The organism is Actinomyces sp. HMT897 (genome assembly GCF_016626125.1).
Taxonomy (GTDB): Bacteria; Actinomycetota; Actinomycetes; order Actinomycetales; family Actinomycetaceae; genus Actinomyces.
In genome coordinates, this window is sequence record NZ_CP067336.1 from 3,048,704 (window position 1) to 3,164,046 (window position 115,343).

90 protein-coding genes and 2 pseudogenes (2 of these 92 running past the window's edge) are annotated in these 115,343 nt (G+C 72.9%); 69 read left to right on the forward strand and 23 right to left on the reverse strand.

Annotation, left to right across the window (positions count from 1 at the left end; genetic code table 11):
- On the reverse strand, window positions 1–758 hold the 5' portion of the coding sequence (locus JJJ15_RS11845) for a restriction endonuclease (RefSeq protein ID WP_200510877.1). The gene continues 157 nt to the left of window position 1, outside the view; only the first 758 of its 915 coding nucleotides appear in the window; it begins with the start codon at window positions 756–758; its stop codon lies off the left edge, out of view.
- A 156-nt stretch (window positions 759–914) separates the two neighbouring features.
- Here JJJ15_RS11845 and pgsA point away from each other — a divergent pair, with 156 nt between their 5' ends.
- The 6 genes from pgsA (at window position 915) to JJJ15_RS11875 (ending at window position 4,881) form a co-directional block, all read left to right on the forward strand.
- On the forward strand, window positions 915–1,502 hold the full coding sequence (gene pgsA / locus JJJ15_RS11850) for a CDP-diacylglycerol--glycerol-3-phosphate 3-phosphatidyltransferase (RefSeq protein ID WP_246742063.1): 588 nt from the start codon (window positions 915–917) through the stop codon (window positions 1,500–1,502).
- Complete coding sequence (locus tag JJJ15_RS11855) at window positions 1,489–2,004, forward strand: CinA family protein (protein WP_200510878.1); 516 nt, start codon at window positions 1,489–1,491, stop codon at window positions 2,002–2,004. Before pgsA ends, JJJ15_RS11855 begins: the two co-directional genes overlap by 14 nt.
- Before the next feature lie 149 nt (window positions 2,005–2,153).
- Entirely contained in the window at window positions 2,154–2,570 is a 417-nt protein-coding gene (locus JJJ15_RS11860) for a helix-turn-helix transcriptional regulator (protein WP_174714737.1), read from the forward strand.
- 82 nt (window positions 2,571–2,652) lie between these two features.
- Complete coding sequence (locus JJJ15_RS11865; RefSeq protein WP_200510879.1) at window positions 2,653–2,898, forward strand: DUF3046 domain-containing protein; 246 nt, start codon at window positions 2,653–2,655, stop codon at window positions 2,896–2,898.
- Window positions 2,899–3,166: 268 nt separating this feature from the next.
- Window positions 3,167–4,381 (forward strand): recombinase RecA, encoded by a 1,215-nt coding sequence (gene recA, locus JJJ15_RS11870; RefSeq protein ID WP_200510880.1) that lies wholly within the window; start codon window positions 3,167–3,169, stop codon window positions 4,379–4,381.
- Window positions 4,381–4,881, forward strand: a complete 501-nt coding sequence (locus JJJ15_RS11875) for a regulatory protein RecX (RefSeq protein ID WP_200510881.1) — start codon at window positions 4,381–4,383, stop codon at window positions 4,879–4,881. The genes recA and JJJ15_RS11875 overlap by 1 nt, the downstream gene beginning before the upstream one ends.
- A 134-nt stretch (window positions 4,882–5,015) precedes the next feature.
- On the opposite strand, the gene JJJ15_RS11880 is transcribed toward JJJ15_RS11875, so the two are convergent.
- Window positions 5,016–6,308 (reverse strand): hypothetical protein, encoded by a 1,293-nt coding sequence (locus JJJ15_RS11880; protein WP_200510882.1) that lies wholly within the window; start codon window positions 6,306–6,308, stop codon window positions 5,016–5,018.
- Window positions 6,309–6,463: 155 nt separating this feature from the next.
- Between JJJ15_RS11880 and JJJ15_RS11885 the strand changes: the two genes are divergently transcribed.
- Window positions 6,464–8,188, forward strand: a complete 1,725-nt coding sequence (locus tag JJJ15_RS11885; protein WP_200510883.1) for a formate--tetrahydrofolate ligase — start codon at window positions 6,464–6,466, stop codon at window positions 8,186–8,188.
- A gap of 46 nt (window positions 8,189–8,234) precedes the next feature.
- Here JJJ15_RS11885 and JJJ15_RS11890 read toward each other — a convergent pair whose 3' ends face one another.
- Window positions 8,235–8,708 carry an RpiB/LacA/LacB family sugar-phosphate isomerase gene (locus tag JJJ15_RS11890; RefSeq protein WP_200510884.1) on the reverse strand — a complete coding sequence of 158 codons (474 nt, stop codon included), beginning with the start codon at window positions 8,706–8,708 and terminating at the stop codon, window positions 8,235–8,237.
- A 304-nt stretch (window positions 8,709–9,012) separates the two neighbouring features.
- Here JJJ15_RS11890 and JJJ15_RS11895 point away from each other — a divergent pair, with 304 nt between their 5' ends.
- The 4 genes from JJJ15_RS11895 to JJJ15_RS11910 all read left to right on the forward strand — a co-directional run bounded on the left by JJJ15_RS11895 (window position 9,013) and on the right by JJJ15_RS11910 (window position 13,519).
- Window positions 9,013–9,711, forward strand: coding sequence for an ABC transporter ATP-binding protein (locus tag JJJ15_RS11895; protein ID WP_200510885.1), 699 nt, complete (start codon window positions 9,013–9,015; stop codon window positions 9,709–9,711).
- Window positions 9,708–12,263, forward strand: coding sequence for an FtsX-like permease family protein (locus JJJ15_RS11900; RefSeq protein ID WP_200510886.1), 2,556 nt, complete (start codon window positions 9,708–9,710; stop codon window positions 12,261–12,263). Before JJJ15_RS11895 ends, JJJ15_RS11900 begins: the two co-directional genes overlap by 4 nt.
- A gap of 105 nt (window positions 12,264–12,368) precedes the next feature.
- Window positions 12,369–12,941 (forward strand): TetR/AcrR family transcriptional regulator, encoded by a 573-nt coding sequence (locus JJJ15_RS11905; RefSeq protein WP_200510887.1) that lies wholly within the window; start codon window positions 12,369–12,371, stop codon window positions 12,939–12,941.
- Window positions 12,938–13,519: an NAD(P)H-dependent oxidoreductase gene (locus JJJ15_RS11910; RefSeq protein WP_200510888.1), complete on the forward strand. Its 582-nt coding sequence runs from the start codon at window positions 12,938–12,940 to the stop codon at window positions 13,517–13,519. The genes JJJ15_RS11905 and JJJ15_RS11910 overlap by 4 nt, the downstream gene beginning before the upstream one ends.
- Before the next feature lie 82 nt (window positions 13,520–13,601).
- Here the strand turns inward: JJJ15_RS11910 and gcvH are convergent, their stop codons facing one another.
- The 3 genes from gcvH to JJJ15_RS13315 form a co-directional block, all read right to left on the reverse strand.
- On the reverse strand, window positions 13,602–14,000 hold the full coding sequence (gcvH, locus tag JJJ15_RS11915; RefSeq protein ID WP_200510889.1) for a glycine cleavage system protein GcvH: 399 nt from the start codon (window positions 13,998–14,000) through the stop codon (window positions 13,602–13,604).
- A gap of 116 nt (window positions 14,001–14,116) precedes the next feature.
- The gene (locus JJJ15_RS11920; protein ID WP_200510890.1) at window positions 14,117–15,403 is read right to left on the reverse strand and encodes a glycine cleavage system aminomethyltransferase GcvT; all 1,287 of its coding nucleotides are present in this window, start codon (window positions 15,401–15,403) and stop codon (window positions 14,117–14,119) included.
- 15 nt (window positions 15,404–15,418) lie between these two features.
- Window positions 15,419–18,784 (reverse strand): beta-eliminating lyase-related protein, encoded by a 3,366-nt coding sequence (locus JJJ15_RS13315; protein ID WP_246742065.1) that lies wholly within the window; start codon window positions 18,782–18,784, stop codon window positions 15,419–15,421.
- Between the two features lie 160 nt (window positions 18,785–18,944).
- On the opposite strand from JJJ15_RS13315, the gene JJJ15_RS11935 reads away from it, so the two are divergent.
- Window positions 18,945–21,119 carry an alpha-galactosidase gene (locus tag JJJ15_RS11935; protein ID WP_200512071.1) on the forward strand — a complete coding sequence of 725 codons (2,175 nt, stop codon included), beginning with the start codon at window positions 18,945–18,947 and terminating at the stop codon, window positions 21,117–21,119.
- A 468-nt stretch (window positions 21,120–21,587) separates the two neighbouring features.
- Here JJJ15_RS11935 and JJJ15_RS11940 read toward each other — a convergent pair whose 3' ends face one another.
- Complete coding sequence (locus JJJ15_RS11940) at window positions 21,588–22,646, reverse strand: XRE family transcriptional regulator (RefSeq protein WP_200510891.1); 1,059 nt, start codon at window positions 22,644–22,646, stop codon at window positions 21,588–21,590.
- Between the two features lie 466 nt (window positions 22,647–23,112).
- Here JJJ15_RS11940 and JJJ15_RS11945 point away from each other — a divergent pair, with 466 nt between their 5' ends.
- The 5 genes from JJJ15_RS11945 (at window position 23,113) to JJJ15_RS11965 (ending at window position 30,278) form a co-directional block, all read left to right on the forward strand.
- On the forward strand, window positions 23,113–25,080 hold the full coding sequence (locus JJJ15_RS11945; protein WP_200510892.1) for an MFS transporter: 1,968 nt from the start codon (window positions 23,113–23,115) through the stop codon (window positions 25,078–25,080).
- Between the two features lie 131 nt (window positions 25,081–25,211).
- Complete coding sequence (miaB, locus tag JJJ15_RS11950; RefSeq protein ID WP_200510893.1) at window positions 25,212–26,969, forward strand: tRNA (N6-isopentenyl adenosine(37)-C2)-methylthiotransferase MiaB; 1,758 nt, start codon at window positions 25,212–25,214, stop codon at window positions 26,967–26,969.
- 363 nt (window positions 26,970–27,332) lie between these two features.
- The gene (locus JJJ15_RS11955; protein ID WP_200510894.1) at window positions 27,333–27,881 is read left to right on the forward strand and encodes an isochorismatase family protein; all 549 of its coding nucleotides are present in this window, start codon (window positions 27,333–27,335) and stop codon (window positions 27,879–27,881) included.
- 4 nt (window positions 27,882–27,885) lie between these two features.
- The gene (locus JJJ15_RS11960; RefSeq protein WP_200510895.1) at window positions 27,886–28,785 is read left to right on the forward strand and encodes a DJ-1/PfpI family protein; all 900 of its coding nucleotides are present in this window, start codon (window positions 27,886–27,888) and stop codon (window positions 28,783–28,785) included.
- A 431-nt stretch (window positions 28,786–29,216) separates the two neighbouring features.
- Window positions 29,217–30,278, forward strand: coding sequence for a GTP-binding protein (locus JJJ15_RS11965; protein WP_200510896.1), 1,062 nt, complete (start codon window positions 29,217–29,219; stop codon window positions 30,276–30,278).
- Between the two features lie 602 nt (window positions 30,279–30,880).
- Here the strand turns inward: JJJ15_RS11965 and JJJ15_RS11970 are convergent.
- Window positions 30,881–31,786, reverse strand: coding sequence for an FAD:protein FMN transferase (locus tag JJJ15_RS11970; protein ID WP_246742067.1), 906 nt, complete (start codon window positions 31,784–31,786; stop codon window positions 30,881–30,883).
- 281 nt (window positions 31,787–32,067) lie between these two features.
- Between JJJ15_RS11970 and JJJ15_RS11975 the strand changes: the two genes are divergently transcribed.
- From JJJ15_RS11975 to JJJ15_RS12005, 7 genes are all read left to right on the forward strand, one after another.
- Window positions 32,068–33,930 (forward strand): FTR1 family protein, encoded by a 1,863-nt coding sequence (locus JJJ15_RS11975; RefSeq protein ID WP_200510897.1) that lies wholly within the window; start codon window positions 32,068–32,070, stop codon window positions 33,928–33,930.
- Window positions 33,931–34,022: 92 nt separating this feature from the next.
- Window positions 34,023–34,649 (forward strand): iron transporter, encoded by a 627-nt coding sequence (locus JJJ15_RS11980; RefSeq protein WP_106108843.1) that lies wholly within the window; start codon window positions 34,023–34,025, stop codon window positions 34,647–34,649.
- A gap of 141 nt (window positions 34,650–34,790) precedes the next feature.
- Window positions 34,791–36,062, forward strand: a complete 1,272-nt coding sequence (locus JJJ15_RS11985; RefSeq protein WP_200510898.1) for a DUF2318 domain-containing protein — start codon at window positions 34,791–34,793, stop codon at window positions 36,060–36,062.
- 79 nt (window positions 36,063–36,141) lie between these two features.
- A complete protein-coding gene (locus tag JJJ15_RS11990; RefSeq protein WP_200510899.1) occupies window positions 36,142–37,434 on the forward strand; it encodes an ABC transporter permease in 1,293 nt (430 codons plus the stop codon).
- Between the two features lie 5 nt (window positions 37,435–37,439).
- Window positions 37,440–39,023, forward strand: coding sequence for an FtsX-like permease family protein (locus JJJ15_RS11995; protein WP_246742068.1), 1,584 nt, complete (start codon window positions 37,440–37,442; stop codon window positions 39,021–39,023).
- Between the two features lies 1 nt (window position 39,024).
- The gene (locus JJJ15_RS12000) at window positions 39,025–39,801 is read left to right on the forward strand and encodes an ABC transporter ATP-binding protein (protein ID WP_200510900.1); all 777 of its coding nucleotides are present in this window, start codon (window positions 39,025–39,027) and stop codon (window positions 39,799–39,801) included.
- On the forward strand, window positions 39,798–40,310 hold the full coding sequence (locus JJJ15_RS12005) for an FMN-binding protein (protein WP_200510901.1): 513 nt from the start codon (window positions 39,798–39,800) through the stop codon (window positions 40,308–40,310). Before JJJ15_RS12000 ends, JJJ15_RS12005 begins: the two co-directional genes overlap by 4 nt.
- A 229-nt stretch (window positions 40,311–40,539) precedes the next feature.
- Here JJJ15_RS12005 and JJJ15_RS12010 read toward each other — a convergent pair whose 3' ends face one another.
- Window positions 40,540–41,109 carry a YbjN domain-containing protein gene (locus tag JJJ15_RS12010; protein ID WP_200510902.1) on the reverse strand — a complete coding sequence of 190 codons (570 nt, stop codon included), beginning with the start codon at window positions 41,107–41,109 and terminating at the stop codon, window positions 40,540–40,542.
- On the reverse strand, window positions 41,106–41,552 hold the full coding sequence (locus tag JJJ15_RS12015; protein WP_200510903.1) for a YbjN domain-containing protein: 447 nt from the start codon (window positions 41,550–41,552) through the stop codon (window positions 41,106–41,108). The genes JJJ15_RS12010 and JJJ15_RS12015 overlap by 4 nt, the downstream gene beginning before the upstream one ends.
- A 144-nt stretch (window positions 41,553–41,696) precedes the next feature.
- Between JJJ15_RS12015 and miaA the strand changes: the two genes are divergently transcribed.
- The 5 genes from miaA (at window position 41,697) to JJJ15_RS12040 (ending at window position 47,876) form a co-directional block, all read left to right on the forward strand.
- Complete coding sequence (miaA, locus tag JJJ15_RS12020) at window positions 41,697–42,710, forward strand: tRNA (adenosine(37)-N6)-dimethylallyltransferase MiaA (RefSeq protein ID WP_200510904.1); 1,014 nt, start codon at window positions 41,697–41,699, stop codon at window positions 42,708–42,710.
- Between the two features lie 9 nt (window positions 42,711–42,719).
- Window positions 42,720–43,706 (forward strand): diaminopimelate epimerase, encoded by a 987-nt coding sequence (gene dapF / locus JJJ15_RS12025; RefSeq protein ID WP_200510905.1) that lies wholly within the window; start codon window positions 42,720–42,722, stop codon window positions 43,704–43,706.
- Between the two features lie 76 nt (window positions 43,707–43,782).
- A complete protein-coding gene (gene brnQ, locus JJJ15_RS12030; RefSeq protein WP_200510906.1) occupies window positions 43,783–45,174 on the forward strand; it encodes a branched-chain amino acid transport system II carrier protein in 1,392 nt (463 codons plus the stop codon).
- A 52-nt stretch (window positions 45,175–45,226) separates the two neighbouring features.
- A complete protein-coding gene (locus tag JJJ15_RS12035) occupies window positions 45,227–46,828 on the forward strand; it encodes an MFS transporter (protein WP_200510907.1) in 1,602 nt (533 codons plus the stop codon).
- 58 nt (window positions 46,829–46,886) lie between these two features.
- Complete coding sequence (locus JJJ15_RS12040) at window positions 46,887–47,876, forward strand: hypothetical protein (protein ID WP_200510908.1); 990 nt, start codon at window positions 46,887–46,889, stop codon at window positions 47,874–47,876.
- A 17-nt stretch (window positions 47,877–47,893) separates the two neighbouring features.
- Here the strand turns inward: JJJ15_RS12040 and JJJ15_RS12045 are convergent, their stop codons facing one another.
- Window positions 47,894–48,499: a methyltransferase gene (locus JJJ15_RS12045; RefSeq protein WP_200510909.1), complete on the reverse strand. Its 606-nt coding sequence runs from the start codon at window positions 48,497–48,499 to the stop codon at window positions 47,894–47,896.
- Between the two features lie 466 nt (window positions 48,500–48,965).
- On the opposite strand from JJJ15_RS12045, the gene JJJ15_RS12050 reads away from it, so the two are divergent.
- Window positions 48,966–49,622, forward strand: coding sequence for a DUF6318 family protein (locus JJJ15_RS12050; protein WP_200510910.1), 657 nt, complete (start codon window positions 48,966–48,968; stop codon window positions 49,620–49,622).
- 233 nt (window positions 49,623–49,855) lie between these two features.
- A complete protein-coding gene (locus tag JJJ15_RS12055; protein ID WP_200510911.1) occupies window positions 49,856–50,449 on the forward strand; it encodes a zinc transporter in 594 nt (197 codons plus the stop codon).
- 272 nt (window positions 50,450–50,721) lie between these two features.
- On the opposite strand, the gene JJJ15_RS12060 is transcribed toward JJJ15_RS12055, so the two are convergent.
- Together JJJ15_RS12060 and JJJ15_RS12065 are read right to left on the reverse strand one after the other, a co-directional pair.
- The gene (locus tag JJJ15_RS12060; RefSeq protein WP_200510912.1) at window positions 50,722–51,762 is read right to left on the reverse strand and encodes a mannosyltransferase family protein; all 1,041 of its coding nucleotides are present in this window, start codon (window positions 51,760–51,762) and stop codon (window positions 50,722–50,724) included.
- Window positions 51,763–51,960: 198 nt separating this feature from the next.
- On the reverse strand, window positions 51,961–52,761 hold the full coding sequence (locus JJJ15_RS12065; RefSeq protein ID WP_106108858.1) for a GNAT family N-acetyltransferase: 801 nt from the start codon (window positions 52,759–52,761) through the stop codon (window positions 51,961–51,963).
- Between the two features lie 413 nt (window positions 52,762–53,174).
- On the opposite strand from JJJ15_RS12065, the gene JJJ15_RS12070 reads away from it, so the two are divergent.
- From JJJ15_RS12070 to JJJ15_RS13565, 4 genes are all read left to right on the forward strand, one after another.
- Entirely contained in the window at window positions 53,175–53,792 is a 618-nt protein-coding gene (locus JJJ15_RS12070; RefSeq protein WP_200510913.1) for a hypothetical protein, read from the forward strand.
- Between the two features lie 5 nt (window positions 53,793–53,797).
- Window positions 53,798–54,229: a hypothetical protein gene (locus tag JJJ15_RS12075; protein ID WP_200510914.1), complete on the forward strand. Its 432-nt coding sequence runs from the start codon at window positions 53,798–53,800 to the stop codon at window positions 54,227–54,229.
- A 221-nt stretch (window positions 54,230–54,450) separates the two neighbouring features.
- Window positions 54,451–55,356, forward strand: coding sequence for a 4-hydroxy-tetrahydrodipicolinate synthase (gene dapA, locus JJJ15_RS12080; RefSeq protein ID WP_200510915.1), 906 nt, complete (start codon window positions 54,451–54,453; stop codon window positions 55,354–55,356).
- A 114-nt stretch (window positions 55,357–55,470) separates the two neighbouring features.
- Window positions 55,471–56,772 carry a histidine kinase gene (locus tag JJJ15_RS13565; RefSeq protein WP_200510916.1) on the forward strand — a complete coding sequence of 434 codons (1,302 nt, stop codon included), beginning with the start codon at window positions 55,471–55,473 and terminating at the stop codon, window positions 56,770–56,772.
- 156 nt (window positions 56,773–56,928) lie between these two features.
- On the opposite strand, the gene JJJ15_RS12090 is transcribed toward JJJ15_RS13565, so the two are convergent.
- The 3 genes from JJJ15_RS12090 to JJJ15_RS12100 all read right to left on the reverse strand — a co-directional run bounded on the left by JJJ15_RS12090 (window position 56,929) and on the right by JJJ15_RS12100 (window position 62,947).
- Window positions 56,929–58,659, reverse strand: a complete 1,731-nt coding sequence (locus JJJ15_RS12090) for an AMP-binding protein (protein WP_246742292.1) — start codon at window positions 58,657–58,659, stop codon at window positions 56,929–56,931.
- Window positions 58,660–58,691: 32 nt separating this feature from the next.
- Entirely contained in the window at window positions 58,692–60,419 is a 1,728-nt protein-coding gene (locus tag JJJ15_RS12095) for an AMP-binding protein (RefSeq protein WP_200510917.1), read from the reverse strand.
- A gap of 113 nt (window positions 60,420–60,532) precedes the next feature.
- On the reverse strand, window positions 60,533–62,947 hold the full coding sequence (locus tag JJJ15_RS12100; RefSeq protein ID WP_246742293.1) for an AAA family ATPase: 2,415 nt from the start codon (window positions 62,945–62,947) through the stop codon (window positions 60,533–60,535).
- A 367-nt stretch (window positions 62,948–63,314) separates the two neighbouring features.
- On the opposite strand from JJJ15_RS12100, the pseudogene JJJ15_RS13330 reads away from it, so the two are divergent.
- Window positions 63,315–64,187, forward strand: a pseudogene (locus JJJ15_RS13330) (PAC2 family protein); the annotation flags it as partial.
- A 582-nt stretch (window positions 64,188–64,769) separates the two neighbouring features.
- Here the strand turns inward: JJJ15_RS13330 and JJJ15_RS12110 are convergent.
- Window positions 64,770–65,513 (reverse strand): fused MFS/spermidine synthase, encoded by a 744-nt coding sequence (locus tag JJJ15_RS12110; protein WP_200512077.1) that lies wholly within the window; start codon window positions 65,511–65,513, stop codon window positions 64,770–64,772.
- A gap of 201 nt (window positions 65,514–65,714) precedes the next feature.
- Between JJJ15_RS12110 and dinB the strand changes: the two genes are divergently transcribed.
- On the forward strand, window positions 65,715–66,950 hold the full coding sequence (dinB, locus tag JJJ15_RS12115) for a DNA polymerase IV (RefSeq protein ID WP_200510918.1): 1,236 nt from the start codon (window positions 65,715–65,717) through the stop codon (window positions 66,948–66,950).
- Between the two features lie 133 nt (window positions 66,951–67,083).
- Here dinB and JJJ15_RS12120 read toward each other — a convergent pair whose 3' ends face one another.
- Window positions 67,084–67,812 (reverse strand): MgtC/SapB family protein, encoded by a 729-nt coding sequence (locus JJJ15_RS12120; RefSeq protein WP_200510919.1) that lies wholly within the window; start codon window positions 67,810–67,812, stop codon window positions 67,084–67,086.
- Window positions 67,813–68,146: 334 nt separating this feature from the next.
- Between JJJ15_RS12120 and JJJ15_RS12125 the strand changes: the two genes are divergently transcribed.
- The 22 genes and pseudogenes from JJJ15_RS12125 to dnaE all read left to right on the forward strand — a co-directional run bounded on the left by JJJ15_RS12125 (window position 68,147) and on the right by dnaE (window position 94,278).
- Window positions 68,147–68,551: a DUF3040 domain-containing protein gene (locus JJJ15_RS12125; RefSeq protein WP_200510920.1), complete on the forward strand. Its 405-nt coding sequence runs from the start codon at window positions 68,147–68,149 to the stop codon at window positions 68,549–68,551.
- A 590-nt stretch (window positions 68,552–69,141) separates the two neighbouring features.
- Window positions 69,142–69,573 (forward strand): division/cell wall cluster transcriptional repressor MraZ, encoded by a 432-nt coding sequence (gene mraZ / locus JJJ15_RS12130; protein WP_106108866.1) that lies wholly within the window; start codon window positions 69,142–69,144, stop codon window positions 69,571–69,573.
- Window positions 69,574–69,825: 252 nt separating this feature from the next.
- Window positions 69,826–70,926 (forward strand): 16S rRNA (cytosine(1402)-N(4))-methyltransferase RsmH, encoded by a 1,101-nt coding sequence (gene rsmH / locus JJJ15_RS12135; RefSeq protein ID WP_246742294.1) that lies wholly within the window; start codon window positions 69,826–69,828, stop codon window positions 70,924–70,926.
- A gap of 2 nt (window positions 70,927–70,928) precedes the next feature.
- Complete coding sequence (locus JJJ15_RS12140) at window positions 70,929–71,417, forward strand: hypothetical protein (protein ID WP_200510922.1); 489 nt, start codon at window positions 70,929–70,931, stop codon at window positions 71,415–71,417.
- Window positions 71,418–71,421: 4 nt separating this feature from the next.
- On the forward strand, window positions 71,422–73,239 hold the full coding sequence (locus JJJ15_RS12145; RefSeq protein WP_200510923.1) for a penicillin-binding protein 2: 1,818 nt from the start codon (window positions 71,422–71,424) through the stop codon (window positions 73,237–73,239).
- Window positions 73,240–73,320: 81 nt separating this feature from the next.
- Window positions 73,321–74,910: a UDP-N-acetylmuramoyl-L-alanyl-D-glutamate--2,6-diaminopimelate ligase gene (locus JJJ15_RS12150; RefSeq protein ID WP_200510924.1), complete on the forward strand. Its 1,590-nt coding sequence runs from the start codon at window positions 73,321–73,323 to the stop codon at window positions 74,908–74,910.
- Window positions 74,911–74,939: 29 nt separating this feature from the next.
- A complete protein-coding gene (murF, locus tag JJJ15_RS12155) occupies window positions 74,940–76,367 on the forward strand; it encodes a UDP-N-acetylmuramoyl-tripeptide--D-alanyl-D-alanine ligase (protein WP_200512078.1) in 1,428 nt (475 codons plus the stop codon).
- A complete protein-coding gene (mraY, locus tag JJJ15_RS12160) occupies window positions 76,364–77,452 on the forward strand; it encodes a phospho-N-acetylmuramoyl-pentapeptide-transferase (protein WP_106108871.1) in 1,089 nt (362 codons plus the stop codon). The genes murF and mraY overlap by 4 nt, the downstream gene beginning before the upstream one ends.
- Before the next feature lie 21 nt (window positions 77,453–77,473).
- Window positions 77,474–79,057, forward strand: a complete 1,584-nt coding sequence (gene murD / locus JJJ15_RS12165) for a UDP-N-acetylmuramoyl-L-alanine--D-glutamate ligase (RefSeq protein ID WP_200510925.1) — start codon at window positions 77,474–77,476, stop codon at window positions 79,055–79,057.
- Window positions 79,058–80,326 carry a putative peptidoglycan glycosyltransferase FtsW gene (locus JJJ15_RS12170; RefSeq protein ID WP_200510926.1) on the forward strand — a complete coding sequence of 423 codons (1,269 nt, stop codon included), beginning with the start codon at window positions 79,058–79,060 and terminating at the stop codon, window positions 80,324–80,326. It abuts the gene before it with no gap.
- Window positions 80,319–81,485: pseudogene (locus JJJ15_RS12175) on the forward strand (UDP-N-acetylglucosamine--N-acetylmuramyl-(pentapeptide) pyrophosphoryl-undecaprenol N-acetylglucosamine transferase); the annotation flags it as partial. The gene JJJ15_RS12170 and the pseudogene JJJ15_RS12175, both read left to right, overlap by 8 nt.
- Before the next feature lie 280 nt (window positions 81,486–81,765).
- Entirely contained in the window at window positions 81,766–83,250 is a 1,485-nt protein-coding gene (gene murC / locus JJJ15_RS12180; protein WP_200510927.1) for a UDP-N-acetylmuramate--L-alanine ligase, read from the forward strand.
- Window positions 83,247–84,152: an FtsQ-type POTRA domain-containing protein gene (locus JJJ15_RS12185; protein ID WP_200510928.1), complete on the forward strand. Its 906-nt coding sequence runs from the start codon at window positions 83,247–83,249 to the stop codon at window positions 84,150–84,152. The genes murC and JJJ15_RS12185 overlap by 4 nt, the downstream gene beginning before the upstream one ends.
- Window positions 84,153–84,411: 259 nt before the next feature.
- Window positions 84,412–85,776 carry a cell division protein FtsZ gene (gene ftsZ / locus JJJ15_RS12190; RefSeq protein WP_200510929.1) on the forward strand — a complete coding sequence of 455 codons (1,365 nt, stop codon included), beginning with the start codon at window positions 84,412–84,414 and terminating at the stop codon, window positions 85,774–85,776.
- A 2-nt stretch (window positions 85,777–85,778) separates the two neighbouring features.
- Window positions 85,779–86,528 carry a polyphenol oxidase family protein gene (locus JJJ15_RS12195; protein ID WP_200510930.1) on the forward strand — a complete coding sequence of 250 codons (750 nt, stop codon included), beginning with the start codon at window positions 85,779–85,781 and terminating at the stop codon, window positions 86,526–86,528.
- 173 nt (window positions 86,529–86,701) lie between these two features.
- Entirely contained in the window at window positions 86,702–87,151 is a 450-nt protein-coding gene (locus JJJ15_RS12200; protein WP_106108877.1) for a cell division protein SepF, read from the forward strand.
- A 10-nt stretch (window positions 87,152–87,161) separates the two neighbouring features.
- Window positions 87,162–87,461 (forward strand): YggT family protein, encoded by a 300-nt coding sequence (locus JJJ15_RS12205; RefSeq protein WP_246742070.1) that lies wholly within the window; start codon window positions 87,162–87,164, stop codon window positions 87,459–87,461.
- 141 nt (window positions 87,462–87,602) lie between these two features.
- Window positions 87,603–88,196, forward strand: a complete 594-nt coding sequence (locus JJJ15_RS12210) for a DivIVA domain-containing protein (RefSeq protein WP_165271564.1) — start codon at window positions 87,603–87,605, stop codon at window positions 88,194–88,196.
- A gap of 119 nt (window positions 88,197–88,315) precedes the next feature.
- The gene (gene lspA, locus JJJ15_RS12215; protein ID WP_200510931.1) at window positions 88,316–89,035 is read left to right on the forward strand and encodes a signal peptidase II; all 720 of its coding nucleotides are present in this window, start codon (window positions 88,316–88,318) and stop codon (window positions 89,033–89,035) included.
- Window positions 89,032–89,952 carry an RluA family pseudouridine synthase gene (locus tag JJJ15_RS12220; protein WP_106108880.1) on the forward strand — a complete coding sequence of 307 codons (921 nt, stop codon included), beginning with the start codon at window positions 89,032–89,034 and terminating at the stop codon, window positions 89,950–89,952. The genes lspA and JJJ15_RS12220 overlap by 4 nt, the downstream gene beginning before the upstream one ends.
- A 66-nt stretch (window positions 89,953–90,018) precedes the next feature.
- Window positions 90,019–90,585 (forward strand): GNAT family N-acetyltransferase, encoded by a 567-nt coding sequence (locus JJJ15_RS12225; RefSeq protein ID WP_200512081.1) that lies wholly within the window; start codon window positions 90,019–90,021, stop codon window positions 90,583–90,585.
- Between the two features lie 105 nt (window positions 90,586–90,690).
- Window positions 90,691–94,278, forward strand: a complete 3,588-nt coding sequence (gene dnaE / locus JJJ15_RS12230; RefSeq protein ID WP_200510932.1) for a DNA polymerase III subunit alpha — start codon at window positions 90,691–90,693, stop codon at window positions 94,276–94,278.
- A gap of 247 nt (window positions 94,279–94,525) precedes the next feature.
- Here dnaE and JJJ15_RS12235 read toward each other — a convergent pair whose 3' ends face one another.
- A complete protein-coding gene (locus JJJ15_RS12235) occupies window positions 94,526–94,765 on the reverse strand; it encodes an RNA-binding S4 domain-containing protein (protein WP_106108883.1) in 240 nt (79 codons plus the stop codon).
- A 154-nt stretch (window positions 94,766–94,919) separates the two neighbouring features.
- On the opposite strand from JJJ15_RS12235, the gene JJJ15_RS12240 reads away from it, so the two are divergent.
- On the forward strand, window positions 94,920–96,149 hold the full coding sequence (locus JJJ15_RS12240) for an MFS transporter (RefSeq protein ID WP_106108884.1): 1,230 nt from the start codon (window positions 94,920–94,922) through the stop codon (window positions 96,147–96,149).
- Between the two features lie 328 nt (window positions 96,150–96,477).
- Window positions 96,478–96,828, forward strand: coding sequence for a metalloregulator ArsR/SmtB family transcription factor (locus JJJ15_RS12245; protein WP_106108885.1), 351 nt, complete (start codon window positions 96,478–96,480; stop codon window positions 96,826–96,828).
- 279 nt (window positions 96,829–97,107) lie between these two features.
- Here JJJ15_RS12245 and JJJ15_RS13570 read toward each other — a convergent pair whose 3' ends face one another.
- On the reverse strand, window positions 97,108–97,233 hold the full coding sequence (locus JJJ15_RS13570; protein ID WP_281433026.1) for a hypothetical protein: 126 nt from the start codon (window positions 97,231–97,233) through the stop codon (window positions 97,108–97,110).
- Here JJJ15_RS13570 and JJJ15_RS12250 point away from each other — a divergent pair.
- From JJJ15_RS12250 to hisD, 7 genes are all read left to right on the forward strand, one after another.
- Window positions 97,232–98,182: an alpha/beta fold hydrolase gene (locus JJJ15_RS12250; protein WP_106108886.1), complete on the forward strand. Its 951-nt coding sequence runs from the start codon at window positions 97,232–97,234 to the stop codon at window positions 98,180–98,182. The genes JJJ15_RS13570 and JJJ15_RS12250 overlap by 2 nt on opposite strands.
- A gap of 194 nt (window positions 98,183–98,376) precedes the next feature.
- Window positions 98,377–98,775, forward strand: coding sequence for a hypothetical protein (locus JJJ15_RS12255; protein ID WP_106108887.1), 399 nt, complete (start codon window positions 98,377–98,379; stop codon window positions 98,773–98,775).
- A gap of 277 nt (window positions 98,776–99,052) precedes the next feature.
- The gene (locus tag JJJ15_RS12260; protein ID WP_246742071.1) at window positions 99,053–101,278 is read left to right on the forward strand and encodes a right-handed parallel beta-helix repeat-containing protein; all 2,226 of its coding nucleotides are present in this window, start codon (window positions 99,053–99,055) and stop codon (window positions 101,276–101,278) included.
- A 210-nt stretch (window positions 101,279–101,488) separates the two neighbouring features.
- Window positions 101,489–103,111 carry a succinic semialdehyde dehydrogenase gene (locus tag JJJ15_RS12265; protein ID WP_200510934.1) on the forward strand — a complete coding sequence of 541 codons (1,623 nt, stop codon included), beginning with the start codon at window positions 101,489–101,491 and terminating at the stop codon, window positions 103,109–103,111.
- A gap of 108 nt (window positions 103,112–103,219) precedes the next feature.
- Window positions 103,220–104,086, forward strand: coding sequence for an SDR family oxidoreductase (locus tag JJJ15_RS12270; protein ID WP_200510935.1), 867 nt, complete (start codon window positions 103,220–103,222; stop codon window positions 104,084–104,086).
- A gap of 280 nt (window positions 104,087–104,366) precedes the next feature.
- Entirely contained in the window at window positions 104,367–106,337 is a 1,971-nt protein-coding gene (locus JJJ15_RS12275; protein ID WP_200510936.1) for a hypothetical protein, read from the forward strand.
- A 218-nt stretch (window positions 106,338–106,555) separates the two neighbouring features.
- Window positions 106,556–107,920, forward strand: coding sequence for a histidinol dehydrogenase (gene hisD / locus JJJ15_RS12280; RefSeq protein WP_200510937.1), 1,365 nt, complete (start codon window positions 106,556–106,558; stop codon window positions 107,918–107,920).
- A 559-nt stretch (window positions 107,921–108,479) separates the two neighbouring features.
- Here hisD and JJJ15_RS12285 read toward each other — a convergent pair.
- Together JJJ15_RS12285 and JJJ15_RS13335 are read right to left on the reverse strand one after the other, a co-directional pair.
- Entirely contained in the window at window positions 108,480–109,520 is a 1,041-nt protein-coding gene (locus JJJ15_RS12285) for a magnesium transporter CorA family protein (RefSeq protein WP_200510938.1), read from the reverse strand.
- 341 nt (window positions 109,521–109,861) lie between these two features.
- A complete protein-coding gene (locus JJJ15_RS13335) occupies window positions 109,862–112,660 on the reverse strand; it encodes a DEAD/DEAH box helicase (RefSeq protein ID WP_246742072.1) in 2,799 nt (932 codons plus the stop codon).
- A 732-nt stretch (window positions 112,661–113,392) separates the two neighbouring features.
- On the opposite strand from JJJ15_RS13335, the gene JJJ15_RS12300 reads away from it, so the two are divergent.
- A complete protein-coding gene (locus JJJ15_RS12300; protein WP_106108894.1) occupies window positions 113,393–114,145 on the forward strand; it encodes a metal-dependent hydrolase in 753 nt (250 codons plus the stop codon).
- Here JJJ15_RS12300 and JJJ15_RS12305 read toward each other — a convergent pair.
- A protein-coding gene (locus JJJ15_RS12305) for an endonuclease/exonuclease/phosphatase family protein (RefSeq protein ID WP_200510939.1) crosses the window boundary here: on the reverse strand, window positions 114,132–115,343 show its 3' portion. It continues 63 nt past the right edge of the window; 1,212 of the gene's 1,275 nt are visible here — the last part of the coding sequence; its start codon lies beyond the right edge, outside the window; its stop codon occupies window positions 114,132–114,134. The genes JJJ15_RS12300 and JJJ15_RS12305 overlap by 14 nt on opposite strands.

Here is a 115,343-nt window from a genome sequence, read left to right on the forward strand (position 1 = left end):
TGGGCGTAGGTGACGGCGTCGCGCGTGAAGCGGCTCGTCGTCACCACCATCATGCGGTCAGCCCCCTCCACGGTGTTGGCCCCCCGGAGCTTCTGGACGACGGGGCGCCCCACTGTGTGGGAGCGGTCATAGCACTTGCACTCCACAATGTAGCTCAGGCCGTCCTTCCAGAGCCTGAGGTCAATGCCCCCGTCGCGTGAGGGCGGGGTGACCTCGGCCTGGAAACCGTGGGCCCGGAAGAGATCCGCGCAGAAGGGCTCAAAGTCGGTGGGGCGGGTGGAGAAGGAGGCGAGGAGGCCGTCAATGCTCGTGGCGCTGGCCTGGGCCGCGGCCCGTGACCCCGTCACCCTGGCCTTGACCTGCTCGTGGTCGGACCGCTCCACGGGGACGCCCGCCGCGCGCAGGCGCAGGACGAGGTCGTACATGACGAAGACGCTGCCGCACAGGATGCGCCAACGGTGCACCTCCAGCACGGACTGCCGCCTGATGACGCGGTTGTCACTGCGGCGCCGGTCCCTGGTGGCGTCCTTGTTCGCGTAGCGCCACCGGGGGTAGGCGAGGGTGAAGGCCCCGGTCTGGCGGTAGGGACGTGAGCGCCTGACCCTGAACCGGCGGCCCAGGGCGACCCCGAGATCCGCGCTGGCCCGGGAGCGCAGGTAGCCGCGGTAGACGTACCGGAGGACCTGCCAGGCCACCGTGAGCACGGTGATCACCGCGAGCGCGCGCACTCCCAGGTCAATAGCCTGCTCCTGCGTCATACTGAGAAAATAGTTAAGGTCCATGAAGGACTCCCTGAGCTGTTTCCTGTGTCTTAGCGGTCTCTCACGTCGGCGTGGACCGCCTCACGTATGATATAGCCCGTGGCACAGTGGCCGTGACCTGGCTCGGTACCGGACCCCCGCTAGGCTGGGCGGGTGACCACGACCCAGGCTCCGAAGGCGCCCCTGCTCAATATCGCCAACGCCCTGACAGTGCTGAGGCTCGTCATGGTGCCGGTCTTCGTCGTCCTCATGCTCCGCGAGGGCCAGGGTCCCCGGATGGCGGCGGCGCTGGTCTTTATGCTCGCCGCCGCCACCGACCGCCTTGACGGCCAGCTGGCCCGCAGCCGCAACCTCGTGACGAGCTTCGGCAAGATCGCCGACCCCATTGCCGACAAGGCCCTGACGCTGTCCGCCTTCGTGCTGCTGTCCATGACCGGCGACCTGTGGTGGTGGGTCACCGCCCTGGTGGTGGTACGCGAGCTGGGTATCACGCTCCTGCGCTTCGTCATGCTGCGCCGTGCCGTCATGGCGGCCTCCCGCGGGGGCAAGCTCAAGACCTTCCTGCAGATCCTGGGGCTGACGGGCCTGCTCGTCCCCTGGGGCGCCGTCCTGCCCACCGGCGCGGCCCAGGTGCTGCTGTACCTGGCCTACGCCATTGTCGCCGCCGCCACCGTGGTGACCGTGGTCACCGGCCTGGACTACGTGCGTGACGCGGTGAGGATCTCGCGTGACGCCCGCTGAGGCCGCCCGGGACCTGCTGGCCTCAGCGGGCCGGCGGGGGCTGACGGTGGCCGTGGCCGAGTCCCTGACCGGGGGCATGGTCTCCTCCGCGCTGGTGGGGGAGCCGGGGGCCTCCGCGGTCCTGGTGGGCGCCGTGGTCTGCTACGCCACCCGTCTCAAGGCGCAGGTCCTGGGGGTCAGCCAGGAGCGCCTGGAGGCTACCGGGCCGGTGGACGACGAGGTGGCCCGGCAGATGGCCCGGGGCGTGGCCCGGGTGCTGGGGGCCGACGTCGGCCTGGCGACCACCGGCGTGGCCGGGCCCGGGCCCTCCGGCGGACACCCACCCGGCGAGGTCTACGTGGCCGCCTGGGGCCCGTGGGGGAGCGTGGTGGACGCGCTGCGCCTGGAGGGGGACCGCCTGGGGCGCCTGGGGGTGCGCCAGGCTAGTGCGACGGCGGTCCTGCGCCTGGCCCTGGCGCAGATCCGGGCCCTGGAGAAGATGGAGACGCAGGACACAACCTGATGACGGAGGTCCTGGGCACACGGGACCTGTCCACGCGACATCAAGGTTTCTCCCAGGCTCGGCTGTCACACTCTGCCCAACGCCGAGCCCTGCCGACACGTCAGGGCGCAGCGGGAATGAACAGACCAACGGATTGGTTGTGGCCAATGATGAACAACGCGACTCACCCCCGCACCCCCCGCCCCGCACGTCCGGCCTCCCGGGCGTCGATGCGTCAGGCATCCGCGGCGGGGTACGGTGCGATGGACACGACCCCTAAGAACGAGACCGTCCTGCTACGCCGGGAGATCGGCGAGGTCCTCCGTTCTGTACGACAGCACCAGGGGCGCACGCTACGTGAGGTCTCCTCGCAGGCACGTGTCTCCCTGGGCTACCTCTCCGAGGTGGAGCGGGGCCAGAAGGAGGCCTCCTCCGAGCTCCTGGCCTCCATCTGCCAGGCCCTGGACGCTCCTCTGAGCGTGGTGCTGCGTGAGGTCTCCGACCGCATCGCCCTGACCGAGGGCGTGGCCGTCCCCGACACCGTCCCCGACGAGCTCATCCGCCAGCAGGGCGCCAGCCTGCGCTGAGCGGCACGTTTCCGACCAGCTCCGGCCCCCGGGGCGCCACGGCGTCCTGGGGGCCGGTGCGTCCCTATACAAGGGGGAGGCGATGAGGCACTCAGAGTTCTGGCGCTCGGTGGAGACGGTCTTCGGCCCGGCCTACGGCCGCAGCCTGGTCCAGGACCTGGTGGTCCCCGCCCTGGGGGCCACCTGCGCGGCGGCCCTTGAGGCCGGGACGAGCCCGGGGCTGGTGTGGTCCGCCCTGTGCGACGAGATGCAGGTGACCCAGGCCCAGCGCTGGGTCTTCCGGGTCGACCCGCGCGACCGGGGGCACCGGGGGCACCGGGGGCGCTGAGGACCCGCCGGGACGCGCGACGGGCGGGTGCGCGGGTGCGCCTGCGGGCGGGGCGGCGTGGCGCCAGCTCGCTTTCGAACACGTGTTCGGCTACTGTGGTCCACAGACGACGGCACCGCCCGCCGTGTCCACAGGACAGGTTAGCGGGTCGTGAAACGTGTCGGTGGTCCGGCATACCGTCGTCACTGAGCCCCGGAGAGGGGAACTCAGCCCACGGACCAGCCCTGTCCACGCGGCCGCGAGCCGCCCGAGAACCCGAGGTACCACCATGGCAGCTGCAACCCAGACCCAGGACCGTTCCAAGGCCCTGGCCACCGCCCTGGCCCAGATCGACAAGTCCTTCGGCAAGGGCTCGATCATGCGCCTGGGGGACGAGTCCCGCCCACCGGTGGCCGTCATCCCCACCGGCTCCACCGCCCTGGACATCGCCCTGGGTATCGGCGGGCTCCCGCGTGGGCGCGTGGTGGAGATCTTCGGGCCGGAGTCCTCCGGGAAGACCACCGTGGCCCTCCACGCCGTGGCCAACGCCCAGAAGGCCGGGGGCAACGCCGCCTTCATCGACGCCGAGCACGCCCTGGACCCGGTCTACGCCAAGGCCCTGGGCGTGGACATTGACAACCTCCTGGTCTCCCAGCCCGACACCGGCGAGCAGGCCCTGGAGATCGCCGACATGCTCATCCGCTCCGGCGGGCTGGACATTATCGTCATCGACTCCGTGGCGGCCCTGGTGCCCAAGGCGGAGATCGAGGGCGAGATGGGCGACTCCCACGTGGGCCTCCAGGCCCGCCTCATGAGCCAGGCCCTGCGCAAGATCACCGGGGCCCTGTCGGCTACCGGCACCACCGCCATCTTCATCAACCAGCTCCGTGAGAAGATCGGGGTCTTCTTCGGCTCCCCGGAGACCACCACCGGCGGCAAGGCCCTGAAGTTCTACGCCTCGGTGCGCATTGACGTGCGCCGCACCCAGACCCTCAAGGACGGGGACCAGCCGGTGGGCAACCGCACCAAGGCCAAGGTGGTCAAGAACAAGATGGCCCCGCCCTTCAAGCAGGCCGAGTTCGATATCCTCTACGGCCAGGGGATTTCCCGTGAGGGCGGTCTGCTGGACCTGGGGGTGGACAACGGCATTATCCGCAAGTCCGGGGCCTGGTTCACCTACGGGACCGACCAGCTGGGCCAGGGCAAGGAGAACTCCAGGAACTTCCTCAAGGACAACCCCGAGCTGGCCAGGGAGATCGAGGACAAGATCCTCGCCGCCCTGGGGATCGGGGAGCCCGGGCGCCGGGCCAGGGAGGAGGCCGAGGCCGCCGTCGCCGCAGCGGCCACCCCGAGCCCCGAGGCCGCGGGCAGCCCCAAGCCGGCCCGTGGGCGCGGGCGCAAGAGCGCCAAGGCCGCCAAGGAGCCCAAGGACGAGGACAAGGCCGAGGGCGCCACGACCGAGGAGACGGACACCATCTTCGGTGAGGACTCGAGCGGGTTCTAATGGCCTGGCTGACTCCGGACGCCCATACCGAGGCCCTGGAGGCGGCCCGGGAGATCGTCCTGCGCCGCCTCGACCGGGGGCCCGCGCCCCGTGCCGCCCTGGTCGGCCTCCTGGAGCGTCGGCAGGTCGACCCCCAGGTGGCCGCCGAGGCCCTGGACCGTCTGGAGGCTGCCGGGGTCCTGGACGACGCCGCCTACGCCGCCATGCTGGCCCGCACCCGTTTCGCCGAGAAGGGGACGGCACGTCGGGGGATCGCCGAGGAGCTGCGCCGCAAGGGCCTGGGGGAGGGGCACATTGCCGCCGCCCTGGACCAGATCGGGGCCGACCAGGAGCGCCAGGCCGCCCTGGGCCTGGCCCGCAGGAGGATGCGTACCATGACCCACCTGGGGCAGGACGTCCAGCGCCGTCGCCTGGTGGCCTTCCTGGGGCGCAGGGGCTACGACGCCGAGACCGTGCGCTCCACGGTGGACGCCGTGCTGGCAGGTGCCGACCCCGACTGAGGCGGAACGCGGCCGCCCCGCCCGTTCTCACGGTGAATAAGTACCGTTCTCACGGTGAATAAGTACCGTTCTCACGACGAACAAGTACCGTTCTCACGACGAACAAGTACCGTTCTCGCGGGGGAGGGGCGGGCTCAGCCCAGGTGCAGGTCCTTCTCGCTGAAGGCGGTGACCGTGGTGGCCCCGGCGTCGTCGGTGGTGGTGAAGACCAGGTGGGCGCCGTAGGCGCCAAAGCCGCTGACGGAGGTGGTGTCGGCCCGGGTGGTGCCGTCGGGCCCCATAATGCGGGAGGTGGCACCGCCCCCGTCCGCCGGGCTGGTGAGCACCACGCTGCCGTCCGCGAGCACCCCGGAGACCTGCTCCTGGGGCCCGGCGGCCTGGGAGGCCAGGCACTGGGTGGTGCCGTCGGGCCTGACCAGCAGCTGTCCCATGAAGGCGTACCCGTTGCCGCTGCCGCCGGTGGCGCCCTGGGTGAAGGAGACCGGGCAGCCGCCCAGGTCCAGGTCCTGGGCCCCGGTCTCCGTGACCGACACCAGGCGGCCCTCACCCGGGACCAGGGCCAGGACGCGCTCAGGCACCGCCCAGAACCTGGAGTCCTGGTCCGCGTCCAGGACCGCGGAGGTGTTCATGTGCAGGGTCCGCTGCGCCTCGTCGTCCGCGGTGGAGGTCACGGTCATGTAGTTGCCGTGCCAGGAGAAGTCGGTCTGCACCGTGGTCACGTCGCTGCCCGGGAAGAGCTCGAGCCCGCGGGCGGTGGACAGGGTGTGGGTCAGGTCCAGGGTGCTCGCGGCGGTGAAGCCGCCCTGGGCGTTCAGGACGCGGGCCCCCACCAGGGTGGTGTGGGAGGAGGCCGTCTGCTCCTCGGTGGTGGGGACCGTGACCGCCTCTCCCTGGCCCGTGGCCACGTCGAACCAGTGGACGGGGCTGCTCAGCGTGTGCGGTCTGCGGCCGGCCCCGGTGTCGGAGGCGTCCCACGTGTCGGTGGTGAACCAGTAGGCCACCACCCCGGCCGCGTCGTCGTAGCTCATGCGCGGGGTGTAGGTCCCCTCCCCGGTGGGCACGGGGACGGTGGCGTCCCACCCCGGGGTCCCGTCCCAGTGGACGTGGTGGACCACCAGGTCGGCCGCGGGATCCGTGCGCGGCTCGACGTAGGTCAGGCCGTGCTCGTCGTAGTTGGTCAGGCCGGGCTCGACCCGCACGCTCATGGTGGCCCGGCTCAGCCCGAGGGTGCCCAGGCCCCGGATCTGGGCGGGCGGCTCGACGGTCCCTACCGGTGGGGTGGTGGTGGCCGGCGCAGGCGTGCTGGCCTGGGCGTCGGCCCCGCTGGTGGTGATCGCCCCGGGGTCGGGGTCCGAGGGGGAGCTGGAGCAGGCCCCCAGGGCCAGTGAGGCCACCACCAGGCTGGTCAGGTAACGACGGCGTGTCATGAGACCTCCAGGATGACGAGGGCAGTGGTCATGTGATCATAACGGCTCCTGCCGGTGAGCTGGCCGGCGGTCGGCGTGTCCGGCGCCCCGGGCCCACGACGGCGCCGGCCAGGGACGCCGGGACCGCGGCGGGGCGGGCCGGTAGGATCTGCCCCATGACTGCCCCGGACGTCCCCGCCCGCGCCCTCTGCCCCGCCGTGGACCTGGCCGCACTGGCCGCCCGGGTCGGTGTCGCCGCCGAGCACGTCATCCCCTACGGACGCGACGTGGCCAAGATCGACCTGGCCGCCCTGGACCCGGGCACCCCGCAGGATCCCGCCGACCAGGGAGCGGTCCGCCCCGACCTGCACTACGTGGTCGTGACCGCCATCACCCCCACGCCCTTCGGTGAGGGCAAGACCACCACCGCCATCGGCCTGGCCCAGGCCCTGGCCCGCCGGGGCGAGCGGGCCACCCTGACCCTGCGCCAGGGCGCCATGGGCCCCACCTTCGGCGTCAAGGGAGGGGCGTCCGGCGGCGGGGCCAGCCAGGTCCTCCCCGCCGAGCGCATGAACCTGCACCTGACCGGGGACTTCCACGCCGTCACGGCCGCCCACAACCTGCTGAGCGCCATGGTCGACAACCACCTCCACCACGGCAACGCCCTGGGGATCGATGAGCGCTCCATCACCTGGCCCCGGGTCCTGGACGTCAACGACCGCGCCCTGCGTCACGTGGTCACCGGCCTGGGGGCCCGGGCCGACGGCGTCACCCGTCAGGCCTCCTTCGACATCACCCCCGCCAGCGAGGTCATGGTCATCCTGTCCCTGGCCACCTCCCTGGCCGACCTGCGCGCCCGCCTGGGCCGCATTGTGGTGGGCCGCACCACCTCAGGGGGCTGGGTCACCGCCGAGGACCTGGGTGCCGCCGGGGCCATGGCGGCGCTCCTGCGCGACGCCCTGGCCCCCAACCTCCTGCGCACCACCGAGGGCACCCCCGTGCTGGTGCACACCGGGCCCTTCGGCAATATCGCCACCGGCTGCTCCTCGGTCGTCGCCGACCTCGTGGCCGCCCGCGGCGGGGGCTACGTGCTGACCGAGGCCGGCTTCGGGGCGGACATGGGCGCCGAGCGCCTCTTCGACCTCAAGTGCGCCGTCTCCGGCCTGGTGCCCCGGGCCGCCGTCGTGGTGGTCACCGTACGGGCCCTGAAGGCCCACTGCGGGCGCTACCACCTGGCCGCGGGCAGGGACCTGCCGGAGGCCATGCGCGCCCAGAGCGTCCAGGACGTGCGGGCCGGGGCCGCCAACCTCCTCAGGCACCTGGAGATCGTGCGAGGTTTCGGCGTCGAGCCGGTGGTGGCCGTCAACGTCTTCCCCACCGACCACGACAGCGAGGTCGCCGAGGTGGTGCGCATCGCCACCCGGGCCGGGGTGCGGGCGGTACCCGTCGACCCCGTGGGGGCCGGGGGCGCCGGCTGCCTGGAGCTGGCCGACGCCCTGGCCGACGCCTGCGCCGCCGCCTCACCCGTCCTGCGGCCCCTGTACCAGGCCGACGACGACCTGCGCACCAAGATCGGCAAGGTCGCCGCCATGTACGGGGCCGACGGGGTGGACTACGCCCCCGCCGCCTCCCGCCTCATTGACGCCTACGAGGAGGGCGGCTACGGCGCCCTGGCGGTGCTGGTGGCCAAGACGCCCCTGTCGCTGTCCGCCGACCCCAAGGTCCCCGGCGCCCCCACCGGCTGGCGCCTGCCCGTGCGCGAGGTGCGGCTGGCCGCTGGCGCGGGCTACGTCTACGCCGTGTGCGGGGCCCTGTCCACCATGCCCGGCCTGCCCAGCCACCCCGCCGCCGAGAGAGTGGACCTGGACGTGTCCACCGGCCAGATCCTGGGCCTGCGCTGAGGGCGCGGCCGCGGGCCCCCGTCCGGGCCGGTGCACTGGCCGGCGGCTAGAGGTCCAGGTCCTCCAGGGCCACCAGGTGCCGGTTGCTGATCTGCTCGACCTTGTCCACCCGCCTGCGGTACTTGGGCTGGTCCAGGAAGCCGGTGGTCATCCACACCCGGACGATCTCCAGGGCGATCGCCGAGCCGATGATCTTGCCTCCCAGGCACAGCACGTTGGAGTCGGTGTGCTCCCGGGCGAGCCGGGCGCAGAAGGGGTCCTGGCACACCACCGCCGTCAGCCCGCGCACCCGGTTGGCGATCAGGGCCGAGCCGTAGCCCACCCCGTCGACGAAGACGCCCCGGTCGGCCTGGCCCCGGGCCACGGCCAGGGCGGCGGGGTAGACGTGGTCGGACAGGTCGGCGGGCCGGGTGTCCGGTGTGCCGAAGTCCTCGGTGGTGTGGCCCTGGGACTCCAGCCACGCCGCGATCTCTCTCTTGAGCGGGAAGCCCGCGTGGTCACTGGCAAGTGCAATACGCATATGATGAGTCTAACATCACACTACCGTGCGGGGGCGGCGTATGAGACGGCCCCGGCCCGCCTCTGGTTCCGGCCCCGCCAGGCGGTGCCCTAACCCCTGGACGCCTACCTGCGCTACGGGGGCGGTCCTGCCCGCGGCGGTGGCCGGGGGCGTCCGGTAGGAGGAGAGGGCTCCTCCCGGGGAGGGAGCGTGCCCGCGGGCAGGATCGGCGCGAGGGCGGATCCCCCTCAGGACGGCGGTTCCTAGCCTGGCAGGTGACGGCGCGCACCGCGTCGCCACCCACACGTCCCCGAAGGAAGCAGCCATGACGGCCGAACCCACCCCGCCCATCCTGTCCGCCAGATCCCTGAGCCGCACCTACGGCACCGGCCCGGCGCGCGTCGAGGCCCTCAAGGGGGTGGACCTGGATGTCCTCCCCGGTACCTTCACCTCCATTATGGGACCCTCCGGGTCAGGCAAGTCCACCCTCGTGCACTGCCTGTCCGGCATGGACCGGCCCACCTCCGGCTCGGTCACCCTGGAGGGCGTCCAGATGGTGGGCATGAGGGACCGGGCCCTGACCGAGCTGCGTCGCCGCCGCATCGGCTTCGTCTTCCAGTCCTTCAACCTCCTGCCCACCCACACGGTACGCACCAATATCACCATGCCCCTGCGCCTGGCGGGCCAGAAGGTGGACGAGGACCGCCTCCGCGAGCTCACCGGGCGCCTGGGCGTGGACGGGCTCCTGGGCCGCCTGCCGGCCACCCTCTCCGGCGGGCAGGCCCAGCGCGTGGCCATCGCCCGCGCCCTCATCGCGGCCCCCGCCCTCCTGGTGGCCGACGAGCCCACCGGCAACCTGGACTCCGCCGCCAGCCAGGAGGTCCTGACCCTCCTGCGCTCCACCGCCGACGCCGGGCAGACCGTCCTCATGGTCACCCACGACGCTGACGCCGCGGCCGCCGGGGACCGCGTCGTCGTCATCCGTGACGGCCGCGTGGTGGAGGACCGGGAGGCCCGCTCATGAGGGGGGCGGGACTGACCTGGCTCGCCTGGGACAACGTGCGCCACTCCTGGCGCTCCCAGGCCGCCACCGCCCTGGCCGTGGGCCTGTCGACGGCCTTCGTCGTGGTGGTCCTGGCCCTGGCCGGCGGGCTCAGCCGGGCGGTGGAGGACAGCAGCGCCCGGCCCCTGAGCACCGCCGACGTCGTTATCGGGTGCGACGCGCAGCAGGGCCCCTGCCCTCCCGCCGGGGCCCTGCTGAAGGTGGTCGCCGACGTCCCGGGGGTCGGTGCGGCCGCCGCCGACTCCCTGTCCTACCGGCGCGTGCGCGCCGACGGCAACGAGGTCAACGTCGTCTTCGGGCCCGTCCTGCCCGAGCCCCTGCGCTACGACCGCCTGACCGCCGGGGCCTGGCCCGTGGCCGGCAGGGCCCAGGTGGCCCTGGAGGCGGACACCGCCCAGGCCCTGGGGGCGGGGGTCGGCACCAGCCTGACCCTGACCGACCCCGTCGGCGGGAAGGCCCCCCAGACCCTGGAGGTCGTCGGCCTCCTGGAGTCCCAGGGGCTGGGTGCCGGACGCGGTGTCAGCGGCCTGGAGGACGGCGCCGAGGGCTCCACGGTGCTCCTGAGCGCCCAGGATCCCGACCAGGCCCCCGCCCTGGCCCGGGCCGTGGGGGACGCCCTGGCCGCAGCGGGCACGGTGGCCGACCCGCAGGATCCCTCCCGCACCTACGACCTGGGTGCCGCGCAGGTCCTCACCGGTGAGCAGGCGCGTCAGGACGCCGTCGCCCGGACCACCCAGAACGCGGACTCCAGCAGCCAGGTCCTCCTCGTCTTCGCCATGATCGCGGTGCTCCTGTCCGTGGCGATCGTCTCGACGACCTCCCAGGTGACCCTGCGCCGCCGCACCCGCCAGACCGGCCTCCTGCGCTGCACGGGCGCCACCACGGGGCAGGTGCGCCGCCTCCTGGTGGTGGAGTCCGCCCTGGTCGGGCTCGCCTCCGGGGTGCTCGGCCTGCTCCTGTCCCTGCCAGCGGTCATGGTGCTCCTCACGACCACCGGTATCTGCCATGACGCCGGTGAGGCTCTGGGGACCGTGACCCCCGCCTCCGCGGCCTCGGCGCTGGTGCTAGCCGTCGTGGTCTGCGTCCTGGCCTCCCTGCGGGCCGTCTCGGCCGCCGCCCGCACCAGCCCCATGGCCGTCCTGGCGGGGGCCGGGGGAGCCCAGGGTCCGCGCACCCGTCGTCGCAGCCTGTTGACCTGGGGGCTCACGGCCCTCCTGGTGGTCCTGGGGGCGGCCCTGGTCGCCTGGGGCGCCGCCTCCCACGGGCAGGAGGCGGGCGGCGGCGCGTCCAGCCTGCTCGCGACGCTCGCCGGCGGGGTGGCCCTGCTGGTGGCGCTCGTGGTCGCCATGACCCGCGCGACCCCCGCCACCGGCACCCTCGTGGCGCGCCTCCTGGGACGCTGGGAGGCCGGGCACCAGGGCGCCCTGGGCCTGCGCCGCTCCGGGGGGCGGGCCGGGGCCACCGGGGCCATGATGCTCGTGGGCGTCGTCCTGGTCACCGCCACCCTGGTGGGGGCCGCCTCCATGCGCGCGTCGGTGGGTGCGGAGATCGACCGGCGCCGCCCCGTGGACGTCGTGGTGCACACCGACGCCGAGGCGGGGTGGACGGCCAGCCAGGTCTCCCAGATCGAGTCCGTGGCCGGGGTGAGCGCCTCCGCCCCCATGCGCTGCCTGAGGGCCACCGACGCCGACGGCGTCACGGCCTCCCCGGTGCAGCTCACGGCCGTGGACCCCGGGCAGTGGGCCGGTGTCACCCGGCGCCCCACGGACCAGGTCGGTGCCGGCAGCGCCCTGGTGGACGCCACCAGCCCGTGGGCGGGGCGGAGCCGCCTCAGTCTCACCCTGGGGTCGGGCACCACCCTGAGCCTGCCCGTGAGCACCCTGGCCTCCCGCACCCTGGGGGCCGACCAGGTCCGGGTGGCGCTCTCGGACCTGCCCGTCCGGGTGGCCCAGGAGGCGCCCACCTGCGCCGTGTGGCTGCGCACGGTGGACGGCATGTCCGGGGGCGAGTTCCAGCGCGCCCAGGCCGCGCTGCTGAGGATCGACCCCGACATGCAGGTCGGCGGGGGCCTGGCTGAGCGCGTGAGCGCGGAGAAGACCTTGGGCCAGGTCCTCACGGCCGTCATGGGCCTCCTGGCGGTCTCCCTGCTGGTGTGCGTGGTGGGCCTGGTCAACGTCCTGGGGCTGGGGGTCGCCGAGCGGCGCCGTGAGCTGGCCGTCCTGCGCGCCGTGGGCATGTCCCGCTCCCAGGTCTGCGGGGTCGTCATGACCGAGGGCGTGGTCCTGGCCCTGACCTCCCTGCTCCTGGGGCTCGCGGCGGGAACGGGCCTGGGCACTCTGGGGTCGCACGCGGTCCTGGCCCTGGCGGGAGGCCTGGGCACCCAGGTGACGGTGCCCTGGGGGCAGGTGGTGCTGCTGGCCGTCGCGACCCTCGTGGTGGCCGCCCTGGCCAGCGCGGTGCCCGCGGCGGGGGCCTCGCGCATCAGCCCGGTGGAGGCCATGGCGCGCGAGTGAGCCCGTCCCGGGCGCGTCGGTGCCAGGTGCATTCAGTGCCAGCGCGCCGGCACCGGCGCGTCCGGACGGCTTGCCAAAGTAGGTTAATGAACATAACCTAAGTGTGTGACCAGGTCGGAGGGTGGGGACAGGCGGACCACGGACACCCGCGAACGGCTCGTGTCCGCCGCGGTGGAGCGCGTCGACGAGGTCGGGTGGGACCGGCTCAGCCTCTCCGCGGTCGCCAGGGCCTGCGGGATCTCGCCCCCCGCCTGCTACAAGCACTTCCCGGACAGGGAGCACCTCCTTGCCGCCGCGCTCCTTGCCCTGTCCGCGCAGGTCGGCCGCCGGGCACGGGCCCGCCTGCGCCCTGACCCCCAGGACTCCCTCCTGGGCGTGGCCCGGCTCCTGGTGACCATGGCCCAGGAGCACCCCCGCCTCCTGGACCTCCTCCTGTTCAGCCCCGCCGCCCTGGCGGCCCTGGACGGGACGGGCCGCTACCCCCTCCTGGACCTGGTGCGCGGTGAGGTCGCCCGGATGGCGGCACGCCACGACCTTGACGCGACGACCCTGTTCACCGTCCTGTGGGCCTTTATCCAGGGCTACTCCCGGCTCGTCGCCACCGGGGCGGCCACCTACGACACCGACCTCCTGCGGCAGACTATGAAAGCCTTTACCACGATAGGAAAGAGACCGTGACCCACACACTCATTGTCTACGCCCATCCCTGGACCGGATCACTCAACCACGCGATCCTAGAGGCCGTCACCAGCGCCCTGGACGCCGCCGGTCGGCCCTACGACGTCATCGACCTCCTGGCCGACGGCTTCGACCCCCGCTACGACGCCGCCGAGCTCGCGCTCTTCCGCTCCGGCGGCACCAACGACCCGCTGGTCACCCGCTACCAGGGGCTCGTGGAACGCGCCACCCGCCTGGTCGTCATCGCCCCCGTGTGGTGGAACGACGTCCCCGCCGTCCTCAAGGGCTTTATCGACAAGGTCATGAAGCAGCAGTGGGCCTACGTGCCCACCGGCAGGGGGATCCGGGGACGCCTGGGGCACGTGGAGGAGGCCATCGTCCTGACCACCTCCACCTCACCCACCTGGTACCTGCGCCTCGCCCGGGGCAACGCCGTCAGACGGACCCTCGTAGGGGCCACCCTCAGGCAGCTGGGTATCCGTCACCGCCGCTGGGTCAACTACGGGCGGGTCGGCTCAGGCGGCCCGGAGCGCGTCCGGCGCCACCTGGAGCGGGTGGCCCGCCTCGCCGTCGGGTGAGGCGGGTGCCCCCGCCGGGCGCGTACGGGCCCGACCGCGCGTCAGGCCCGTACGAGGGCGCGGGGGCCGGGACAGGACAGGATCAGGCCGGGGGCCTAGAGAGGACCTCGGCACCGAAGCGCTCGGCGTACTCCTGGGCGCTGAGCAGCTCCCCCTCCCCGCTCACCTCCACGGTGAACAGCCAGGCCGCGTAGGGGTCGGCGTTGACCAGGGCCGGGTCGTCCACGACCGCCCCGTTGACCTCCACCACCGTGCCGGAGACGGGGGAGTAGAGGTCCGAGACCGCCTTGGTGGACTCCAGCTCGCCGCAGGGCTCCCCGGCGACCACCTCGCTGCCGACCTCGGGCAGGTCCACGTAGACCACCTCGCCCAGGGCGTCGGTGGCCACGGCGCTCACCCCCACCCGGGCGGGGCGGGAGGAGTCGAGCCACTCGTGCTCTGGTGAGTAGCGCAGGCCGGGCATGACAGGCTGCTTGGGCATGATCGGTTCCTCTCGGATCGGGGACGGTGAACCAGGTGGCGGGCGATGCTCGCCCGCCCCAGAACCAGGGCGGACCCGGCCGCTACCGGCGGGCGAGGCCGCGTACCGGCGGGCGCCTAGCGGGGGCGCCGGTAGAAGGGCGGGGTGACGACCTCCATGGGCAGGCCCCGGCCGCGCACGTCCACGCTCAGGCGCGTGCCCACCGGCCAGGTGCCCGCGGGCGCGGGCCCGCAGGGACGCAGGCGGGCCAGGGCGATCGGGTAGCCCAGCGTGGGGGAGAGCAGGCCGCTGGTCACCTCCCCGACCTCCTGCCCGTCCGGGCCCAGGACCGTGCACCCCGCCCGGGCCGCCCGCCGCCCCTGGCCGCGCAGGGCCACGAGCGTCCAGGTCCCCGCCTGCCCGTCACGCCCCGAGCGCTCGGCCAGGGCCGGGCGGCCCACGAAGTCCGGGTCCTCCGGGCCGAGCTTGACCACCCCGGCCAGGCCCGCGTCCAGGGGGGTGACCTCCTCGCTGAGCTCGTGGCCGTACAGGGCCATCCCCGCCTCCAGGCGCAGGGAGTCGCGCGCCGCCAGGCCGCAGGGGGTCAACGCCGGCAGCGTCGTGTCCCCGGCCTCTACCCCGGGCAGGGCCGCGGCCGCGCGGGTCACGACCTCCCACAGGTCCACGGCGTCCTCGCCGGCGCAGAAGATCTCAAAGCCGTCCTCACCGGTGTAGCCGGTGCGGGCCAGCAGGACCCGGTGCCCCGCCGCCGTGGCCCGGGCGACGGCGTAGTAGCGCAGGCGCGCCAGCAGCTCGCCCCCGCACAGCACGTCCGCCTCCCCGCAGCCCCGGGAGGTGGGGGAGGCCGCCTGGCGGGCCGCGTCGGGGGGCACCGGCCGCAGGGCCGCGGGCGAGGCCACCCCGGAATCGACCACCTGCGAGAGGACCTCGACGGCACGGGGCCCCTGGACGGCCAGGAGCGCAGTGTGGTCGCTCACGTCCTCCACCTGCGCCTGAAAGCCCGCCACCCGCTCGGCCAGGGCGGCCGCCACCCGCTCGCGGTTGCCGGCGTTGGGCACCACCAGGTACCGCTCCTCACAGACCCGGTAGACAATGAGGTCGTCCAGCACGCCGCCGCCCGTGTCCACGATCATCATGTAGCGGGCCCGCCCCACGCCGAGGGTGCCAGCCCGGCCCGTCAGCGCGTGGTCCAGGGCCGCGCCCGCCTGGGGGCCGCGTACCCACACCTCCCCCATGTGGGACAGGTCGAAGAGCCCGGCGGCGGTGCGCACCGCCCGGTGCTCGGCCAGGTCCGAGGCGTAGCGCAGGGGCATGTCCCAGCCGCCGAAGTCGGTGAAGGAGGCGCCCAGGGACACGTGGACCTCGTGCAGGGGCGTGCGCCGCAGGGCCGGGGAGGAGGTCATGGTCGGTCCTTCCTTTCAGGAGACGGAGGTGTCAGGGAGTTCCTGCGGGGTCGGGTAGGTGCACACCAGGTGGCGGTCGCCCCAGGCGTTGTCGACGCGGGTCACCGGCGGGAAGTAGCGTGTGCGCCGGGCCGCGCTCGTGGTCCCGGGCCAGGCCCCCTGGGTGCGCGGGTAGGAGCGGGTCCACTCCTCGGCGGTCACCTGGGCCAGCGTGTGCGGGGCCAGGCGCAGCGGGGAGTCCTCCAGGGCGATCCGCCCGGCGGCCACGTCGTCGATCTCGGCGCGGATGGTGGTCATGGCCGCCACGAACCGGTCCAGCTCCTCCAGGGGCTCGGACTCGGTGGGCTCGACCATGAGGGTCCCGACCACCGGGAAGGACAGGGTGGGGGCGTGGAAGCCGAGGTCGATGAGGCGCTTGGCCACGTCCTCGGCCGTGACCCCGGTGTCCCGGGTCAGCTCCCGCAGGTCCAGGACGCACTCGTGGGCCACCAGGCCGCCGGGCCCGGTGTACAGCGTGGGGTAGGCCTCCGCCAGGCGCCGTGAGAGGTAGTTCGCGGCGGCGACGGCGCCCAGGGTGGCGCGGCGCAGGTCGGCGTCGTCCATGAGCGCCAGGTAGGCCCAGGACAGGGGCGCGAGCCCCGCCGAGCCGAAGCGCGCCCCGGCCACCGGGTCCCCGTAGAAGCCCGCGTCCGGGTCGCCCTCCTCGGGGGCCGTCGACTCGTTGTGCCCGGCGGGCAGGTAGGGGACCAGGTGCGCCTTGGCCGCCACCGGCCCCACCCCCGGCCCCCCGCCGCCGTGGGGGAGGGCGAAGGTCTTGTGCAGGTTGAGGTGGCTGACGTCACCGCCCAGGTCCCCGGGGCGCAGCAGGCCGCACAGGGCGTTGAGGTTGGCCCCGTCGATGTAGACCTGGCCCCCGGCGGCGTGGACCAGGTCGGTCACGTGGCGCACCTGCTTCTCGAAGACCCCGTGCGTGGAGGGGTAGGTGAGCATAATGGCGGCCACCCGGCCCGCGTGGGCCGCGAGCCTGGCCTCCAGGTCGGCCACGTCAACGGACCCGTCCGGGGCGGTCCCCACCGCGACCACCCGCAGGCCCGCGGCCGCGGCCGAGGCGGCGTTGGTGCCGTGGGCCGAGGCAGGGACGAGGCACACGTCCCGCTCACCCTGGCCGCGGGCCTCCAGGTAGCCGCGGATGGCCAGGAGCCCGGCGAGCTCTCCCTGGGCCCCGGAGGCCGGCTGGAGGCTGACCCGGTCGTAGCCGGTCACCCGGGCCAGGCGCTGGCTCAGGTCGGCCAGGAGACGGCGCCAGCCGCGGGTCTGGGACGCCGGGGCCAGGGGGTGGATGCCCGCCAGGGCGGGGTCGAGCCAGGTGGCGGACTCGACGGCGGCGTTGAGCTTGAGGGTGCACGACCCCAGGGGCACCATGGTGCGGTCCAGGGCCAGGTCGCGGTCCGCCAGGGTGCGCAGGTAGCGGGTGAGGGAGGCCTCGCAGCGGTGGGCGTGGAAGACCGGGTGGGTCAGGAAGCTGCTGGTGCGGCGCAGGTCCGCGGGCAGGGGGAAGGCGTCGGCGGGGGAGCCGTCGGTGTCGTCGGTGTCGACTGGGCCGGCGGCCGCCTTGGCGCGTCTCCAGCCGGGCGTCCAGTCCAGGAGCCAGGCGGCTGTCCCGATGCTCGTCCGGACGGGCGCTCCCGGTTCCCTGGGCGCCTCTGCCCCTGCTGAGCCGGCTGTGTCCAGGCTGATGCCTGGGCGGACCGGCTGCCTGGGCTCCGCCTTCGGCGAGCTGGCCGTGCCTGGGACGCTCACTGGACGACATACGGAAGATATCGCTGTCCATACAGGATCAGGATTTGCGGGCATCGCTGCCCCCCACATAGACTCTGCTGAGCTGGCTGTGTCCTGGCTGGTGCGTGGGCGGACCGGCCGCCTGGCCCCTGCCTTCGGCGAGCTGGCCGTGTCGTGGTGTCCCTGGTGACCAGGACCCGCCTGCTTCGCCTTCGGTGAGTCCGTGTCGGTCAGGGCGGACACCACGGCGTCCAGGTGGGCGGTGGTGGTCAGCTCGTTGATGGAGATCCCCACGTGCTTGGTGTCCAGGTGGCGGATGTTCACGCCGCGGTCGGCGGCCCGGGCCACGGCCCAGGCCGCCCCCTGGGGGACGTACACGGACAGGGTGTCGAAGAAGTCCCGGTGCTCCAGGGTCAGGCCGGCCGCCTCCAGCCGGGAGGCCAGGTCGGCGGCCTGCTCGTGGATCCGCGTGGCGATGGCGGTCAGCCCCTCGGGGCCGTGGTGGACGCAGTACATGGCGGAGACGACCGCCATGAGGGCCTGGGCGGTGCAGATGTTGGAGGTGGCCTTCTGACGGCGGATGTGCTGCTCGCGGGTCTGGAGGGCCAGGCGCAGGGCGGGGGCGCCGTCGCGGTCCCGTGACACGCCCACGATCCGCCCCGGGAGCTGGCGCGTCAGGGCGGTGGTCACGGACATGAAGCCCGCGTGCGGGCCGCCGTAGAACAGGGGCGCCCCCAGGCGCTGGGCCGAGCCGACGGCGATGTCCGCCCCCAGCTCCCCGGGCGGGGTCAGGAGCGTGGCGGCCAGCGGGTCCACGTCCACGGCCACCAGGCCGCCGCGCGCGTGGACGGACTCGACCAGGGGTCTCAGGTCGTGCAGGGCGCCGCGGGTGGAGGCCTGCGCCAGCACGACCCCGGCCAGGGGGTCGTTGGCGATGCCCATCATCGAGTTGTTGAGCATGCCGGTGAGGTCGGCGAAGATGACCGGCAGGTCCAGCTGGTAGGCCCGGGACACGGCCATCTGGACGCACTGGGGGTGCAGGTCCAGATCCAGCAGGACCGGGAGATTCTTGCCCTGACGCCCCTGGGCGCGCACCATCAGCATCATGGCCTCGGTCACGGCGGTGGCCTCGTCCAGCAGGGAGGCGCAGGCCACGGGCAGGCCGGTGAGGTCGCTGACCACCGTCTGGAACAGTAGCTGGGCCTCCAGGCGCCCCTGGCTGATCTCGGCCTGGTAGGGCGTGTAGGAGGTGGTCCACGCGGGGTTGGACAGCACGTCGCGGGCGATGACGGCCGGGGTGTGGGCGGGGTAGTACCCGGCGCCGATCATCTCCACGTGCGGGTCGTTGTCGGCGGCGTAGCCGCGCAGGGCCGCCAGGACCCCGGCCTCGTCCAGGGCGGGTGAGGGCGTGCCGGCTGGCGGCGGGGGCAGGGCGGGCAGTCCGCCGGGCACGAGGGCGTCGGCCAGCTCCTCCAGGCTGCCCAGCCCCAGCACGGACAGCATCCGGCTGGTGTCCTGCGCGCTGGGGCCGACGTGACGGGAGACGAAGCGGGCAGGGGCGGGGGCACGTCGTCGGGCCATGGAAACCTCCGAGGGACTCATAATGAGGGGCCCATCATAGGGGCAAGCCGGCACCTGACCGGGGTACGGGCGCGGTGCGTCGCCGCCCCGTCGGTGGTTGACACAGGAGCGCTGGCGGACTTAATTTTATACCGTAAATAACGTGGACCCGGCCCCGGGTCCGGTCCTGGAAGAGACGACGATGACCCTCCACCTGCGCAGTGCCGGCACATCCCTGGTCCTGGACACCCTCCCCGACCGCTTCCCCGTGGTCCGGCACTGGGGCGCCGACCTGGGTGACGTCGACGGCGCGGACCTCACTGACGCGGCGGACGCCTCCCGCACCACGCTGGGCTCCAACACCGCCTGGATGCTCAACGACCTGCCGGTGCTGCCCCTGGCCTCCCTGGGCTGGTCCGCCCGCCCCGCCGTCGTCCTGCACCGCTGCGACGGCACCGCCTTCTCCTTCCACCCCGGGGCCGTCACCCACGAGGCGGGTCAGGAGACCGGCGCCGGTACCGCGCGCACCCTCACCTCCACCGGCACCGACGCCGTCCACGGCGTCACCGTTGAGTGCGAGATCCGCCTGGAGCCCTCCGGCCTGGTGCGCGTGCGCGCCACCGTCCGCAACGACGCGACCGGCCGCGAGGACCTCGCCCCGGGGCTGTTCGTCGACGAGGTCACCCCCTACCTGCCCCTGCCCGACGCCGCCGACGAGATCCTCGGCATGTCCGGCCACCACCTGCGCGAGCGCGGCCTGCAGCGCCACGCCCTGACCGCCGGCACCCACCTGCGTGAGTCCTGGGAGGGGCGCCCCGGCCACGACGCCACCACCTGGCTGGCCGCCGGACGCAGCGGCTTCGGCTGGCGGTCCGGCACCGTCCACGGGGTGCACCTGGCCTGGAGCGGCGGCACGCGCTCCCTCGTCCTCAACCCGCCCCAGGGGCGCAAGCTCGTGGGCGCCGGGGAGCTCCTCCAGGGCGGTGAGGTCCTCCTGGGCCCCGGCGGCTCCTACACCTCCCCGTGGGCCGTCTTCTCCTGGGGCGAGGGCCTGGACGCCCTGGCCCACCGCTCCCACGCCTGGCTGCGCTCCCTGCCCTCCCACCCCTCCCGCCCCCGACCGGTCCTGCTCAACACCTGGGAGGCCGTCTACTTCGACCACGACCTGGGCAAGCTCAAGGCGCTGGCCGACGCCGCCGCGCAGGTCGGCATTGAGCGCTACGTCCTGGACGACGGCTGGTTCGGCTCCCGGCGCGACGACACCTCCGGCCTGGGGGACTGGCAGGTCTCCGCCGAGGCCTGGCCGGACGGCCTGGGACCCCTGGTGGACCACGTCCACTCCCTGGGCATGGAGTTCGGGCTGTGGGTGGAGCCCGAGATGGTCAACCTCGACTCCGGGCTCGCCCGGGCCCACCCCGACTGGATCCTCTCCGACGGCGCCGGCGGGGCACCCGAGCACCGCCACCAGCGGGTGCTGGACCTGTGCGCGCCCGGCGCCTGGGAGTACCTGCTCGACTCCGTCTGCGACCTGGTCGGTCGCTACGGCATCGACTACCTCAAGTGGGACCACAACTCCCCGCTGGTGGCCGTCGGCCACGTGACGGCCCGCCCCACGTCCGGCCACCACGGGGGCGCGGCCGTCCACGACCAGACCCTGGCCCTCTACCGTCTCCTGGACGCCCTCCACGAGCGCCTCCCCGGCCTGGAGGTCGAGTCCTGCGCGGGCGGTGGCGGCCGGATCGACCTGGGCATTATGGAGCGTACCCAGCGCGTGTGGGCCTCGGACTCCATTGACGCCCACGACCGCCAGGACATCCAGCGCGGCACCACCCTCCTGCTGCCCCCCGAGCTCGTGGGCACCCACGTGGGCGCCGGTCGGGCCCACACCACGCTGCGCCACCTCGACCTGGGATTCCGGGCCGGGACCGCCCTGTGGGGGCACATGGGCGTGGAGTGGGACCTGACCACGGCGGATAAGCCCACCCGCGAGCGCCTGGCCGCGGTCATCGCCCTGCACAAGGAGCTGCGGGGCCTGCTGCACTCGGGCCTGACCGTCCACGCGGACCTGCCCGACGACGACGCGCTGCGCATTGAGGGCGTGGTGGCCGCCGACGGTTCCCAGGCCGTCTACGAGATCGCCTGCCTGGGGCAGCTGCCTGCCTGGCCCACGGCCCCCCGCCCGCTGCCCGGGCTGGCCCCCCGACGCCGCTACCGGGTGGAGCTGGCCGCCCCCGCCTACCCCGACCTGGGGCTGCCGGCCGGGTGGATGGCCGACGGCGTCACCCTGCCCGGCTCCTACCTGTCCACCACGGGCCTGGCCCTGCCGGTGCTCCACCCCGACCACCTGGTGCTGGTGCGCGCCACCGCCGTGGACTGAGACCCTGGCTGGCCCTGTCCGCGCGCGGTCCCGGACCCTCTGTCTCAGAGGGTCGGCAGCGGCTGAGGCCCTTGTCCGCGCGGCCCCGGGCCCTGCTCCCGGGGTGCGAGAAGGCCCGGCCCGGGATGGATCACCCGGGTCGGGCCTGTCGCACGAGGTCGCCCGGCCGTTTCCCATGTCGGCGGGCGGGGCCCTCCCTCGCCGAGCGCTCGGTCGCGGTCCCTGGTCCGCGTCCCGGCTTCCAGCGGGTGACGGTCACTGACGCTCCCCAACGTCTCTCGGCACCCACCGTCCGGCGGCACAACCAATAGTGCACACCACCCCTGGGAGAACACCCCCGTAGTACCTCACAGCTTCCTGGGAAAACGAGGCGGCGCCGGGGTGCCGCTACGACCGACGCAGCTCACTGTCACAGAAGCGCCTTGTGAGAGGCGGGGAGAGCCTCCAGGGCCTCTCGTGGGTGGCGCGTCATTGCAGGGGCCTCCGGGCTATCTCCTGCGCCCGGGCGCGGCTGACCACGTGCTGGCGCTCCGCTCTGACGCACGCCTGGATCCACCGGGTCGGCACGCAGCCGACCTTGAGGTCGGGTGCCGGGCGCTCGACGCCCGCGGCGTAGAAGTCGGAGTCGCTAGGGCTGGTCAGGTCGGTGCCGGCAAGGCGGGCGCCGTGCTGCCTGAGGGTCGTGGTGACGACGCTGAACGAGACGCGGTACCGGGCGGCGAGGACGATCATGGCGTCGCGGTCCGGCTTCCTGACGACGGCGGAGGCTGCGTCGGCGGGCAGGAGGAACTCCGCCGCGAAGACGTCTGTGAGCCGTTCTCTCTCACGCCGGTCCCGGACACCGTGCCCCTGGGGGCCGTCCTCCCCGTAGGTGTCACCCGACAGGTGGTGCCCCAGCTCGTGGGCCGCTGTCATGCGGCGCCGTCCAGGTTCCAGGCGGCCGCCGACGACCGCCACTCCGAAGCCGGGGTCCGGGCTCAGTGACAGCCCCTCGACCTCCAGGTCCACGACGTAGGTCCACAGGCCGAACGCGGCGGCGGTGTCTGCCACGGGGCCGATTGGCGCCTGCTCGTCCGGCAGGAGGCGGGCATCGACCAGGAACCTCCTGGCGCGGTGTGCCAGGTCCCTGGCCTGTGCCTCGTCCTGGGGCGTCTGGCACGTCCAGTCCGCAGGATCCAGGAGATCCAGATCCCGCAGCTGGCAGGCGTCGCGCCACAGGGCGTCGAGCTCCCTCTGCGCCTCGAAGCGGTCCTTCTCCGCGCTGGTGGCGTGCTCCTCCAACGGCGTGCGCGCCGCCCGGGCGTCCGGGGCGGGCAGGACCAGCAGGTCGCCCAGGCTCAGTTCCAGGGCCCGGGCCAGGCGGGAGAGCTCGAGGGCGGAGACCCTGCGCTCGCCGGACTCAATGCGGGAGATCTGCGTGCGTCCCAGGCCGCAGTCGCGTGCCAGGGCCGACTGGTCCAGGCCACGCCCCAGGCGGGCCTGACGAATACGTTCACCAAGCTGCTCGAAGGTCTCGACCATCTCCATGTGTGCGATTATCGCACATGCCGTGCTGCGAGCCAGCGGGCGGCGGGTTCCTCGTCCTTCTACACTGGCCCCCGATGACCGTTACGACCGCTACGACCCCGTCCCCTGACGCCGGCCCGGTCGGTGGCGGGGGTCGTGGTGCCCACCGCCGGGCGGTCCACGGAGGCGCTCCCGGCCTCTCCCGACCGCGGGGCACCGCCCGACGTACGTGCGGGGTGTCTGCGCCGAGTACGACGCCTGCCCTCCCGGGGCCACAGGGCCCGACTGCCGCCCGTCATGCGTGCGGGGCGTCCGCCGTCGTGAGCGCGGAGTCCGCGACCTCGGTACCTCCTTCACCGAGCTCGGCGGCTGGGACGCACCGCTGCGCCGTACGCTCCTGGCCGCTGGCCGGGACGTCGGCTCACCCCTCAGCAGCCTGCGCGGCAACGGCGTGCGCCCGGGACGTAGGGAGGGCGTCTTGCGGCGTATGACTGGTCTACGAAGGTACTCGGCGGCCTTCTACCTCAAGAGCACGGCCCTGGTCATGCCGATACTGCCGCTCTGGTGGACGGTCGACCAGGGCGTCCCTCTTAGCACGTACTTGTCCCTCATGGCGGCGGGAAATGTTCTCAGCATGGTCATCGACCTGCCGCTGTCATTCTTTAGCGACCGCCTCTCGCACGCAGCCTTCTATGCGTCGGGCCTCTTCGTCCTCGGGTCTGCGTTCACTGCGCAGATACTCCTCGGCGGGACCCCCGCGCTCCTCGTCTACGTCGTCACCACGGCCGTCGCCGACGCCCTCATATCCGGCGCCGACGCCAGCCTCCTGGTGGACGTCGTCGGTGAGAACCGATACCGTGACACCTACCGGCACCTTAACCGGCACTTCTACCTCTACACCGCCGCCTTCTTCCTCGCAGGGGTCGGGCTCTACTATCTCGACCCGCGTGCCCTGATGGCGCTGCAGGGCCTCATGCTGTGGTCCGGCGCGACGCTTGTCGCCAGGATCCGCCCCCGGGCGTCAGGCGCCCGCGGCTCGCGGCCCGGTCGTCGCAGCAGTCCGTGGGCAACATGCGGAGCCGGTATTCGGCGTTATGCTCTCGGGGTTCCGGGAGACTATATTGTGATCGCTCTGGTCACGGTCATGCTCTCGGCGTTCTTCGACGGCCTCATGCAGTTCCAGAACCGAACGATTCAGGTCATTGCGGCGGACACCGCGTCCATGCGGTTCGGCGGCGGTATCTGGGCTTCTGCCGTGCTCCTGGCACTGGGTAACGCGGCGTCGTCCGCGGGCCTCGGCAGAGTCTTCTCCCGGCTGTCCGCCGGCCGCTCCGCGGTCCTAGGGCTGACCCTCCTGCTGCCCTTCTGCGTGTCCGCGCTCGCGGGACTGGCCAGCGGGGACCTGGTCCTCATAGCAGCTGGCTACATGCTGCTCTGCGTCGTCAAGGGCGTCTACCGGCCTCTCGTCTCCGCGCTGGTCGTTCGCCTGACCCCTGACGCAAGGTTCATCTCGACGTGGATCAGCGCCTTCGGCATCCTCGCCGGAATCGTCTCCAGCGTCATCAACTTCGGTGTGGCCCTCGGCGGCGACACGGTCACCCGCAGCGAACTGATCTGGGCCGCCCTCGGGATCCTCCTGGGGGCGGTCGCCCTTGCTGTCGGGTGCTCCCGCAGGTCGGTGTCGGCCCCCCTCTACGGAGGACGTTCCCATAAACGCACCAGCAAGAGCGTGCCACTGGACCTCGCTATCGCCCCGTCCGTCGTACAGGAGTATCCTCCCGGCACCTCCCGCCCGGACCTTAAGTCTCTTGCCGAGAACCTTCACGCCTCCGGTCTGCGTTCGCCAAGGCTCGAGGCGCTCGATTCACACTCCGTCTCCTGGGAGTACGTGGACGGGGTCCCGGGAGACGGCAGTCGCGCCCTGACGTCCTACGACGGCTCCGGGGCGGGCTGGAGACTGCTCGTCAGTGACCTGGCGGCCCGCAGCTCCGAGTTCGTCCCCGCCTTTAGATGCACTTCGGACGGCTTCGGAACGAGCCACGACTACTGTGCCGCCCTCTGCCGGTGCAGGGTCTTCTCCCACTGCGACCTCCGCCCCGGCAATATCCTGGTGCTGGAGGACGACTACCGCGTAGTAGGATGGGACCGTGCCCACTACTGCTGCCGCCTGTTCGACGAGCTGACCCTCGTCGTACACCCCTGGTTCAGTGACCGGCCAGACGCCTACCAGCTCATGCGGGACACGGTCAGCAGACTCCTCCGGGGACACGATGAACAATGTCCCGTAAGAGGTATTGACGTACTGGATCTCATGGTCGGCTTCGCACGCGCGAGATACCGTGACGTCGGGTGCCGGCCCGATGACGAGGGAGGGGAGTCGCTCGCACCGGGCTACCGGCGAGTCGTCGCGGGCCTGGACGGCCTCCGAGGGGGCGGCGCCTCACCCGCCGCGTAGCCTCAGCGTGCTCGACCGACAGCCGCGGTGCGTCCTGCCCCGCCGCCGAAAGGGGTCCCGAGCGTGCATCGGGTCACGGCGGTGCCCCGCGGTTGGGAGAGGCCGGGAGCGCCTCCGTAGACTGCCCGGCGATGAGCACCCAGACCCTCGCCACGACCCCCGCCACCGACCGGACCGGCCTCGACGCCCGCCCCCGGGGGCTGCCGCGCACCTACCACGTGCGCACCCTGGGGTGCCAGATGAACGTCCACGACTCCGAGCACATGGCCGGCCTGCTGGAGGCGGCAGGCTACCGGCGCGTCGAGGACGTGCCGCAGGCCGCTGCCCGCGCCACCGAGGCCGGTGACGGGGGCGCCGACGTCGTCATCCTCAACACCTGCTCGGTGCGTCAGAACGCCGCCAACCGCCTGTTCGGCAACCTGGGCCAGCTCGCCGCCGTCAAGCGCGGGCGCCCCGGCATGCAGATCGCCGTGGCCGGCTGCCTGGCCCAGCAGATGGGGCAGGGCATCGTCGAGCGCGCCCCCTGGGTCGACGTCGTCTTCGGTACCCACAATATTGACGTCCTGCCCGCCCTGCTGGAGCGGGCCCGCCACAACGCCGAGGCCGCCGTCGAGCTGGAGGAGTCCCTCAAGGTCTTCCCCTCCACCCTGCCCACCCGCCGCGACTCCGCCTACTCCGCCTGGGTGTCCATCGCCGTGGGCTGCAACAACACCTGCACCTTCTGCATCGTGCCCTCCCTGCGGGGTCGCCAGCGCGACCGCCGCCCCGGGGACGTCCTGGCCGAGATCCAGGCCGTGGCAGCCCAGGGGGCCATTGAGGTCACCCTCCTGGGGCAGAACGTCAACTCCTACGGGGTGGGCTTCGGGGACCGGGGCGCCTTCGCCGGGCTGCTGCGGGCCGCCGGGGCCGTGGAGGGCATTGAGCGGGTGCGCTTCACCAGCCCCCACCCGGCGGCCTTCACCGACGACGTCATCGAGGCCATGGCCACCACCCCCACCGTCATGCCCAGCCTGCACATGCCCCTGCAGTCGGGCTCGGACCGGATCCTGCGGGCCATGCGCCGCTCCTACCGCACCACCCGGTTCCTGGGGATCCTGGAGCGGGTGCGCGCCGCCATGCCCGAGGCGGCCATCACCACTGACATTATCGTGGGCTTCCCCGGGGAGACCGAGGAGGACTTCGCCGCCACCCTGGAGGTGGTCGAGCGGGCCCGGTTCGCCTCGGCCTTCACCTTCGAGTACTCCCCGCGCCCGGGCACCCCCGCCGCCGACCGGGACCAGGTGCCCGCCGAGGTGGTCAGGGAACGTTACCAGCGCCTGGAGGCGTTGATGGGCCGCATCGCCCGGGAGGAGAACGAGAGGCAGGAGGGGCGCGTCGTCGAGGTGCTGGTCGCCGAGGGCCAGGGGCGCCGCGACGCGGCCACCGCCCGCGTCTCGGGGCGGGCCGCCGACAACCGGCTGGTGCACGCCGCCCTGCCCGCCGGCGTGGCGGCCGACGACTACGCCGGCGGCGCCCCGCGCCCCGGGGACGTGCTCACCGTGAGGGTCACCCACGGCGCCCCCCACAACCTCATTGCCGACTCCGCCCGATGCGGACGGCAGCTGGGCGCGGCGGCGTGTGCGGCCAACCAGGCTCTGCGGCCCGGGGACCGCCTGTGGCTCGACGACGGCCCCGCCCTGTTCCAGGTGCGCCGCACGCGCGCCGGGGACGCCTGGGAGCGCTCCCGGACCGAGGCCTGTGCCGCCCCGGAGCCCGACACCGCCCCGGTGAGCCTGGGCATACCCACCATCCGGGTGGGGGCGCCGTCGGCCATCCGGGTAGGGGGCGCCGTCGGGCGCCAGACCGGGGACCCCGCGCCGCTCAGGACAGGTAGGCGTGTCCCTGGGTAGGTGAGCGCGCTTTCCGGTGGGTGAGCGTCTCTCCCGGTGGGTGAACGCGTCTTCCGGTGGGTGGACGCGCCTCCCGGTAAGTGAACGCCTTTTCCAGTGGATGGACGCGCTTTTAGTCAGGTGAACGCTTCTCTAGACGACGTTCACCTGCTCTATGTGGCGTTCATCCGCCCTAGACGGCGTTCACCTGTCCCAGAGCGCGTTCACGTGTGGGAGCACCCCCCCCGCGTGCGGGGATAATCCGTCGGCCCACAGCGCGCCCGGGCACGTGGGCGTCTGCGTGCGCGCCTGTTGTCCTAATCGTTCCGGCTCGGGTCTTTCCAGCTCCTTCCCCTGGCCCGGCTCCAGGGGAAGGCTCGGATTATGAGCACAGCACTCCTCGTCGTCGACGTCCAGGAATCCTTCCGCCTCCAGCCGTCGTGGGCGCAGATCTCAGCGCCCGACATCGTCCAGCGAACCCAGCGCCTGGTCTCGCACGCGCGTGCCGGGGGCGATGAGGTCGTCTGGGTCCTGCACTCCTCGCCCGGCAGCCGGGGGCCCTTCGACCCGGAGGGCGGCATGGTCGCACTGCAGCCCGGACTGGAGGTCCGGGAGGGGGACCTGACGGTCACCAAGACCAGCCACAACGCCTTCACCACGACCAACCTCGCCCAGCAGCTCACCCACCGCGCGGTACGCCGTGTGCGCATCGCCGGAATCCGCACCGAGCAGTGCGTGGAGACCACCGCCCGCCTGGCCTGTGACCTGGGCTACGAGGTCGAGGTCGTCATCGATGCCACCGCCACCCACCCGCTCCCTCTCGCCGACGGCTCCGGCGAGCTCCCGGCCGGGCAGGTCATCTCCCGCACCGCCGCCGCGCTGTCCGGGAGGTTCGCCACGATCACCACCGTTGAGCAGGTCGTGGGAGGCTGAGGGAGTGAGACCGACCCGCCATGTCCTGATCGTGCTGCCCGAGCACGTGCACCTCATGGACGTGGCCGGGCCCGCCCAGGTCCTCGTCACCGCGGCGGACATGGGCGCCGGGTACACCGTCGGCTATGTCAGTGAGCACCCGATCACCGGCTCGTACCAGGGCGTGGCCCTTGCCGCCGCGGTGCACTGGCCGGATCTGGAGCCTGACGACCTCGTCCTGGTGCCGGGGTGGAAGGCCCCGGCCGGCTCCCTGGGGCTCTCACGCACCCTGCTCAAGAGGATCCGCGGGCACTGGGACGACGGCGGCCGCGTCGCCTCCGTGTGCGCCGGCGCCCTGGCGCTCGCAGAGGCCGGAGTCCTCACCGGGCGCACCGCCACCACCCATCACGACCTCGTCCCGGTCCTGAAACGGTATCGCGGCGTCCAGGTCCTGCGCGACGTCCTGTTCACCTGCGAGGGGAGGCTGCACACCTCGGCCGGCATTGCCAGCGGCATCGACCTCGCGCTCCACCTCGTGGCTCACGACCACGGCCCGGCGCTCGCGGCCCGCGTGGCCCGCACGCTCGTCGTCCCCGCCTGGCGACCCGGCTCGGCCTCGCAGCGCTCGGTGATGCTCGTCCACCGCAACCACATGGATGACCTGGCCCACCGCGCTCAGGACATCCTCGATAACCCGGATGAGGGGCCCCTGACGCTGGAGCTCCTCGGACGGCGCCTCGGGGTCAGCGGGAGGACCCTGGCGAGGCACTTCGTCTCCGCCACCGGCCTGACGCCGCAGGCCTACTCCCGGGCCGTGCGCCGGGAGCGGGCCCAACAGCTCCACGAACGGGGAGCGACCTGGGAAGAGGCGGCCAGGGCGGTCGGCTACGCCGACTCCCGATCCCTTCGCCCCCGGCGGTCATGAGCCTCCCGGTAGGTGAACGCCTCTTTCGGTAGATGAACGCGCTTTTGGTCAGATGAACGCGCTTTTGGTCAGATGAACGCTTCTCTAGGTGGCGTTCACCTGCCCTATGCGGCGTTCATCCACCCTAGACGGTGTTCACCTGCTCTAGAGCGCGTTTATCTTCCTCAGAGCGCGTTCATGTGTGTGGGAGCGCGTCCCCGCCCTCGGTCCCCAGGTGGGGGTACAGCGCGCTCCTGCACGTGGGAGGGCGTCCGACGCCGACGTCGTCGCCTGGTGCGGTGGCCGAGGGTGCCCGCGCACGTGGGAGGCGTCTGCCTGGGGTGTCCCGCGTCCTTATCCTGCCGTCCGGCAGTCGGTGTCACCACCTGGGACGCCCACCTGAGGCGCCCACCTGGGACGGGTAGTCTGTCCCCGGAAAGCGAGGTGCACCCGTGGCACGACCCTCCGTCCCCGTCATCGCCCTGACCGGCTACCTGGGCGCGGGCAAGACCACCGTGCTCAACCACCTCCTGCGTGCCCCCGGGGCGCGCCTGGGCGTGGTGGTCAACGACTTCGGGGACATAGGCGTGGACGCCGCCCTGGTGTCCGGGCAGGTCGACGAGCCCGCCTCCGTGGCCGGGGGCTGCCTGTGCTGCCTGCCCGACGCCGGGGCCCTGGTCCCCGCCCTGGAGCGCCTGACCCGTCCCCGCCTGGGGCTCGACGCCGTCATTATCGAGGCCTCCGGCATTGCCGAGCCCCCTCAGCTGGCACGTCTCATCCGCTCCCTGCCCTGGCGACGCACCCGCTTCGGCGGGCTTATTGACGTGGTCGACGTCGTCAACCAGGCCGCCACCGTGGACACCGGAGCGGCCCCGCCCGCCCGCTACGGGGCCGCCACCTTAGTGGTCCTGACCAAGACCGACCTGCTGGACCCCGGCGGGCGCCAGGCCGTCGTGGAGCGCCTCACCGCGCGCGTCCGCGCCCGCAACCCCCGGGCCACCGTGGTGGTCGCCGACCACGGCCGTATCGACCCCCTGCTGGTGGCCGACGTCTCCGGCTCCGTGGCCGGGATTCAGGGGGAGGCGGTCCAGGACGAGCTCCCCCTGGCCGAGGTCAGCCGTCAGGAGCGTCAGGAGCGCGAGCCCGGGTGCGCCCACCACGCCCACGTCGTGACCGTCCCGGCGCCCGGGCACGTGGACCCCGGGAGCCTGGCGGACCTCCTGGAGGACCTGCCCACAGGCGTCTACCGGCTCAAGGGGGTGCTCGCCCTCGCCGGGGGCGGCTCGCGCCGCGGCAGGCCCCGGGAGGTCGTGGTCAACGTCGTCGCCGGGCGGGCCCACCTGGAGGACGGTCCTGCCGGGGCCCTCCAGCACGGCCTGGTGGCCATCGGCCCCCACCTGGACACCGAGGCGGTGCGCTCCCGCCTCCAGGCGGCCCTGTGCTCGGCCCGTGCCCCTGACCCTGCTGGCCCGGCCCGTCTGGAGCGGATCCGGCGTCGGGGCCGGGGCCTGTGAGAGCCCTCGGGAAAGTTCCCAGGAAGCTGTGAGGTGGTAGTGGGGTGTTCTCCCAGGGGCGGTGTGCACTATTGGTTGTGCCGCCGGACGGTGGCGACCGCGAGACGTTGGGGAGCGTCGGTGACCGGCCGCCTCCGGAATGCCGGACCGCAGCCCAGGGACTGCGACCGTGCGCTCGGCGAAGGAGGCACGGCCTCCCGGGATGGGAACCGGGAGGCGGCCTCGTGCGATGGGCCCGACCCGGTGATATCCGGGCCGGGCCTTGTCGTACCTGCCAGGCCCGGTCCCGGGGTCGACCCCGGCGCGTGGGCGCCTACCAGCCGCCCTGCGTCAGCGCGGCCCGTGGCCCTCGAACAAGGGGGCGCCTCGGGGTCGCCGTAGGGGCGGCCGGGGGAGTAGCTGTGGACCTCGCCGACGGGCGGCCGCTCCCGGGCCCCAGGTCTCCGGCCTGCGCTCTGTCCGCGGGGCCCGGGACGCTATCGCCGAGGTGTACAGGAAGTAAGCTGCGCCCTGCCTGTGGGGGACTGCTGGGGGACTGCTCCTGAGAAGGTAGGGGACGGTCATGGTCTGGAGCCGTGGACCTCACCGACAGGCCGCCGGGCTCACCGTGAGGTGAACAGCTCACCCAGGCGCGGGAAGGTGCGGCTCGTGAGGACGGTGGCGTCAGCGCGCTCCAGGACGAAGTCGTAGCGCAGGCCCGCCGCGGCCAGCTGCTGGGGGGGCGTGAGGAACAGCGCGGTGGCGATCCCGTCGGCCTGCGCGCAGGTGCCCGCCACCGCCCACGTGGCCAGCACGTCACGGACCGGCAGCCCGGTGAGCGCGTCCAGCACGTGGTGCAGGCCCTCCCCCCAGGCCCGCTCGCTCACCCCGGAGGCCGCCAGCGCCCCCCTGCGCAGGGTCACCACGCCAATGACCCGTCCGGGGCTCCCCGGTTCCTCCAGGCCCAGGCGTACCGGCGTGCCGCTGTGGACCACCAGGTCCCCCGAGGCGTCCACCACGACCTCGTCCACGCCCGCCCGCCCCAGGGCGTCCGCCACCATGTCGGCCAGGAACCCCTTGCCCACGGCGCCGACGTCGACCAGCGCCGGGCGGGGCAGGGTCAGACGGTCCCCGTCACGGCGGACCTGTCCCCACGTCAGGCGGCCGCGGCGGGCCCCCAGGCGGTGCAGGGCGCCGTCGCGCACGGTGAAGGAGTAGGCCGGGTCGTAGCCGAGCTCGACCAGGTCGGCCCCCACCAGCGGGTCAATGCGGCCCGCGCTGGCCCGGTGGAGCAGGTCGTAGAGGGCCAGCATGCGCCCCGAGCCGCGGGGCAGGTCCAGGACCACCGGGCCCGGCGCGCCCCGGCCGCCGGCCTCACCGCGGGCGGCGACATCACCCTGGTCGCCGGCCTCACCGCGGGCGGCGACATCACCCTGGTCGCCGATCTCACCCCGGGCGGCACGGCTGACCAGTGAGTCCTCCCGGAACCGGGACCACACCCCCTCGTAGGCGTCAACGAGCTCGAGCACCCGCCTGCGCGCCCCTGGCGGGAGCGCACGGCGTGTCAGGACCTGCCAGGGGCAGCCGGTGGCGGTGAAGGACCAGGTGTGGTCCCAGGAACACCCGGGGGACAGTTCCCGAACGGTAACCGGCCCTGTGGTGCGGGATGTGTCAGGCGCCCCCGACACGCTGTGACCTCCTTCACTTTGACCTGAAGAATATGGTCATCCTATCCTACTGAAAAGGAGCGCGCCTCCACTTCTTAGGTACATCTAATCTACCCACTTCCCCTGAAAGCCTGTGAGCGAGTATGTCAACTGTCTCCGCCGGTCGTGCGGCCCCCCGGCTCACCGTCCCCCTCACGGCCCTCCTGGCCCTCCTGGCCCTCCTGCTGGCGCCCGGGGCCCGCGCCTCCGAGGCGGACACCGACCACGGCACCTGGGGAGAGGTCGCCGCCGTGGTCACCCAGGACCTCGACAACGGGCTCACCCGCTACCAGGCCGGTGACACCTCCGGGGCGGCCGCCGCCTTCCAGCGGGCCTACAACTCCGGCTACGTGGCCTCCAACCTGGCCGCGGTGGTCACCGACCGGCTGGGCAAGGAGACCATGACCACCCAGAAGGACGCCTTCGCCTCCCTGCGCCAGGCCGCCTTCAAGACCGGCAACGAGCAGGTCCTCTCCGAGGGGGTGGCCTCCCTGAGCAGCTCGGTGACCCAGTCCGCCGCCCAGCTCGACGCCCTGACCGACCTGCTGAACCCCAGGGACTACGCCGCCCAGCGCGCCGCCACCACGGCCACGGAGCGCGCCGCCCTGGACGCGGCCAAGACCCAGGTCAACACCGGCCGGGGCGAGCGCACCTGGGGCGAGGTCGCCGTCGAGATGACCGACCTCATTGACCGGGGCGTAGCCGCGGCTGTCTCCGGTGACGGCAGGGCCGGCAGCGACCTGGTCAACCAGGCCTACTACGGCTACTACGAGAAGCTCGGCTTTGAGAAGACCGTCATGTCCGCCATCTCCGGGGACCGGGTCTCCCAGGTGGAGAACCAGTTCAAGGTGGTGCGCAAGGCCATGGTGGGCGGTGAGGACGCCCAGACGGTGACCTCCGCGGCCGCCGAGCTCAAGAGCATGATCACCCAGGACGCCGCCACCCTCGACGCCGGGGCCGCCGACCAGGTCAACCCGGTCAAGTCCTTCCTCACCAGCTCCTTCGGGCAGGCCCTCATTATCCTCCTGCGCGAGGGCCTGGAGGCCATCCTCGTGGTGGCCGCCATTATCGCCTACCTGATCAAGGCCGGGATGAAGGACCGCGTCAAGCACATCTACCTCGGTATCCTCCTGGGCCTGGTGGGCAGCGGGGTCGTGGCCGCCCTCTTCGCGTGGCTGTTCGACTCCGCCTCCTCCCACCAGGAGATCCTGGAGGGCGTCGTGGCCCTCATCGCCATGCTCATGCTGCTGTTCACCTCCAACTGGATGCTCTCCAAGAGCTCGGTGGCCTCCTGGAACGCCTACATCAAGGACCGGACCCAGGCCTCCGTCTCCAGCGGCGGGGTGTGGGCCCTGGCCTCCCTGAGCTTCCTGGCCGTCTTCCGCGAGGGCGCCGAGACCGTCATGTTCTACCAGGCCCTGCTCACCATGGACCGCGGCGGGGCCGCCTCCGTCTGGCAGGGGTTCGCCGTGGGGTGCGTCATCCTCGTGGCCGTCTTCCTGCTCATCCGCTTCACCAGCGTCAAGATCCCGCTGCGGCCCTTCTTCGCCGTCACCAGCTTCCTCATGGCGCTCCTGGTGGTCATCTTCGCTGGCGGCGGCGTCCACGCCCTGGTGGAGGGCGACGTCGTGTCCGGCACCTACGTCCAGGGGGTCCCCACCTACGACTACCTGGGCGTCTACCCCTACGTCGAGACCCTGGCCGCCCAGGGGGTCATGGCCGTGGTCGTCGTGGTCCTGGCGGCAGTCTCCCTGCTGCGCCGCCGGGCAGGCGCCGCCGCGGCCACCGCGGCGTCGGCTGCTTCCTCGGCGGCGGCCTCCTCTCCGGACGGTGCCGCCTCCTCGGCGTCACCCTCCTCTCCGGCCACCGCGGCATCGGCTGCCTCCCCGGACGGTGCCGCCTCCCCGGCATCACCCGCCGGGCAGCCCGCAGCCCGCTCCGCGACCTGGCCGCAGGCCGACGACTGACACCAGGCTTCCCGGGCCCGCCCGGAAGACCCGGTCGCACCAAACCCGGTGCGGCCTTCCCCGAACCCGAACAAGAACAAGTGAGGATCCTCATGCGTATCCGCAAGCCCCTCATCGTCGCCGCGACGCTCGCCCTGGCCGGTACCCTGAGCCTGAGCGCCTGTGGCGGCGACTCCTCCAAGGAGGCAGCCCCGTCCGCCACCGCCACCGAGAAGGCGGAGGGCGGCAAGGGCTTCCAGGAGTACCCGGTGGGTGACGACCAGATCGGCTACGGCAACGGGAACGTCGGCGAGATCAACGTCTCCCTGGTCTACTTCCAGCCCGTGGACATGGAGCCGGCCGGCATGGGCCTGAAGGCCTCCGAGGCGTCCTTCCACCTGGAGGCCGACATCTCCGGCCTGGAGGGCAACGACCTGGGCTACGGGGCCGGTGACTTCGTCCCCGGCCTGACAGTGGACTACACCATTACCAACAAGGCCACCAACACCGTCGCCGCCGAGGGCACCTTCATGCAGATGAACGCCTCCGACGGCCCCCACTACGGGGGCAATATCGCCCTGCCCGACGCCGGGGAGTACACCCTGGCCCTGAAGATCCACTCCCCGGAGGAGAACGGCTGGATGCTCCACTCCGACGAGGAGACCGGTGTCAAGGGCCGGTTCTGGACCACGCCCATCGAGCTGAGCTGGGACTGGAACTACACCCCCCAGCAGTGGTAGGCCCACTGGCCTGAGCGCCGCCCCTGCACCGGACAGGGGCGGCGCCCGGGCGCACCAGGCCACGGACAACCCGCACCAGGCCACGGACAACCCCGGGACGACCCCGCCCCGGCTCGTAAGGACTCGTAGGAAGGGACTCTCATGCTGGAACGTTTCGTCGCCGTCGTCGGAGGAATGGCCCTGCCGTTCCTCCTCGTGTCCGGGCTCGCAGTGGTCCTGGTCCCCCACCAGCCCCGGGGGTGGGAGCCCTCCAGCCGGTGGCGCGCCGCCTGCGCCCTGACCGGGCTGGTCGCGGGGTCGGTCTTCGCCGCCCTGCGCGCCACCGCGGTCCTGCGCTCGCGCTCAGCGGTCAGCCTGCCCACCCTCTACGCCTGCGTGGCCGCCGACGTGGTCCTCCTGGTCCTCCTGGCGGCCCAGGTCGGGCGCCCCCGGTGGGGCGGCAGCGGCCACCTGGGCCGCGCCACCAACGTGCTGGCCTGCGTGGTACTGGCCCTGGCCTTCTTCCGGGCCGTGCCCGAGACCGTCCTGCAGCTCACCGCCTTCATTGAGCCCGGCAGGCAGACCATGTCCTCCGAGATGCTCCTGCGCGTCCTGGGCTTCCTGTCCGGCTGGGTGGCCTGCGCCGTCCTGGCGTTCCTGGTCTACCGGGCCGCCCGGCGCTCCCCGGTGCGCCTGACCCGCCTGACGGTGTGCGCCTTTATGGCCCTGGTGCTCTTCACCCACGCCACCGACCTGCTCACCGTCCTGCACGCCAACCACCGCATTGTCCTGCACGGGGCCGCCTTCCGGCTCCTGGTGTGGTTGACCAACAACGCCCAGTCCACGCTGCTGATCACCACCGCCGCCGTCCTGCTGGTACCCCTGGCGGTGGCCGCTGGCCTGACCCTGCGCCGGGCGCCGGCCGCCGCCAACCCCGCCCGGGCCCGTGCCGCCGTCGCCGGGCGCCGCCGCACCCGCCGGTGGGTGCTGGCCACCGCCCTGGGCGTGGGGGTGCTGGCCACCACCCGCACCTACGGTGTGGCCAAGGTCAACGAGGTCCCGGTCCTGTCCGAGCCCGAGCCCTACCGGCTCGAGGACGGTACCGCCTACCTGGCCCTCGCCACCCTGGAGGACGGCCACCTCCACCGCTTCGAGTACAAGGCCTCCAACGGCGCCGCCGTGCGCTTTATCGTCATCCTCAAGAACGGCGGCGCCTACGGCGTGGGCCTGGACGCCTGCGAGAACTGCGGCCCCTCGGGCTACTACGAGAAGGACGGCAAGGTGATCTGCAAGCGCTGCGACGTGGCCATTAACCCGGCCACCATCGGCTTCAAGGGCGGCTGCAACCCCATCCCCCTGGCCTTCGACGTCGTCGGGGGGGACCTGGCCATCGCCGAGGCCGACCTGGAGGCCGCCAAGAAGGTCTTCGCGTGAGCCCCTGCACCCACCGTCCCCGCCCGGACGCGGGGCCCGGGCGGGCCCCCGTCCCCTCGTCCGCCTCGGAGGTGGCCTGATGTTCTTCACCCGACTGCTGCGCCGGTCCTTCACCAGGCAGCTGCGCCGCCGCTCCCTGGTCGTCCTGACCGTGGCGCTGTCCGCGGCCGTGAGCGTGGCCATGCTCGGCGTCGTCCTCGACGTGGGCGACAAGCTCAACGCCGAGCTGACCACCTACGGCTCCAACATCACCGTCCAGCCCAAGGCCCAGGGCGTGGTGTCCGACCTGTACGAGACCAGCGAGGACACCGAGGCCACCGCCTTCCTCAACGAGGCCGACGCCGCCAGCCTCAAGACGATCTTCTGGGCCTACAACATCGTGGACTTCGCCCCGGTGCTGACCACCCACCTCACCGTGGCCGGCGCCGGGGGATCCTCCCTGACCGGGGTCAAGGCCGTGGGCACCTGGTTCAACAAGGAGGTGTCCCTGCCCACCGGGCAGAACGTCACCGCGGGCATGACCACCCTGCGCTCCTGGTGGGCCTGGAAGGGGACCTGGCCCACCGACGACGGCAGCCAGGTCGCCCTGGGCTCCTCCCTGGCCTCCGAGCTGGGGGCCTCGGTGGGCGACACCCTCACCCTGAGCGGGACCGCCGGTGATCACACCCTGACCGTCAGCGGGATCTACACCTCCAAGGACGGTGACGACAAGGTCCTCTACGCGCCCCTGTCCGTCGTCCAGCACGTCTCGGGCCACCCCGGCAAGGCCGAGCGGATCGAGGTCAAGGCCCTGACCACCCCGGAGAACGACCTGAGCCGCAAGGCCGCCTCCAACCCCAGGGCCCTGTCCAAGGCCGAGTGGGAGACCTGGTACTGCACGGCCTACGCCTCCTCCATCACCTACCAGATCGAGGAGGCCGTCCCCGGCTCGGTGGCCAAGCAGGTCCGCCAGGTCGCCGCCGTGGAGGGCAACGTCCTGGTCAAGACCCAGGCCCTCATGATCCTCATGACCGCCCTGAGCCTGGTGGCGGCCGCCCTGGCGGTAGCCTCCCTGACCACCGCCTCCCTGGTGGAGCGCACCGGCGAGTTCGCCCTCCTCAAGGCGGTAGGCGCCTCCTCGGCCGCCGTCAACCGGCTGATCCTGGGGGAGACGGCCGTCATCGGCGTGGCCGGCACGCTCCTGGGGGCCCTGGTGGGATCGGCCCTGGCCCAGCTGATCGGCAAGGTCGTCTTCGGCTCGACCATCACCATGCGGCCCATGGTCTTCGTGCTGGTGGCGGTGCTGGTGTCCCTGGTCCTCCTGGCGGCCACGGCCTCCTCCATGCGCTCCATCCTGCGTATCCAACCGGCTACGGCCCTGCACCGGAGGTGACGGACATGAGCGAGACCACCCCCACGACCACCTCGCGGACGCCCCGCGGGACGACCAACCGGCGCCTGTTCGTCCGCATGCTCGCCGCCGCCATGCGACGCCGCCGCTCACGGGCCCTGGCGGCCGTCCTGTCCTCCGCGGTGGGCTCGGCCACCCTGTTCTGCCTGGCCGCCGTCTGCCTGGCGGTCCCCGCCCAGATGAGCGCCCAGATGCGCCAGTTCGGGGCCAACCTCATTGTGGTGCCGGTGGCCTCCGAGGGCTCCGCCCCCCGGATCTCCTTCCAGGAGGCCGCCGACGTGGACGCCGCCGTGGCCACCGCCCTGGGCGTGGGCACGGACCAGCTGGCCACCGCCGCCTACCGCTACGAGACGGTGCGTATCAACAAGTCCCCCTACATGCTCGCCGGTATCGACGTGGACCGGGTCCGGACCCTCAACGGGCACTGGGAGGTGACCGGCCACTGGCCCGGCCCCGGGGAGGTCCTCATTGGCTCCGACGTGGCCGAGGCCGCGGGCTTCACCGTCGGCTCCACGGTCACCGCCGAGTACCTCTCCAGCGACAACCTGGACCTGGGCTCCCAGACCTCGGTGGCCCCCGACGGGTCGGTGAGCTCGGACCCGCTGACCCCCACCGCCGCGCCCACGGGCACCGCCACCACCGCCCCGGGCCACGCAGGCCACTCCGGGCATGCCGGGCAGTCCGGTCAGGGTTCGGTCTCCTCCGACGACGCCGGCGCGTCCAGCTCCCAGGCCACGCCGGGGCACTCGGGGCATGCCGGGCACGGTGGGCAGTCCGGTCAGGGTTCGGTCTCCTCTGACGACGCCAGCGCGTCCGGTTCCCAGGCCACGGTGGGCCACCACCACACCGGGCCCGTCCCGGGCTCCAAGGCCTGGTCCACCGCCGCCGCCTCCCAGGACTCCGCCAACCCGGCGTCGCCCACCGCACCCGGCCAGGCCCGCTGGCAGGTGGCCGGGATCGTGGACACCGGCGGCAGCGAGGACGACATCGTCTACGCCAACGCCGCCGACGTGGACGCCCTGACCGGCGTGAGTGCCCCGGGCTACGACGTCCTGGAGTTCAGCGTGGACACCGCCGCCGCCCCCATGTCCACCGTGGTCGACGCCGTCGCCGCCACCGGCGACTCCGTCCAGGCCCAGCCGGTCGCCAAGATCACCAGCGGCGACACCCGTATTATCACCATGCTCAACACCCTCTTCTGGGTGGTCTGCGTGGTGGTCCTGGCCCTGACGCTGGTGGGCGTGTCAACCACCATGACCGTCATCGTCTCCGAGCGCCGCAACGAGATCGGCCTGCGCAAGGCCCTGGGGGCCTCCGGGCGCGCCATCGCCGTCGAGTTCTACTCCGAGGCCGCCCTGCTGGGGCTGTTCGGGGGCCTGGTGGGGACCGCCGTCGGCTACGGCCTGGCCGTGGCCGTGCTCCTGGGGGTGTTCGACTCCGCGGCGGGCTTCGGGTGGTGGCTGGCCCTCGTCTCGGTGGCGGTGACCGTCCTGGTGGCGGTGGTCGCCGCCTACCGGCCGGTGCGCCGCGCCGCCTCCATCGACCCCGCGCTCGTCCTGCGAGAGGAATGACATGCTGCTCGAGCTCTCCCACGTCTCCAAGATCTACGGCGACCTGGCCGCCGTGGACGACCTGAGCCTGACCGTCCCCAGGGGCCAGTGGCTGTCCATCGTGGGCTCCTCGGGGTCGGGCAAGACCACCCTGATGAACATTATCGGCTGCATGGACACCCCCACCAAGGGCACCGTCACCCTGGACGGGCGTGAGCTGGGCTCCCTGACAGCGGGACAGCTGACCGACATCCGTAAGAACGTCATCGGCCTGGTCTTCCAGCAGTTCCACCTCATCCCCCACCTGACCGCCGTGGAGAACGTCATGGTGGCCCAGTACTACCACTCCATGGTCGACGAGAAGGAGGCCCGCCAGATGCTGGACTCCGTCGGCCTGGCCGACCGAGCCCACCACCTGCCCAGCCAGCTCTCCGGCGGCGAGCAGCAGCGGGTGTGCATCGCCCGGGCCCTGATCAACAGGCCCGAGCTGGTCCTGGCCGACGAGCCCACCGGCAACCTCGACGAGACCAACGAGCAGCTCGTCCTGGACATCTTCGGCCGCCTCCACGCCCAGGGCACCACCCTCATCGTCGTCACCCACGACGCCCACGTCGCCTCCACCGGACAGCGCCAGATCCTCCTCAACCACGGGCGCCTGGTGGGGGAGAAGACCAACGAGGGCTTTGAGGGCCGCCGCGGGGCCGACATGCTCGACTTCGAGGGGCAGGGCCTGGAGGGCGCCCAGGAGCCCGGTGACCACGCCCCCGGCACCCCGACCACTAAGGAGACTACGTCATGAACTACCCCGCCCTGCGGCGCCCGGCCGCCCTCGCCGGGATCCTGATCACGACGGCGTCGCTGGCCTCCTGCGCCGGCGGCGAGGCCCCCAGCTCCGACGAGTACGCCGGCCGCCCCCAGACCCAGGCCCCCGGCACCCAGGAGCCCGCGGCCTCGGCCACCCCCTCGGACTGCTGCGACCACACCACCGCCCCGCCCGCAGCCTCCTACACGGACGGCACCTACACGGCCAGCGAGTCCTACGGGCCGGTGGACGACCTGGTGGAGGAGGACTCCATCGACGTGACCGTCACCCTGAGCGGCGGCGTCATCACCGACATGAACGTCACCGGCCACCCCCTGACCTCCGTCTCCCGGGACTACATGAAGGGCTTCGTGGCCCAGATCGAGGGGGCGGTCACCGGCAGGAGCCTGGCCGACGCCCACGTCACCGCCCTGGCAGGGGCCTCCAAGACCTCCAAGGCCTTCAACCGGGCCATTGACGCCATTGCCTCCCAGGCCCAGCAGTGAGCCGGGCAGGGCGCGCCGGGGGCCACGCCGCTGACAGGGCGGCGGCCACCGCGGGTGCGCCCGGCCGGGCGCACCGGGGCCCGCGTGCTGGCCTCTACGTAGCAAGCGGGGGCGGGCCGGGGGAGCGCCGGCCGCCTCGGGTCAGGTCGGTGGGGTAGCGGGGCCGGGGGACCGGCTCAGAGCTCCGGCAGGTACCATCCTGAGGCTGTCCGCCTGGGCGCCGGGTGCCTCAGAGCTCCGGCAGCAGGGGGCGCACCTCCGCCAGGGCCTGGGTGCAGGAGGCCAGGGCCGTGTTCAGGTGCAGGCGCAGCTGCCTGTCCGTGACCCCGGTGGTCAGGTCCACCAGGTAGATCGTGCGCACCAGCGGTCCCACCGGGGTGTCCACCAGGGCCACCGTGGGGAAGAACTTGTCCCGGTTCCAGTCGTTGACGCTGGCGGCCAGCTCGTCACGCTGCCCCGGCAGGGCCGGCTCCTGCCAGTCGCCCGAGACCAGCAGCCATCCAGGGTGCTCGGCAGGCTCCTCAATGACGAAGGGGAACCCGTTCCACGTACCCAGCAAGGAGGGGTGCTCCTCATCGACGTGGTCACGCACGTGGTAGCCCATCGACTTGCTCAGCATGGAACGCACCCGGCCCAGGGACAGGGCCGGCACCTCTAGGGCCGCGGCGGGCTCACGCTCCACCACCTGCCTGGGGGCGGGCTCGGGGGCCCTGGGCTCGGGGCGGCGGGGCGGGCGCACCGCCCCGAGCAGGGAGGCCAGCAGGGCGCGCCAGGTGCGGGGGCGTCCGGCAGGGCTCATGGCTCCAGGCTCCCACGCAGCGGGTCGGGGAAGGTCTCCTCCGCCTCCCGCATGAGGGCCACGATCAGCCGGCAGCTGGTGAACACGAAGGAGTCGAGCTGGTCGTCCGTCATCCCCGCCGCCAACGGGTAGGTGACCTCCCCGTGGAGACGGACCACCCCGGCGTCGGAGAGCGTCAGGTAGGCCTTGGGGCCGATCCGGGTGGCGTTCCAGTCCTCCACGAGCTGGCGCAGGGCCGCCAGGTGCTCGGTGTCCGCGATCCGGTGCCACAGCCCGCGCAGCTGGAAGGCGCGGGTGTCCTGGAAGATGACGTGGACGGTGACACTGCGCCACGGGATCCCCACGTCCCCCTCGTCGTCCACGAAGGACCGCAGACCGAGGCGGCTGAGGCTGTCCAGCACGCGCGCGACGTCCACCGGGGCGGGCATGACGGCGGTGGGCATAGCACCAGCCTATCCTGGGAAACAGGTCCTAGAGCCACCCTCCGCCCGCCGCGACACGCCTCACTGACCGGGGTGCCGGCAGGGGTAGGCAGGACCCGGGAGCCCCTCGCCCGACGCCCCGACCAGGCCCGTATCCTTAAGGTCATGAGCGTCCGCGTCGCCGTCGTCGGCCCCACCGCCACCGGCAAGTCCGAGCTCGCCCTCGACCTGGCCGACGCCCTGGGCACGGCAGGCGGCACCAGGGGCACCGAGGTGCTCAACGCCGACGCCTCCCAGCTCTACCGGGGCATGGACGTGGGCACCGCCAAGCTCCCGGCGCAGGGGCGCCGCGGCTACCCCCACCACCAGATCGACGTCCTGGACGTGACCCAGCCCGCCAGCGTCGCCGCCTACCAGCACCACGCCCGCGCCGACCTGGAGGCCATTGAGGCGCGTGGCAACCGCGCGCTCATCGTCGGGGGCTCGGGGCTGTACGTCCGGGCCGTCACCGACGCCCTGCACTTCCCCGGCACCGACCCCGCCGTGCGCGCCGCCCTGGACCAGCGCCTCAGGGCCCGGGGCGGGGCCGCCCTGTGGGAGGAGCTCTCCAGCCGTGACCCCCGGGCCGCCGAGCGGATCGACGCCGCCGACACCCGCAGAGTGGTCCGCGCACTAGAGGTGATAGAGATCACCGGGCGCCCCTTCTCCGCCAACCTGCCCCGCTACGAGGACCTCGTCCCCACCGTCCACCTGGCCCTGCGCCCACGCCGGGACCTGCTCAACCGGCGTATCGAGGCCCGGGCCAGGGCCATGTTCCTGGGGCCGGGGACCAGGCCCACCAAGGAGGGCGCCCCCACGCTCCTGACCGAGACCACCGCCCTCCTCGCCCGGGGCCTGCGCCAGGGGCCCACCGCCAGCCAGGCCATCGGCTACGCCCAGGCGCTCGCGGTCCTCGACGGGCGCATGGGGGTGGAGGAGGCGATCGCCTCCACCGCCCAGGCCACCCGCCGCCTCGCCAGCTACCAGGCCAAGTGGTTCCGCCGCGACCCGCGGGTCCACTGGCTGGACGTGGCCCTGACCGAGGCCGGTGAGCTGCCCGCCGGCGAGCGTGACCGCCTGGTGGGCCAGGCCCTGCGTGTGGTGAGCGACGCTGAGGGCGTCGTGGGGTCCAACGCATAGGCTGTGCTCATGACGCACAGCGACACCAGCCCGGGTACCGGTGGCGCGTTGTCGGGCCGTACCCTCATCAAGGGCCACGGCACCGGCAACGACTTCCTGCTCCTTATCGACCCCGAGCGGGAGGTGGCCCTGACCGCCGGTGACGTCGCTGCCGTGTGCGACCGGCACCGGGGCGTGGGGGCCGACGGCCTGGTCCGGGTGGTGCGCACCGCCGCCCTGGAGGGGGCCCGGGCCTTCCACGCCGCCGTCCCCGAGGCGCAGTGGTTCATGGACTACTACAACGCCGACGGCTCCGTGGCCGAGATGTGCGGCAACGCCTCGCGCCTGTTCGCCGCCGTCCTCCTGTCCGAGGGGCTGGTGGACGTGCCCGACGGCGCCAGCCTGACCATCGGCACCCGGGGCGGGGCCCGCACCCTCACCCGCACGGGGGACTACTGGACGGTGGACATGGGGCCCGCCCGCCTCAGCCTCCTGCCGGGCACGTCCGCCACCGACCCCGACTGGCCCGGCTGGGACACCGTCGTCACCGTCCCCGGCCTGCCGGGGCAGCGGGCCGCCCTGAGCCTGGCCGTGCCCAACCCGCACACCGTCGTCGCCCTGGGCAGCCGCGAGGAGCTGGAGGCCGCCGCCCTGGCCGGCCTGACCGGCTCCGGCGCGCCGGTGGCCTACGACCCCGTGCCCGAGGCCGGCACCAACCTGGAGCTGGTCGTGCCCCTGGCGGAGCAGACCGACCCCGGCACCGGTGAGCGCGTGGGCGTGGCCCGGGTGCGCGTCCTGGAGCGCGGCGTGGGGGAGACCCTGGCCTGCGGTACCGGGGCCTGCGCCGTGGCCGTCGCCCTGCACGAGTGGGAGGGGCCGGGCGCGCCGGAGGACTACCGGATCATTATGCCCGGCGGGGAGGTCGGGGTGCACGTGGGGGCCGCCCCCCTGGCGCAGGGCTCCACCGTCCTGCTGACCGGCCCGGCCCAGGTCGTCGGGCGTGTCACCCTGACCTGACCCGCCGTGCCCCCAGTCCGCCACCGCCCCGGCGGGCGCCCCCGGAGCCCTGAGTGACCACCACAGGAGGCCCTCAATGACCACGTCCACGACGGCGCCACGCCGCACCTCCACCACCGTCCTGACCACGGGCCTGATGCTCTTCGCTCTGTTCTTCGGCAGCGGGAACCTCATCTTCCCTCCCGTGGTCGGGGCCTCCGCCGGGAGCCACTTCCTGCCCGTGCTCCTGGGGTTCCTGGCCACGAGCGTCCTGCTGCCCCTGACCGCCATCGTGGCCGTGTCCACCTCGGGGGAGGGCATTCTCGGGCTGGCCCGGCGCGTGGGGCCCAGGTTCGGCGTCGTCATGCCGCTGGCCGTCTACCTGTCCATCGGCCCGCTCTACGTGGCGCCCCGGGTGACCACCGTGTCCTACGAGCTGGCCACCCGGCCCGTCCTGGAGCTGCTGGGCTTCACCCCCGGGCGCCCGGCCCTGTTCGTCCACGCCGTCGTCTTCCTGGGGGTCACGGTCCTGGTGGCCCTGCGCCCCAGCCGTATCGCGAACCGGGTGGGCAGGTGGCTCACCCCGGCGCTGCTCCTGCTCCTGGCCGTGCTGTGCGTGGCGACCGTGGCCGGCTCCTCCCCGGTGGACCGGGCCGCCACGGGGGCCTACGCGAGCGCGCCCCTGACGACGGGGCTCACGCAGGGCTACCTGACCATGGACGTCCTGGCCGCCTCCGTGTTCGGCATCGTGGTCATCCAGGCCCTGCGGGACCAGGGGCTGCACGGCACCCGGCAGGTGGCCCGCGCCACCGTCAGCTCGGGGCTGATCGCCGCCGTCCTCCTGGCGGTGGTCTACGTCGGCCTGGCCATGATCGGGCAGCGCACCGGCGGGGACGTGACCGACGGCGCGGGCCTGCTGCGTGCGGCGGCCTCGGCGAACCTGGGGACCCTGGGGACCCTCCTGTTCGCCGCCATCGCCGTCCTGGCCTGCCTGACCACCTCCGTGGGCCTGCTGTCCTCCTGGTCCGGCTACGCCGTCACCGTGGTGCCGCGCCTGCCCTTCGACCGCCACCTGCTGGTCTCCGCGCTGGTCTCGCTGGTCCTGGCCAACCTGGGCCTGTCGGAGATTATCGTGGTGCTCTCACCGGTCATCGTCATCCTCTACCCGGTCGCCATGACCCTGGTGGTGGTCACCCTGATCGACGTCGCGGCCCCCGGCCACCTGCGCGCCGCCTACCTGTGGCCGGTGGTGGCCAGCACGGTGCTGGCGGTCCTCTCCGCCCTGCCGTCCCTGGGCGAGGAGAGGGTCAGCGCCCTCCTGGCCCGCACCGGGCTGTGGAACGACTCCACCGGCTGGATCCTGCCCACGCTCCTGGCCCTGGCCGTCGGGCTGGTCGTGGACGTGGGCACGGGCCGCTGGTCCACCCCCGCCCCGGACGCCTCCGGGGTACAGGAGGAGGTGGAGCACGTGATCGCGTCCCTGTCCTGAGGCGTACCACACCGGGGTCCCGCCTGGCCCCGGTCGCGCGTACGCTGCGAGGGTGCGTCACCCCCAGCCCTCAGGGCAACCGCCCACCTTCACCCCTGAGCAGCGCCGGATCCTCCCGGTGCTCCTCATCCCGGCGTTCGTCTCCCTCCTGGCGGTCTCCAGCGTCAATGTGATCCTGCCGGCCATCGCCGCCTCGGTACCCACGAGCACCGGGGGCCTCCAGCTCGTGGTCTCCGGCTACTCCCTGGTCTTCGGGGTGCTGCTCGTCCCCGCCGGGCGGGCCGGGGACGTCATGGGGCGCGGGCGGCTCTTCGTGGCGGGGCTGGTCCTGTTCGGCCTGGGTTCCCTGGCCGCGGGCGTGGCGCCCTCGATCCTGGCGCTCAACCTCGCCCGGGTCCTCATGGGGGTGGGCTCGGGGCTGTTCAACCCGCAGGTCACCGGCCTGATCCAGCAGTACTACGCCGGGGCCGCGCGCGGGCGGGCCTTCGGCCTGTTCGGCGGGGTCATCGGGGTCTCGGTCGCGGTGGGGCCCCTCATGTCCGGCGCGCTCATCGGGGCCCTGGGCGACCAGTGGGGGTGGCGCTCCTCCTTCCTCGTCTTCGTGCCCTTCGCCCTGGCCGGTGCGTGGGTCGCCTGGCGTGCCCTGCCGCCCACCGCCTGGGGGCGCCCTGACGCCGTGCCGGGTGCGGGGGGCGGTGCCCGGGATGCTGAGGCGGCTGGCCGGGCTGGCGGCTCCGGGCCGGCCCCACAGGGGCCCGCGGCGCCGTCGGGCCGTGGCACCCGCCGCCCGGTTGACCTGGACCCGGTGGGCATGACCCTCCTGACGGTGGCCACGGGCCTGGTCATGGTGCCCTTTATGGAGTACCAGCGGGGGGCGTGGGTGTGGGGCCTGCTCGTGGCGGGCCTGGTTCTGGTAGCGGGGTGGGTGGCCTGGGAGAGGCGCTACGCGGCCCGCGGCAGGGCCCCCATGGTTGACCTCAGCCTCTTCCGCGTCCCCTCCTTCGCCTACGGGAGCCTGGCCATCGCCGTGTACTTCATGGGCTACACCTCGATCTGGATCATTACGGCCCAGTACCTCCAGGCCGGCCTGGGCTACTCCGCCCTGGCCAGTGGGCTCATGGGCCTGCCGGCCTCCGTGGCCAGCGCCGTGGGCGCCTCCGTCTCCGGGCGCAGCGTCACCCGCGTGGGCCGGGTCATGGTGCTGCGGGGCATGGTCCTGGGGCTCGTGGGCCTGGGGGCCACCGTCGTCGTGGTCCACCTCAACGCCGTCATCGCCCTGAGCCCGTGGTGGATGGCGGTCACCCTCCTCCTCCTGGGCGCGGGGCAGGGCCTGGTGGTCTCACCCAACCAGACCCTCTCCCTGGCCGACGTGCCCCTGCCCTACGCGGGTGCCGCGGGCGGCATCATCCAGACCGGGGAGAGGATCGGCACCGCTATCGGCATCTCCGCCATTACCGGCCTGGCCTTCTCCGTGGCCCGGGGCTCGGGCTGGCACACGGCCTCCCAGGTGGGCCTGGGGGCGATCGCCGCCGTCATCGCCGCCTCGGCCCTGGTGGCCTGGGCCGACCTGCGTGCCAGTGCCCGGCGGGACCGGCGCCCGCTGTCGCTGGGGCAGGCCGGTGGGGTGCCGGACGGGTCGGGGACCGCGGTGTGAGATGCCTGACCGTTACCGCTGAGGGCGGGAGCGGTAGGCGGACACTACCCTGGTGCCTGTGAGGTATGACAGGCGTCAGACGGTGCTCAGTGTCCTGGCCGTGCTGACCGCGGCGGCCACAGGACCGGCGCTCATGGGCGGTCACGTCCCGTCCGACTTGTCGCCCGAGGGGGCGCAGGCCACCGCCACCACCGTGGCGCAGGCGTCCGCCTCCGCCCAGAAGGCCCCCTCGCGCCCCGCGCTGACCTCCGTGGACTACCAGGTCACCTACGACGGGACGGTCTATAACAAGACCGCCCTGGTCTACCTCCCGCACCCGGACGCCCCCCTGAACCGGGACACGAACTTCCTCTACCTCATGCACGGCTCCTCCCAGTCGGCCCAGGACATGGCCAGCCAGCTCCAGCCGGTCCTGGAGGACATGACCCGGAAGGGCACCCTGGACACGGTGGTGGTGTTCACGACCTACTACCCGGACCCGAGCCTGGACTCCGACAGTGACGACTGGATGCTGGACGAGCCCCTGGTCACCTTCTTCACCGACCACGAGCTCACGGAGGCCCTGGTCCCGGCGGTGGAGGCCCGGTACCGCTTTGGCACGACGCCGGAGCAGGTCAGGACGAGCCAGCTCGTGGACACCCGTGACCACCGGGCCTTCGGTGGCTTCTCCATGGGCTCGATCATGACCTGGGACGTCCTGGAGGACCAGCTGCCGTACTTCTCGCGGTTCATGCCCGTCTCCGCGAGCAGCTGGGAGGTTGACGGCTACCAGGGCGCCGAGGCGGCGCAGGCCACCGCCGAGCACATCTCCGCCGAGGCCGCGCAGGTCGGGACCACGTCGTTGGACCTGCGGATCTATGCGGTGGTGGGGGAGAAGGACATTGAGGAGACGCAGTTCATGGACCTCCTGGTCGATACGCTGCGCACCTCCGACCCGGAGCTGTTCACCTCGGAGTCCCTGACCTACACGGTCATGCCGGGTGGCGGGCACGACCTCGGGGTCTTCACCAAGGCCTTTGAGGACAACGTGCCCGGGCTGTTCGACTGAGGCGGCCCCGCGGCCCCTCAGCGGGTCACGCGCAGCACCCGGTACCCCTTGGACGACGAGGCCCTGGTGGCCTGCCAGCCCTCGGCGCGCAGCCAGGCGGCCAGGGAGTCAGCACCCAGGTTCCTCTGGACGACGAGCCAGGCCTGCCCCTGCTCGCTAAGGAGGCCGAGCCACGTGGTCAGCAGGGCGTGCAGGGCCTTCTTGCCGATGCGGACCGGCGGGTTGGACCAGATCAGGTCCAGGGTGGTCCCCGCCTGACGCAGTGAGGCCAGGGTCTGGTCGGCCAGGGCCGCGTGGACGGTCAGGCCGTTGGCGACGGCGTTGCGGGCGGTCAGCTCCACGCACCGCTCGTTGACGTCGACGGCGTGGACGGTCGCGTGGGGGGCGGCGCTGGCCAGGGCGAGGCTGACGGGCCCCCACCCGCACCCCAGGTCCAGGAAGGTGCCCTGCTCGGGCGGGTCGGGGACGTGGGCAAGGAGGACCTGGGTGCCCTTGTCCAGGCGGTCGGCGGAGAAGACCCCGTTCGCGGTGGTGACGGTGAGGTCACGCCCCCGGATCGTGAAGTGGTGGGTCCGCTCCTCGGCGGGGGTACTGGGGCCTGGGGTGAAGTAGTGCTCGCTCACGCCACCAGGGTAGTGGCGGCACGGCGGGGGTGCCCGCGTCCTCCCGTCCCTTCCCTCCGTCCCGCCCGCCCTTTCGTGAGAACGGTACTTATTGCTCGCGAGAACGGTACTTGTTCGCCGTGAGAACGGTACTTGTTGCTCGTGAGAACGGGTGCCGGGTTGCTGGCGCGCTGATCCGGGTGCGTCCCGGGGGGGCTTGGCTGGGTTGGTCCGGGCTGTCTGGGTGCCGGGCTGCCGGGTTGCCAGCTGGGTGGGTGTGGGACGTGGGTCCTGGTTTGGGGGTGTGGGTGCTGGGCTGCCTGGGTGTCGGGTTGCTGGGTGGTTGTGGTGTGTGTGCGTGGGTTGGGTGGTGGTGTTATGGTGGTGTGTGTCGTCTGGTTGGCGGTGGGGTTGGTCGTGGTGGCGCTGGTGCCGCCGGGCCCGCTCCTCGTGTTCGTCGTTTTCCTGGGTGTGTGAGGGGGTCGTGATGGTGCGGGTCCGGTCGTGGGTGCCTGCCCTGGCGGTGGTCATGGTGTCCGTCCTGGCGGGGTGCTCCGGTGGTGGCGTCTCTGGTGCGTCGCCGAGTGTGGATCCCTATGAGGTGGGTGCCAGTGCGATGGCGGCTGCGGCCTCGGCGTCGGCCAGTGCGCGGGCCAGTCGTGACGCGGCCCTGGGGCCGGACCTGGTGGCCAGGCGTGATGCGGCCCTGGCCACGCCGCCTCCGGACAAGCCTGAGAACCTGGGTGAGGACAGTCTGGAGGCGGCCGTGGCCGCGGCCGTGTACTTCCTCAAGCTCTACCGGTACGCGGCGGTCACCGGTGACACCAAGGACTTTGAGGCCATGAGCGAGCAGCAGTGCGTCTTCTGCAACAACATTATCGACAGGGCCACCAGGCTGCACCAGGAGGGGGGCTGGGCCGACCCCTGGGAGCAGACCGCCGAGAAGGTCGAGGCCTACCCCCTCAACCCCGGCTACGAATACCACCAGGTAGACGTCACCCTGCGCAGCGGGGACATCTCGACCCACCACGGGGACGGCTCGGACGGAAAGAACTCCCCGGCCGAGACCGTCCTCATGCGCGTAGCGATTCGCTACCACGACGGCACATGGACCGTAGGAGACGCGGAGGTAGTAGGGTCATGAAAAGGAAGCCTTTGACTCACCTCGAGGTGGTACTAGCCGCCTCCCTGGTTATCACATGCACCCCTACCGCCGAGGCAGACGAGTCCTCTCTGGACTTCAGTGCCACCGGATCGTCAGGTGGGAGTACCATTACGGTTATTGGTGATCAGTATGAGCGTCTGGATCCGGCTGCGGGCCCGTCGGGTTCGTCTGGTGGTTCTGGGTCGGGTTCGTCTGGTGGGTCGTCGGGTGACGTGGTGGTGTCGTTCTCGGTGTCGAAGCCGGGCAAGGTCCCGCTGGTGTGCGTGGCCTACGCGCCGGACCCCGGCCACCTGTTCTGCAGGCCCTACGAGCCCGAGGAGCCCGAGGAGCCCGTCCCGGCCGCTGTGCCGGTGGTGGTCTCGGCCAGGGACGTGGCGTCCCTGATGGTGGAGGGGTCGGGTATCACCCGCCAGCCCCCTGGTACCACGGCCCGGGTGGACATGGACCTCATCGCCTACACCGACCCCTCCACCCGCTCCCTGTCCACCACCGTGGCCGGCACCCTGGTGGAGGTGGAGGCCACGCCCGCCTCCTACCACTGGGACTGGGGGGACGCCACCACCACGACCACCACCAGCCCAGGAGCCCCCTGGCCCCACCAGACCGTGACCCACCGCTACCACCACCCCCAGACCGGCGTCCACCTCACCCTGACCACCACCTGGACCGCCCGCTACCGCCCCCAGGACGGAACCTGGCACGACGTCCAAGGCACCGTGACAACCACCCAACAGTCTGACACCTTCGACCTGGTAGCCACCACAACACACCTCACCGACCACGCAGAACACACACAAGGACACTAGACAACCCCCGCACCCACGCCCCGTACAACGAGCACCGGCCCCACACGCAACAAATACCGTTCTCACGACGAACAAGTACCGTTCTCGCGACAAACAAGTACCGTTCTCACGAGAGGGCGCGAGGCAGCACACCAGCAGCCAGCCCCACCGCACCGCCCGCACTCACCGACGCACCGCCCGCACTCACCGACGCACCGCCCGCACTCACCGACGCACCGCCCACCAGGAGCGCAGAGCCTGACGAGCCGCCCGCGCCCTGAGTCCGAGGCGTCCTAGTCCGTCCAGGCCCCTATTGAGAACAAGAAGGTGTTCAAGGTAAACAAGAGGAATGAGCTGGCCATGACGAGGACGCGGACTCGGGTCCTGGCCCTGGTCAGGACGTCACCCGCCAGGACCCACGTCGGAAACAGGGTGACGGAGTTCCGTGCGAATGACACGAGCGTGGTCGAGGTACCCATTGACAGGACAAGCAGGGTCGCGTACGTGAGCTCGGCGTAGTCCCTCCGCCTCCACCAGGCCCAGCAGCAGGACAGGACGACCAGGAAGAAGATAAAGTCGAGAAGGAACTGGAGCTGACGGTCCGGGGTGCTCCCGACGACGGCGACACCCAGGGTCCGCGCTATTGTCATGACCGGGAGGTTCAGCTCACGGTTCCACCCGTGGCCCTGGGCGTGCGACCAGGCGAGCGCGTCCCCCGTCACCAAGTAGAGGCGCGAGAACCAGCCGAGCAGGAAGCCAGCGGGGAGAACCACCCACGAGAAGCGCCACCACCTGCTCAGGCCGCACCGACACGCCTGCATGACCAGGACCGCCGCCACGAGGAACACGGCGTTGACGCGGACGAGCACGGCCAGGGACAGCAGGGCCGCGCACGTCCACCAGCGTCCACGACGAGCGAGGTACCACGCCGTCACGGCCAGGGCAAGGTACAGCGACTCGGCGTAGGACGCGTAAAGGAACACCGAGTACGGTCCGGCCATGAGCAGGACGACCGGGAGAAGCTCGCTGTACGACAGCTCGTCCCCTGGTCCGGTCTCCAGGGCGACGAGGCGTGAGAAGACCACCGCAGCCCACCAGGACGACGCGGAGGCGACGACCAGCATGGCGAGCCCGGTGCTCTGGGAGGGAAGGACTGCGGCAACCCAGCGCGAAAGGTACGGGTACCCCGGGAAGAAGGCCGCGAGGCCGTACTCGGCGTCCGCGCCGTACCCTTGTGAGGCGATCGTGAAGTAGTAGTTCGTGTCCCAGTGGCCCAACAGCCCCGGCAGTCCCGTGACGGAGTCCGCGGAGGGGTCTCCGAGCCGGTCGGTCACGCCCGGCGAGAGCTCCGTCCACCACGCGACGAGACTGATGCCGAGGACCACCAGCCTCGCCAGCAGCCAGACGACCGAACCCAGGGTCAGGGCGTGAACCCACGGCCGGGTTCGTGGGGAAGGGTGAACGCAGTCCACGAGGGGGAGCGTACAGCAGGCCGTCTGCCCGCCCGAGGACAGTGCTCCCGCCTTACGGCGTCAGATGGACGCCCCCCAGCAGGCCTCCGTCACGCCCCGGCCCACCGGCAGGCTGCGGGACGCCCCGGTCGGGACCAGGCCGGCACCAGCCAGGAGGCGCGTCAGCGACTCGTCCCCGCGCACGGCCCAGACCAGGAGCACGCCCGCCCCGTCGGCCCGGGCCAGGTCAACGGCTGCCGCCAGGAGGCGTGAGCCGTGGCCGGCGCGCTGGTGGTCCGGGGACACCGCCAAGGCGGTCAGCTCCGCCGCCCGGACGGGCCCGGCGCCAGCAGGTCCAGCGGTGGCCCTGTCCGCGCTGGTGGGGCCCGTGCTGGTAGGTCTGTCCGCGCCGGTGGCCCCGAGGTCGACGCCGTCAACGGACGAGGGGGTCCCGGCCCCGTCCACGCCGGCGGCCCCGCCCTGCCGGACGTCAGGCAGGGGTGCCAGGGCGGCCAGGCCGACGACCCCGCCGTCCTGCGTGGCCACCAGCACGTGGTGGGCCGGGCTCGGTGGTGCGCACACCGCGTCCCGCCAGCCGGCGGTCAGGACCGGTGCCGAGACCACGGCCCGCACGTCCTCCGGGACCCCGACATCGTGCACGGTGCGGTGGGCGGCGTCGAGGGAGGCCGTCATGGCGGCGGCGTGAACCGCACCGACCGCCTCCAGGTCCTCGGCGCGCGCCTCGCGCACAAAACCGCCCCTGGCCGTCCGCCCGCCGCCCGCAGCGGACGCTCCCGGGTGCCGGAGACGGCGGACGGGGCGTAGGGGCCCGGGCTCCGTGCCGTGCGCGGCTGCTGCGCCCTGGCCCTGGTGCGTGCTCATGGGGTGAGCCTACCGGCGTCCCGGGCCGCCCACCGGCGCCTCCCGGCGTCCCGCGGGGGTCCTGCCCCGTGGCGGGCCGCCACCGGCGCCGCGGCAGGCCATCCCGCAGGGGTCCTGAGGAGCAGCTGGTGCCCGGCACGGCTCCGCCAGCCGGGTAGCCGTCCTGCGGGGGTCCTGCGCCCGCCAGCGGGTGGCCGGCGGGCACGGTCACGGGCAGTCCGTCCCGCAGGGGTCCTGCCCCGGGTGCGGGCGTCCGCGGCCACCGGCGTCGCGGCGGTCAAAGACACGCCGGTTCCGAGCCGATGTGGTGCCAGTGCGGTCGCGACACCCATCAATCACAACTTAAGCCTTGAATCCCGTCGATCAAGTTCCTGGTCTTGAGGATTCCTGGGCGGGTGCCGCATACTGTCCACGTGCTTGTCCTGACCATTGACCAGCAGGGATCGCGCACCGGCCAGGACCGGGTGCCCGGGCTCCTGCGGGCCCTGGAGGCCGTGCCCGTCCAGGCCGCCTTCGAGCGCACCGTGGGTGACGAGCTCCAGGGCGTCCCCCAGGGGGCGGAGGCCGCCTACCAGGCCATCCGCGTGGCCACCCGTGACGGCGACTGGCACGTGGGCCTGGGGGCCGGGCCCGGGGAGCTCGACGACGGCGCCAGCACCCGGGCCGGACGCGGTCCCGCCTTCCTCCACGCCAGGCAGGCCGTCGAGGCCGCCAAGGGCTCCCGCGTCTCCCTGGCGGTCCGGGCGCCGGACGCGCAGGCCGCGGCGAGGGCCCAGGCCGTGCTCCGGCTCCTGGCCTGCCTCCTGGGGCGCCGCACCCCCGCCCAGTGGGAGGCCGTCGATCTGCTGGAGGAGGGCCTGAGCGGGCACGAGGCCGCCACCAGGTTGGGTATTAGCGACCAGGCCCTCTCCCAGCGGCGCCTCACCTCCGGCCTCGAGGAGGAGGTGGGGGCGCGTCCCTACGTCATCGACCTCCTGCGGGCCCTGGACGCCCCGGCCCAGGGACCTGTGCCGTCGTCAGGAAAGGGGTAGCCGTCGTGTCTGGCGTCACCGCCGCCGGGACCGTCCTGGCCGTGCTGGCGGCCTCCACGCTGGGCGGGTGGGGCGTCGTGCTCCTCGTCCTGCACTGGGCCAGGGTCCCCCAGCCGCCCGTCGGCACCGTCACCAGCCAGGACGGCACCCAGGTCCCGGTCCTGGAGGCGGGGCCCCGGCACGAGCCGGTCGTGCTCAGGGGCGGGACCTGGATCGGCCTGCTGGAGCGGCTCGCGACCACCGGGGCGCTCCTGGCGCTCCAGCCGGGGCTGCTCGCCGTCGTCGTGGCCGTCAAGGGCCTGGGGCGCTGGTCCGACCTGCGTGACAACCCCGCCGTCACCGAGCGCTTCATTATCGGCACGCTCGCCTCCCTGACCTGGGCGGGGGCCTGCGGCATCGTGGGGGCGCACCTGCTGGGCGGGGCCGCCGCGGGCTGAGCGCCCCGGGGCGGGAGGGCCCGCTGGCCCCAGTGCCAGCTGGCGGGGGCTCTTCGACCCCGGGGTCAGCTGATCCGCCAGTCCTGGGGCGCCGCACTCACGCCCCGCCGCCCAGCTCGGCCACTGGCTCAGCTCCCACCCGTGGGGCGCCGCGTGCATGGCCCCGCCCCAGCGAGCGGCGTCACAGGTGGCTGGGGGCGCCGGAGACGTAGGCTCTGCCCATGACGGCTCCTGCCACACCTCCCTCCCGTTCCTTCGGCTCCGTCGGCGTGGCCATGGTCACGCCCTTTACCCCAGAGGGCGTCATTGACATCCGTGCCGCCCAGGAGCTCGCCGTCTCCCTGGTGGACGACGGCGCCGACCTCATCCTCCTGGCCGGAACCACCGGCGAGGCCCCCACCACCCACCTGCCGGAGAAGCAGGCCCTCATCCGTGAGGTCAAGGACGCCCTGGAAGGACGCGCCCTGCTCATGGCCGGGGCCGGGAGCAACGACACCGCCCACGCCGTGCGCATTGGCGTGGGCTCCCAGGCGGCCGGGGCCCAGGCCCTGCTCATTAACGCCCCGTACTACAACCGCCCCAGCCAGGAGGGCGTCTACCGGCACATTATGGCCGTGGTCGAGGCCACCGACCTGCCTGTCATGATCTACGACATCCCCGGCCGCACCGGCGTGCGTATCGAGGACGGCACCCTGGCCCGCCTGGCCGAGCACCCCCGTGTCCTGGCCGTCAAGGACGCCACCGGCGACGTCGAGCAGGGCTTCTGCCGTATGGAGGCCACCGGTCTGGAGTACTACTCCGGGGACGACGGGCTCAACTTCGCCTGGCTCGCCCACGGCGCCTCCGGCATGGTCTCCGTGGTGGCCCACGCCGACGCCCACTCCTGGCGCCAGATGGTCACCGAGGTCGACGCCGGGGACCTCGCCGGGGCCCGCGCCGTCGCCCAGCGCATGCGTCCGCTGGTGCGCGCCATGATGGGCGGGGGGCAGGGCGCCGTCATGGCCAAGGAGGCCCTCCTCCTCCAGGGGCGCATCCCCTCGGCCGCCCTGCGCCTGCCCCTGGTGCGCGCCAGCCAGACGGAGGTCGAGGCCCTGCGCGCCACCCTCGCCGCCTGCGGGCTGCTCTGAGGCGGTACCCGGGGGTACCCGCCACCGGGCCTACACCTGACTGGGCCTAAGGGATGCCCTCCGCTCCTTCTTATGGAGGAAGAGAACCTCTCTGCCACCTCGTAACCTGCTGGTGTGCCAGCTCTGAACCTGCGTATCTCCGCCCCCGACCACCAAGAAGGGCCGGACCTGGGCCCCGGCGGCCTGCTGGGGCCCCGTGCCCTGGACTGGCGGTCCCGCCTGCGCTGCCTGGCGCTGGGTGAGACCTGCCTGATACCGCTCAGCGACCTCCTCCTGACCGGCGTGTGCCTGCTCGCCACCGGCGTCGAGGCCCTGGTGCTGAGCGACCCCCGCCCGGCCGGCCTGGCCCTGCTGGCCGTCCACCTCCTCATGACCCTCCTCCAGCCGCTGAGGCACGTCCGCCAGCGCACCTGCCTGGTCCTGACCTACGCGGGACTCGCCCTGAGCGCCCTCCTGGCCTGGGCTGGCCCGGTGGGCCTCCTGGGGCTGAGCCCTCTGGTGGTGACCGCGGCGACCAGCCTGCACACGATCACCCGCTGGGAGCCGGACCGCCGGTGGGCGGTGGGCGCCCTCCTCCTGGCCGTGGCCGGGTCCGTGGCCAACCCGGCCCTCCTGGCCCGCCTGGACTCGCCCGCCCTGGCCCGCGACATGGCCTGGCTGCTGCCCCTCACGGTGGCCTGCGCGGTCGCGGTCGTCGCCACCTACCTCCAGGCAGCCTCCCGCCGGGACGCCCTGGAGCAGCGCCAGCAGGCTCTCTGCTGGCTCGCCGCGCAGGCCACCGTGGCCGAGCGCCTGGACCTGGCCCGTGAGGCGCACAATGTCATCGGCCACCGCCTGACCGCCCTCAGGCTCCAGGCCGCCAGCGGGTCCATGATGACGGACCCGGAGAGGCTGCGCACCGCCATGAGCACGATCCAGGACGTCGCGGACACGACCCTGGTGTCCGTCCACGAGGTGGTCGCGCTCCTGCAGGCCGACAGGTCACCGGTGCCCGGCCGGTACGCCCCCACGGGGGACGTCACCGTCGTCCCGGACCTCCTGAGCCACTGGGGGGCCCAGCCCGACGACACGCCGTCGGGCGCCGCCGTGCCCGACGCCGCCACCCTGGCCACCTGGAACACCACCTGGACGCTCCTGCAGCGCCTGGCCCTCGTCCGCGTCCTCAACGAGGCCCTGGCCGACGCCTCCCGCGGCTCCACCCCGCGGGTGAGCCTGTACGCGCGTGACGGCTGGTGCAGGCTGTCGGTCACCGACGCCCTGCCGCCGCGGCGCCGGTCCGAGGAGCGCGGGACCGGCCTAGTCGGCCTGGGGGAGCGGCTGAGGATGGCCGGGGGGTTCTTTGAGACCGGACCCGTCGAGCTGCCTGACGGCACCCCGGGGTCCCGGCTCTCCCTCGCCTTCCCGGTGGCCGGGTAGCCCCGGCCCCGGCCGGGCGGGTGCCAGGTGGGCTGCCGTCCCTGCGCCCGGCCCCGCGCTGGGCGGCCCGGCCCGGTGCTAGGTGGGCTGCCGTCCCCGCGCCCGGCCCGGTGCCAGGCGTCCCGGTCCTGTGTCCAGCCCCGGGCCGTGCCCGGCTCAGTCCGTCTGCCCGTCGCGGCGCGCGACCTCCTGGCGTACCAGGCGGCGCATGACCTTGCCAATGGGGCTGCGGGGCAGCTCCTGAAGGATCTCCAGGCGGCGGGGCAGGGCGTAGCGGGGCAGCGTGCGCCCGGCGTGCTCACGCAGCTCCTCCAGGGTCAGGGTGGCCCCGGGCGCCAGGACCACGCCCGCCACCACCGTCTCACCCGCCGCCCCGGCGGGCAGGCCCACCACGGCCACGTCGGCCACCTGCTCCATGTCCCGGACCGCGGCCTCCACCTGGGAGGGGTAGACGTTGAAGCCCCCGGTGAGGATGAGCTCACGGTGGCGGTCGGCCATCCACAGGAAGGAGTCCTCCCGGCGCACCATGTCACCGGTGCGCAGCCAGCCGCCGGGCAGCATGACGGCGGCGGTGGCCTGCGGATCCTGCCAGTAGCCGGCGAACACCTGCGGGCCGCGCACGAGCAGCTCACCGGGCGTGCCGTCAGCCACCTCCCGGTCCGGGTCGGGGTCGTCGGGGTCCACCACGCGCACGTCGGTGGAGGCGAAGGGCAGCCCGAGCGAGCCCATGCGGCGGCTGGGCCCCATGGGGGTGCCGCTGACGATCGGGCTGGTCTCGGTCATGCCGTAGCCCTCGACGAAGAAGCCGCCGGTGTCCTCCTCCCACATGCGCCCGACCTGCTGGGGCATAGGGGCGGCGCCGCACACCCCGAAACGCAGGGAGCGCAGGGACACCCCCTCCTGGCGGGCGCGGGTGAGGATCCGCTCGAACATGACCGGCACCCCCACGAAGAAGGTGTAAGGGCGCCGCCGCTGGCCGGCCAGGACCTGGGAGACGTCGAAGGAGGGGAACATCACCTGCGTGGCCGCCTTCTGCACGGCGCAGAACAGGTTGAAGGTCAGGCCGAAGGCGTGGAAGAAGGGCAGGAGCGCCAGGAAGACCTCGCCCCCCTCGTGGAGCATCGGCACCCAGGCGATCGCCTGGTTCGCGTTGGCCCGCAGGTTGCGGTGGGTGAGCATGGCGGCCTTGGGGGTGCCGGTGGTGCCGCCGGTGTACAGCAGGACGGCGACGTCGTCAGCCTGGGGCAGCGGGGCCGAGGCCGTCACCGGGGCGTGCCTGGCGACCTCGCGGTCCCAGGAGCGTACGGTGGCGGGCAGGGCGGCGGCCTTGAACGCGGAACGCTGCCGGCGGGCCCGGTCCACGGGCAGGCGCAGGGCGGCGCGCAGGTGCGGGGGCATGGCGGCGGACAGGTCCACGGTGAGGACCGTGCGCTCCGCCGTCGGGTCGCCCAGCGCGGCCAGGGCCTCGAACCCCTTCTCCCAGGCCACCAGGACCCGGGCCTGGTGGCTCTCCAGCTGGGCTCGCAGCTCCTCGGCCGGGGCCAGGGGGTTGTGCTCGGCCACCACCGCCCCCAGGCGCAGGGCCCCGTAGACGGCGACGACGTGCTGGGGGCAGTTGGGCATGAGGAGGGCCACCCGGTCCCCCCAGCGCACGCCCGCCTCCCACAGCAGCCCCGCGGCCCGCAGGCTGGCCTCCCGCAGCTCGGCGTAGGTCAGGGTGGCGCCCAGGAAGTCCAGGGCCACCCGCTGGGGGTAGAAGGCGGCGGCCGTGTCCAGCAGCTCGGTGAGCGGGGTGTCGGGTACCTCGATGAGCGCCGGGATCCCCATCTGGTAGTGGGGCCGGTGGTAGGCGGCCGCGTCCTGCCTCGCCGGGGCGTCCTCCGGCAGGGGGCGGCTGGGGGAGGTGGTCACGGTCTCCCTCACCTCCTGGCGTCCCGGCGCAGGACCTCCTCGCGCACCAGGCGGCGCATGACCTTGCCGATGGCGCTGCGGGGCAGCTCCTCGAGGATCTCCAGGCGGCGGGGCAGCGCGTAGTGCGCCAGGGTCCGCTCCGCCCAGGCCCGCACCTGGTCCAGGGTGACGGTCTGGCCCTCGGCGGGCACCACGGCGGCGACGACCTGCTCGTTTCCGGCCTGCCCGGGCAGGCCCACCACGGCCACGTCGGCCACCTGCGGCATGGAGCGCACCGCGGCCTCCACCTCAGTGGGGTAGACGTTGAACCCGCCTGACAGGATGAGCTCCTTGCGGCGGTCGGCCATGACGTAGAAGTCGTCCTCCTCCTGGCGGGCCAGGTCCCCGGTGCGCAGCCAGCCGCCGGGCAGCAGGACCGCCTCGGTCTCCTCAAGGTCCCCCCAGTAGCCGGTGAACACCTGCGGGCCGTGGGCGAGGATCTCGCCCACCTCGCCGCGCTCCACCTCCCGCTGCGGGTCCTCGGGGTCCACCAGGCGCACCTGGGTGGAGGGGAAGGGCACGCCCAGCGCACCCGGGCGGCGCTCGGGGGAGATGGGGTTGCCCAGGATAATGGGGGAGGCCTCGGTCATGCCGTAGCCCTCGATAATGACCCCGCCGGTGGCCTCCTCCCAGGCCGAGGCCACCGCGGCCGGTGTGGCCGCCGCCCCGCAGACCGCGATCTTGCAGGAGGACAGGTCCGCGCCCGTGGCCCTGGCGCGCGAGACGATACGGTCGAACATGACCGGCACCCCGGGGAAGAAGGTCGCCGGACGCCGCTTCCAGGCGGCCAGGACCATGTCCGCCCCGAACTTGGGCAGGACCACCTGCGTGGCGGCCAGGCCCACCGCGCACAGCAGGGACAGGGACAGGCCGAAGGCGTGGAAGAAGGGCAGCACCGCGTAGAAGGTCTCCTGGCCCACCTGGGTGGTCTGGGAGGCCCAGGCCAGGCTCATCTCCGCGTTGGCCCGCAGGTTGAGGTGGGTCAGGCACACCGCCTTGGGGGTGCCGGTGGTCCCCCCGGTGTGCAGCAGGGCGGCGGCGTCGTCCACCTCCGGCAGGGGGTGGTCGGGGGCCAGGGGCTCGCAGAGGGCCGCCAGGTCGTCCCAGGAGCGCACGGACTGGGGCACCGGGGCCCGCAGCTCCCGGCGCCGGGTACGGGCCGCGGCCACGGGCAGGCGCAGGGCCAGGCGGCTGCGCAGCGGCAGGCCCCGGGACAGGTCCACCGACAGCACCGTCATCCCCTCCAGGCCCGCGGCCTCCAGGGAGCCAGCGGTGGACACCAGGTGGGCGACGGACTTCTCCCAGGCGATGAGGACCGTGCCGCGGTGGATCCTGATCTGCTCGCGGATCTGGGCCGCCGGGGCCAGGGGGTTGTGCTCGGCCACAATGGCCCCGATACGCCAGGCGGCGTAGGCGATGACCACGTGCTGGGGGCAGTTGGGCAGGATGAGGCCGACGACGTCCCCCGCCCGCACGCCCAGGGAGCGCAGGGCCTCGGCCGCCCGGGCCACCTGCCCGCTCAGGGCGGCGTAGGTCGTGGTGGCTCCCATGAAGTCCAGGGCCACCCGCTCGGGGAAGCGCCTGGTGGCATCCTCCAGCATCTGGCTCAGGGGCTCGGTGACCGGCTCGATCACCGCGGGTACCCCCGGGGCGTAGTGCGGGCGCCCAGCCTCGCTGCGGGCCTCGTGCGTCGTCATCGCGTCCCTTTCCTGCGTGCCCGGTCGGGCGGCTGCACAGAGTTCCTACGCAACCGTAACCTACGGTGCCGTAGCCCTGCCTCCTCGTGGGGCCCTGACCCCTGTCGGGGGCATCACCCCGGCCTGCCGGGCGCGGCCTTAGGGGGCCGGGCGTCGGTCCGGGCGCTCAGCCCCTGGGGCAGCGCCCGGCGGGAGACCACGTGGAGGCGGCGTGTGGGGCGGGTCATGGCCACGTACAGGTCCCCGGGGCTCGTCCCGCCAATGACCGCCGGGTCCACCAGGACCACGACGTCGAACTCCAGGCCCTTAGAGGCCACCGGCCCCATGACCGCCAGGCGGGCGCGCAGCACGTCCCCCCCCGGGGCCTCCATGGCGGCGGCCAGGGCCGGGTCCTGGGCCAGGAGCGAGGTCACCGGGCCGGGCTCCGGGGCGATGACGGCGATCCTGCCCCCGCCGGGGCCCGCCGCGGCGTCCATGGCGGCGCACTCGGCGCTCACGGCCCGACGCAGGGCGCGGGCCCAGGCGGCCTCCCCGGCCCCGTCGGCCGGCAGGGCGCTGAGGTCCTCCACCCTCAGGCAGTCGTCCAGATCCCGCACCGAGGACACCGGGTAGACCGGGGGGTGCCCCAGGGCCGTCACCGTGCGCTCCGCCACGGCCATAATGGTGGCCGGGGTGCGGTAGCACACCGTGAGGACCTCCTCACGCAGGGGCGTCGAGCCCCCGCGGGAGCGCGGCCTGCGGGATCCTGGCCCCCGGGATCCCGCCCGCGCCTGCTCGTGCTCGTCCGGGCCCGGCGTCCCGAGCTCGGCGAGCGCCTGCGACCAGGAGGCCGGGGTGGTGGGGCCCGAGTACTGGGCCAGGTCGCCGACCACCGTCAGGGAACGTACCGGGCAGCGTCGGGCCAGGGCCCGCCAGGCCATGGCACCCAGCTCCTGGGCCTCGTCCACCACCACGTGCCCGTAGGTCCAGGTGCGTTCCGCCCTCGCCCGCTCCGCCAGGGTCGTCCGGGGCCCGGTGTCCTCCACCCGGTCGGCGAGCATCTGCGCGGTCACCATGCCCTGGCCCAGCTCCTGGGCCTCAATGGCCTGGGCCGCGTAGGAGAGCAGCTCCTGACGGCGTCGGGCCGTGTGCCGGGCCCGGGCGGCCTGGGCGTCCTCGCTGGGGCCCAGCAGCTCGGACAGCTCGTCAATAAGGGGCACGTCGGCGGCGGTGAGCACCTGGTCCGGGTCGGCCCCGGGTTCACGGCGCAGCAGGTCGCGCTCGGCCTGGCTCAGCTCGGGGGCCAGGCGCTCCAGCAGGGCCGGACGGGACCACAGGCGCTCCAGCAGGCCCACCGCCGTGGTCGGCATCCAGCACAGGTTGATCTCCCGGCGGGCGTCACGCGCCGTACGGATGTCCTCCCGGATCCAGGCGCGCGTGTCCTTGTCTGAGGCGTCCTGGCCGGTGAGGCGGGCGTACTGGTCCGTGAGCCGCTCCAGGAGCCACAGGACGAAGGTCTCTCGCGCCAGGTTGTGGGGCCTGCCCGAGCGCCGCGCCCGGCTCACGGCCTCGGTGACCTCCTGCGGGGTCAGCCACAGGCTGGTGCCCTCCACCACGATCTCACGGGGCTGCGCCGGGACCCGCTGGAGGGAGCGCACCGCCCGCCGCAGCACCCGCGCCCACAGGGCCCTGCCCTTGAGCTCGGCCACCGCGGGGCTCTCGGAGCCCCGGGCCCGCACGCCCGGCACCAGGTCCGCTAGGGTGGTGGAGACCACACCGTTCTCACCCAGGGAGGGCAGCACCTGCTCCACGTAGCGCAGGAAGGTCCGTGAGGGCCCCACCAGCAGCACCCCGGAGCGCTCCAGACGTTCCCGCTCGGCGTAGAAGAGGTAGGCCACCCGGTGCAGGGCCACGGCGGTCTTGCCGGTGCCGGGACCGCCCTGGACCACCAGGACGCCCCTGCCGTCACTGGTGACGACCCGGTCCTGCTCGGCCTGGATCGTGGCCACGATGTCGCCCATGCGCCCGTCGCGGGCCGCGGACATGGCCGCCAGGAGCGCGCCCTCGCCCTGGAGGCCCTGGACGCTGAGCCCGCCCCCGCCCGTCCCCAGCTCCGAGGCGTCCAGCAGCTCGTCCTCCAGCCCCACCACGACGCGGGCGCGGGAGTCAATGTGCCGGCGGCGTACCAGGCCCATCGGGTCCAGGGCGGTGCCCTGGTAGAAGGCCCGGGCCAGGGGGGCGCGCCAGTCCAGCACCACCTCGCGGCGGGAGGCGTCCTGCAGGCCGGTGCGTCCCACGTAGTGGCGCCCGCCGGAGCGGGTGTCCATCCGCCCGAAGACGAGCCTGTCCTCCACGCCCTCCAGGCAGGAGATAATGTCCGAGTAGTGCACGGCGTAGGCGTCCCGCTCCCCCCGGGACTGGTGGGTGCCGGCGGCCCCCGCGGCCTCGGTGGCGGCCAGGGCGGACCTGGCGGCGGCCAGCTGCCGGTCCAGCTCCCCGTAGGCGCGGTCCACCTGGGCCTGCTCGACGGCGATCTCCCGCTCCCGCAGTACCGCCGCCGCGTCGGCTCCGCCCCCGGCGGGGGGCTTGGCGTCCTGGGTACGCGCAGGCTTGGCAGACGTCACAGGGCCTCACAATCATTGGGTCGGTGATCGGTTCCGGTGCCAACGAGTGCATATATCACCCGGCGGCAGAGGGCAGTCCATTATTCTCTGAGTGCCCCCGGTCGCGCCCCGGGCGGCCGACGCCCGTGGCGAACACGGACGGGGGCCGTCAGGAACACGGGGGCGGACCGCGACGTTGCAGGCTGGAGAACCAGGTCCGTGACTTGCGGACCTGACGGCCTCACGGTCCATTCCCCGGCGCGAGAAGGAGGAAGACATGGCACCAGTCCCCACCGGACGGCCCCTGCTGAACATGGAGCAGGCCCAGGCCTCACGCCTCACCCGTGCCCGCGTCCTCCTCCACCACCTGGACGGGGCCATGGACGCCGGGCACGCCGGGGCCCTGGCCGTCGAGCAGCTCCTCATGACGCTCCCCCACGAGAGGCTCGCCACCTTCGACGCCGACGCCCTGGTGGACTACCGCGCCCGCCGTCCCCTCATGGTCTACTCCTCACGGCGCTACCAGAGCGCCGTCATGCCCCAGATCGTCCTGGACGTCCTCCAGGACGACGACGGCGAGAGCCTGCTCCTACTCCACGGCGCCGAGCCGGACTACCGCTGGGAGGACTTCCTGGCGGCGCTGACCCGGGTGGTCACCACCATGGGGGTCACCCAGGTGGTCGGCATGTACGGCCTCCCCCTGGCGGTGCCGCACACCCGCCCCACCTTCGTCCACCACCACGGGTCGGACGCCTCCAAGCTCCCCGACCAGCCCGACTTCTTCGGGACCGTGGAGCTGCCCGGCACCATGGGCGCCATGATCGAGCTGCGCATGGGGGAGATCGGCCTGGACTCCCAGGGGCTGAGCGCGGGGGTGCCCCACTACGTCGCCCGCGACGACTACCCCGCCGGGGCCTCCGCCCTGCTGCGCACGGCCGCCAAGGTCACCGGCCTGGCCCTGCCCGTGGGCGACCTGGAGGCCGCCGCGGCGGTGACCCGGGCCGAGATCAACGCCGAGACCCAGCGCCAGAGCGAGGTGGCCGCCATCGTCTCGGCCCTAGAGAACCAGTACGACTCCCTCGTGCCCCAGGGGGCCGACGAGGCGGTGGGGCAGTTCGACCTGCCCAGCGCCGACGAGATCGGGGCCCGCCTGGAGGCCTTCCTGGAGGCCAACGACGCCGCCGAGAACCACGAGAACCAGCTGTCCAGCGCCGCCGGGCCCCTGGCCCCCCAGCCCTCGCCCGTGGTGGTACCGGGTCCGGCACCCCGCCACGCCGGGAAGCAGCCGGGGACCTCCCGGGGCGTGACGGGGCGCCGGGTGGGCCGGGCCCCCGGTGAGCCGCGCCCGACGCCGGAGACCCGCCCCCTGCCCACCCCCACCTACCGGGGCCGCCACGCGGCCGCCCCCAGCGCCGACCAGGTGGCCCGCGAGGAACGGGCCCGCCTGGAGGCCGGGGCCCGGTGGAAGACCGCCTGGGACCAGGAGAACAACACGGACCAGGCCGGTGACCAGCGGCCCCAGCCCGACCAGCCCCGCGGCCGACGCGGTACCCACACCCCCGGCCCCACGGGACACAAGCCAGTTGGCGCCCCCGGTCCTGCGGGACACCGACCATCTGGTGCCCCCGGTCCTGCGGGACACAAGCCAGCCGGCACCCCCGAGCCCGACCAGGACACCGAGGCCTGAGCCCGCCGGGCTACCGCCCCGGACCCGCACCCCGGGCGGGCCCCGTCCCGGACCCAGGGGCCCGGGCCCGCGCCGGGCCCCTCAGCCCTGCGGGAGCGCCGGGTCGTGCGCCTCCCAGGTACGCACCGGCAGGGGCAGACGGCGCACGGCCCGCTCCACGGCCTGGGCCTCCCGGGGCGTCAGGGGCTCGGCCCGGGCCACCACGACCAGGTTTCCCGGACGCCGTCCCCGGACCACCGCCGCGTCCCCCACCACCAGGACCCCGCCGAAGATCTCACGGGTCCGCGCCAGGTCCGCCCCCGCCCGCTCCCGGGGCGGGCAGGCCACATTGGCCAGGTACAGCCCCCGAGGCGCCAGGGCGGCGCGGCAGGCCGCCAGGAACTGCGTCGTGGCGCACCGCGGGGGCACCCTCCCGGCCGCGAACACGTCCCGCACCACCACGTCCCACTGCCCGCCGCGCAGGTGGAGGACGACCTGGGCGGCGTCACCCACCCGGATCCTCAGGCGCGGGGAGCGGGGCAGGTCGAACCACTGGCGCACCCTGTCCGCCAGGACCGCGTCAACCTCCACGGCTGTCTGGGTACTGCCCGGCCGGGAGGCGTCCCAGGCCCGGGCCAGGGCGCAGCCCGCCCCGCCCAGGTGCACCGCCCGCAGCCGGCCCTCGCCCCACAGCGCCCCCAGGGCGGCGTCCATCTGCTGGTGGTACTCAAAGTCCAGGTGGGTGGGGTCCCCCAGGTCGATCCAGGAGGACTCCGTCCCGTCCAGCAGCAGCAGGACCCCGCCGTCACGGACCTGGAGCTCGGCCACCGCCAGGGACGTCGGCACCGGCCCCCGGGGCAGGCCCGCCAGGGACGGGGTTCGGGGACGCGGTGTTCTGGCAGCCTGTCGTGTCACAGGGGCACGCTAGCCTGTTCCCGGCGCCGGTCCCGGCAGCACCACCTGCCAGCCCGCCAGGAGGAGAAGGCATGTGGGTCAATGACCTGCCCCTCCACGCTCAGGACGCCGGCCCCGCCAGGAGGAGGAAGCATGAGCCGAGCCCCACGGGCCCAGGGTGCCCGCCGCAGCTGGGGCACGGACGACTCCGCCACCCCCGTCCTCCACGTGGACATGGACGCCTTCTTCGCCTCCGTGGAGCTCCTGGAGCACCCCGAGCTGCGCGGACGGCCCCTCATCGTAGGAGGCCAGGACGGGCGGGGCGTGGTCTCGGCCGCCTCCTACGAGGCCCGCGCCTACGGGGTCAACTCGGCCATGCCCATGGCCCGGGCCCACCGGCTCTGCCCCCAGGCCGTGGTGCTACCCGTGCGCCACGGGCACTACGGGGCCGTGTCGGCCCGTGTCATGGAGGTCCTGGCCGAGGTCACCCCCCTGCTGGAGCAGGTCAGTATCGACGAGGCCTTCCTGGACGTGTCCGGGGCCAGGCGGCGCATGGGCACCCCGGTCCAGGTCGCCACCTGGATCCGATCCCAGATCCGCCAGCGGGTGGGGGTGCCGGCCAGCGTCGGGGTGGCCGCCACCAAGTTCGTGGCCAAGCTCGCCTCCTCCCACGCCAAGCCTGACGGCCTCCTGCTCGTCCCCGCCCACGCCACCCAGGACTTCCTGGACGTCCTGCCGGTGGGCGCCATGTGGGGGGTGGGGGAGCGGACCGCCGCCGCCCTGGAGCGCTGGGGCATTACCGACGTGCGCACCCTGGCGGCCACCGACGTGCGCACCCTGGAGAGGATCCTGGGCCAGGCGGCCGCCCACCACCTGGCCGACCTCTCCCACGGCATCGACCCCCGGCCGGTGACCACCAGCCGCCAGGAGAAGTCCGTGGGCACCGAGACCACCTTCTTTGACAACCTCACCGACCACGAGCAGGCCCGCCTGGTCCTGCTCGACCAGTGCCACCAGTGCGCGGCCCGTCTGCGGGCCAGGGCGCTGCGCTCGCGGGTGGTGGTCCTCAAGGCCCGGGGGGCGGACTTCGTGACGGTGACCCGCTCACGGACCCTGCCGGCCTCCACGGATCTGGCCCGGGACGTGTGGCAGACCGTCAGCGCGCTCTTCGAGGCCCTTCCCGTCCCGCCCGGCGGGTACCGGCTCCTGGGGGTGCGCCTGGAGGGCCTGGAGCGCGGTGAGGACGGGATCCAGCTGAGCCTGGACGAGGACCCGCGCCGGGGTGCGCCCGAGCGCGCCGCCGACGCCGTCCGACGGCGCTGGGGGCCGGGCTCCCTGGCCCCGGCGAGTCTGCTGGGGACGAGCAGGCGCCCGCCACCGGGCCGGTGAGGGCGGGGCGGCGGGGTCCGGCCGGTCCGGGATGGTCCGGCCCGGTGGCGGTCCAGTTCGGGACGGTTCGGACCAGCCCGGTGGCGGTCCAGTTCGGGACGGCCTGGCCCGGTGGCGGTCCGGACCGGGCCCCTCAGTCCAGGCCGGAGGCGTGGACGGCGTCGACGCTAATGACGCCCTCCACCTCGGCGAGAGCGCGCACCAGGGCCTCGGCGTCCTTCCCGCCCTGGAAGGACATGCGCGCGCTCATTACCCGGCCCCGGTCCGAGCGCTGCGAGGAGGTGGAGGAGATCGAGGTCGCGTAGCCCAGGGACGTCGCCGTGGAGACCAGGGCCGGCATGACCGCGTGCCCGACCTCGTAGGTGACCTCCACCGCCTGGTGGACCCCCTGCTGCGGCAGGTGCGCCGTCAGGGGCGCGACGGCGAAGACCAGCAGGTAGTGCAGGCCCAGGGCCAGGGCGGCCGCCGGCAGCATCCTGGCGGCGCAGGCCACGCCGATCGCCGCGGAGAGCCAGACCGTGGCCGCGGTCGTCAGCCCCCGGACGGTGTCGTTGTTGACGAAGATGACCCCGGCGCCGATGAACCCGATCCCCGAGACGATCTGGGCCGCGATGCGCGAGGGGTCCGGGTGCGCGTCCGCCCCGCCGGCGGTGCTGAATCCGTAGGCGCTGACCAGGGTGAACAGGCAGGCGCCCAGTCCCACCAGGACGTGGGTCTTGATCCCGGCGTCCTTGAGGTGCAGGTGGCGCTCGAGGCCGAGCAGCAGGCACAGGACGAAGGCCGCGCACAGGGACACCGTCTGCGGCCCGATCCCGGTGGTACTGACCAGGGCGTCGAGGGTGGTTCCGGGGTGGTGGTGCATGTGCGGGTCTTTCCTGCATCGGTGGGTGCGCGGCGGTGTGCTGGCTGCGTCAGGGGCCGTCGGGAGGATCGTATGCCGCCGGCCCGGGTCGGGTCGGCGGGCCCGCCGCACCCGGACGGGTCCTGTCGGCGTGTCGTGGTGGTTGCCACTACCGGCCCCGGCCCCGGTCGGCGCTGCGGCCAGAACCGGGTCGTTGCGGGCTGTCGGGGACGGGATGGTGGTGTCCACCGCTTGACACACGTTTTCGCTCCGGGCCGGTTAAGCGCCTATCCTTGGGATCACGGTCCGGTGACGGCGCCCCGCCCGCGGGACTGACACGGAAGGGAGTCCCGGCATGGCACTGTCAGAGCGCGAGCAGCAGGTCCTACGCGATCTTGAGAAGCAGCTCGGTGCGGAGGACCCGGGTCTGGCCCAGACCATGACCGCCGCGGACAAGCGTCTGGGACGCCCCACGCCCCGGCGTATCGGTGCCGGTATCGCCCTGGTCCTGGGGGGCTTCGCGGTCGTGGTGGCGGGGGTGGCCATCGCCCACGACCTGTGGTCCGTCCTGGTGGGCCTGGTCGGCTTCGCCCTGGCCGTCTGGGGGATCACCCTCATGCTTACCGGCCCCTCCCGCCCCGCTGACGAGTCGTCCTCACCCGCCCGCGGCGGCAGGAGCGGTGGGAGTGGCGCGGACAGGCCCCGCTCACGTTTTATGCAGCGTCAGGCTGAGCGCTGGGAGCATCGTCGCGACCACTGAGCCCCCGGCCTCGGGGGCGTGCGCCAGCACGAGTACGCCAAAGGCGCCGGGGCCAGGGGCGGCCTCCGCGGCACCGTGGACGGTCTCCGGCGTGGCGCCCTGGTGGCGTGCCCTGGACCCGGCACCGTGGACGGTCTTCTGCCGTGCTGGGGCGCACCTACCGGGCCCACGTCCCGCTCCCGGCCGCGGGAGACGGCCTCCTGGCCGCACCGGGGCGCACTGGGGCCTGCCTCCTGACGCCGTCGGGTGCGCCCGGTGCGGGCGTAAGGAAGAGCGCTGCACGCCCTGACGTCAAGGTCCTCGGCCCCGGCGTGTCGCGTACCCGGGGTTCCGGGTGAGTGCGCACGTCCCCCGGCGTGTCGCGCGCCTATGGCCGGTCTGTCGCCCTTTCCGGGTCCGGGCACGTTCGCGCCCGGTGGTGCGCGCACGTCCTTGACGCCCGGGCTGGCGCGGTTTTCCGGCGGCAGGCAGACCTCTCAGCCCGCAGCGATCTAACTGTGACGTGCCCTCGACCTGTTGCGTGGAGGGAAGTGGAGGGAAGTGGAGTATGGTGGTGCCCGCTGGATAGTTGAGGTGGGAGGAGCGGGCCCATGTTCCTGGGTACCCACTCGCCTCGCCTCGACACCAAGGGTCGACTCATCCTTCCGGCGAAGTTCCGCGAGGAGCTCGCTGGAGGGGTGGTTCTCACCCGCGGCCAGGAGCACTGTCTCTACGTCTTCACCACAACCGAGTTCGAGCGCATGTACGCCCAGCTCCGCGAGGCCCCGTTGACGCAGAAGCAGGCACGCGACTACGTGCGCGTCATGCTCTCGGGCGCGGACTCCCAGGTCCCCGACAAGCAGGGTCGTATTACCCTGCCGGCCCACCTGCGTACCTACGCGGGGCTGGACCGGGACCTCGCCGTCATCGGCGCAGGATCCCGGGTGGAGATCTGGGACGCCGCCGCGTGGCAGGAGTACCTCACCAGTCAGGAGCAGGTCTTCGCCAACACGGCCGAGGAGATCGTCCCGGGCCTCTTCTGAGGCCCGTCGCCTAGCACAACGTGGAGCCCCGCCTGGCGAGGTCCCCTTCCGCCGCCGTCCGACGTCACTTCCCCGACGCCGGAACCTGCGGAAGGAGTCCTGGTCCGACGGCGCCGCCACACCACATCCGTCACCGTGGTGGGCCGCCCACCCGACTCACGCCCGAAGGAGGACAACGTGCGCGAGAACGCCAGCCCCGCCGTCGAGACCGGCGTCGGAGCGGGCTTCGCAGACACCTCCCGGGCCGCGGACCTGGCGGCTGGGCTCCACACCCCCGTCCTCCTGGGGCGCTGCCTGGACCTCCTGGCGCCCGCCCTGGAGGAGGCCGTGGCCCACGGGCGGGAGCCGGTCATGATCGACGCCACCCTGGGTATGGGCGGGCACGCGGAGGGGGCCCTGAGCCGCTTCCCCGAGCTCACGCTCGTGGGTATCGACCGTGACCCGCAGGCCGTGGCTCTGGCCAGTGCCCGTCTGGCCCGCTTCGGGGGGCGCTTCCACGCCGTGCAGACCACCTACGACGCCGTCGCGCAGGTCGCCGCCCGCTTCAGCACCGACGGGGCGGGCACGGTGGACGCCGTCCTCATGGACCTGGGGGTCTCCTCCCTCCAGCTCGACGAGGACGGGCGCGGCTTCTCCTACTCCCGGCCCGCGCCCCTGGACATGCGCATGGACCCCACCACGGGCCCCAGCGCCCAGGACCTCCTGGACACCTGGGACGCCGCCCAGATCACCCACGTCCTGCGCGCCTACGGCGAGGAGCGCTTCGCCGCGCGCATCGCCGCCGAGGTCGTCCGCCGCCGCCAGGCGGGCACCCCGGTGCGCAGCACCCGGGACCTCAGCGACCTGGTGCGCTCCGCCGTGCCCGCCGCCACCCGGCGTACCGGGGGCCACCCCGCCAAGCGGACCTTCCAGGCCCTGCGCGTGGCCGTCAACGCCGAGCTCGACGTCCTACAGAGGGCCCTGCCCCGGGCCCTGGACTGCCTGCGCGTGGGCGGCCGCCTGGTGGTGGAGTCCTACCAGTCCCTGGAGGACCGGCTCGTCAAGCGGGCTATCGCCGCCGGGACCACCAGCCGGGCCCCCCAGGGCCTGCCCCTGGTCCCCCAGGCCGCCCGGCCCTACCTGGAGGCTCTCACCCACGGCGCCGAGAAGGCCACCCAGGCCGAGATCGACGCCAACCCCCGATCTGCCCCCGTGCGCCTGCGTGCCGCCGTCCGCACCCGTCCCGCCTGCGACGCCCCCGCCTCGCAGCCGGGCCAGGAGCGGTGCCGGTACGGGGACCGTGGAACCCAGCACGGTCGACGCCGCCCAGCCGCGTCCGCACGCTCCCGTAGCCGCCACACCGGAAGGAGTTGAAGATGTCCGCCAGCAACGCAGTCAGGGCCACCCGCCCCGCACCGCGTCACACCTCACGAGCCACCGCCTCCTGGGAGGGGGCCGGTCAGGCCCGTCCTTCACGCCCGCGGCGCGGTGAGCCCCGCCGCGCCGAGCGCTCCGAGGCCACCGCCCGCCCGCGCCTGTCCGTGGTCCAGGGCCTCGCGGCCTCGCGTTCCACGCTGCCCTTCCTCCTGGGTGTCGTCTTCATCCTGGTGGCCGTCCTGGTCAGCTCCATGGCCCTGAACGCCGCCATGGCGGACACCGCCTACCGTATGCAGGCCGCCCAGGTCCAGCTCGGTGTGGCCAACGACCACGTCGCCACCCTCGCCGACCAGGTCCAGAAGGCCTCCTCGCCCTCCAGCCTGACCCAGGCCGCCCAGCGTCTGGGCATGGTCCCCTCCGGGGCCCCGGGGGTCGTGGACCTGACCACCTCCACCGTCTCGGGCGGGACGCCCGCCGCGGAGAAGTAGGCCTGTGGACCTGAGCCGCCGTCGGATGATGCAGCTGGCCGGAGCCGTCGGGTTCACCGCCCTGGCGGGCAGGACGGCCTGGATCCAGGTCGTCCAGGGCCCGGAGCTGGCCGCCAGGGCCAAGGCCGAGCGCACCGTCTCCTGGGTCAACCGCGCCCCGCGCGGCCAGATCCTGGGGCGTGACGGCACGGTCCTGGCCTCCTCCGTGGTGTCCTACGACGTCGGCGTCAACCAGGTCCTGGTCTCCCAGTACGAGCGCCGCGAGAAGAGGACCGACCCCACCACCGGCACGGAGGAGGAGGTCGTCGTGGGCTACGGCGCCCTGGCCGCCGCCGAGCTGCTCGCCCCGGTCCTGGGCGTGGACGTCAACGAGCTCGGCGGCGCCATGGTGGGCGACTCCACCTACGTCATTGTCGCCGAGGCGGTCACCCCCGACACCTGGCGCCAGGTCAAGGCCCTGGACATCCAGGGCATCGAGCCCGACCAGCGCAGTCGGCGCACCTACCCGGCCGGCAGGACGGCCGGCAACGTCGTGGGCTACACCAGTGAGAAGGAGCACCGGGTCCTCACCGGTGCCGCCGGCCTGGAACTCAGCCAGAACGACCTGCTGTCGGGGACCGACGGTGAGGGCAGCGTCGAGATCGGTCGCAGCGGCGTCATTATCCCCACCGGTGAGCAGCAGGACACCCCGGCCACCGCCGGGACCACCGTGCGCACCACCATCAACCCCGACCTCCAGGCCCTGGCCCAGGAGGTGATCGACGCCGCCGTGGACTCCCAGAGCGCGGACTGGGGCTCCATCGTGGTCATGGAGCCCTCCACCGGCAAGATCCTGGTCATGGCGGACTCCCACACGGTGGACCCCTCCGACCCCGTCGCCAGCGCCGAGCAGGACCGCGGGGCCCGGGTGGTCCAGGCCGTCTTCGAGCCCGGCAGCGTGGGCAAGGTCGTCACCTTCGCCAGCGCCCTGGAGCAGGGGGCCGTCACCCCGACGACCCCCTGGACCGTCCCCTACAGCTGGGTGTCCCCCGACGGGGAGGAGTTCCACGACTCCCACGAGCACCCCGACCAGTACCTCACCAGCGCCCAGATCCTGGCGGAGTCCTCCAACGTGGGCACCGTCCAGGTCGGTGACACCGTCAGCGACCAGAGCCGCTACGAGCTCATGAAGCGGTTCGGCTGGGGCACCCTGAGCGGGATCGAGCTGCCGGGGGAGTCCTCCGGGCTCCTCTACCCCCCAGACTCCTGGGACGGCCGGACCCGCTACACCACCATGTTCGGCCAGGGCGTGGCCGTCACCGCCCTCCAGGCCGTCCAGGTCCTGGCCGCCATCGCCAACAAGGGCGTGCGCATGCCCCCCCGGGTCATCGACGCCTGGATCGGGGCGGACGGCAAGGAGATCCCCCAGACCCAGCCCGAGGGCGTCCAGGTCATCTCCGAGGCCACCGCCGCCACCCTGACCGACATGCTCATCGGGGTCACCCAGGAGGGGGGCACCGCCGAGACCGCCTCCCTGGACGGCTACCTGGTGGCGGGCAAGACCGGCACCACCGAGATCCTCACCGGGGAGGGCGGGACGGTGGCCTCCTTCGTGGGCTTCACCCCGGCCCGGGCCCCGGCCATCGCGGTCTCGGTGGTCCTGTACCGTCCCGAGGGCGTCTACGGCGGGACCGTCTCGGGTCCTGTCTTCCGCAAGATCGCCACCGCCGCCATGCACGCCCTGGGGATCGCCCCGGATCCCACGGTGGTGGCCGCCCAGGCCGCCGCCCGCGCCGACGCCGAGACCTCCGCGCCCCCCGGCCACTCACCGGACGGGGGCTGACACCTCAGTCCTCGCACGTCACACTCCTTCTCCGGGCGAGCCCGACGCCCGTTCCCCGACCCCGAGATAGATTGAGGAGCTATGAGTAACGCCTATGAGTCGGCTGCGGCCCTGCGCCCCCACCACCTGGAGCCCACCGATCTGAGGCAGCTGGTGCGGTCCTTCTCGCTGGTCCCGGCGCCAGGCACCAGCCAGGAGGACGTGGACGGCGTCATGGTCACCGGGGTGAGCGTGGACTCCGGTGACGTCGCCCCCGGGGAGCTGTTCGTGGGCCTCCCCGGCTTCAAGGTCCACGGCGCCTCCTTCGCCGCCCAGGCCGTGGGGGCCGGGGCCGTGGCCGTGGTCACCGACAGCCAGGGGGCCCACCTGGCCGCCGGCCTCCCCGGCACCCCGGTCCTGGTCCACGAGGACCCCCGGGCCCTGGTCGGCCCCCTGTCCCAGGCGGTCTACCACCACCCCGCCGAGCACCTGACCGCCACCGCGGTGACCGGCACCAACGGCAAGACCACCACCAGCTACTTCCTGGACGCCATGCTCGCGGCCCACCTGGGCGGCTGCATGGTGGCCGGGACCGTCGAGCTGCGCGTGGGAGGCACCTCGGTGGAGTCCCCGCGCACCACCGTGGAGGCCCCGGTCCTGGCCCGCATGATGGCCCTGGCCGTCGAGGAGGGCGTGGGCGCCGCCTCCCTGGAGGCCTCCAGCCACGCCATCGTGCTGCACCGCCTGGACGGCGTCACCTTCGACGTCGTGGGCTTCACCAACCTCCAGCGCGACCACCTGGACTTCCACAAGACCATGGAGGGGTACCTGGAGGCCAAGTCCCGCCTGTTCACCCCCGCCCACGCCCGCAGCGCCGTGGTCTGCGTGGACGACCGGTGGGGGGCGTCCCTGGCCCGTACCGCCTCCGCCACCGGCCTGGAGGTGGAGCGGGTGCGCGCCTACCCCGGTGACGCCGAGTGCGACTGGTGGGTGTCTGATGCCGCGGTCTCCCTGGCGGAGGCGGCCACCACCTTCACCCTCCACGGGCCCGGCGCCCAGGAGATCCTCGCCTCCTGCCCGCTGCCGGGCCTGGTCAACGTCCAGAACGCCGCCCTGGCCCTGGTCATGGCTATCCGGGCGGGCGTCCCCGTGCCCACCGCGGTGGCGGCTCTGGCCGGCGCCCACAACATCCCCGGGCGCATGCAGCGCGTCAGCCAGCGGGACGGGACGCGCGGGCTGTGCATCGTGGACTTCGCCCACACCCCTGACGCCATGGAGCTGGCCCTGGAGGCGGTGCGCCCCATCACACCGGGGCGCCTCATCGTGGTCTTCGGCTCCGACGGCGACCGCGACCAGGGCAAGCGGCCCATGCTGGGGGAGGTGGCCGCCCGCCTGGCCGACGTCCTGGTGGTCACCGACGAGAACCCCCGCTCCGAGGACCCCCAGACCATCCGCGACGCCGTCCTGGCCGGGGTGCGCCGGGTGCGTCCCGACCTGGCGGACGTCGAGGAGGTCACCACCTGGCGGGGTGACGCCGTGCGCCGCGGCGTGGAGCTGTGCGGCCCGGACGACACCGTCATTGTCACCGGCAAGGGCCACGAGCCCTTCCTGGAGGTCGCCGACCAGTTCATCCGCTACAACGACGCCCCGGTCATGCGCGAGGCCGTCGAGGCCAAGTGGGGGCAGGCGTGATCCCCCGCCCCCTGGAGCAGGTCGCCGCCATGGCCGGCGGCACCCTCCTGGGCAGCCAGCCCGCCGGCCCCCTCCCGGGCGACGCCACCAGCGCCCAGGTCACCGCCGTGGTGACGGACTCCCGCCGCGCCGGGCCGGGCAGCCTGTTCGTGGCCATCGCGGGGGAGAGGACCGACGGCCACGCCTACCTCGACGCCGTCGCCCGCGCACACGCCGAGGCCGCCCTGGTCAGCGACGTCCAGGCCGCCCGGGCCGCCCTGGGCGGGGCGGAGCTGCCCCTGGTGGTGGTCCCGGACACCGTCGCGGCGCTGGGTCGCCTGGCCCGCGAGCACCTGGCGGACCTGCGCCGTCGGGCCCGGGAGCGCGGCGGGGAGCTGACCGTCGTGGCCGTGACCGGCTCGGTGGGCAAGACCACCACCAAGGACCTCACCCGCCAGATCCTGGCCTCGGTGGCCCCCACGGTGGCCCCGGTGGCCTCCTTCAACAACGAGATCGGCCTGCCCCTGACGGTCCTGTCCTCCGACGCCTCCACCCGCTACCTGGTCCTGGAGATGGGTGCCTCGGCGCCCGGGCACATTGCCTACCTCACCGGTATCGCCCCCCTGGACACCGCCGCGGTCCTCGTGGTGGGGCACGCCCACATGGACGGCTTCGGGGGGATCGAGGGCGTGGCGGCGGCCAAGGCGGAGATCCTCTCCGGCCTGCGGCCGGGGGGCACCGCCGTGCTCAACCTGGACGACCCCCGCTCCGCCGGCATGCGCCCCCTCGCCCCGGCGGCGGTGCTGACCTTCTCCGCCAGCGGCCGAGCCGGGGCGGACGTGCGGGCCACCGACACGGTCCTGGAGGCCGGGGCCTACCCGCTCACCACGGTCCACCTGCCCGGGGCCGGGCCCACCCGCCTGCGTCTGTCCCTGCCCGGGGCCCACAACGTGGCCAACGCCCTGGCCGCCGCCGCCCTGGCCCTGGCCGCCGGGGTGGCCCCCCAGGACGTCCTGACGGCCCTGGCCGACGCCCGTATTGAGAGCGCCCACCGTATGGACGTGCGCCCCCTGGCCGGTGACCTCCTCCTGGTGGACGACTCCTACAACGCCAATATCGACTCCATGACCGCCTCCCTGGCCACCCTGCCGGTCCTGGCGGCCGGACGCCGCCGTGTCGTGGTGGTCTCCGAGATGCTGGAGCTGGGGGCGTCCTCGCCCGCCGACCACCGCCGCACCGGCGAGCTGGTGGCGCAGGCCGGTGCCGCCCTCCTGCTGACCGTGGGGCAGGGGGCGGCCCCCGCCGCCGCCGCCGCACGTGAGCGCGGTGTGGAGGTCGTGGAGGTGGCCGACGCCGGTGCGGCGCTGGCGCGTATTGACTCCCTGGTCCGTGACGGTGACGCCGTCCTCGTCAAGGGCTCCCACGGCTCAGGCGCCTGGCGCCTGGCCGACCACCTCAAGGAGGTCCGTTCCCAATGACCGGTATCTTTATCGCGGCAGCCGTGGGCATGCTGGTCTCCCTGTTCGTCACGCCCCTGCTCATCCGCTACCTGCACCGTAAGCAGTACGGGCAGTTCATCCGGGAGGACGGGCCCCAGGGGCACTTCACCAAGCGCGGTACCCCCACCATGGGCGGCCTGGTCATTATCGGCGGCACCGTCCTGGGCTACGCCGTCGGCAGCCTGATCATGTGGCGGCCACCGCGTGCCAGCGGCCTGCTCCTCATGCTGCTCATCGTGGGCCTGGGGGCGATCGGCTTTATGGACGACTTCGCCAAGATCGCCAAGGAGCGCTCGCTGGGGCTGAGGGCCTGGCAGAAGATCGCGGGCCAGGCCGTGATCGGTATCTCCTTCTCCGTGGCCGCCCTCAACTTCGCCGACCGCAGCGGCCTGACCCCCGCCTCCACGCGCATCTCCTTCGCCCGGGACTCACGCCTGGACCTGGCCTTCGGGGGCGCGGTGGTGGGGATGATCCTGTTCGTCATCTGGTCCAACCTCCTGATCACCGCCTGGTCCAACGCCGTCAACCTCACCGACGGCCTGGACGGCCTGGCCACCGGCGCCTCGACCATGGTCTTCGGCGCCTACGCGCTCATTAGCGTGTGGCAGTTCAACCAGTCCTGCCAGTACGGTCACCGCGAGGCCATTGCCGTGACCTGCTACCAGGTCCGTGACCCACGTGACATGGCCATGATATCGGCCGCCCTCATGGGGGCCTGCTTCGGCTTCCTGTGGTGGAACGCCTCCCCGGCCAAGATCTTTATGGGCGACACCGGCTCCCTGGCCCTGGGGGGGGCGCTGGCCGGGCTGTCCATCCTGACCCGTACCGAGTTCGTCGCCGTGGTCATCGGGGGGCTGTTCCTGGCGGAGGTCCTCAGCGACATCCTCCAGGTCGGCTCGTTCAAGATGACCCGTAAGCGCGTGCTGCGCATGGCCCCCCTCCACCACCACTTCGAGCTGGGGGGCTGGACCGAGGTCAACGTGGTCATCCGCTTCTGGATTATCGCCGGGGTGTGCGTGGTGGCCGGCATGGGGCTCTTCTACGGCGAGTACCTCGTGTCCTGAGCGTCCTGCGCCGCTACCCCGGTGCGACGGCGTACCCTCACCCCGGGACCGGGCCCGGCGGGCGTCCGGCGGGCCCGGTCCCGGCATCAGCTCCAGCAGGAAGGTGGGCCCGTGCCCAGTAACGTCACGAGGATCGAGGACCTGGCCGACGCGCACGTCGGCGTGGTCGGGATGGGGCGCACCGGGCGTGCCGTCCTGGAGGCCCTGAGCACCCTGGGGGCGCGCGTGAGCGTCTACGACGAGCGGCAGGAGGCCCTGGAGGACCTGCCCGCCCCCGTGGCCTCGGCCTGCGCCGGCAGCCCCGGGCGCCTCGCCCAGGCGCTCACCGAGCAGCGCCCCCGCCTCCTCGTGGTCTCCCCGGGGGTGCCCGCCACCGGGCCGGTCCTGGCTGCCGCGGCCGCCTGCGGTATCGAGACCTGGAGCGAGGTCGAGCTCGCCTGGCGCCTCCAGCGCGCCTCCGCCCGCCCGGACGTGCCCTGGGTCGCCGTCACCGGTACCGACGGCAAGACCACCACGGTGGGCATGATCTCCTCGGTCCTGGGCGCGGCGGGCATGCGGGCCCCGGCGGTGGGCAATATCGGCGCCCCCGTGGTCACCACCGTCCTGGAGGGGGGCGCTGACGTGCTGGCCGTGGAGCTGTCCAGCTTCCAGCTCCACACCACCCGCACCCTGTCCCCGCTCGCCGCCGCCTGCCTCAACCTGGCCCCTGACCACCTTGACTGGCACGGCGGCTACGAGGGCTACCGGGCGGACAAGGCCCGCGTCTACGCCCGCACCCGGCGTGGGGCCGTCTACAACTGCGCCGACGAGGCCACCTGCCTGATGGTCCGGGAGGCTGACGTCATGGAGGGCTGCCGCGCCGTCGGCTTCACCCTGGAAGCCCCCGCCCTGGGGCAGGTGGGGGTGGTTGACGACCTGCTGGTGGACCGTGCCTGGCACCCCGGCCGCCACACCGAGGGCCTGGAGGTGGCCACCCTGGCCGACCTGGCCCACCTGGCGCCGGGCGGGCAGGCCTCCCGCCTGCCCGCCCACGTCCTGGCCGACGCCCTGGCCGCCGCCGCCCTGGCCCTGGCCGTCGGCGTCCCGGGGCGGGCCGTCTCGGCCGGGCTGCGCGCCTTCGCCCCCGGCGCCCACCGGCTGGTCACCGTCGCCCAGGGCGGGGGCGTGACCTGGGTGGACGACTCCAAGGCCACCAACCCCCACTCCGCGAGCGCGGCGCTGAGCGCCCTGGAGCCGGGGACGGGCGTGTGGATCGTGGGCGGGGACACCAAGGGAGCCCAGTTCCACGACCTCGTGCGCCAGGTGGCCGTGCGCCTGCGGGCCGCGGTGGTCATTGGCGCCGACCAGACCGAGGTCCTGGACGCCCTGGCCCGCCAGGCCCCCCAGGTCCCGGTGCGCCGCGTGCCCCACGGCGGCCCCCGGGAGGTCGTGGACGGCGCCGTGGCCGCCGCCGCGGCCCTGGCCCGTCCCGGTGACACCGTCATGCTGGCCCCCGCCTGCGCCTCCTGGGACCAGTTCAGCTCCTACGCCCAGCGCGGCGACCTGTTCGCGGCCGCCGCCAGGGACCACGTACGTCGTGGGACCACGGACCAGGAGCGTGACTGAGTGCCCGCAGACCCTACCGGCGCTGGCCCCCGACCCGCACACCCCCTGCGCCGCCTCCTGGCCTCCTCCGAGGGCCCCCGGGAGGGGGAGTCCGCCACCCTGAGCTACTACACGCTCCTCCTGGCCAGCCTCGCCCTGCTCACCTTCGGCCTGATCATGGTGTTCTCCGTCCAGTCGGTCAAGAGCGCGGCCGACGGGGGCAGCGCCTACGAGAACTTCGCCAAGTACCTCGTGTTCGCGGTGGTGGGGCTGGCCCTCATGGCGCTGGCGGCGCGGGTTCCCGCCCGGGCCTGGCAGCGTCTGTCCGTGCCGGTCCTGGTGGTGGCGACCCTGCCCCAGCTCCTGGTGGACTTCGTGCCCTCCGTGCGCACCTGCACGGGCGGGAACTGCAACTGGATCAGGCTCCCCGGTGACCAGACGGTCCAGCCCTCGGAGTTCATCAAGCTCGCGATCTGCCTGTACATCGGCTACGTCGTCGCCTGCCACGCCGACCGTCTCAAGGACCTCAAGGGCCTGGCCCTGTGGCTCCTGGTCCCCGTCGGCGTCCCGATCGCCCTGGTCCTGTGGGGCGGCGACCTGGGGACCGTCATCGTCCTGGTGCTCCTGGGCGCCGGGGCGCTGTGGGTCTACGGCCTGCGTGCCAGGTGGTTCGCCCTCCTGGGGGCCCTGGGCGTGGCCGGCTTCGCGGGGGCCTCCCTGCTCGTGGCCAACCGGCGTGCCCGGATCCTCATGTGGTGGTTCCCGGACTCCGCCGACCCCCTGGACGTGGGCTACCAGCCCAAGCACGGGCGCTGGGCCCTGGGGACCGGCAGCTGGACCGGGGTCGGGCCGGGGGCCTCGCGCCAGAAGTGGGGCTACCTGACCCAGGCGGACTCCGACTACGTCTTCGCGGTCCTGGGGGAGGAGTTCGGGCTCGTGGGCACCCTGGCGGTCATCGCCTCGTTCGCCGTCGTCGGGTGGTGCTGCCTGCGCGTCATGCGGCGCTGCGAGTCCGTCTACGTCTCGGTGGTCACCGCCGGCATTATGACCTGGATCGTGGGCCAGGCCTTTATCAATATGAGCGTGGTGGTGGGTCTCCTGCCCGTCCTGGGCGTCCCCCTGCCCCTGATCAGCGCCGGGGGCTCCTCCCTCATATCGGTGCTGGCGGCTGTCGGCGTCCTGCTGTCCTTCGCCCGCGCCGAGCCGGGGGCCGCCCAGGAGCTCGCGGCACGTCCTGGTGCGGTGCGCCGTACCCTGTCCGTCGTCTCCTCAAGGAGGAAGAGTGTCTGAGCTACCTGCCGCCCCGTCCCGGCCACTGCGCGTCCTGCTCGCGGGTGGCGGCACGGCGGGGCACGTCAACCCCCTGCTGGCCACCGCCCACGCCCTGCGTGACCCCGCCCTGGGCGGGCACCCGGACACCCAGGTCCTGGTCCTGGGCACCGCCGAGGGGCTGGAGGCCGACCTCGTCCCCGCCGCCGGGCTGGAGCTGGCCCTGGTCCCCAGGGTCCCCATGCCCCGGCGTCCCTCGGTGGACCTGCTGCGCCTGCCCTCCCGCCTCAACCGGGCGGTCGCCGCCGCGGCCGAGGCCATCGGGCGTCTGGGGGCCGACGTGGTGGTGGGGTTCGGTGGCTACGTCTCCACCCCCGCCTACCTGGCTGCCCGCAAGGCCCGTGTCCCGGTGGTCATCCACGAGCAGAACGCCCGCCCCGGCCTGGCCAACCGGCTGGGGGCCTCCTGGGCCGCCTCGGTGGGCCTGACCTTCGCCTCCACGCCCCTGCGCTCCGCCCACGGCCGCACCGAGGTGACCGGCCTGCCGCTGCGTCCGGCCGTGGCCGACCTGGTCGCCCAGCGCGCCACCCCCCAGGGCGAGCGCACCGCCCGGCTCCAGGGGGCCGCCGCCCTGGGGCTGGACCCCCAGGCCCCGACCCTCCTGATCACGGGCGGCTCCCTGGGCGCCCAGCACCTCAACGAGGTCGTGGGCGCCGCCCTGGCCAGCCTCCCTGAGCGGCTCCAGGTCCTCCACCTCACCGGCCGGGGCAAGGACGCGCCGGTGAGGGCCGCCCTGGAGGACGCCCTGGATAACGGGGCCCCGCAGAGCCTGCGTACGCGCTACCACGTCCTGGACTACCTGACCGCCATGGAGCAGGCCTACGCCTGCGCCGACGGCGTGCTGTGCCGCTCCGGGGCGGGGACGGTGGCGGAGCTGACCGCCCTGGGCCTGCCCGCCCTGTACGTGCCGCTGCCGGTGGGTAATGGTGAGCAGCGTCTCAACGCCGCGGACGTCATTGCCGCCCACGGGGGCGTGCTGCGCTCCGACGGCGACCTGGCCCCCTCCGACGTGCTGGACTTCGCCACCCTCCTGACCGACGTCCGCAGGCGCCAGGAGATGGCCCGGGCGGCCGCCACCACCGGGGTGCCCGACGGCGCCGCGCGCCTGACCGCGCTGGTGACCGCCACCGTCCTGGCCCCCGGGCAGGATCCGGACGGGGCGGAAGACGCTGCCGGACCGGACGCCCTCGGGCCGGACCTTGAGGACTCAGGTACCGAGGACCCGGCTACTGAGGACCTGGGCGCCAGCGGGTCGGTGGCCCCGCAGGCCCCCGCCGCCCGGCCGGCGTCGGGCACCGCGCCCCGCACGTGGACCGGCCTCTCCGGGGGCGGGGCGGGGGGCGGCCCCCTCTACGACCTGCCAGACACCGACCCTACGAGCACGGCGAGGACCACGGATCATGACTGAGAGCAACCGGGACCGGGGGGCGGGCGCCGCGGCGCTGGACGGGCAGGCCTTCCACCTCATTGGCGTGGGGGGCGCCGGGATGAGCGTGGTCGCCCAGCTGCTGGCGGAGCGCGGCGCCACCGTCACCGGCTCGGACGCCCACGACGGGCCCGCCCTGGAGCACCTGCGTGACCTGGGGCTGGGAGTGTACGTCGGCCACGACCCCGCCCGCGTCCCGCCGCGGGCCACGGTGGTGGTCTCTAGCGCGATCAGGGCCTCCAACCCCGAGCTCCTGGCTGCCCGGGCGGCCGGGGCCAGGGTCGTGCACCGCTCCCAGGCCCTGGCCCTGGCGGCCCAGGGACGCGACCTGGTGGCGGTGGCCGGCGCCCACGGCAAGACGACCACCTCCTCCATGCTGGCCCAGGCGCTGCGCCGCCTGGGCCAGGACCCGTCCTTCGCCGTCGGCGGGGTCGTCAGGGACCTGGGGACCGGGGCGCACCTGGGCGGCGGGGCCGTCTTCGTGGCCGAGGCCGACGAGTCCGACCGCTCCTTCCTCAACTACAGCCCCCGGGTGGAGGTCATTACCAACGTCGAGCCCGACCACCTGGACACCTACGGCACGGCGGAGGCCTTTGAGGCCGCCTTCCTCGACTTCGCCCACTGCCTGGTCCCCGGCGGCCTCCTGGTGGCCTGCGCCGACGACCCCGGTTCCCTGCGCCTGGCGCTGACCGCCGCCGAGGAGGGGCTGCGGGTGGCCACCTACGGCACCACCGGGGTCACCAGCCTGCCGGCCGGCTCCCTGGTGGAGTCCCACGTCCACCTGGAGGTCACCGGGCGGCACGCGCAGGGCACCCAGGCCGTCCTGACCCGCACGGTCATGTCCGACGGCGGCCTGTCCACCTCCGTACCCGTGCACCTGGACCTGGGCGCACCGGGGGACCACGTGGCCCTCGACGCCGCCGGGGCCTGGGCGGCCGGGCTGGAGGTCGGTGCCGACCCCGAGGCCATGGCCCGGGCCCTGGCGTGCTTCGGCGGTGCCGGGCGCCGTTTCGAGGCGCGGGGGGAGGGCGACGGCGTGCGCGTCGTGGACGACTACGCCCACCACCCCACCGAGATCCGGGCGCTGCTCGAGGCCGCCCGCCAGGTCGTGGCGCCGGGGGGGCGGGTCCTGGTCCTCTTCCAGCCCCACCTGTTCTCCCGCACCCAGGCCTTCGCCGACCGCTTCGCCGCCGCCCTGGACCAGGCCGACGAGGTCATTGTGACCGGCGTCTACCCGGCCCGTGAGAACCAGTCCGACTTCCCGCAGGTCACGGGCGCCATGATCACCGACCGCATGCGCGCGGGCCGCTACGTGGCCGACCGGGAGCAGGCCGCGCACGCGGCGGCGGCCGCCGCCCGCCCCGGTGACCTGCTGCTGACCGTAGGGGCCGGGGACGTCACCGAGCTGGCTGACGTGGTCCTGGAGGACCTGCGCCGTCGTGGGGACGGGGCGTCGTGAGGCACCGGCGTCCCCGCGCCCCGGGCCCCTCCTCGCGAGAGGACGGGCAGGCCGACCAGCCCGCCACGGGGCGCGGTGAGCTGGAGGTCCTGGGACGCTCCCCGGCCGGGGAGCTCGCGCTGGCGGGGGAGCGGGTGGTCTCCACCGGTCTGGCCGACCGCCTGGAGGAGCGGCGCCGGGCGGTGCGCTCCCTGCGCCGCAGGCGGCTGATGACCACCCTGGCGGTGGTGGCCGTGGTGGCGGTCCTGGTGTGGATCCCCCTGTTCTCGCCGTTGTTCTCCCTGCACGCCGACGACATCCACGTCTCGGGCGCCGACTCCACGGTGAGCGTCCAGGACGTCCGCCAGGCCCTGGCCCCCCAGGTGGGGCAGTCCCTGGTGTCCCTGAACCTGGAGGAGATGGGCCACGAGGTGACTGACGCCCTGGTGCGGGTGCGCTCGGTGCGGGTCACCCGCAACTGGCCCCGGGGGGTGGACGTGGCGCTGACCCTGCGCGTCCCGGTGGCGGTCCGGCAGGTGGAGGGCGGCTACGAGCTCCTGGACGGTGACGCCGTCGTCCTGGGGACGGTGGGCGAGGCGCCCGCGGGCCTGGCCACGATCGTCACCCCGCAGGGGGAGTCCCTCACCGGGGAGCAGGTCAGTGCCGTGGCGGTGGCCATAGGCGCCCTGGACCCCGCCGTGCGCGCCCAGGTCGTCTCGGGGACGGCCTCGGCCACCGGGCAGGTGTCGCTGAGCCTGGCCAGCGGGTCCACCGTGGTCTGGGGCGACACCACGGACCTGGCGCTCAAGGCCAGGGTGCTCACCCAGCTGCTGGGCGCCCGCAGCGCCAGCGTCTACGACGTCTCGGCCCCGCGCTCGCCGGTGACCGCGGGGGAGGCCACGCCCACGCCCACGGCCCCGTGACCGCTGCCGGCTGACCGGGTCGCCCACCCCGCCCGCCCGCCCCGGGCCGCTGGTCCCGGGCCCGGGGGCGCCCGGGTGGGAAAGTTGCCCTCACAGGTGGTGAAACACGCCGGGGCAAATGCGGACCACATCCTGCCTGGGCTCATAACGTTGACCTCGTCATCAACACAATGACATAAGTATCAACCTCAACCTCAGGTTCAAGGTTGAGGGCAACCGGGGGAGCTCCAGTGGCTCTCAACTCGCTCGGAGGCACACAGTGGCGGAATCTCAGCACTACCAGGCAGTCATCAAGGTGGTGGGCGTCGGCGGCGGTGGCGTCAACGCCGTCAACCGCATGATCGAGGCCGGTCTGCGTGGCGTCGAGTTCATTGCCGTGAACACGGACGCTCAGGCCCTCCTCATGTCCGACGCCGACACCAAGCTCGACATCGGCCGCGACCTGACCCGTGGCCTGGGTGCCGGGGCCGACCCCAGCATCGGGCGCAAGGCGGCCGAGGACCACCAGGACGACATCCGCGAGTCCCTGGACGGGGCCGACATGGTCTTCGTCACCGCTGGTGAGGGCGGTGGCACCGGTACCGGGGCGGCCCCCGTCGTGGCCCACGTGGCCCGCGAGCTCGGCGCCCTGACCATCGGGGTGGTGACCCGCCCCTTTGCCTTCGAGGGCCGTCGTCGCGCCAACCAGGCCGAGAGCGGCGTGGCCAACCTCCGCGAGGAGGTGGACACCCTTATTGTCATCCCCAACGACCGCCTTCTCCAGATCGCGGACCGCAATATCTCGGTGGTGGACGCCTTTAAGCAGGCCGACCAGGTCCTCCTCCAAGGTGTCCAGGGCATTACCGAGCTCATCACCACCCCCGGGTTGATCAATGTCGACTTCAACGACGTGAAGTCCGTCATGCAGGACGCCGGCAGCGCCCTCATGGGCATCGGCTCGGCCACGGGCGAGGACCGCGCCCTGACCGCCACCGAGCAGGCCATTGCCTCCCCGCTGCTGGAGACCTCCATCGAGGGCGCCCACGGCGTCCTGCTGTTCTTCCAGGGCGGCTCCGACCTGGGCCTGTTCGAGATCAGCAACGCCGCCGAGCTGGTCCGTGAGGCCGTCCACCCCGAGGCCAACATCATCTTCGGCAACGTGGTCGACGGCGCCCTGGGCGACGAGGTCCGCGTGACGGTCATCGCCGCCGGCTTCGACGACGACTCCCAGGTGGCCCGCCCCGAGAGCGCCGCCGCCCGCCCGCCCGCCACCACCCGCCAGGCCGTCACCAGCCGCCAGGCCGTCACCAGCCGCCAGGCCCCGGCCCCCCGCCCGGTGATGGGCAGCCAGGCACCCACCGCCTCGGTGCACAGGCTCCACCAGGCCTCCGAGACCCAGGCACGCGGCGTCCACGCCGTCCAGAACCCGGTCACCCGCCCGGTGGTGGTACCGCCGCCCAACTCCTACCAGCCGAGGTCGGCCTCGCCGGTGGCCTCCGCCCCCACCACCAGCGAGATCCCCCCCTACGCCGACGTGCCCTGGACGGCCGCGGCCCGCTCCGGGCCGGAACTGGACGTGCCCCCCACCATCGGGTCGGAGGACTCCGACAACGACAACCTGGACCTGCCGGACTTCCTGCGCTGAGCATGACCGTCCCCGACCTGGTCGAGGTCAGCCTCGGTCCTGGTGCCCGTGGTGTCTTCACCACCACGGGCACCGCCCCCGGGCGCGCCCAGGCACCTGCCACCGCGGGCGACCCGGGCTTCAACCTGGCCGCCCACGTGGGTGACGACCCCGACCGTGTGGCCGCGCGCCGGCGCGAGCTGGAGGAGGCGCTCGGGACGCGGGTGGCCTGGATGCGCCAGGTCCACTCCACGGTCGTCGCCCCCGCCGCCCTGGGGCAGGAGCCCACCGCGGACGCCCTGGTGGCCGACCTGCGTGGCCGCGGGCCGCTGGCCGCGGGCGTCCTCACCGCCGACTGCGTGCCCCTCCTGCTGGCCTCGGCCGACGGGCGGCTGCTGGCGGCCGTCCACGCCGGGCGGCGCGGCATGTGCGAGGGCGTCGTGGACGCGGCCCTGGGTGAGATGGCGCGCCTGGGCGCGGCCGTCCCGGACATCCTGGCCGTCCTCGGCCCCTCGATCTGCGGGGCGTGCTACGAGGTCCCCGAGGCGATGCGCGCCCAGGTGGCCGCCCGCGAGCCGGACTGCGCCAGCCGGACCCGGTGGGGCACCCCCGCCATTGACGTCGCCGCGGGGGTCCGTGCGCAGCTACGACGTGCAGGAGTGAGGCATATTACAGATGTGAGTATATGCACGTATGAGGACGAGCGCTTCTACTCCTACCGCCGGCAGGGGGACGTCGGACGCCTGGGAGGCGTTGTTCTGCCCGTGTTCTGAGCCGATTTCCCCGGTCCCGGGCCCGGGGGCCGGGAGGGCCGCGGGGGCGCCCCGCGGCGCCCGCGGGCAGCGTGTGCGAGACACGCCGGGCTCAATCGACCTCGCGGGCCCCCCGGCCAGCTACGGTCAGGGCGTTCGGTTGCACCGGAGCCGGACGGACAAGGAGCACACCCATGAGCGCCAGCGCCCTGCGCAAGGTATCAACCTTTCTCGGCATGGCCGAGCAGCCCGACGAGGCCACCTACGCGGAGTCCTACGCGGCCGAGGCCCCCATGGACTACGAGGACGTGACCCCCTACGAGGAAGATGTCGAGGAGGAGATGGAGGAGCCTGTTCCTGCTGACCTTCGCCGGATCGTCACCGTGCACCCCTCTACCTACAACGAGGCCCGTGTCATCGGTGAGTCCTTCCGTGACGGCGTCCCCGTCATTGTGAACCTCAGCAACATGAGCGAGTCCGACGCCCGCCGCATGGTGGACTTCTCCGCCGGCCTGGTCTTCGGCCTGCACGGCGCCATCGAGCGGGTCACGCCCCGCGTCTTCCTGCTGACGCCCATCTCAGTGTCGATCGACGACGGGGAGGCCGCTACCACCACGCACAGCCGCTTCTTCAACCAGGGCTGAGGCCGTCTCGGTGAGCAGCTCCCTGAGCCAGGTCGTCTGGATCGTCTGGTGCCTGCTGAGCCTCTACCTTCTCGTCCTCCTGGTCCGGGTGGTCCTGGACTGGGTCCGGTTCTTCGCCCGCTCCTGGCGACCACGCGGGGTGGTCCTGGTCCTGGCCAACCTCGTCTACTGGCTGACGGACCCGCCCTTACGCTGGCTGCGGAGGGCGCTGCCGGTCCTCCGGCTGGGAGTCATGGGCATCGACCTCGGCTTCATCGTACTTTTCCTTGGAATCACGCTGATTCAGGAGGCTCTCCTGGCACTTGTCTGAGGTGCCGGGAGTCTGCGCGCGGCGTGATGTACGCCATCCGAGGTGGCCGACTGGCAGGTTTCCGGTACGCTGTGACCAGAGTGACCGGTTCTTCACCGGTGCTCGTGTACCCTGTTCCGTGACGACACCGAGGTGACGACTATGGCGCTGCTGACCGCAGACGACGTCCTCAACAAGAAGTTCCAGGCCACCAAGTTCCGCGAGGGCTACGAGCAGGACGAGGTTGACGAGTTCCTCGACGAGGTCGTGGAGGCCATGCGGCAGCTGGAGGCCGAGAACATCGACCTCAAGGCCCGTCTAGAGGCTGCCAACCGCCGCGTTGCGGAGTTCGGTGAGGGCGGCCCCTCCACCGTGGTCCCCGTGGTGGAGGAGCACCGGGTGGCCCCCGTCGCCCCCGCCCTGACCGTGGACTCCCCCGAGCAGGAGCCCTCTGCGGCCTCGGGCATGCTCGAGCTGGCTCAACGCCTGCACGACGAGCACGTGGCCAACGGCAAGGCCGAGGGCGACCGCATTATCGCCGAGGCCCGCACCACCGGTGAGCAGATCGTGCGTGAGGCCGAGGACCAGCGCAACCGCACACTGGCTCAACTTGAGAAGGAGCGCTCGGGCCTGGAGCACAAGATCGACGAGCTCCGGCGCTTCGAGTCCGACTACCGCACACGCCTCAAGAGCTACCTCCAGAACCTGCTGTCCAACGTTGAGGACGGCAACCAAAACAGTGACCTTGGTATCTGAGACGCACCTGGTGCGGCTGCGGACACCGTAGCCCACCGCGTGGTACCAACCATGCTGTCCGTGAGGGCGGCGGCCCACCGGTCGCCGCCCTCACGGCATAACCGCCCGGAAAGGATCTCATGCCCACTCCTGCCCGTACCGGCCTGCCCGCACGGCCGTGGTCCCGCTCCGTCCTCATGGTGTGGCTCCTGGCCGCAGCCGTGATCCTGATCGACCAGCTCACCAAGGTGTGGGCCGTGGCGGCCCTCAGCGACGGCAGCCGGGTGCGCCTCCTGGGCCCCTGGCTGTCCCTGGTCCTGCTGCGCAACCCCGGGGCGGCCTTCTCGTTCGCCACGGGGCAGACGTGGCTCTTCGCCCTCATCGCCGTGGTGGTCTCCGGCATTGTCGTGTGGGTCAGCCGCCGCCTGGCCTCCACCTGGTGGGCCCTGGCCCTGGGGCTGGTACTGGGTGGGGCCGTGGGCAACCTGGTGGACCGGCTCGTACGCTCCCCGGGGTTCCTGCGGGGCCGGGTCATTGACTTCCTCGACTACGGCGGGCACTTCGTGGGCAATATCGCGGACATTGCCATTGTGGTCGCGGCCGGGATCGTGATGGTTCTCTCGATCCTGGGGGTCAACCTTGACGGGAGCCGCGTCGGTAAGGCCGCGGAGACCGCCTCGTCGGCCCAGGAGCCCGACCCGGACGCGGAGTCCGCCGAGGCAGAGGACACTGCCGAGGTAAGGGACAGCGCCGAGGCGAGGGACGCCGCCCCGGTGGGGTCCTCCCCGGATCCGGCCCCGGGGGCCGACCCCGCCCCGGGCCGGGAGCCTCAGGCCGGGGCCCCGGGGGCTGGTGCATGAGCCTGCGTCTCCTGCCGGTGCCCGAGGGGCTGGTCGGGGAGCGCCTGGACGCGGCCCTGGCCCGTATGACCGGCCTGTCCCGCTCCCGGGCGGAGGAGATCTGCGCGCGCGGAGGGGTACGGGTCGACGGCCGGGAGGTCCGCAAGTCCGAGCGCCTGGTGGCCGGTACCACCCTGGAGGTGGACCTGCCCGACCCCCGGCCCGCCGGTCCCGTGGCCACGCCTGTGGAGGGCATGGGGATCCTCTACGAGGACGAGGACATTGTGGTGGTGGACAAGCCGCCCGGCGTCGCCGCCCACCCCTCCATGGGCTGGGACGGCCCCGACGTGCTGGGGGCGCTGGCCGCCATGCGGGTCCGCGTGGCCACCTCCGGGGCCGCCGAGCGTCAGGGGATCGTCTCCCGCCTGGACGTGGGGACCTCCGGGGTCATGATCGTGGCCAAGGGGGAGCGTGCCTACTCCGTGCTCAAGCGCTCCTTCCGTGAGCACGTGCCGGTCAAGGTCTACCACGCCCTGGTCCAGGGGCACCTGGATCCCTCCTCGGGGACGATCGACGCCCCCATTGGGCGCCACCCGGGCCGGCAGTGGCGCATGGCGGTCGTCGACGGCGGGAGGGAGTCGGTCACCCACTACGACGTCATGGAAGCCATGCCCCTGGCCAACCTCGTCAAGGTCCGCCTGGAGACCGGTCGCACCCACCAGATCCGGGTCCACTTCTCAGCCGTCGGTCACCCCTGCGTCGGGGACGAGTCCTACGGCGCCGACCCCGCCCTGAGCGCCCGCACCGGCCTGCGACGCCAGTGGCTCCACGCGGTCGAGCTCAGCCTGCCGCACCCGGTCACAGGGGAGTGGATGGGCTTCTCCTCCCCCTACCCCGCCGACCTGGTCCGCGCCCTGGACGCCCTGCGCCTGCCCTGACCCCGCGCCCGGCCCCGGCCCGGAAGACCACACCACCTAGGAGACCTCGTGGACGAGGAGCGAGCGATGACCCTGCCTGGCAGGCGCCCCGGGATCCCGGAGCTGCTGATCACACCCCTGGGCGCCGCCGTCGAGCCGTACCGGTTTGAGACCTGCACGGGGGACCAGAGAGGCCCGGCCGCCGAGTCCACCCGCGCGGGCGTGGCCGACGTGCGCCTGGAGGTCTTCGTCGGGGAGCAGGGCGTGCCCCTGGTCCTGGAGATCGACGCCCGTGACGACCTGGCCACCACGGTCCACGTGCTGGCCCGCGGGGCGGACGGGGCGCCGCTGGCGGCCGGACGCCTCCTGATCGACCCCGCTCACCCCGGCCTGGTCCACCTGGGACGCCTGGCCGTGCGGCGCGCCTGCCGTGGCACGGGCCTGGGGGTGAGGGTGGTCGCCGCGCTCGAGGACGCCGCCTGGCACCGCGCCGCGGTGGACCGGGACGGCACCGCCGCCGTGGTCGTCGTGCTCGCCGCCCAGGAGCAGGCGATGGGCTTCTACGCCCGCTGCGGCTACGCCGTGCTCACCGGCAGGTCCTACCTGGACGCGGGCATCGCCCACCAGGACATGGCCCGCCTCGTCACCCGGTAGGAGGCGGGCGGCGCGGGCCCCGGCCGCCGTCGGGCGGCGCAGGCGGTCGGGAGGCGCGGGCGGCCCGGCGCACCTGGCTGGCATGCGTCCCCCTAGGATGACCCCATGGCGGAGACAAGTAGCACGGGCACCCGGAACGCACCCAGGGACGACTTCGTCCACCTCCACGTCCACACCGACTACTCCATGCTGGACGGCGCGGGCAAGATCAAGGACTACGTCGCCGAGGCCAGGCGCCTGGGCCAGCCGGCCCTGGCCATTACCGACCACGGCTACATGTTCGGCGCCTACGAGTTCTACGCCGCCGCCAGGGCCGCCGGTATCAAGCCGATTATCGGGGTCGAGGCCTATATGACCCCGGGCACCTCCCGCTTCGACCGGACCCGCGTCTTCTGGGGGGACGAGTCCCAGCGCGGCGACGACGTCTCCGCCCGCGGCTCCTACACGCACATGACCCTCCTGTCACGCACCAACGAGGGCCTGCACAACCTCATGCGCCTGGACTCCCTGGCCTCCCTGGAGGGGCAGTGGGGCAAGAACCCGCGCATGGACCGCGAGCTGCTCTCCCGCTACAGCGAAGGGCTGATCGGCACCTCCGGCTGCCCCTCCTCGGAGATCCAGACCCGCCTGCGCCTGGGCCAGTGGGACGAGGCGCTGCGGTGCGCCGGGGAGCTGCAGGACGTCTTCGGGCGCGACTTCTTCTACGTCGAGCTCATGGACCACGGCCTGGAGATCGAGCAGAGGGTCACCAAGGACCTGCTGCGCCTGGCCGAGAAGATCGGCGCCCCCCTACTGGCCACCAACGACTCCCACTACGTGCGCCCCGAGGACCGCACCATCCAGGACGCCATGCTGTGCATTAACTCCGGGTCGGTCCTGTCCGACCCGGACCGGTTCAAGTTCGACGGCGACACCTACTACCTGCGTCCCGGGGCGGAGATGCGCCGCCTCTTTACCGAGATGCCGGCCGCCTGCGACAACACCCTGCTGGTCGCCGAGCAGTGCGACGTGTCCTTCCAGACCGTGGACGAGGGCGCCTCCTTTATGCCCGTCTTCCCCGTCCCCGAGGGCGAGACCATGGAGTCCTGGTTCGTCTCCGAGTGCTGGTCGGGAATGGAGCGCAGATTCGGCGGTAACATCCCCCCCGAGTGCCGCAAGCAGGCGGACTACGAGATCGGCGTCATTACCCAGATGGGGTTCCCCGGCTACTTCCTGGTCGTGGCGGACTACATTAACTGGGCCAAGCGGCAGGGAATCCGGGTCGGGCCGGGACGCGGCTCGGGGGCGGGCTCCATGGTGGCCTACGCCATGGGTATCACCGAGCTCAACCCCCTGGAGCACGGGCTCATCTTCGAGCGCTTCCTCAACCCCGAGCGCATCTCCATGCCCGATATCGACGTCGACTTCGACGAGCGCCGGCGTGACGAGGTCATTGAGTACGTCAAGCGCAAGTACGGCGAGGACAAGGTCAGCCAGGTCGTCACCTACGGCGTCATCAAGGCCAAGCAGTCCCTGAAGGACTCCAGCCGGGTCATGGGATACCCCTACGCGGTGGGAGACCGCCTCACCAAGGCCATGCCCCCCACGGTCCAGGGCAAGGACATTACCATCAAGGGGATCTTCAACCCCTCCGACGAGCGCTACGGGGAGGCCGAGGAGTTCCGTAAGCTCCACACGGAGGACGCTGACGCCCAGAAGATCGTGGAGCTGGCCAAGGGGCTCGAGGGAATGACCCGGCAGTGGGGCGTGCACGCCTGCGCCGTCATTATGTCCTCGGCCACGCTCACCGACATTATCCCCATGATGCAGCGCGTCCAGGACGGGGCCTACATCACCCAGTTCGACTACCCCACCTGCGAGCACCTGGGCCTGCTCAAGATGGACTTCCTGGGGCTGCGCAACCTCACGGTCATCTCCGACGCCCTGGAGAACATCGTGGCCAACGGCAAGCCCGCCCTGGACATTGACAACGTGCCCCTGGACGACCAGGGCACCTACGAGCTGCTCTCGCGCGGCGAGACCCTGGGCGTCTTCCAGCTCGACGGCGGGGGCATGCGCACCCTCCTGCGCCTCATGCGGCCGGACAACTTCGAGGACATCTCCGCCGTCGGCGCCCTGTACCGGCCCGGGCCCATGGGAGCGGACTCCCACACCAACTACGCCCTGCGCAAGAACGGCCAGCAGGAGATCGTCCCCATCCACCCCGAGCTCAAGGAGGCCCTGGAGCCGATCCTGGGTACCACCCACGGACTGATCGTCTACCAGGAGCAGGTCATGAAGATCGCCACGGACCTGGCGGGCTTCACCATGGGCAAGGCCGACGCCCTGCGCAAGGCCATGGGGAAGAAGAAGATGGACATCCTGAACAAGATGTTCGTCGAGTTCGAGGCCGGGATGGTCTCCAACGGATTCTCCAAGGAGAGCGTCAAGACCCTGTGGGACGTGGTGGTCCCGTTCGCCAAGTACGCGTTCAACAAGGCGCACTCGGCGGCCTACGGCGTCGTGTCCTACTGGACCGCCTACCTCAAGGCGCACTACCCCACCGAGTACATGGCGGCCCTGCTGACGTCCCAGAAGGACAACAAGGACAAGCTGGCCGTCTACCTGGGGGAGTGCCGTCACATGGGTATTACCGTGCTGCCCCCGGACGTCAACGCCTCCCGGGCCCAGTTCTCCGCCGTCGGGGACGACGTGCGGTTCGGCCTGTCGGCTATCCGCAACGTGGGCCTCAACGTGGTCGACGCCATTGTCAGGGCCCGCCAGGAGAAGGGCGAGTTCACCAGCTTCGAGGACTTCCTGGACAAGGTCCCGGCGGTGGTGTGCAACAAGCGCACCATCGACTCCCTCATTAAGGCCGGGGCGTTCGACTCCCTGGGCCGTACGCGCCGCAGCCTGCAGGCCGTCCACGAGGACCTGGTTGACGAGATCATCGGGGTCAAGCGCAACGAGGCCGCCGGCCAGTTCGACCTCTTCGCCTCCCTGACGGGCGGTGAGGCGCAGGACGACGCATTCGGCTCCGGCCCGGTCTTCTCCTCCGAGGTCCCCGACCTCCCCGAGTGGGACAAGAAGGACAAGCTGGCCTTTGAGCGCGAGATGCTGGGACTGTACGTCTCCGACCACCCGCTCCTGGGCCTGGAGGGGATCCTGGGCAAGCTCAGCGACACCGAGATCTCCGACCTCATCGGGGACGAGGAGCGGTCTGACGGCGCCGTGGTCACCATTGCCGGGCTCATTACCTCCCTGACCCGCAAGACCACCAAGCAGGGCAACCTGTGGGCGATCGCGCAGATCGAGGACCTGGGCGGGAGCCTGGAGGCGCTGTTCTTCCCCGCCACCTACCAGACGGTCTCCACCATGCTGGCCCCTGACACGGTGGTCACCGTGCGCGGGCGCCTCAACCGGCGCGACGGCCAGGTGGCCCTGTACGCCCAGGAGATGACCATCCCCGACGTGGCCAGCGCCGCCAACGAGGCGGTGACCCTCACCCTGCCGTCGAACCGCTGCACCGTCCCGCTGGTGGAGCGGCTGCGCGAGGTGCTCACCAAGCACCCGGGGATGTCCACGGTACGCCTCAACCTCACCAGCCCCGGGCGCGAGATCCGCACCCAGCTCGACGACGCCCTGCGCGTGGAGGCCACCGCGGCCTTCTACTCCGACATAAAGGCCCTGCTCGGCCCCGGCTGCCTGCGCTGAGGCCGGTGCGGGCCTCCGGTTGGCGGGCTCAGGCCGGCGAGGCCTGTCGCGTGAGGCTGGTGCCAGTGCGGGCCCTAGGCCAGCGGGCTCAGGCCGGCGGGACCCCGGGCCAGCGGGCCCAGACTGGCACGGAGGCTGGCGTAGGGCCTGGCCGCGCCCAGCGCGCTGCTCGCCGCCACGGGCAAGCAGGCCCAGGCAGGCGCGGAGGCTGTGCTGGCGGGCTCGTCTGCTCTGCCGGGTCTGCGGGTCAGGCCCCGGCGACGCGAGCGCCGACCCGGGCGGAGGGGGCCTCCACCTCGACCACGTCCCCCGCCTCCAGACGGTGTCCGCGGCGCCTCTCGACCCGGCCGTTGACGCTCACGTCCCCGCACTGGACGGCGAGGCGGGCCGAGGCGCCGTCCTCCACGAGTCCGGCGAGCTTGAGGAACTGGCCGAGCTTGATCTCGCCTCGGACGGGGACGGCGGGGTAGGGCTGGTGGGTGCTCACGCCCCCATTCTCCCAGCCCCGGTACCCGTGTCCGCCCCGTGCGCCTCTGACGTACTGTGCGTTCGGGCAGCTAGGAGTGCTCGCCCCGGAGGCCCGAACGCCTCGGCATCTCAGCTAATTGCGTTATTGCGCAATAACTAGATAACCTGGTGACGTGCTCAGCATCCTCCGACAGCGCACCTACCGCCGTCTCTTCCTGGCCCACGTGGTCTCCCTGGTAGGCACGGGCCTGGCCACCGTGGCCCTGGGGCTGCTGGCCTACGGGCTCGCCGGGGCCCGCGCCGGCGGCGTCCTGGGGACCGCCCTGGCCATTAAGATGGTGGCCTACGTCGGCGTCGCCCCCGTGGCGGCCACCCTGCTGGAGGGCCGTCCGCGCCGCACGGTCCTGGCCGTCGCCCAGGGCGTGCGCCTGGCCAGCGCCCTCGCCCTGCCGCTGGTGGACCAGGTCTGGCAGGTGTACCTGCTCATTGCCGTCCTCCAGTGCGCCTCCGCGGTCTTCACCCCCACCCTCAGCTCGGTCGTCCCCGACGTCCTGCCCCGGGAGGAGGACTACACCTCCGCCCTGTCCCTGACGCGCGTGGCCGCGGACCTGGAGAGCGTCCTCTCCCCGGGGCTCGCCGCCGGGCTGCTCCTGGTCCTGCCCGCCGGGCGGCTCTTTGACATCACCGCCCTGGGGTTCGCCGCCTCGGCGCTGCTCATTGCGGGTGCGGGCGTGCCCGCCCGCGCGCCCGGCAGCCGGGAGGCCCCCTTCTGGGAGCGGGTCCGCCGGGGCACGGCCCTGTTCGTCCGCCTGCGGGCGCTGCGGCCGGTGGTTGCCCTGGACGTGGTGGTCGCCGCCCCCTGCGCCTTCGTCCTGGTCCACTCCGTGGTGCTGGTACGCGAGCGCCTGGGGCTGGGGGAGGCGGCCCTGGGCGTCGTCCTGGCCGTCAACGGGGCCGGGTCCATGCTCGTGGCGGCCCTGCTGCCCCGGCTCCTGGAGGCGGTGGGGCAGCGCCGGGTCATGCTCACCGGCGCCGTCGTCCTGGTGCTCGGCGGGGTCGGGGAGACCGGTCTCACCCTCCTGCCCGACGCCGCCCTGGCCCCGGCGCTCCTGGCGACCTGGCTGGTGGTCGGGGCGGGGTGGGCGGCCGTGGAGGTCCCGGTGGGCCGCATTGTCCGCCGCGAGGTCCCCGACGCCGACCTGCCGGCCGCCTTCGCCGCGGACTTCTCCGTCTCCCACGCCTGCTGGCTCCTGACCTACCCCCTGGTGGGGTGGCTCGGTGCGGCCAGCCTGCCCCTGGCGGCCGGGACCATGACGCTCCTGGCCGCTCTGGGCACCGTGGCGGCCGTACGCCTGTGGCCCCCGGATGCGGAGACGACACGTCTCACGGCGGCGACCTGTTGACCGACATGAACCGTGGCCCCCGGACGCGGGGACGGGTAGTAGGCCCCGCTGCCGGGGCCGGCAGGTGGCCCACCGGTTGCTGAGCCGGTGCCGCCGGGGCCTCCGCCTGGGCCGGTAGGCGGATCTCTCCCGGGTCCGTCCCCGGGCCACCTGGGCCCGCCCAGACCATTGGGTGGGGCCTTGTGGGCCGCGCCTACGAGCCAATCAGGCTATTCGGGCCCCGCCCGGACCGTTGGAGCCCCGCCCCCAGGCGGTAGTGGCCCAGCCCAGCGCGTGCGGGGATGATCCGGCGACCCAAGCCCCGCCCTCGGGCGGTAGGGTCCTGGCCATGAGCCAGAACCGGTCCGCCCAGCCCCCCGGGCGCTCGCCCACGGCCGCCGAGCTGGAGCGGTCCGCGCGCATCCTCAGGCTCCTGGCCGACCCCACCCGTCTGGCCATACTGGCCTGCCTGCGCCAGGGTGAGCGCGGCGTCGGGGAGATCGCTCAGGGGCTGGGCCGGCCCCTGCCCGCCGTGTCCCAGCACCTGGCGAGGCTGCGTGACGGCAGCCTCGTCACAGTGCGGCGGGAGGCCAACCGCTCCTACTACGCCCTGGCCAACGAGCACGTGGAGCTCCTGGTCACCAACACCCTGGAGCAGGCCGAGCACGTCCTCTACCCACTGCCGCCCCACCACCGCTGAGCGGCACCGGGCACGGGACAGGCGGTCCCCCGGCACCGGGTGCGTAGCGGGTCGGGAGACCGGGTAGCGCGGCGTGGCATGGGGCAGGCGGACCCCGGCGTCGGGCACAGGACAGGCGGGATACCGGTATTGGGCTCGTGATGCGGTGGGAGACCAGACGCCGTCATGGCATGCCTTCCAGGCCTGGGCGGGCGTGTGGAACACCAGGCAGACCGCGGTCACCGCCGTGACTATGCCTTCCCCAGGCCTGGGTAGGCGCGTAGCGGGGCTGGAGACCGGCTAGGGCAGGCGGACCCCGGCGTCGGGCTCGTGGCGGCGGGGGCCGGGAGCCGGTACGGTGGGGGCGTCCCGCAGCCGACCGGGCAGGTTCCCGGCCCACCCGCCAGTGACAAGGAGGTCACCCATGGCACTGTTTGAGGTCCCCTTTGAGTCAGCCAACCACCGCGACCAGATCCAGGCGTGGATCTACACCCCGACCACCGCCCCGCGCGGTGTCGTCCAGGTCATCCACGGCCTGGGCGAGCACTCGCGCCGCTACCTCCACCTCATTACCACCCTGCTCGACGCCGGCTTCGTGGTGGCCGCCGACGACCACGCCGGCCACGGGCGCACCGCCATGGTCTCGGGCGTGTGGCAGGACACGGGCCAGGACGGGGCCCACGTCGTCGTGGCAGACGAGCAGCACCTGCGTCAGGTCGTCACCGGGCGCTTCGAGGGGCTCCCCTACATCCTGTTCGGCCACTCCTGGGGCTCCATGATCGCCCGGGTCCTGGCGTCGCGCCACCCCGAGGGCCTGGCGGGCCTGGTGCTGTGCGGTGTCGCCGCCCAGATGAGGGGTCTGGAGGACCCCGCCCTGCTGCGCGCCCTGGAGGCCGCCGTCACCGAGCGAGGGGGGCAGGCGCTGGACGACGACGGCCTCTTCGGGGCCGCCTTCGCCGGTGCCCTGGACCGCTTTGAGGACGTGCGCCGCCCCACCGACTGGGTGGCCCTGGACCGCGGGGTCGTCGAGGACCACGCCGTGGACCCCTTCAACAACTTCGGCGCCCCCATGACCCTGCGCTTCGCCCGGGACTTCGCCGTCCTCTACGCCCAGGCCAACGACCCCGCCTGGGTCGAGACGCTGCCCCGGGACCTGCCGGTGCTGGTGCTGGCCGGCGACCAGGACCCGGTGGCCAACTACGGTGAGGGCGCCTACCACGTGGCCAACTGCCTGTGGGGTGCCGGGCTGCGCGACGTACGCACCCGCGTCTACACCGGGGTGCGTCACGAGGTCCACAACGAGCCCTCTACCCGCGCCGACGTCGAGGCCGAGGTGGTCGCCTTCGCCCGGCACTGCGCGAGGACCGGCCTTTAACCAGCGACGTACCTTAGCCACCGTTAACGTACCTTAGTCGCCGGGGAAGTACTCTAAAGGTACGTCCCCCATGGCTAAGGCACGTCCCCGGTGGGCCAAGGCGAGGACGGGCGGGGCGAGGACGTACGGGGCGAGGACAGGCGAAGGCGAGAAGCGAGGGCGGGCGTGGGCGGCGAAACGGTAGGGTCCTGACCATGGTGACCACCTCCGACGCCCCGACGGACGCCCCCGGCGCGACGGCCCCACAGGACCTGGTCCTGACCACGGGGGAGCGCTACCCGGTGGGGGAGCGGCTGCACACCCTCACGCCCCGCCTGGCCCGGGCCGCCGCCGACGCCCGGCAGGTCCTGGTGGACGTGGCCGCGCACCGCGAGACCATCACCTACGGCGAGCTCAGCGAGGAGATCGGGGGAGCGGTCCTGCCCCGTCACATGGGGCCGCTGCTGCACATGCTCGACCACGACTGCGCCGCCCGCGGGGAGCCCGCCCTGGCCGCCCTGGTGGTGAGCGCCGCCAGCGGCGAGGTGGGGACCGCCTCCACCACCTGGGCCCCGCCCGAGCGCCTGGCCTGCTGGGAGTACTGGGCCCCGTGAGCCGCCGGCATGCCGCCTGTGACACGGGCCGCCCCGGCGCCGCTGCGGTGGCATGCCCTGTGTGCTCAGACGGTCCCGCAGGACCTGACACCACCAACAGGGGGCTGACGGCAGGGGACGTGTCACAGTGCCGCTGTGCGCCGACCAACCACGGATCACGGTATGGTAACACCCGTTGATGACCTCTACCTTTTGGGAACAAGGAGCCATGCTGGGAATACGACCCGTGTCTCGTCGTCTATGCGCCTATCTTCTGACAGTATTTATGCTGGTCGCCGTGGGTAGCCTGGTGCCCTCGCAGGCCCTGGCCGCCCCGGCGGGGACAACCGTCTACGTCTCGGCCCAGTCCGGGTCCGACGCCGCCGACGGCAGCGCGGAGCACCCGCTACGCACCCTGGGGGCCGCGCTGTCGGCCGCCGCCCCGGGGGACACGATCGAGCTCGCCGAGGGGACCTACCGCGAGGGCGAGCTGTTCGTGGACAAGTCCGTGACGATCCGCGCCGCCCAGGGCGCCTCCCCCGTGCTCTCCGGGGCCACGGTCCCCACCTCCTGGACGCCCTCGCAGGGGGGCACCTGGTCCACCGCGACCGACATGGTGCGCTTCTGCACCGTGTGCACGGTCAACGCCAACCCCGCCGTCGAGGGGATGGCCGCGCACCCTGAGCAGGTCTTCGTCGACGGCGTCCCCCTGACCCAGGTGGCCTCCCCGGACCAGGTGACGGCCTCCAGCTTCTACGTCCAGGACCCGGACCCGGTCACCCTCAAGGACCCCACCAACAACCGGGCCGGCTACAACGTCAAACCGCACACCGGTACCGCCTACGTCATCGGCGTGGACCCGGCGGCCCACACCGTCGAGGTGGTCCAGCACTCGCGTGCCATGTCCGTGGCCGCGGACGGCACCACCCTCTCGGGCCTGGTGGTGGAGAAGTACGCCCCGGTGGCGCAGTGGGACTACCCCGACCCCGAGATCGGCACCGCCTCCGGCGGCGCCATGCTGGTGACCTCCGCCAACGCGGTCCGCGTGGAGAACTCCGTCTTCCGCTACTCCTCAGGGGCCACCGCCCTGGGGATCACCAGCGCCGCCGGCGCCACGGTGACCGGAAACCGCTTCGAGCACAACGGGGCCGGCGGGTTCGGGGTCGTGGACTCCAGCGACGTGACCGTGGAGCACAACACCTGGACGGACAACAACACCGACGGGTTCAACACCACCTCCTGCGGCGCCTACTGCACGATCGCGGACATGAAGATGACCCACTCCCAGCGCCTCCGGGTCGCCTTCAACACGGTGGACTACTCCTTCACCGGCGTCGACGTCTCCGACCCCAGCCAGGAGTCCCGGGACCAGCACGGGGCCATCTGGTTCGACGAGGGCATCATGGACTCCCAGATCGTGGGCAACAACCTGGTCAATGTGCCGGTGGGTATCTTCAACGAGGTCTCCTCCAACACCACGATCGCCTCCAACCTCGTCAACGGCGCACGCACCGGCATCCACATCTCAGGATCCAATGACACCAAGGTGTGGAACAACACCGTCTCCCACGCCCTGACCAGCGTCATGATCCAGGAGGACTCCCGCTCCAAGGGCTGCAACGCCCGTCGGCCCGACGGCGTGTGCGTCGCGGTGGAGCCCTGGAGCACCAACCACGGCCTGTCCTGGGACACCACCGGCACCAGCGTGGTCAACAACATCTTCTCCTCCGAGCAGACCATCCCGGCCCCCGGTGACGTGTGGCGCTACTCCGCTATGATCCAGGTCACCGGCGGTACCAACGACGACGGCTCCGGGTCGGTCTACGCCAACGAGATGGTGCGCCTGATCGACAACAACGTCTACTACCGGCCCGTGGACACCGGCCTGCCCTCCACCACGGTCCTGTGGAACTGGGGCGCGGACCTGGCCAACCAGAGCATTAACGCCTCCTCCCTGGCGGACTTCACCGCCAGCCCCCACGTCACCGCCGAGGGCAAGGAGGCCAGCGGCCTGGACCTGCACGGTGACGGCGCGGGCAACCCCCTGTTCGTCTCCGAGCCGGTCCAGACCACGGCCTGGGGTACCGCGGACCTGCACCTCAAGGACGGCAGCCCCGCCTCGGGCACCGGACGGCCCCTGCCCCAGGACGTCGCCCAGGTCGTGGGCCTCCCGGCGGGCACGGCCGTGGACCGCGGGGTCCTGAGCAACGAGGCGTGGCAGCCTGCCGCCCAGCCGGCGCCCGCACCCCAGCCCACCCCGGAGCCCCAGGCCCAGCCCACCTCCCAGCAGCCCGCCCCGGCGCCCGTCGTCACGCCCGCGGCGGCCCAGCCCGCGGTCCTGAGCGGGTCCACGCCCACGGCTGCCGTGGCGCAGGCCCCGGTCCAGGCCCCCAGGGGCCGGACGCCGGTGTGGATCCCGGTGGCTGTCGGACTGGGCCTAGCCGCCCTGGTCGTCACCGGCCTCCTCCTGGGCAGGCCCCTGCTGGCCCGTCTGAGGGGAACCGCTCCCGGGGGCCCCGCCTAGGGCGTCTCCAGCCCGCTGGCAGCCAGGTAGCCCTGGATTCCCGGGGCCCCGCCCAGGGCCGCCGGGCGGTAGGCGGGGTGGTGTTACCGCGACCCTGCGGAGTCGGCCCGTATCCTGGACGCGGGGCGGACACGGGGCCGTGGTAACGCGGGCCCCGGTCGGGAGTAGGCTTGCCGGGTACGGTCCCCGTGCCCAGGAAGGTGTTAGGACATGACCTCCTCTCAGGCCCTTGGCGCCCCGCCCCTGCGTGCCCCTGACCAGGCCGACGACGCGGCGGGTCGTATCGACGCCCGGGGCCGGGCCGCCCTGGCCCGCCTGGGCGTGACCCTCCGGCCCCCGCGCTCCCCGGGCCTCGAGGCCTCCTCCGTGCTGACCGGGACCAGGATGGGGACCCTGCCGCGCACCCGTCCCGAGGCCCTGGCCGCCTTGGCGGACCGGGCGCGCGCCGCCCAGCAGCGCTGGGAGACGGTCAGCGTGCGGGACCGGGGCCGGGTGCTCCTGGCATTCCACGACCTGCTCTGGCAGGAGCGGCAGGCCCTGCTCGACCTCGTCCAGTGGGAGTGCGGCAAGGCCCGGGCCCATGCCTTCGAGGAGCTGGCCGACACGGCCATGAACGCCCGCTACTACGCGGCGACGGCGCACCGCCACCTGGCCCGGCGCCGTCGCCGCGGTGCCGTGGCGGGCCTGACCCGGGTCACCGTCGGCTACCAGCCCAAGGGCCTGGTAGGCGTGATCTCCCCTTGGAACTACCCCCTGACCCTGGCGGCCTCGGACGCCTTGGCCGCCCTGGTCGCGGGCAACGCGGTCATGCTCAAGCCCGACAGCCTCACCCCCCTGACCGCCCTGGCCGTGCGCTCCCTGCTGAGGCGCGCGGGCCTGCCCGAGGGGCTCCTGACCGTGGTCCTGGGGCCGGGGGCCGAGCTCGGGACGCCCCTGGTCAAGGCCTGTGACGCGGTCATGTTCACCGGCTCGTCGGCCACCGGCGCGACGGTGGCGGTCCAGGGCGCGGCCCGCCTGGTGAGCGTGTCGGCCGAGCTCGGCGGCAAGAACCCGCTCATTGTGCGCGCCGACGCGCCCCTGCGCCGGACGGTGCGCGGCGCGCTCAGGGCCTGCTTCTCCAACTCCGGGCAGCTGTGCGTCTCCATTGAGCGCGTCTACGTCCACGAGGCCGTCTGGGACCGGTTCGTGCCCGCCTTCGTGTCGGCCGCCCGCACCCTGCGGGTGGGGGCCGACATGGAGTGGTCCACCGGCATGGGCCCGCTGATCAGCCCCGCCCACCTGGAGCGGGTCCACGCCCACGTGGAGGACGCCGTCGCCCGGGGGGCCACTGTCCTGACCGGCGGGCACCCCCTGCCCGGTACCCACCCCACCGCCTACGCACCCACCGTCCTGACCGGGGTGGGGCCCGGCATGAGGGTCTACCGGGAGGAGACCTTCGGTCCCGTCGTCGCCCTGTACCCGGTGGCGGACGACGCCGCCGCCCTGGCCGCCGCCAACGACAGCCCCTACGGCCTCAACGCCTCGGTGTGGACCCGGGACACCGCCGCTGGCCGGGCGCTGGCACGTCGCCTGCGCTGCGGCACCGTCAACGTCAACGAGGGCTACGCCGCCACCTGGGGCTCGACCGACGCGCCCATGGGCGGTATGGGGGCCTCCGGCCTGGGACGACGCCACGGGCCGGAGGGGATCCGCAAGTACACCGAGGTCCAGGCCGTCGCCGTGCAGCACGGGCTGAGCCTGCAGGCGCCCCCGGGCGTGGGGGAGCGGGCCTGGGCGGGGGCGCTGGCCACCTACCTGCGTGGCCTGCGGCACCTGACCTGCCCGCTGCGCTGACACCCCTGACCGCTGCGCTGACACGAGACCCCGGCAGCACGGACATTCTGGCGAGTGCTGGCACCCCTGCCCGCTGCGCCGCCACCCGCCGACACTAAGGACCCTGACATGAGAAGCACAGCGCGGACCCGTCCCCTGTCTCCCGCCCGTTCGCGTCGCACCCCCGTGCGGGGCGCCGTCGTCCTGGTCACCGGGGCGGCCTCCGGAATCGGCGCCCTCGTGGCCGTCCAGGCCGCCCACCGGGGCGCCCGGGCCGTGGTCCTCTGGGACCTGGACCTGCCCGCCGCCCAGGACGTGGCCACCCGGGTCCAGGCCGCCGGGGCCACCTGCCTGGCCCAGCGGGTGGACCTGCGCGACGCCCGTGAGGTGGAGGCCGCCGGGCGGGTGGTCCTGGAGCGCCTGGGAAGGGTGGACGTACTGGTCAACTCCGCGGGGGTGGTCACCGGCAGGCGCTTCGAGGACCTCTCCGAGGAGGACGTGGTGCGCACCTTCGACGTCAACGTCCTGGCCCTGTACCGGGTGGTGCGCTGCTTCCTGCCCGGTATGCGCACCCGGGACCGGGGCTGCGTGGTGACCATCGCCTCCGCCGCCGGGCTGGTGGGCGTGGCCCGGCAGACCGACTACTCGGCCTCCAAGTTCGCCGCCGTCGGCTTTATGGAGTCGCTGCGCAGTGAGCTGCGCCGCTCCGGCTCCCACGTGCGCACCCTGGTGGTCGCGCCGTACTACGTCTCCACCGGCATGTTCGCCGGCGTGCGCACCCGCGTCCCCCTCCTGCTGCCCGTCCTGGAGCCGGAGCGTGTGGCCAGCCAGGTCCTGGACTCCGTCGAGCGCGGGGACGCCCGGCGGATCCTGCCGTGGTTCGCCAACGCGGTCCTGCTGGTCAAGGCCCTGCCGGTACCGGTGGCCGACGCGGTCACGGACCTGTTCGGCATCTCGACCACCATGGACACCTTCACCGGCCGCCCCGGGCACTGAGCCAGCCGCCCCGGGCACCAGGTAGGGGCCATGGGCGTGCCTGCGCCCGCTGAGGCCCGGGGACGGGCACAATACAGCCAGGACGGTGGCCCGCGGACCGTCGCTGCGCCACCCCTCCTGCCGGTGCGCGCCAAAGCCGCCTGCACCCGCCCAGGCGGTTCCTGAGCGCGGCCCACCTGGTACCGGTGGGACGTCCTTGTCCAAGTGTCGGAGTCCGGGACGACGTCGTCTGCCCGGAGGCGCGGTCGCCAGGCCCGTGGTGACTGAAGAGGGAGCGAGTATGCTGGGGTACCGAAGCACCTTCACCGTGGCCGATCCCCGCGACTCGGTCGTGGACCGGGTCCGGGGGATTATGGTGCGCTGGTCGGAGGCGAAGCACGGGGAGGTGCTGGGGCCGCACGGGCTCGACGACCTCGTCCCCGGCAGCCGGGTGTCCCCGGCGCCCTCACTGGAGTTCTTCCTGGTCGACACCACGGAGGAGTCGGGGGACCGGATCATGGGGTTCGTCTGCGTCGAGAGCAACGGGCGTGACGCCTGGACGAGCCAGGTCATGGTGGCCGGCCCGGAGGAGGGCGGGCGTACCGTGATCGCGGTGGACATCGACGCCCAGTCCGCCTCGACGGAGCCGTCCCGCCCCACCACCATGGGCGTACCCCGTTTCGTGCGCAATATGCTGGAGGAGTTCGACTGCGACGACAACGGGATCACCCTGTCCAACGACCCGCGCGTGCTCCACGCCGAGGACGTGGACACCCTCATTAAGGAGCTCGGGGAGGACGACCACCACGGGCTCGTGCTCGTGGCGGGGACGCCCGAGGACTTCCCGGTGGACAGGTGGAAGAGCCTCATTGACAGCAAGGTCACCTGCGGGACGGCCGGGCAGAGCGCCGTCTACGTCCTGGACGCCAAGGCCACCGAGGCCTTCAATGCCAAGGTGTCCCCCCGCCACGAGGTCCTCCCGGGCGGGCTGCGTACCTTCCTGCCCGGTGCGCACCTGAACGAGCCGCAGGACGGGATCCGCCACAGGTTCCTGGTGCCGGGGTCGATCGCCGACGACGTCGCCTGCCAACGGGCCGCGCGCGCGATCGAGCGGCGCGCACGGAACTTCACCAACGAGCGGGCCCAGGACCGGCAGGTACGTCGCTACCGGCAGGTCCTGGACCGGCACCTGGACGACATCGTCTTCGCCCAGAGCGCCGAGAAGGAACGACGTCGCCTGGCCGTGCAGCCCTCGCTGCTGCCCAATGAGGCCTACACGGCCATTGAGCAGCAGATTCCCACGACGCTCACGGCTGACGCGCTGACGTCGCAGGCAGACCAGGTTACGCCGGTGCCCCGGGCGGACGCGACCGTGATCGAGGCGCTGCGCGTCGAGCTGGCCCAGGTCCGCTCGGAGGCGGAGAGCCTACGCACCGAGGCCGGTGAGCACCAGCGCGCGCTCCTGGCCGCCGAGACCACGAACGACGAGATACGCCAGCGCCTGGCCTCCTCCGCCAACGAGGTCGAGCGGCTCAACGAGCAGATCGAGGCGGTGATCGACGAGCGTGACCTGCTTAAGAAGGCCCACGAGGACCTTGAGCTCGAGCTCGCCATCGCCATTGAGGAGACGGACAAGTCCGTCCCCCGTATGGTGCGGGCGCAGCGTGAGATACTGCGCCTGCGTCGGCTCCTTGAGGACAACGGCCTGAGCGCGGAGGCCTGGAACGAGGATCCCGAGTCGGTGGGGCCGGAGCGCCCCTCGAGCTGGAACGAGCTGGCGGTGCGGGCCTCCAGCGGGCACCTGGAGGGGCTGCCGGGGGTCACCTTCACGTGCGACTGGGACATCGTGGCCGACCTCGACGACCACTCCGACGTCCTGTGGCTGACCAAGACCTGGCAGATTCTCCAGGTGCTGAGCGACTACGCGCGCGCCCGGGCCGACTCCGAATGCGGGGTCAAGAACCTCCACACCTACCTCCAGGAGACCCCGCCCGGCTACCTGCCCCTGCCCGCGAGCAAGTACAAACCACGGGAGTCCGACACCGTGACCAACCGGCCCGAGCTGGCCAAGGAACGCATGTTCCCCGTGCCCGTTACGGTCCCCGGCCGTGACCGCAACGGGTGCGTGTTCATGCAGGCGCACTTCGTGATCGCCCAGAGCAGCATGGTGTCCCCGCGCCTCTACCTCTACGACGCCACGAGGGTCAGGGGCTGCGGTGACGTCATTGTCGGCTATATCGGCCCGCACCTGAGGAACGCCCACACCAACTGAGGCGGGGGCGCCTCGTGTACGTCCACAGGGGCGCCCACAGGGGCGCCCACGCCAACTGGTGCGGGGTGCGGGGGCGCCCGGCGGGCCCGGGCCAGCCGATCCTCATTGGTGAGACCGGCCGCACCCGCGTGCCGGGTCCGGGCGGGGGGCGGGGGTCGCGACGCCCAGGGGCCGGGCGCAGGCCGACCCCGGCGGTCCCGGGCCGGTAGGCTCCTGCCATGCTCCGCCGAACTGACCTGCGCCGCTCCGACCTGTCAGCCCGCCAGCTCGCCGCGGTCCTGCCGCGCGCCGAGGTCGACGTCGCCTCCGCCCTCCAGGCGGTGGCCCCCGTCCTGGCTGACGTGCGCCGGCGCGGGGCCGCCGCCCTGCGTGACGCCGCCGAGCGCTTCGACGGCGTGCGCCCCGAGCACCTGCGGGTCCCCGCCTCCGCCCTGGCCCGGGCCCTGGAGGACCTTGACCCCGCGGTCCGCCAGGCGCTGGAGCTCTCCGTCTCCCACAACCGTGCCGGGCACGCCGCCCAGCTGCCCACCGGGCGCAGCACGCAGGTCGTCCCCGGGGGCGTGGTCACCCAGCGCTGGGTCCCGGTGCGCCGCGTGGGCCTCTACGTCCCCGGGGGCCTGGCCGTCTACCCCTCCAGCGTGGTCATGAACGCGGTGGCGGCCCAGGTGGCGGGCGTGGAGCAGGTCGCCCTGGCCTCCCCGCCCCAGGCGGCCTTCTCGGGCCTGCCCCACCCCACCATCCTGGCGGCCTGCGCGCTGCTGGGGGTGGAGGAGGTCTACGCCGTCGGCGGGGCGCAGGCCATTGCCATGCTGGCCTACGGCGCCGCCGTCGAGGACGACGTGGACCGTGCCGACGCCGGGGGTGAGGTGCTGTGCGAGCCGGTGGACGTGGTCACCGGCCCGGGCAACGTCTACGTGGCCGCCGCCAAGCGGGCGGTGCGGGGGGTGGTCGGCATTGACGCGGAGGCCGGGCCCACCGAGATCATGGTCCTGGCCGACGCCACCGCCGACGCCGAGTACGTGGCCGCCGACCTCCTGTCCCAGGCCGAGCACGACCCCCAGGCCGGCAGCGTCCTGGTCACCGACTCCGAGGCGCTGGCCGACGCCGTGGACGCCGCCCTGGAGCGGAGGCTGGCGGCCACCCGGCACCGGCAGCGGGCCGGGACCGCCCTGCGGGGCCCCCAGTCCGGCGTCGTGCTGGTGCGGGACACCGAGCAGGCCCTGGCCGTGGCCGACGCCTACGCCCCCGAGCACCTGGAGGTACAGACCGCCGACGCCGCCCGGCTGGCCCGGCGGGTGCGCAGTGCCGGGGCGGTCTTCGTGGGGCCCTACAGCCCGGTGCCCCTGGGCGACTACCTGGCCGGCTCCAACCACGTCCTGCCCACCGGCGGCACGGCGCGCTTCACCGGCGGGCTGTCCGTCATGTCCTACCTCAAGCCGGTCCAGGTGGTGGAGTACGACGCCTCCGCCCTGGAGGCGGTGGCCGGGCCGCTGACGGCCCTGGCCGAGGCCGAGGACCTGCCTGCCCACGGCGAGGCGGTCCAGGCCCGCCACCCCCGCGAGAACGGTACTTATTCTTCGTGAGAACGGTACTTGTTGCTCGCGAGAACGGTACTTGTTGCTCGCGAGAACGGTACTTGTTGCTCGCGAGAACGGTACTTGTTGCCCGTGAGAACGGTACTTGTTCGTGCCGAGAACGGTACTTGTTCCTCGTGAGAACGGGAGAGTCATTCAGGACGCCTATGACTCCTGCCCTGATCTGCGAGGAGGCCTATACCTGGTAGTCCTCGGGGCGATCCACTGACACTCGGCGAGGGGCAAGGGGCATCCTGCGACGAGTGGTCTCCAGAGCGTTCTCCCATGTCGCCTGCTGGGGCCTGGCGGCTGCCAGCAGACTGAGTCGGGTGCGGGGGCACGATGGGCGTGCCACGCAGATCCCCGAGCCTCCGAGCCTGGCGTGCCGCACAGGTCCCGAGCTTCCGAGCCTGGCTCCCCGCGAGCACCCCTCCCGTTCTCACGAAGAATAAGTACCGTTCTCGCGGCGAACAAGTACCGTTCTCGCGAGCAATAAGTACCGTTCTCGCGGCAAATAAGTACCGTTCTCGCGGAGGGGAGGGGCGGCGGGGTGCGGAGGGGCGGGCGCCTAGATCCAGTCGTGGCGGCGCATGATCCACCACATGCCCACGCCCGACCCCAGGGTCAGGAGGCAGGTCAGGACGTACCCGAAGGTGTTGCCAAAGCCCGGGAACGGCACGTTCTGACCGAACCAGCCGGTCACGAAGGTAATGGCGGCCAGCACCGCCGCCCAGCCCGAGAGCTTCTTCATGACCACGTTCAGGCGCGCGTCCTGCAGCGCCAGGTGGGTGTCGAAGATGGTGCTGATCATGTCGCGCAGGGACTCGCTCCACTCCCCGGCACGCAGCACGTGGTCGGTCAGGTCGGAGTACCACGGGTCCAGCTGCACCAGCTCCAGGCGGCGGTTGCGCCACAGGATATTGACCAGGTCCCGCATGGGCAGCACCACCCGGCGCAGCGCCACGAGCTTCTTGCGCATGGCGTAGGCCTCCCGCTGGAAGTCCGGGCCAGGCCCGTCGACGTCAAAGAGCTGGTCCTCCAGGTGGTCAATGTGCTCGTCAAGATCCTGGATGGTGGAGAAGTAGCCGTCCACAATGACGTCCAGCAGGCCGTGGACCAGCGCGAACGGCCCCAGGCGCAGCATGTCCCCGGCGGTGTGCCAGCGTTCCAGGACCGGTTCCATGTCAAAGCCGTTGCCGCGGCGGATGGTAATGAGCCCGTAGGGGGAGATAAAGGCGGAGACGCGGTGCAGCAGGAGGCCGTCGCCGTCAGGGTCCTCGGCGCTGGCCTGGGGGAGCACGTCCGGCGTCAAGGTGGTGGCGTAGGCCACGAAGAAGGCGTGGTCTCCGTGGTGCGTGGCCTTGGCCCGCTCAAAGGGCGCAATGGCGTCCTCCACGGAGGTGGGCTCGAGGCTGAGCTCCTCGGCCAGGAGGACCAGCGTGGCCGGGTCGGGGTCCACCAGGTCGATCCACACCAGGGAGGTCGGGTCCTCGATCTGCGCGGCAATGTGGCCCAGGGGCAGGACGGTGGACGTCTTCTCCCCGTCACGCCAGATAACGGAGTTGACCTCTCCCGCACGGGCGGGTTGCGTCATAGGAGATACAGACATAAGCCTATGATCACACTCACAGCGGCTGTGTGCTGTGATCTGAGGCCGGAGAGCCGTCTTCGGGACCGGCCCGGCGGCACCGGTGCCCGACGCCGCCCCGGGCCTGGTGCCCGACGCCGTCCTGTTCCCGGTGCCGAACCACCCGCCCTGTCCGACGCCGCCGCCCCGGGCCCGGTGTCCGACGCCGCCGCCCCGCCCTCGGCGCCGGATACCGCCCTGGGCCCGGACGCCGCCGCCTCCGGGCGCCGTGCTGCACGCGGCGCCGTCTGCCGCGACGGGCTGGTCGGGGCCATCGCCTCCGGGCGCCGTGCTGCCGTGCTGCACGCGCTCGTCACCTGCCCTCAGCGCTGGGCCAGCACCAGGGGGTGGACTGCTGCGGCACCGGCCTGGCGCAGCAGGGAGGTGGCCACCGTGAGCGTCCAGCCTGAGCCGGTCCAGTCGTCCACGAGGACCACGGTGGCCCCCTGCAGCCTCCCCAGCGCGGCAGCGGACCAGGCACCCAGGCTCAGGCTGCGGGCCACCTGTGCCAGGCGGAAGGCCGAGCCGACGTCGTGACGTGGTGGCTCGTCCCCGCTGACGCCCACGATCCCCAGGGCCCTGCCCCTAAGACGGTTCGCGACGGCCCGGCCCAGCTGGCGCACCAGGCGCGGCCGGGTACGGGAGTCCACAATGACCACGGCCAGCGGCCCCCGCCCCTCGTCGCCCGCCTGAGTGCCGGCGTCGGCCTGGCGGACGACCTCGCCGAGGCGGTCAACCACCTCCAGGAAGGGGGCGCGCAGGGCCCGGGGGACCTCACCGTCTCGCCCGGAGAGCACCAGGTCCCGCAGCGGAGCGGAGATCCCCAGACCGTCCAGGCGGCCGAGGGCCATGCCCGCCCCGGCCTGCTCGTCGACGCCGATGCGGCCCCTGTAGCGCGCCAGCCCCAGGCGGTCCATGCCCGTGGGCCACTGACGACGCGCACGCAGCTCCACGCCCGTGCGTGCCAGTGCCTGGCGGGCGGCACCGACCTGCCCGGCGTCGGGCGCCTGGGGCAGGACCAGCCCGCCGCACAGGTCACAGGCCCCGCAGCGCCAGCCCTCAGTGACCTCAGGGTCGTCAAGGGCCTGTCGCAGGAACGCCATACGGCACGCCCCGGTGCTGGCGATGGTGCCAGCCCCGGCGACGGTGCCAGCCCCGGTGCCGCCCCTGTTCACGTCGTCCGCGGGGCGCGGTGCCCCACCGAGGCGAGGGACGACGCCGCCGCGCCTAGCCCCCGGGTGCTCGGCCCCCAGGTGCTCGTAGGCGACCATGGCCTCCTGCTCGGCCAGCCGGGCCGCCTCCACCCGGGCGTAGCGGTCGGCGTCGTAGACCCAGGGGCGGCCGGTGGGCTCCCACCCGCCGCGCACCCGTCTCACCGCCCCGTCCACGTCCAGGACCTTGAGCATGGACTCCAGGCGGGTGCGGCGCAGTGAGGTGAGGGTCTCCAGCGCGGGCGTGGACATGGGGCCGCCGCCAGCCGCCTGCCGGGCGGCCATCCCCTCCAGGACGGCACGCACCTCCTCCTCCGGGGGGAAGCCCTGGGAGCCGAACCACTCCCAGATGGAGCGGTCCTCCCTCCCGGGCAGGAGGACCACCTCGGCCCGTTCCACCCCGCGCCCGGCGCGGCCCACCTGCTGGTAGTAGCTCACCGGTGAGGAGGGAGCCCCCACGTGCACCACGAAGGTGAGGTCGGGCTTGTCGAAGCCCATGCCCAGGGCCGAGGTGGCGACCAGGGCCTTGACCCGGTTGGCCTTGAGGTCCTCCTCCAGGTGCTCGCGCTCGGCGGGGTCGGTCTGGCCGGTGTAGGTCGCCACCTCCAGGCCCGCCTGACGCAGGTGCTCGGTGACCTCCCCGGCCGCGGCGACGGTCAGGCAGTAGACGATGCCGCTGCCCGGCACGTGCTGGAGGTAGGCGGCCAGCCAGGCCAGGCGGGTGGCGGCGTCGGGCAGGATGCGTACCCCCAGGTGCAGGGAGTCCCGCTGGAGGCTGCCGCGCAGCACCAGGACGCCTGGACCGGCCGGGTCGCCACCCGCGAGGGCGCTACCGGCTGCGCCTCCGGTGGGGGTGCTGTAGCGGCGCGAGGCACTGGCAGCTTCCTCCCGGGTTGTGCCTCCGGGTGCGGGGGTGCTACCGGCTGCCGGGGCGGATGGGGCGGCGTCCTTGACCCGGCCCGTGGGGGCCTGGCGGGCTGTGGTGGGGGCCTGGCGGCCCGTAGAGGTCTCCAGCTGCTCGGCGACGTCGGCCGTCACCCGGGCGTTGGCGGTGGCCGTGGTGGCCAGGACCGGGGTGCGGGGCGGCAGGGAGGCCAGCAGGGTGCGGATACGCCGGTAGTCGGGGCGGAAGTCGTGGCCCCAGTCCGAGATGCAGTGCGCCTCGTCGATCACCACGAGCCCGGCCCCGGCGGCCAGGTGGGGTAGGACCTCCTCACGGAAGACGGGGTTGTTGAGCCGCTCAGGGGAGACCAGCAGGACGTCCACCTCCCCGGCGCGCACCTGGGTCTGGATCTGGTCCCACTGGGTGGCGTTGGCCGAGTTCATGGTCACCGCGTGGATACCGGCCCGGCTGGCTGCCGCCACCTGGTCGCGCATGAGGGCCAGGAGCGGGGAGACAATGACCGTGGGGCCCGCACCGGGGCGGGGCGGCGAGCCTGCACCGGGGCGGGGCGGCGGGTCGCCCGGCCGCCAGGTGCCCCAGCCCTCGCGCAGCAGGACCGTGGCCACGAAGTACACCGCCGACTTGCCCCACCCGGTGCGCTGGACCACCAGGACCCGGCGGTGCCCCACCACCAGGGCCTCAATGGCCCGCCACTGGTCCTGGTGCAGGCGGGCGGTGGGGACGCCGACCAGGGCCCGCAGGACCTCCTCGGCACGCCGGTGGACGGGGGAGGGGCGCTCCCCCACGGCGGAGCCCCCGGCCGGCGTGCTGGCGCGCCAGCCGGGGGAGGGGCGGGTCTGCGCGGACGGCACCCTGGGCGGGGCCTCGTCCTGCCGGGCAGGAGCCGGGTGCCTGGGCGCCTCGTCCGCGTACCCGTGGAGCTGGTCGACGTCGTCCCCGTGCCTGGCCTCGGTGTCCCACCCGTCCACCTTCTTGGAAACGATCCTGCCGTCAATCGTCCTTGCCATAGGAGGATGGTACTGACCGAGGGCGCCGCCCGGGCGGGGGAGTGGGCGGAGGACTGGGCGCGCGCTCCTGGGACGCCACGGCCCCGAGCGTGCCGCCCGGGCGGGGGGAGTGTCTGTGGGGCCCAGGCTGGGGCGCAGGTGTCGTCCGGGCCCAGAGCTGGGGCCGGACGGCCGAGGCCGGGGGCTGGACGTGGCGCCCTGGCGGTGGGGTGTGGGCCTGCCGCCGCCCTGGCCCCGTCCTCAGACCACGCCCCGCCGGACCGCCCCGGGCCCTGACCCGCAGTCAGGTGGCCGCGTCCTGGGGTCGAGGACCACCTGATCCTTAAGTCCAGGAGGCGAGAAGGGCGTAGTTGCACATTCATCCCGGGTATGTCAGTGAGGTGTTGGCGTGATTCCAACGTTCTGCGCCCCTGGGTGGGGGCCGGAGACAGGATGAATGTGCAACGCGGGCGCCGTTGCACATTCATCCTGTTTCCAGGTCCCGGGCCGCTGACAGGATCCGCTTGATTCCAGCGTTCTTTGATCGCTGTTTGTAAAAAGAATGTGCAAGTCTCGGATCCCGGGCGGGCCCCGGCCCAGCGGGTCGCGGTACCGGCGGACGCAGCCCGGCCGCTCCGCCACCGTGTCCGCGTGGTGACCGGGGCAGGGGCCGGGTGCGTCCTAAGGTGGGCCCAGGAACCCAGGACCGTCGCCCACCTGCGCGGTCGCCCGCCAGAGGGAGGAAACGCTGTCATGATGGGGCACTCGCACGCCGTCTCCGGGGTGGCGGCCGGGATGGCCTTGTTCGGCACCGCGACCCTGAGCATCCCCCCGCTGGGTGCCGGGTCAGAGGTTACCACCATCCCCCTGGGCGCCGGGGTCGGCGACCTGTCCCTGACCCAGGTCGTCGCGGCGTCGCTCATTATGGGGGTGACGGCGCTCCTGCCGGACATCGACTCCCCCTCCTCGTCCGTCGCCACCGCGCTGCCCGGGGTCACCCGGCCTATTAGCCGCGTGATCGCCAAGGGCGGGCACCGGACCTGGACCCACAGCCTCATAGGTTTTGTCATTGCGGCCTTCCTGACCTATGACGTCACCTTCTGGACCGTCACGGTCAACGGCGTGGACGTACGCCCCGGCAACGGGATCGTCCTGGGCCTGCTCCTGGCCGTCGCCGCCCGCGCGCTCGGGGTGTCACGCAGCCGGGAGGGGACCCTGTGGTCCCTGTTCCTCATCGGCTTCGTGATCGGGACGTGGGCCCTGGGGGCCAGCTCCCTGTGGTTCATGCCCACGCTCGTGGCCGCCGGCATGTGGGTTCACCGGATAGGCGACGACATCACCACCCAGTCAGTCCACGGCCTCCTCTACCCGCTGTTCAAGACCCACCTGGCCAACCTGCCGGCCCTGCTGGGCGACGCGGGCAGCGGCCGGGAGCGCGTGCTCCGGGGGATCCTGTACGCCTACTGCCTGTACTGCTTCACCTACATGGTGGTCACCGGGCGCTGAGACGGTGCCGAGGCGGGTCCCCCTTGCCCCGCCTCCGCCAGAGCACCAGCACCGGTACGGCCACGACCAGGACCCCGGTCAGTGCCGCGACATACCCGCTCACCTTCCTGAAGGCCCCTGGGGCCGTGGCATCCGCCTGCCCGTCCACCGCGGCGCCCGGGCTGCCTGAGCCGCCGTCCGCCGCGCCCTGCGCCCCCGCCGCGCCCGTGGGTGCCGGTGCCGCCCAGTGGAAGGTGACGTGCGCCGAGACGGCGTTGTGGTCGGAGGCGAAGTGCACGGTCCCGTCGGGGTCCTTGCTCATGGTGCTCACGACCGCGTACTCCAGGACCGTGGGCCTGAGCGGGCCGCCCAGGAAGATATGGTCGATCTTGTCGGTGAACCTCCCTGTCTCGGTCAGCTGGTTCCACGTCGCCCCGTCGGCCAGGACGCTGCCGGCACTGCCGTAGGCGTCGGTGAACGCCCCTGATTCTGCCACCGTCCTCGCCGCCGACACCGGATCCTTCTGCAGGGTCGAGTTGAAGTCCCCGGACAGCATGACGGGCAGGTCCTCGGAGTTGATGCTCCTTATCTGTGAGAGGAGCACATTGGCCTGGTCCGCCTGGTGGCTGAGCCACTCCTCCCGCGGCACCCCCTTGCCTCCGGAGCCTATGGGGCCGTAGTTGGCGGCGATGTGGGTGTTGAACACGTACAGCTCCTGGCCGCTGGCCCGGCTCCGCAGCCGGACCCAGGAGGTGATATTGCGCGGCCAGCCAAAGCTCGACTCGGAGAAGTCGTCCGGGGTCTGGGACATGACAAAGCATCCCTGCGCAACCAGTATGAACCTGTCCCGCTTGTACGCAATAGGCTGCATCCAGGTCCGTGGCATAGGGTTGCTCGTGGAGAAGTTGCACCCATCCCTGTCGGTCGCGGCGAAGTCGTATGCCGACAGGTCGGTGGAGGCCCTGAGGTCCTCGATCTGGCTGGGGGTGGTGGACCCGTCCTTGCGTGTGAGCGCGGTCTGCACCTCCTGGAGGTTGACCACGTCCCAGTCGTTCTCCCTGATAATCCTGGGTATCGCCTGGGACCGGTGGTCGGGTTCGTACCACGACGTCGGGGGGACGTCGTTCGCCTCCCGGTAGGCCAGGATATTGAAGCTGCCGAGCCTCATATTCTCGTCAGTACCGTTACCGTCCTGGGCACGGGTCGTAGTCCCAGTAAG

Coding starts and splice junctions, on each gene's coding strand:
- JJJ15_RS11890 (WP_200510884.1), bottom strand. CDS start 8,708: ATGCGTATTGCACTTGCCAGTGACCACGCGGGCTTCCCGCTCAAGAGA.
- JJJ15_RS13335 (WP_246742072.1), bottom strand. CDS start 112,660: ATGGCAAGGACGATTGACGGCAGGATCGTTTCCAAGAAGGTGGACGGG.
- JJJ15_RS12140 (WP_200510922.1), top strand. CDS start 70,929: ATGTCCGCCAGCAACGCAGTCAGGGCCACCCGCCCCGCACCGCGTCAC.
- JJJ15_RS12195 (WP_200510930.1), top strand. CDS start 85,779: ATGACCGTCCCCGACCTGGTCGAGGTCAGCCTCGGTCCTGGTGCCCGT.
- JJJ15_RS11945 (WP_200510892.1), top strand. CDS start 23,113: ATGACTGGTCTACGAAGGTACTCGGCGGCCTTCTACCTCAAGAGCACG.
- JJJ15_RS12200 (WP_106108877.1), top strand. CDS start 86,702: ATGAGCGCCAGCGCCCTGCGCAAGGTATCAACCTTTCTCGGCATGGCC.
- brnQ (WP_200510906.1), top strand. CDS start 43,783: ATGACCACGTCCACGACGGCGCCACGCCGCACCTCCACCACCGTCCTG.
- JJJ15_RS12065 (WP_106108858.1), bottom strand. CDS start 52,761: ATGAGCACGCACCAGGGCCAGGGCGCAGCAGCCGCGCACGGCACGGAG.
- JJJ15_RS12250 (WP_106108886.1), top strand. CDS start 97,232: ATGGCACTGTTTGAGGTCCCCTTTGAGTCAGCCAACCACCGCGACCAG.
- murF (WP_200512078.1), top strand. CDS start 74,940: ATGGCCGGCGGCACCCTCCTGGGCAGCCAGCCCGCCGGCCCCCTCCCG.
- JJJ15_RS11955 (WP_200510894.1), top strand. CDS start 27,333: ATGAGCACAGCACTCCTCGTCGTCGACGTCCAGGAATCCTTCCGCCTC.
- JJJ15_RS11980 (WP_106108843.1), top strand. CDS start 34,023: ATGCGTATCCGCAAGCCCCTCATCGTCGCCGCGACGCTCGCCCTGGCC.
- JJJ15_RS11875 (WP_200510881.1), top strand. CDS start 4,381: ATGGCCTGGCTGACTCCGGACGCCCATACCGAGGCCCTGGAGGCGGCC.
- JJJ15_RS11900 (WP_200510886.1), top strand. CDS start 9,708: ATGAGGGGGGCGGGACTGACCTGGCTCGCCTGGGACAACGTGCGCCAC.
- JJJ15_RS11985 (WP_200510898.1), top strand. CDS start 34,791: ATGCTGGAACGTTTCGTCGCCGTCGTCGGAGGAATGGCCCTGCCGTTC.
- JJJ15_RS12265 (WP_200510934.1), top strand. CDS start 101,489: ATGACCTCCTCTCAGGCCCTTGGCGCCCCGCCCCTGCGTGCCCCTGAC.
- JJJ15_RS12150 (WP_200510924.1), top strand. CDS start 73,321: ATGAGTAACGCCTATGAGTCGGCTGCGGCCCTGCGCCCCCACCACCTG.
- JJJ15_RS12245 (WP_106108885.1), top strand. CDS start 96,478: ATGAGCCAGAACCGGTCCGCCCAGCCCCCCGGGCGCTCGCCCACGGCC.
- JJJ15_RS12120 (WP_200510919.1), bottom strand. CDS start 67,812: ATGCACCACCACCCCGGAACCACCCTCGACGCCCTGGTCAGTACCACC.
- dinB (WP_200510918.1), top strand. CDS start 65,715: ATGAGCCGAGCCCCACGGGCCCAGGGTGCCCGCCGCAGCTGGGGCACG.
- JJJ15_RS11865 (WP_200510879.1), top strand. CDS start 2,653: ATGAGGCACTCAGAGTTCTGGCGCTCGGTGGAGACGGTCTTCGGCCCG.
- JJJ15_RS13570 (WP_281433026.1), bottom strand. CDS start 97,233: ATGGGTGACCTCCTTGTCACTGGCGGGTGGGCCGGGAACCTGCCCGGT.
- JJJ15_RS12275 (WP_200510936.1), top strand. CDS start 104,367: ATGCTGGGGTACCGAAGCACCTTCACCGTGGCCGATCCCCGCGACTCG.
- JJJ15_RS12125 (WP_200510920.1), top strand. CDS start 68,147: ATGGCACTGTCAGAGCGCGAGCAGCAGGTCCTACGCGATCTTGAGAAG.
- gcvH (WP_200510889.1), bottom strand. CDS start 14,000: ATGCCCAAGCAGCCTGTCATGCCCGGCCTGCGCTACTCACCAGAGCAC.
- JJJ15_RS12285 (WP_200510938.1), bottom strand. CDS start 109,520: ATGTCTGTATCTCCTATGACGCAACCCGCCCGTGCGGGAGAGGTCAAC.
- JJJ15_RS13315 (WP_246742065.1), bottom strand. CDS start 18,784: ATGAGTCCCTCGGAGGTTTCCATGGCCCGACGACGTGCCCCCGCCCCT.
- murC (WP_200510927.1), top strand. CDS start 81,766: ATGACTGAGAGCAACCGGGACCGGGGGGCGGGCGCCGCGGCGCTGGAC.
- JJJ15_RS11995 (WP_246742068.1), top strand. CDS start 37,440: ATGAGCGAGACCACCCCCACGACCACCTCGCGGACGCCCCGCGGGACG.
- JJJ15_RS11990 (WP_200510899.1), top strand. CDS start 36,142: ATGTTCTTCACCCGACTGCTGCGCCGGTCCTTCACCAGGCAGCTGCGC.
- JJJ15_RS12270 (WP_200510935.1), top strand. CDS start 103,220: ATGAGAAGCACAGCGCGGACCCGTCCCCTGTCTCCCGCCCGTTCGCGT.
- JJJ15_RS12220 (WP_106108880.1), top strand. CDS start 89,032: ATGAGCCTGCGTCTCCTGCCGGTGCCCGAGGGGCTGGTCGGGGAGCGC.
- JJJ15_RS11880 (WP_200510882.1), bottom strand. CDS start 6,308: ATGACACGCCGTCGTTACCTGACCAGCCTGGTGGTGGCCTCACTGGCC.
- dapA (WP_200510915.1), top strand. CDS start 54,451: ATGACGGCTCCTGCCACACCTCCCTCCCGTTCCTTCGGCTCCGTCGGC.
- dnaE (WP_200510932.1), top strand. CDS start 90,691: ATGGCGGAGACAAGTAGCACGGGCACCCGGAACGCACCCAGGGACGAC.
- JJJ15_RS12300 (WP_106108894.1), top strand. CDS start 113,393: ATGATGGGGCACTCGCACGCCGTCTCCGGGGTGGCGGCCGGGATGGCC.
- JJJ15_RS11920 (WP_200510890.1), bottom strand. CDS start 15,403: ATGACCTCCTCCCCGGCCCTGCGGCGCACGCCCCTGCACGAGGTCCAC.
- JJJ15_RS12095 (WP_200510917.1), bottom strand. CDS start 60,419: ATGACGACGCACGAGGCCCGCAGCGAGGCTGGGCGCCCGCACTACGCC.
- mraZ (WP_106108866.1), top strand. CDS start 69,142: ATGTTCCTGGGTACCCACTCGCCTCGCCTCGACACCAAGGGTCGACTC.
- JJJ15_RS11885 (WP_200510883.1), top strand. CDS start 6,464: ATGACTGCCCCGGACGTCCCCGCCCGCGCCCTCTGCCCCGCCGTGGAC.
- recA (WP_200510880.1), top strand. CDS start 3,167: ATGGCAGCTGCAACCCAGACCCAGGACCGTTCCAAGGCCCTGGCCACC.
- JJJ15_RS12000 (WP_200510900.1), top strand. CDS start 39,025: ATGCTGCTCGAGCTCTCCCACGTCTCCAAGATCTACGGCGACCTGGCC.
- lspA (WP_200510931.1), top strand. CDS start 88,316: ATGCCCACTCCTGCCCGTACCGGCCTGCCCGCACGGCCGTGGTCCCGC.
- JJJ15_RS12050 (WP_200510910.1), top strand. CDS start 48,966: ATGGTGCGGGTCCGGTCGTGGGTGCCTGCCCTGGCGGTGGTCATGGTG.
- mraY (WP_106108871.1), top strand. CDS start 76,364: ATGACCGGTATCTTTATCGCGGCAGCCGTGGGCATGCTGGTCTCCCTG.
- JJJ15_RS11895 (WP_200510885.1), top strand. CDS start 9,013: ATGACGGCCGAACCCACCCCGCCCATCCTGTCCGCCAGATCCCTGAGC.
- JJJ15_RS12005 (WP_200510901.1), top strand. CDS start 39,798: ATGAACTACCCCGCCCTGCGGCGCCCGGCCGCCCTCGCCGGGATCCTG.
- JJJ15_RS12225 (WP_200512081.1), top strand. CDS start 90,019: ATGACCCTGCCTGGCAGGCGCCCCGGGATCCCGGAGCTGCTGATCACA.
- JJJ15_RS11940 (WP_200510891.1), bottom strand. CDS start 22,646: ATGGAGATGGTCGAGACCTTCGAGCAGCTTGGTGAACGTATTCGTCAG.
- hisD (WP_200510937.1), top strand. CDS start 106,556: ATGCTCCGCCGAACTGACCTGCGCCGCTCCGACCTGTCAGCCCGCCAG.
- dapF (WP_200510905.1), top strand. CDS start 42,720: ATGACGCACAGCGACACCAGCCCGGGTACCGGTGGCGCGTTGTCGGGC.
- JJJ15_RS12210 (WP_165271564.1), top strand. CDS start 87,603: ATGGCGCTGCTGACCGCAGACGACGTCCTCAACAAGAAGTTCCAGGCC.
- JJJ15_RS11975 (WP_200510897.1), top strand. CDS start 32,068: ATGTCAACTGTCTCCGCCGGTCGTGCGGCCCCCCGGCTCACCGTCCCC.
- JJJ15_RS12255 (WP_106108887.1), top strand. CDS start 98,377: ATGGTGACCACCTCCGACGCCCCGACGGACGCCCCCGGCGCGACGGCC.
- JJJ15_RS12015 (WP_200510903.1), bottom strand. CDS start 41,552: ATGCCCACCGCCGTCATGCCCGCCCCGGTGGACGTCGCGCGCGTGCTG.
- JJJ15_RS12010 (WP_200510902.1), bottom strand. CDS start 41,109: ATGAGCCCTGCCGGACGCCCCCGCACCTGGCGCGCCCTGCTGGCCTCC.
- JJJ15_RS11860 (WP_174714737.1), top strand. CDS start 2,154: ATGAACAACGCGACTCACCCCCGCACCCCCCGCCCCGCACGTCCGGCC.
- JJJ15_RS11935 (WP_200512071.1), top strand. CDS start 18,945: ATGACCCTCCACCTGCGCAGTGCCGGCACATCCCTGGTCCTGGACACC.
- miaB (WP_200510893.1), top strand. CDS start 25,212: ATGAGCACCCAGACCCTCGCCACGACCCCCGCCACCGACCGGACCGGC.
- miaA (WP_200510904.1), top strand. CDS start 41,697: ATGAGCGTCCGCGTCGCCGTCGTCGGCCCCACCGCCACCGGCAAGTCC.